Raw genomic sequence first — 112,209 nt, 5'->3', positions numbered from 1 at the left:
CTGCGCGAGGCGAATTTCACACCGGCTTCCTGGTCCGACGCGCTGTTCTTCCCGCCATCGCCGCGGCGCTTCATGATGCGGTTCCACAATGTTCTGGAGCGCGCCGGCCGGCGGTTCTGGCCGATCTTTTCCGGCGTCATCGTGGTCGAGGCGCAGAAGCGGCTCTATCAGGGCGTGCCGGTCGCGCAGCGCGCTTCGCGCCGTGTCTTCGTGCCGGTACTGTCACCGCACGGTGCCACCCGGCTTGGCCGCCGGGCGGAAGGGGTGACATCGACGACGCGTCAGGTGACACCTTCGTGATCATCATGAAAACTGGTGTTGCGTGGGTTTTTCCCACCTATCTGTCGCAGATGCATTCGCGGTCCGTTTGAGCGGCGGATGCCTTCAAGTCTCTCCATCTGGTTTCAGCAACGCTTCTGAACGCAAGGACTTCGTGCATGGCTGATCAACCGGACAAGTCCGCCACCGCTCAGCCGGTAACCGTCGAAGCCAGCAGCCTGCGCGATCAGGTGGCGACGATCAAACGGGCGCTGATAGGCTCACCGGTGCGCAAGTGGCTGGTCTGGACGTCGGTCGGCATTATGGCGGTCATCGTCGCGACGTCGATCGGCCAGGTTCTGCTCAACCGCTGGAACCAGCCTTTCTACGATGCGCTGGCGCGTCGCGACATGGCGGCCTTCCTGCATCAGCTGATGATCTTTGCCGTGATTGCCGGCACGCTGCTCCTGCTCAACATCGCTCAGACCTGGCTCAACCAGATGATCCGGCTGAAGCTGCGCGAGGCGCTGACGCTCGACCTGATCGACCAATGGATGCGGCCGGCGCGGGCCTTCCGGCTCGCCAATGCCGGCGCCATCGGCGTCAATCCCGACCAGCGCATGCAGCAGGATGCCGCGCATCTGTCCGATCTGTCGACGGACCTCGGCGTCGGCCTGCTGCAATCCTTCATCCTGCTGGTGTCGTTCGTCGGCGTGCTTTGGCAACTCTCGTCGGGCTTCGTCTTCCACATCAACGGCTGGTCGCTGGCGATACCGGGCTACATGGTCTGGGCCGCGTTCCTCTATGCCGGCATCGCCTCCTGGCTGAGCTGGCTGGTCGGGCGGCCGCTGATCCGCCTCAACAGCGACCGCTACACCCGCGAGGCCGAACTGCGCTCCTCGATGGTGCGCGTCAACGAGAATGTCGACGCCATCGCGCTCTATCACGGCGAAGCCGATGCCAAGAGACGGCTCGAAATCGACCTTGGCACGGTGCTGGGCGCGATGCGAAACATCTACAAAGCGCAGATCAACCTTTCCTGGGTGACCGATACCTATGGCTGGATCACCGTGGTGGCGCCGATCCTTGTGGCATCGCCGGTCTATTTTTCAGGCGATATCAGCTTTGGCGGGTTGATGATGGCGGTCGGCGCCTTCAACCAGGTGCACTCGTCGCTGCGCTGGTTCATCAACAATATCGGCGGCATCGCCGACTGGCGCGCCACGCTGATGCGCGTTGCCGACTTCCGCATTGCGCTCGATGAAACCGATGTGCTGCACGACAAGGAAAAGCGCATCGAATTCGGCGATAACGCCAATGGCAGCCTGACCTTCGAGAAGCTCCAAGTGGCCTCGCCGGAGGGCTGCACCAAACTTTCAGACAGCCATGTCGAGATCCATCCCGGTGAGCGCGTCATGATCACCGGCGACCCAGGCGCCGGCAAGACATTGTTCTTCCGCGCCATTGCCGGCCTTTGGCCCTGGGGCAGCGGGCGGATCGGCTTGCCGGCCGGAGAAACGCCGATTTTCGTGCCGCGTGTTCCGTATTTTCCTGCCGGCACGTTACGAGAAGTGCTGCATCCGAATGGCTCGGCGCCGGCTGGCGATGCTGATTTTGGGGCGGTGCTGGCCGAGGTCGGCCTCGAGCGGCTGTCATCCTCGCTCGACCGTTCCGCACGCTGGGAGCGTGAACTCAACGATGACGAACAGCGGTCGCTGGCCTTCGCTAGGCTGGCCTTGCGGCAGCCGAAATGGGTGATCATCGACGAAGCGATGGACGCGTTCGATGGTCCTTCGCTGCGAAGGGTGCTGTCCATGCTGGAGAAACGCCTGCCGGAAACCGCGATCCTCAACATCGGGCGCGGACTGCACAATGGTCATTTCTTTCCACGCGCATTGAACATCGTGAAGGATACGGGTGCTGCGCCACTGAAACCCGCCCGAGTCAGGACCGGCGCCATCGACCCGCCGCCGAAAGCGGCCGTGCGGCGAAAGAAGTAGAAGGGGCTTTATTTCGCCGCGATCGCGGCGAAGATTCACGGGTCGAAACATCCGTGGTGCGGCCATGCTCGATGCGCTCAGCCTGCTTGCCTGCCTTGCCTGCACCACGCCCGTGGCTGCACCGGCCGTTGCCGTGGATGTCGAACTGGTGCTGGCCGTCGACATCTCACAGTCGATGGACGAGAGGGAGTTCGCGCTGCAGCGCGCTGGCTATGTCGAGGCGCTCAGGCATCCCGATTTCATCAAGGCCGTGCGCTCGGGAACCACCGGGCGCATCGCGCTTGCCTATTTCGAATGGGCGGGCGTCGTGCGCGAGGATGGCGTCATCGCCTGGCAGGTGATCGACAGCGCAGAGAGCGCCAGCGCCTTCGCCGACAGAATAGAAGCGCGGCCGTTCCGCAGCTTTCGCGGCACCTCGATTTCCGGTGCGCTTGCCTTCGGCGCCGGGCTGTTCGAGGGCACGGGGTTCGATGCGCCACGCAGCGTCATCGACATTTCCGGCGACGGTCCCAACAACACCGGGCCGCCCGTCGCCACGACACGCGATGCGGCGGTGGCCAAGGGCATCGTCATCAACGGCCTGCCGATCCTGATCAGCCCGTCGCCGACCTTCAGCCATCTCGACCAGTATTATGACGAGTGCGTCACCTGTGGGCCCGGCTCCTTCGTGTTGCCGATCTATGCGGCCTCGGAGTTCGCCACCGCCATACGCCGCAAGCTGATCCTGGAGGTGAGCGGCATCGCCGATGCGACCGTGGTCCCGATCGATGCCGCCGCACCCATGGACTGCCTACAGGGCGAACGCGACCGGCGGCTATATTCCGACCCATATCTGCCGGAACTCGACAAATGAGGTTTGAGGCAGTTCGGAGGGGAAAGCCGCTGCGCGGCTTGCCGGCAAACTTCAGGCCGGCCGTGCACCGTATTTGTCGCGAAATTCGGCATAGAGATCGCGGCGCCAGCGCCGGCCGCCGACATAGCCACGCAACAGCTGCGGCAGCGAATAGCCAAGCGCCTTCGACGACCGGTTGGCCATATAGCCGGAGAACGCCTGCGAAACCCTGCCCTTGAGCGCATCGGCGATGAGCTGCCGGGCGATCATGTAAGGCGGAATGTAGGGGTAGCGGTCGGCGATATAGGGGTGCTTGTCGATCAAGCTCGCATAGGCTTCGACATAGCCGTCCCGGCGACCGGAGATCGAATTCTCCGAGTTGTACTTTTTCCAGTCGATCACTTCGGACAGCTGCGCGCCGCTGCGACGGGCAAAGCGCAGCAACAATTCGCGATCCTGCATGCGCGTGACGTCACTGTCGTAGCCGCCGATGGCCAGCAGCGACTCGCGCCGGGCGGTGATTGCCGACCCGGCAATGAAGATGGTCTGCGCGACAAGGGCCCGCTCCAGCGAGTCGCGGCTCAGCAGCGCCTCGCGGTTGACGCAGTTGGTGCGGCGATTGCCCTTCAGCGACACGAAGGAACTGATCAGCACTTCGAGCGAGGGATTGTTGTCGAACTGCTCCAGCGTCCGCGCCAGGCGATCCGGCAAATAGACGTCGTCGGAATCGAGGAATGTCACCACCGGCGCCTGCGCCCGCTCGATGCCGGCATTGCGGGCGGCATTGGCGCCGCGCCATTTCGAGCCAACATAGATCAGCCGTGGATCGCGGATTTCGGCAAGTGCGGCTGCCGTACCGTCGGTCGAGCCGTCATCGACGACAATATGTTCGAACCGGGGAAAATTCTGCGCCAGGACGCTCTCCACGGCGCGCACCACCTTGCTGCGGCGATTGTGCGTCGGTGTGATCACCGAGATCAGCGGAGCGAGGTCGGTTGCCTTGGACATGTTGCTTCGATTGTGCCCCCAAATGCCTGGAGGCCGGAGGTTTTGATGGTCGCCGTCCAAGCCTTAAACCGGGATGGCATTCGATTCGACGCTACAAAAAACCAGCGGCAATGTCATCACAAACTGTTGAGCCAGGACGCCGGTAAGCCGGCCGATTACCCCAGACGTAATCGACCGATGGCCATCATGTCTGCAGATTGCGCCAACGAAGCCGGTCGTCGGGCTTCGATCTCACAGGGAGTTCAGCCATGGCCGCCTACGCCGTCGCCCATATGCGTCAAGTCACAATGGGCCCGCAGATTGTCGAGTATCTGCAGAGGATCGACGCCACATTGGAGCCGTTCGGCGGCCGCTTCCTTGTCCAGGGCGGCGACATGGACGTGGTCGAAAACGAATGGCCCGGGCACCTGACCGTCATCGAGTTTCCGGACAGGGCGCATGCGTGGGGCTGGTACGATTCATCAGCCTATCGCGAGATTCTGGCCTTGCGCACCGACAACTCCCACGCCGATGTGATCATCGCCGATGGCGTTCAGCACCCGCACAAGGCGACGGACGTGCTGGAATAGGGGCAAACTACCGCTTCAGCAAGAACACCGCTTGCTGGCCGAAGAAATTCCAGAACCACCATGGCATCGACAGGCCGATCTTCTGGCCGTTGCCGTCGAGCGCGGTGGCTTTCTCGACCGAGGCGCCGAGTTCGTCGACCAGATTGACGAAGTCGCGGATGGTGCAGAAATGGATGTTGGGCGTGTCGTACCAGGAATAGGGCAGGTCCGCGGTCACCGGCATCCGGCCATTGACGAACAGCGACAGCCGCACCCGCCAGTGGCCGAAATTGGGGAAGGAGACGATGGCGCGGTTGCCGATTCGCAGCAGTTCGTCGAGCACCAGCTTCGGGTTGCGGGTCGCCTGCAGCGTCTGTGACAGAACGACGAAGTCAAAACCCTTGTCCGGATAGAATTCGAGGTCGGTGTCGGCATCGCCCTGGATGACCGAGAGGCCGCGCGAAACGCATTCATTGACGCCGCGCTGTGACAGCTCCAGCCCGCGGCCGTCGACCTGCTTGGTCTCCTGCAGGAGTTCGAGCAGCAGGCCGTCGCCGGAGCCGACATCGAGCACCCGCGACTGCGGGGGTATCAGGTTGGCCACGACTTCGAGGTCGACGCGCTGGCTGCCATTGACGCTCATGAGGCGAGCCCCCTTGCGCGGGCCGCCGAGCCGATGAAGCCCTTGATGGCGGCAAACAGTTCGGGTTCGTCGAGCAGGAAGGCATCATGGCCGCGGTCGGTGTCGATCTCGACGAAGGAGACCGATGCGCCGGCGGCGTTGAGCGCATGCACGATCGAGCGGCTCTCCTCGGTCGGGAACAGCCAGTCCGAGGTGAAGGACACCAGGCAGAAGCGGGTCTTGGTGCCGGCAAACGCGTCGGCCAACCGGCCGCCATGATCGGCGGCGAGGTCGAAATAATCCATCGAACGGGTCATGTAGAGGTAGGAGTTGGCGTCGAAGCGGTCGACGAATGTCATGCCCTGGTGGCGCAGATAGCTTTCGATCTGGAAGTCGGCGTCGAAACCGAAGGTCAGCGCTTCGCGGTCCTGAAGATTGCGGCCGAATTTGCGGTGCAGGGCGGCTTCCGACAGATAGGTGATGTGGGCGGCCATGCGCGCCACGGCGAGCCCCTTTTCCGGGCGCTTGCCGTGCTCGAAATATTTGCCGCCATGCCAGTCCGGATCAGCCATGACAGCCTGGCGGCCGACCTCGTGGAAGGCGATGTTCTGCGAGGAATGGCGTGCGCCTGTGGCGATCGGCAGGGCCGAGAAGACGCGCTCGGAATAGCATGACGCCCATTCCAGCACCTGCATGCCGCCCATCGAGCCGCCGAGCACGCAAAACAGCTTTTCGATGCCGAAATGGTCGACCAGCATCAGTTGCGCCCGCACCATGTCGCGGATGGTGATGATTGGCAGGTCGAGGCCGTAGGGCTTGCCGGTGGCGGGATTGGTCGAGGCCGGACCGGTGGAGCCGAGGCAGCCGCCGATGACGTTGGAGCAGATGACGAAGAAGCGGTTGGTGTCGATGATCTTGCCGGGACCGATCAGCACTTCCCACCAGCCGGGCTTGCCGGTCACCGGATTGGTGCTGGCGACATGCTGGTCGCCGGTCAGCGCGTGGCAGACCAGGATGGCGTTGGTGCGGGCATCGTTGAGGTCGCCATATGTCTGGTAGGCGATCTGGAACGGCGACAAAAGCGTGCCGGCGTCGAGCTTCAGCGGCTTGTCAGGGCCAAAACGCAACACAGGGCTCGACGGGTTGTCGGCCTCGTTGTTGGTTTTTGTAGCGCGGAGCGCGGCCATGTGACTCTCCTTGCCCGCCGTCAGGCAATAAAAAACCGGCAATGCGATCGCAAAGCCGGTTACGTCACGCAAACGGCCCTTTAGCGAGTTGTTTAACGTGGCTGCAAGCCGACCGGCCAAATCACCACGGAACTGTTGCGTTCTTCTAGAACTCGTGCGGCCCGGCGTCAACGGCCAGCTATTGCCCGCCTCTCGACATTCGCGGCTACGGCTTGTATTTCCGCTGCGGCCTCCGGACGGAGGCATTCTCGATGGATTTGCGACATGGACAAGACAGCGGACAAGGCACGGCCGACTCCCCGCGCGGGCATTATGGACATCGACGCCTATGTGCCGGGCAAGAGCACGGCACCGGCCGGCGTCGCCAAGGTCCATAAATTGTCGTCGAACGAGAACCCGCTCGGCCCGTCGCCGAAGGCGATCGAGGCCGCGCGCGAAGTGGCCAGCAAGCTCGATGTCTATCCCGACGGCACCGCCCGCCGGCTGCGCGAGGCGATCGCCGAGGTGCATGGCCTCAACCCGGCAAACATCATCTGCTCCAACGGTTCCGACGAGATACTTGGCCTGCTGGCGCAGACCTATCTTGCGCCAGGCGATGAGGCGATTTTTACCGAACATGCCTTCATGGTCTACAAGATCTACATTCAGTCGGCGGGGGCCAAGCCGGTTGCTGTGAAGGAAACCGAGGAGCGCGCCGACGTCGACGCGATCCTGGCCGCGGTGACGCCGCGGACCAAAATCATCTTCCTCGCCAATCCCAACAACCCGACCGGCACCTATCTGCCATTCCAGGAGGTCCGCCGCCTGCATTCCGCGCTCCCGGGCAACGTGCTTCTGGTGCTGGACGCGGCCTATGCCGAGTACGTCAGGCGCAATGACTATGAGGCAGGTATCGAGCTGGCGGGCAGCGCGCAGAATGTGGTCATGACCCGCACCTTCTCCAAGCTCGGCCTTGGCGGCGCGCGCATCGGCTGGATGTATGGCCCACTGCACATCGTCGATGCCATCAACCGTGTTCGCGGCCCTTTCAACGTTAACGCAACAGCGATCGAGGCCGGCATTGCCGCCATCCGCGACCGCGCCCATGTCGAGCGCAGTTCGTTGCACAACCAGACCTGGCTTACCTGGCTGAATGAAGAACTGACGAAGCTTGGGCTGCGCGTGACGCCCAGCGTCGGCAATTTCGTCCTCATCCACTTTCCCGACGACAAGAGGCATTCGGCTGAGGCGGCGGACGACTACCTCACCCAGCGCGGCTATATATTGCGGCGCGTTACCGGCTATGGCTTTCCCAATGCGCTGCGCATGAGCGTCGGCACCGAAGAAGCCAATCGCGGCGTCATCGACGCCCTCACGACATTCCTGAAAAGCTGAAACAATGACATTACCGATGTTTGAAAAGATCGCGCTGGTCGGCATCGGCCTGATTGGCTCGTCGCTGGCCCGCATCATCCGCCGCGAGGGCCTGGCCCGCCATGTCGCCATCGCGACGCGCAGCCCGGCCACGTTGGCACGGGCGAAGGAGCTCGGTCTTGGCGAGAGCTACACCACCGACGCCAGGGAAGCGGTCCGCGACGCCGACCTGATCATCGTCTCGGTGCCGGTGGGATCGTCGGGCGAGGTGGCGCAAGAGATCGCAGCGGCGCTGAAAAAAGGCGCCATCCTCACCGATGTCGGTTCGACCAAGGCCTCCGTCATTGCGCAAATGCAGCCCTATGTGCCGGACGGCGTGCACTTCATTCCGGGACACCCGCTGGCGGGTACGGAGAAATCGGGCCCGGATGCGGGTTTCGCCGAGCTGTTCGAAAACCGCTGGTGCATCTTCACGCCGCTGCCGGGAACCGATCCGGCCGCGCTGGAAAAGCTGTCGGAATTCTGGCGGCGCTGCGGCTCCAACATCGACACGATGGACCCGCAGCATCATGACATGACGCTGGCCATCGTCTCGCATCTGCCGCACATCATCGCCTACAACATCGTCGGCACCGCTGACGATCTGGAATCGGTGACCAAGTCGGAAGTGATCAAATATTCGGCTTCCGGTTTCCGCGACTTCACCCGTCTGGCCGCCTCCGACCCGACCATGTGGCGCGACGTGTGCCTGCACAACAAGGATGCCATCCTGGAAATGCTGGCGCGCTTTTCGGAGGACCTCGCCTCGCTGCAGCGGGCGATCCGCTGGGGCGACGGCGACAAGCTGTTCGACCTGTTCACCCGCACCCGGGCCGTTCGCCGTTCGATCATCGAGGCCGGCCAGGATATCGACGCGCCGGATTTCGGCCGGCAGGCGGTCGAGCACCCGGTGAAAAGTTAAATCTGTTTCAGACGGGCCAGGTCGCCGCGACCATGGCCATTGTCTCGGCCCGGTCCGGCGCGCCCAGCCGGCCGCCGAAGCGCTGGCATTTGAGCGCGGCCGCCGCGCTGGCAAAGCGCAAGGCCTGCTCGATAGGCATGGCTTCGGCAAGCCCGACGGCAAAGGCACCGTGAAACACGTCGCCGGCGGCAAGCGTGTCGACCGCCTTGATCTTCGGCGCCGCGATGTGGCGCACGCATCCGGCGGACCGGTCATGCCACCAGCTTCCCGCGGCGCCGCCGGTCACCGCGACAAAGGCGTCTGTGCGGCTGGCGAGGTCGGCGCAGGCGGTTTCGGGATTCAGCGCGTGGCCGCAGACGATGCGTGCAGCCGTCTCCGAAGCGACGATGTGCGACGCCAGCGGCAACAGACGCTCCAGCACCTCCAGCGGCGCCGTGTCGGCGTCGAGGATTGCCGGGCAACCGGCGTCGCGCGCGGCGGTCAAGGCAAGAGCGGCGGCGCCCGGCCAGCGCACATCGACCAGCACGGCATCGAAGCCGGAAAGATCGGCGACAGGCACCGCCTCGGGGTCGGCCTGCGCCTTTGGGTCGTAGAAGGGCACGATGATGCGCTCGCCATGAGCGTCGACCAGGATCGCGGCCAGCGCCGAGCGGGCGCCTTCGACGCGGCGGACAAAGTCGCAATCGACGCCCTCGGCCTCGATGCCGGCCAGCAATTGGTCGCCGACGGCATCGTCACCTGCACTTGCCCACAGGAACACCTCGGCGCCGAGACGGCGGGCGGCGCAGGCAGCACTTGTCGCCATGCCCGAGGCGATCTGGATGCCGTCCGAGGCGATGAACTTGCCCTGATGCGTGGGCAGGGTTTCGACGCGCAGGATGGTATCCAGCGTCAGCGCGCCAACGCTCAGCAGTTTCACCGGTCGGTTCATGCGTCGGCTTGCTCGAGCATGATCTCTCCCCAAAAGCCGTTGCCGCTCTTTGCGATCATGCTCTATCTCTTTGTTTTAACGCAATTCCGGACGGAAAACTGCTCACACTTTTCCTGGAATTGCTCTAATCGAGCGGCTTGATCTTGCCCAGCGGAATGAAGCCGAGCGAGACCTTGCCCTTCACCACCTTGAGCGGCATCGACGGTTCGTTGCCGAGCAGCGCCAGACCGGCAAAGCCTTGCTCGATCTGGCTCTTCTGCTCGGGGATTGCGGTGGCGAGGATTGCCGCCACGGCTTTGGGATCCTGCAGCTTGATCGTCAGGTCGGCATTGACCTGGCCGTTGGCGTCGACCGACACCGGGCCGGAGACGGTGATGCGCGCGGTTCCCGACGACAGATCGAGCTTGTGGATGCCGACCGCCTGGCCGCGCAGGCTCCTGGCCTGCGTCTTCATCAGCGCGACGCCGTTCTTCAGCGTCGCGTCGCCGCTGCCGTCGAGCGGCGGCAGCACGCGCCCGCCGATCGCGTCGGCGTCGATCTCAAGATCGGTGAAGCTTCCGGTATAGCCAAGGTCCTGACCGTCCGGCCGCAACTCGCCCGCCGCCGTTCCGGCGCTGAACAGTGAAACCGGGTCGGTGTCGTCGGCCGGATCGGTCTGGCCGGACAAGCTCTCGGCCTGCAGCGAAATGCTGCGTGGCAAGGGCCAGGAGAGCTTGGCATTGGCCTGCAGATTGTCCCAATCGATCCATAGCGGCGCCATCCCCGGCACCGAGGTGCGCAGCGGCCCACGCAACTCGGCGGCAGGCGACAAAGGCCGGATGAGCTCTGCAACGAAGTTGAAGCTACCTGCCGAGGCGGCAACGTTCCTGGCGTCGTCCTCGTAAGCCAGATTGTCACAGGAGATGGCAAAACTCAGGGGGTAGCCGCTGACGGTGAGGTTGGCGCAGCCGGCCTCGATGCCTTTGTCCTTGAGCGAGGCCACCGCCTTGTCGGCTTCGCTGCTGACGCGACCGGCGACATAGAACCAGACCGCGCTGTAGACGCCGAACAGCATAATGACCAAGGCAGCGAGCCACATCAGCCGGCGGCGAAACTTCGACGGACGCTCGTCACTTGACGTCATGCTGCGGCTTTCATTAACGCGGGCGTGTTGCGGGTGGACTGTGGCTTACGCAACAAGCAAAAAGAACAGAAGAGCACCGATTCCGATGCGGCGGCGTCACTCTCGTGCAATCAGGCTTGGCGATATGGGCGATTTTTGGGTTTTTGGCTACGGCTCGCTGATCTGGCGACCGGGATTCGCGCATGTCGAGACACGGCGCGCGCGGCTTTACGGCTACCGCCGGTGGCTGTGCGTCTATTCCTTCGTGCATCGCGGCACGCGCCAGCGGCCGGGCCTGGTGCTAGGCCTCGACCGTGGCGGCTCCTGCATCGGGCTGGCCTTTCGCGTGCCCGGCGAGCTGCGCGATGAGGTGCTGACCTATCTGCGCGAGCGCGAATTGGTGACCAGCGTCTACCTCGAGCGTGTGCTCGATATCAGCCTCGACGGGAATGGGGCGGCCGCGGGAGAGAGAGTGAAAGCGGTCGCCTATATCGTCGACCGCCAGCATGAGCAGTATGCCGGCGGGCTCGACCCCGCGCATGCGGCAGGTGTTATCCGTGGCGCCGTCGGCCAGTCCGGAAACAACGAGGACTATGTGCTCAACACGCTGCAGCATCTCGCGGCGCTGGGTATCAGCGACCACTGGCTGGAAGAGGTGGCGAAGCGGATCGCCTCGTGAGCCAGTGGACCACGGCGAGCCTGCAGGCGAAGCGCTCGCGCCTTTGTGAAGCGCTGGCCCGCTGGAAAAATTGGCTGAGGCCTTTGACCTCGGCGCGGCGAGACCTAGCTTAGCTGCGGCCCGGAGCATTCGGGTCCCCCGCCGCCAGCCCACGGAGCCCCGTCTTGCAAAAACGCCGTCTCGGTCAAACCGACCTTTCCATCGCGCCGCTGGTTCTGGGCGGTAATGTCTTCGGCTGGACCGCGGACGAGAAGACCTCCTTCGACCTGCTCGACCGGTTCGGCGACGCCGGCCTCAACGCTATCGATACGGCCGATGCCTATTCGCGCTGGGTGCCCGGCCACGCGGGCGGCGAGTCCGAGACCATCATCGGCAAATGGATGAAAAGCCGCGGCAACCGTGACAAGATCATCGTCATCACCAAAGTCGGCTCGGATATGGGACAAGGCAAGAAGGATCTGTCCGCTGCCCATATCGAAAGGGCGGTCGAGGCGTCGCTTGAGCGGCTGCAGACCGATGTGATCGACCTCTATTTGTCGCACTGGCCGGACCCGACCACGCCTTACGAAGAGACGCTCGGCGCCTACCAGAAGCTGCTCGCTGCCGGCAAGGTCCGCCATATCGGCGCCTCGAATCTTGACGCCGGCCAGCTGCGCGCCGCGCTCGATGTTGCCAGCCTGCGCGGGCTGCCGCGCTACAGCGTGCTGCAGCCGGAATACAATCTCTACGACCGCTCATCCTTCGACGGGCCGCTGCATGATCTGTGCGTGGCCGAGGATATCGGCGTCATCACCTATTTCAGCCTCGCCAAGGGGTTTTTGAGCGGCAAATACCGTAGCGAGGCCGATCTCGGCAAAAGTGAACGCGGCGGCGGCGTGAAGGCTTATCTCAATGCGCGCGGCATGCGCATTCTGGCCGCACTCGACACTGTGGCGGCGCGCCATTCGGCCAAGCAGGCGGAAGTAGCACTCGCCTGGGTGATGGCGCAGCCCGGCATCACCGCGCCGATCGCCAGCGCCACGACGCTGGACCAGGTCGACAGCCTGGTGCGCGCCGCATCGCTGAAGCTCAGCGCGGAGGATCTCGTGGCGCTGGACAAGGCCAGCGCCTAGCCGCGCAGGTTCGGCACGATCGTTCAAGACGACGGCTGTCCGCCTTGCCACACTGTTCTCCATTATTGTGGAGAAGAGGCAGCATGGCCGCAGACATTCTTTCGCAGGCGCAGCCCTGGCAGCAATTGCTGGCGCTGGTGCTGGCGGCAACCGTCGTCATGGGCAGTCCTGGCCCGGCGACGATCAGCGTCACGGCGATAGGGCCGCCTTCGGCCTGCGCAATTCGCTTCACTACACATCGGGGATCATTTTAGGCACGGTCGCGGTGCTGCTGGTCGTGGCCACCGGCATCAAGGCTATCCTCACCTCGATGCCGGGCGTAGCGCCAGTGCTGGCGGTCGCTTCCGCCGCCTATATTCTCTACCTCGCCTACAGAATAGCGACAGCGCCGCCGCTGGCCGCGCGTGACAGCAGCGCGGTTCTGCCGACCTTCCTCGGCGGCTTCCTGCTCGCCGTTGCCAACCCGAAAGCCTATGTGGCGATTGCTGCGGTCCTTGCTGGCTCCGCGACCGCAGCCGGCGCCGATGCTCTCGGCATCCCGGCCAGGCTGGCGGTTCTCACCCTGATGATCGTAGCCATCCATATGCTGTGGCTGCTGGCCGGCGCGGCCTTCGCCCGCACCCTGCGCCAGCCGCTGGCGTCGCGGATCATCAATCTGGCCTTCGCGGCGACGCTGGTGCTGACCACGGCGCTGGCGGCGTGGCCTTGAGCCGGCCCGCAGAAGAGATCAAGCTTTGGTCTTTTTTGTTTTGGCGCAATTCAGGACGGAAAAAACCGCTCACACTTTTCCTGGAATTGCTTTGGCGGCCGCGGCGAGTTCGGCCAGCCGCTTGACCGCCGTCGGCGGCATTTGCGGCGGGTTAGGAGCCTGCGATGCCTCGATCAGCAGCTGGTCGCAGGCGACTTCCGTATCGCCGATCAGCCGGTCCATGAATTCGTCCTTGCCGAGCCCGGGCGGAATCGGCGGCAGGAAGCGGGCCTTGATGGTGCCGGGAAAGCGCAAGAATTTGCGGCGAGGCCAATAGAGGCCGGCGACATGGGCGACCGGTACCACCGGGACGCCAAGCTGCGTATAGAGCTCGACAATGCCGTATTTGTAAGCCGGCTCGTCGCCTGGCGCTCGGCGCGTGCCTTCGGGGTAGATAATCAGCTGGCGCGGATTGCGCGCCATCTCCTGCTTTGTCGATGCAACGACCTGCTTCAACGCCTTGGAGCGGCTGCCGCGGTGAACCGGGATCATCCGCATCTTCAGGATGTACCAGCCGAAGAAGGGGATCCAGGTCAGCTCGCGCTTCAGGATATAAAGCGGATCGTGGAGGAAGGGAAAGAAAGCGATCGCGTCCCAAAACGACTGGTGTTTCGGCGCCAGGATGAAAGAGCCCTCCGGCAGGTTCTCGACGCCGGTGATGTCGCTCCTGGTGCCGGCGATCTTGTCGTAGAGCCACAGGCTGGTGCGCGACCAGAATTTCGGCACGAACCAGGCGCGATGGCGTGGCGAGAGGAAGTAGTAAGGGGTCCAGAGGACCATCTGGACGATCAGATTGACATAGAAGACGAAGTTGAACGCCAGCGAGCGGATATAGAGCATGCGGGGAAGGGCCCGTTGAGGAGGTGTGCGTTGGTTACACCAAGCGCGGGCAAAAAGGAAACGCCGCAATGGCCTGACATAGGCCGGCTCGCCACTGACTCAAGCCAGTCTCAACTCACCACGTCGCCTGCAATAGCCGCTGCTTCAGCCGCGGAGCGGCGAAATCGAGGAACGCCCTGAGTTTCACCGCCAGCAGGCCTTGGCCGGCATGGACGAGGCTCACCGGCCACGGCTGCGGCTCGAAGGGTCGCAAGACCGGGACGAGCACGCCGGAACGTACTGCGTCCGCGATCTGGTAGGAGAGCACCCGCGTCATCCCGGCGCCTGCAATCGCGGCATCGATTGCAGCTTCCGCCGTGTTGACGCGCAGCCGTGAGTGGATCGGCACGATCAGTTCGCCCTTGTCGCCGGCAAAGCTCCAGCTGGCGAGCGCTGCAGGCCCTTCGAAACTGATGCATTCATGCGCGGCCATATCGTCCGGCGTCCGCGGCATGCCATGCGCGGCGATATAGGCGGGGCTGGCGCACACGACGCGACGGATCGCGCCGACGCGGATGGCAACGAGGCTCGAAGGCGCAAGCTCGCCGATGCGGATGGCAAGGTCGAGATGTTCCTCCGCCAGTTGGGTTATCCGGTCAGCCAGCGTCAGGCGAATGTTGACTTGAGGATAAGCCGCCAGGAATTCGGTGACGACAGGCAGCACGTGCAGGCGACCAAAGACGACCGGCGCGGTGATGAACAGGTCGCCGGTCGGCGTGCTGTATTCGCCGGCAGCGGTGCGTTCGGCTTCGCCGACCTCGCCGAGGATGCGGCGGCAGGCGGCGAGATAGGCCTGGCCGGCATCGGTCAGCGTGAGCTGCCGGGTCGAACGGTTCAGCAGGCGCGCCTGAAGGTGCTTCTCGAGGTCGGAAACCTTGCGGCTGACCGTTGCCAGTGGAATGCCGAAATGGCGGCCGGCAGCGGAAAGGCTGCCCGCTTCTACCGCGGCGACGAACAGCGACATGGCCTCGAGCCGATCCATAGCTTCTTCCGGAAATTGGGAGGATAGCTTGCAACTATGCCATCTACATCCAAAACATGGAAGGACCTACTTCTTCGCGTACAATGGCCGTGTTTCGGTCTCGCGGAGGCTTCCATGAATGCACATACTTTCACCAGCGATGTCGCCTTCACGCCGACGGTCAAGGCGATCCAGACCCGCAAAGGTTCGCGCAAGGGCTATGCCAGCGCCGAGGAGCGCGGCGGATGGCGCGCCCATATCACGCCCGACCTCGCCGACTTCATCGCGGCGCAGACCAGCGTCTTCCTGTCGACGGCAAATGGCGAGGGTCAGCCCTATATCCAGCATCGCGGCGGGCCAGCTGGCTTCCTCAAGGTGCTGGACGAGAAGACCATCGGCTTTGCCGATTTCTCCGGGAACAGGCAGTTCATCACACAGGGGAATCTCGCCGACAACAACCAGGCATTCCTGTTCCTGATCGACTATGCGCATCGCCAGCGCGTCAAGATCTGGGGCACGGCGCGCGTCGTCGAGGACGATGCCGAGCTTCTGGCAAGGCTGATGCCGCAGGACTACAAGGCGCGCCCCGAGCAGGTCATCCTGTTCACCGTCTCGGCCTGGGATGCCAATTGCCCGCAACACATTCCGCAGCGATTCGAGGCCGCCGATGTCGCGGCCGCACTCGCCGAACGCGACAAGCGGATTGAAAGCCTCGAACAGGAGATTGCGCGGTTGCGTGGCGCGGAAGACGGCACGGCCAAGGGGTAATCGAGCGCCGTCAGAGTCGTCTGTTTGGACGCAATTCCCAAGGGAAAGCGTACGTGCTTTTCCCGGGAAAACCGCTACACACTTTTCCTGGAATTGCTTTAGTCCTTGGCGGTCGAAACCTCGGCCAGTGCGACGCTGTCGGCAGTCTGGCGGACCGGGACGACGCCGCGCGCAAGCGCCAGCAGGTATTTGCTGTATTCGGTCAGAAGCACGCGTAGCGCTTCCGGCTTGGTCAGCCAGTCGCCATTGTCCAGATTGGTGTTGACCACCGGATAGGGTTCAAGCCTGGCGCCATGCAGCAGGCGGCCCATCTCGAGCAGGCTGCGCGGCATGTGGTAATTGTTGGTGACGAGGATGACGCTGCCATAGGCGTGGCTCTCCACCCATTTAGCGCTTTCCTCGGCATTGCCGATCGTGTCGAGCGCGGCGCGGTCGATGTCGACACAGCAGGAAAACAGCGCCTTGTCGCCGCCGGTAGCAGCCTGCAATTGGCGGCGGCTGGCAGAGGGATGCACGCCTGAGATCAGCAGCCGCTCGCCCTTGCCGGAGGCAAGCAGATCGAGTGCTGCGTCGAGGCGGGCCTGACCGCCGGTCAAGACGATGATCGCATCGGCCTTGGCCGGGTTGGTCGGGGTCGTCATGTGGCTGACCTTGCTGGCGAACCAGCCGAAGCCACCGGCAAACAGGGCCACCAGCAGCAGTAGACAGAGGGAGGCGAGACGCAGGGCGGTGCGCAAACGGCCCAGCCCGGTGCGCATACGCGAACGCACCACTGGCATCTGTCCAGCCGTTCCGGTCGACTCCCGCGCGTTCATCATCCTATGGTTAATCCTGAAATGCCTTTTTGGTAAGGAAAAAAGCGCACATTGCGTTACGTCGGTTTTCGATCCGTGATCGTCCCTTCCATTCCTGTCCTTGCCCCCGAACTGTTTTCGCTTCTGCCCTCACGGGTCACCCCGCATCCGGCTGGCGGACATCGATGTCGCTGAGATAGGCGACGACGGTGGCGTGCGAGGTCGCCGCCGTCAGTCCGCCGATCACCAGCACCATCAGGCCGACGCCGAGATAGCCTGCCGATCCGATGGCGAAATTGCCGAACAAAGCGGTGGCCTGGTCGGCCTGCGGCGTTGCCATGTTGCGCGACGACCACCAGGAAAAGACGATGAAAACCAGGATCGCGGCTGTGCCGCCGGCGGCTGCGCCCTTCATCCCGGTGACCAGGAAATGCCAGCGGAATTCGCGCGCGATGAAGCGCGCCTCGGCGCCGACGAAATGCAGCACTTCGATGATATGGCCGTTACCCGCCATGGCGCCGCGCGTCGCAAACACTACGGTCAGCACCGTCGCCGACAGCATCAGGACCAGCACGGCGATGCCGATGGTGACCGTGGTGCGGGCCATGGCGACCAGCCGGTCGACCCATGTACGGTGATCGTCGAGCGAAGCACTCGGCAGCTTGGGCGTGAGCGCCGCACGGATGGCGCTGAAGTCGGGCGGGCTGGTCTCGTCGATGGTGACGATGATCAGGCGCGGCACCGGCAATTCGTCGATATTCAGGCCCGAGCCCAGCCATGGCTCCAAAAGGCGCGCGGTGGCGTCGCGATCGATGATCCGGGTTTCCTTCACGCCGGGGAATTCGCCGACGATCTGCGAGGCCTGGGCAAGGGCTGCCTCCATGTCGAGGCCGTCGACCGGCTTGATCTGAATCGTCGCCTCGCGCGAGATCTGGTTTTCCCAGACCGAGGCAGTGTCGCGCACCAGCGTGACGGCGCCGAAAGTCAGGCAGGACAGGAAGGTCATGATGGCGATGACCAGCACCAAGGCGCGGCCGGCAATATTCTGCGCCGGCACGATCGGCGCCATGCGGCGCTGGACGCGCTGCGTCGTCGTTGCGGGCTCGGCGGCGTCTTCATGCAGCTGTTCGGCCGATAGCTCAGTCATAAATATCCAGCCTTCCGCCGGCCAGGATCATGCGGCGCGCGTCGACCTGTTCCATCAGGCCGAGATCGTGAGTGGCGATCACCACCGCGGTGCCGAGCCGGTTGAGCTCAATGAACAGCCTGAGCAACCGGCGCGCCAGCGGCGGGTCGACATTGCCGGTCGGCTCGTCGGCAAGCAGGATTTCGGGCTGTTCGATCAAGGCCCGAGCGATTGCCGCGCGCTGCTTTTCGCCGCCCGAAAGGACCGGCGGCAGCACATGCATGCGCTCGCCCAGGCCGACCCATTTCAAAAGTTCGGTGACGTCGGTGCGGTAGCTCGCTTCCTCGCGGCCGCGCACGCGCAGCGGCAGAGCGACATTCTCATAGGTGGTCATGTGGTCGAGCAGGCGGAAATCCTGGAACACCACGCCGATGCGGCGCCTGAGATGCGGCAGTTCAGCGCGCGAGATGCGCGAGCGGTCCTTGCCGAAGATGGTGATCAGCCCGCGTGTCGGCTTCAGCGACATGAACAGAAGGCGCAGCAGCGTCGTCTTGCCGGCGCCCGAGGGCCCGCTCAGGAACTGGAAGGAGCTCTCCGGAATGTGCAGGGAGATGTCGCGGAGGATTTCCGGACCCATGCCATAGCGAAGGCCGACATTTTCGAAGCGGATCACGTGCGACGACCTGAGGTGTGTGGCGGCGGCGTGCCAACCCTTTCTGTCCAACGACCATCGGCCGCCATGGTTAACCGTCGGTTAATTTTCGCTGTTTTTGAATGCGTCACAAGGGTTCCGGTGGGGAAGCGTTAACCATTTCCATTTACGCAAAAGAAACGAAAAGGCAACAGCGGGGCCATGATGGCTGAGCAACGAACCGCGCGCCCGGTTTCCGGCGAAATCATGACCGGGACAAGTGTCGCACCGGAATCGCGTCCTGTGGCGACCGACATCGTCGATGCGGATTATGAGGTGCTGCCGCAGCTGATCCCACTGATAGAAGCCATGCCGACGCCGGCGCGCGACATCGCGACGCCGTCGATGGAAGGCATGGAGATGCTGCGCAAATCAGATGCGTCAGCCGGGCGGCCGGCATCGCGTGGCGGGCCGATCTTCTGGATTGCCGGCATCGGTGCGGCGCTTGCCGCCTTCTGGGTCTCGGGTGGCCATGCGCTGGTGCGCCAGACGCCGTTCTGGTCAGTCGAACAGCCGGAGGGCGCCGTACTCAGCATTGCCGGCGTCACGTCGCGTGTCGACGCCTCAGGACCCGCCCCGGTGCTGTTCGTGGATGGCGAGGCCGTCAATGACGGTTTGAAGGCGGGACAATTGCCGCCGCTGGAGATACGTGTCACCGGCAATGACAGCCGCATCACCCGTTATACTCTGGGGACATCCAACCGTTCTCTGGCGCCCGGCGAAAGATTCGGCTTTTCCAGCCGCCTCGATGTGCCTAGAAACGGCGTCAAGGCCGTGGCGGTCACCTTCGCCGGCTAGTCGGTTCTCTGGAAAGGTTGTTGATGCCAGTTGTGCGCGGCAAGGACATCGAGGTCCTGTTTTCGGCGTCCGCGATCGCGCGGCGCAATCTCGAACTCGCCAAGGAGATCGCCGAGCACGACTATCACGACCTGCTGGTGATTTCGGTGCTGAAGGGCTCGTTCATCTTCGCCGCCGATCTGATCCGCGCCATGCACGATGTCGGGCTGTCGCCCGAGGTCGAGTTCATCTTCATTTCCAGCTATGGCGCCGGCACCACCAGCGGCGAGGTGAGGGTGCTGCGCGACATCGACAATGAGGTCGCCGGCCGCGACGTGCTGCTGATCGACGATATCCTGGAGTCGGGCAAGACGCTCTCCTTCACCCGCAACCTGATGCTGTCGCGCGGCGCCAAAAGCTGCGCCATCGCGGTGCTGTTGGACAAGCGCATGCGCCGCCAGACCGAGCTGAACGCCGACTATGTCGGCTTCGACTGTCCCGATTACTTCGTCGTCGGCTACGGCATGGACGTCGCTCACGCTTTTCGCGAACTGCCGTTTGTCGGTGTCGTCAAAGGCGATGCCTGAGAAAAGGCCCCCGACGCTTCAAATTTTCAGAAAAAGTCAACTTTTGCCCGCCAAATTCCGGCCCATGGCAAAGCTTCTGATCGTCGAGGACGATGAGTCCGTCCGCACCCTCGCCGCCCGCGCGCTCGAACGCGCCGGGCACTCGATCGATATCGCCGCCGACGGCGCGCAGGGGCTGGCGATGGTCAGTGCTGCAGGCGGCGGTTACGACCTCGTCGTCTCCGATATCCGCATGCCGGAAATGGACGGCATCGAGATGGCGATCGCCGCAGCCAAGCTTTTCCCTGACATGAAGATCCTGCTGATGACCGGCTATGCCGACCAGCGCGAGCGCGCCGAGGAATTGAACGGCGTCATTATCGACGTCGTGCAAAAGCCTTTCACGCTGGCTGAAATCCGCTCGCGGGTCGACCAGGCGCTCGCCTGCTTCGCCTGACACGCTTCAGGCGACATCCTGAGACGCGGCGAGGACAGGCGCAGCGCTCCGGCGCCGTTCGGTGTTGAGCGCCAGCAGACCGGCGCCGATGATCAGCGCCGCACCGATGGCAGTGGTCGAGCGCGGCACCTCGTCGAAGAACAGGAAGCCCCACAACGGCGACCAGATGATGCCGGTGTATTCGAAGGTGGCGACGCGGTTGGCGGGCGCCAGCCTGTAGGCCTGCGACAGCAGAATCATGCCGGCCGAAGCGACGAAGCCGCAGGCCGCCATCTTGAGGAAATCCGGTGTCGTCGGCCAGACCCACGGCCGCACCAGGAATTCGAGGCTGGGGTGGACAGCATGGGTTATGCCGGCAAGCCAGAATGTGCCGGCAACCGCAGCGGCGCCGACCAGATAGGCGCCGTTCTGGTAGAAGGCCATGACGGTGGAGGATTCGGTGTCGCCGATCTTGCGCGCCATCAGCTGTGAAAAGCCGTAGAGCAAAGCCGAGCCCAACGAAAGCAGCGCCGCCCAGTCGAACAGGCCGGCGCCCGGGCGCAGCATCACGACCACGCCCAGCATGCCGATCAGCACGGTGGCGAGAGCCTGCCAGGATACCCGCTCGCCGAGATAGGGCCCGGCTATCGCCATGATGAACAGGGGCGCCATGAAATAGAGCGCCACCGCGTCGGCGAGCGGCAAGGCAGCGATCGCCAGATAGTAGACCGTATAGGAGGAGAACTGGATGAAGGCGCGTATCGTCAGCAGGCCGAACCGCTTCGAGGCGATGGCCCGCAGGCCGACATCGGCGCGAACGAGAACGACCAGGATCGGCAAAGCGACGATCGAGCGGATCCACATCACCTCGGTCACGGGATAACCGGCTGACACCGCCTTGACCAGCGGGTCCTGGAGCGAGAACACCAGCACGCCAAGGCACAGGCTGATGATGCCGAGAACGATCCGGTTGCGCATGTTGTTCTGCCGGCCCTTGCCTTAACTGCCCGCAGGCGCCCGGCCTGGGTAAAAAGAACCCGCCACCGTTTCGGGCAGCGGGTATGAGTGAGGACTCTTTGATTGGTCCGCAGCCGGTTTCGCGGCGGCATATCCAATGGGTGAGCGGACTATGCTGCGGCGTTTGACATGTTGCAAACGAATTGGAATGATACCAGAGATCAAATTTGCTTATGACGGATTCGATGCGGCCAACCCTCGACAGCGATCTCCTGCGCACCTTCGTCGCCATTGCCGAAGCGGGCAATTTCACCCGGGCGGCGGAGCAGGCCGGGCGCACCCAGTCGGCGGTGTCGATGCAGATGAAGAAGCTCGAGGAGCTGGTCGGCGACAGCCTGTTCGAACGCGGCTCGCGCGGCGTGGCGCTGACGCGCCGTGGCGGCGAGCTGATCGTCAATGCCCGCCGCATCGTCTCTCTGCTCGACGAGACGGCGGCATCGATGGCGGCGGCACCGCTTGGCGGGCCTGTGCGCATCGGCATTCCCGAGGAATATGGTCACGCCATCCTGTCGCGCGCGCTCGGCGCCTTCTCGAAGCGTCACACCAAGGTCGAGGTCACCGTGCGCTATGCACATTCGGGCGCCCAGCTGGCAGCGTTGGCGGCCGGTGAACTCGACCTCGCCGTGGTGTTCGAATGGCAGGATCCTTCCGGCGGCGAGGTGCTGATGCACGATCCGACCGTGTGGGTGACATCGAGCCTGCATCACATGCATGAGGAGCGGCCGGTGCCGATCGCGCTCTACAACCGGGCCGGCTGGTGCAAGGACTTTGCCATCAAATCGCTGGAGCAGCGTGGGCTGGCCTACCGTGTCGCCTATACCAGCGACACCACCGGCGGCCTGAAGCTCGCCGTCACCTCTGGCCTGGCGATCGCGCCGATCTCGCACAGCAATATTCCGGATGGCTGTCGTGAACTCACCGCCGCTGACGGGTTCGGCCATATCGATTCCTCGAATGTGGTGATGCACCGTAGCCCAAATGCCTCAGGCGAAGCTATCGACGGCATGCAGGAGGCGATCCGCGAGGCGTTCGTCAACCGGCCGGCTTAGTCTGTTGCATCCTCGTAGAAATGCAGCCGATTGCCGAAGGGGTCGCCGACCGACACTTCACGGGTCTGCCACGACGTGGTTTCGAGGCCCGGCCGGGCGTAGCGGTATCTCTTGCCGATCAGTTCGCGGTGCAATGCCGCGATGTCCTCGACCTTGATGCGCATGGCTATACCCGGCGCGCCGTCGCCATGATGTTCGCTCAGATGCAGGACACAGCCGTCGCGGATTACACCCATGTAGAGCGGCGCATTGTCGTCGAAGCGGTGCTCGAACTCGACCTTGAAGCCGAGAAAGTCGACATAGAATTCGCGTGCCTTGGCGATGTCGAAGATGCGCAGGATGGGCGTGACGGCACCGAGTTTCGGCATGGCGCTGATACCATTCAGTTCGACGGATGTTGCCTTGGAGGCTACTTCAGCTCCAGCAGCCGCTCGAGGTAGCTGCGCTCGATGTCGGGGCTGAGCGCGTTGCCGAGCCGCTTGCGAATCGCCTCGAGAATCTGGCGGGCGCGCTGCACGTCGATCTCGTCGGGCACTTTCACCGAATCGCCGAAATCGGGTCCGCGGCTGGCGCGCGGTCGGCCCAGCGGATCGCGGCCGGCGTCCTGTTGGCGGCCGCCTTCCTGGCTGCCACCCTGGTCGCCCTGCATCGCCTGCAGCTGCTTCATCATCTCCTTGGCGCCCTTGCGCAGCGCTTCCAGCGCGCGACCCTGGTGGCCGACTGCCTGGTCGCCTTCGCCTTCGCCAAGCGACTTTTCGGCATTGCCCATGGATTTGCCAGCGTCGCCAAACCCCTCATTGGGCTGCATGCCCATGCCTTCCAGGCCCTTCTTCAGCTTGTCGAGTTCGCTCTGCAACTGGCCCTGGCCTTCCTGCAGCTGCTTCATCGCATCGGCGAATTCCTGCGGTGTCATCGACTTCGGCCGGGCGAGGGGATCGCGATCCTTGCCGACGCCCGGCTGGTCCGGATCGTCGCCATTGCCTTCGCCGGGCTGCTGATTATCTCCGCGCTGCATCTGGTCCATGCGATAAGTGTCGTTCATCATCTCCTGCTGGCGGCGCATGATCTCGCCCAGCTTGTCCATCTGCTGGCGCATCTCGCTGTCCTGCTCGCCGCCTTGCTGCTGACGGCCGGCCTGCAGGTTGTTCATCATGTTTTCCAGCTGCGACAGCAGCTCCTGCGCCTTGTCGCGGTCGCCCGACTTCGCCAGGTTCTCGATCTGGTCCATCATGCGGTCGATATCACTCTGACGCAGCTCGCGACCATTCTGCTGCATCTGCGGCGCGTTCGGGTTCTGCTTGGCGCGCTCGGCGAATTCCTGCAGGAATTCGTTCATCGCCTCGCGCAGTTCCTTCATCGCCTTTTCGATCTCTTCGTCGCTGGCGCCGCGCTTGATGGCGTCCTGCAGCGCCTGCTGGGCCTGGCGGAGCCGCTTTTCGGCGGACGAGAGATTGCCTTCCTCGATGCCGAGCGCGATTTCCCAGAGATAGGCAACCTCGTTGCGCAACTGATCGTCGCTGTCCGACATCTTCAGCCGGCTGCGGGCGCTCATGATGGCGAGGTAATGCGACATGTTGTCGAACGTGTCCTCGGGCCGCAGCGTGATGGCGTCCATCAGGTCGAGCACGCGCGGCTTGGCATTGGCGTCGAGCGCCAGCAGGCGGCGCTGCTCGACCACCGACCGCGCCAGCGGGTTGGCGAAGGGCCGCTCCGGCATCACAATAGTCTTGGTTTCGCTGGTCGCGGTGTGTCCGGCATCGTCGGTGGCGACAAGCGACAGCTTGATGCTGGCGCCGGCCCAGACGTGTTCGGTGAGGTCCTTGGTGGTCCTGGCGGCGTTCGCCTTGCCGCCGCGGCGCGGCAGCGCCAGCGGCAGGTCAGGCGGACCGTAGAGCGGATGCGCATCGGGCGCCGCCGGATCCGCCAGCGCGAAAACCGCCTTGGCGGTGGCCGCGCCATAGTCGTCGTCGATCTGGTAGTTGAGCTCGAAAGCGCCGTTGACGGCGCGCTTGGGCTCGCCGACGAAGCGGATCGTCGGCGGCTTGTCGGGGATCACCGCGAAGGCCCAGCGACCGAGATCGGCTTCGCCCGACTTCAGCGTCAGCGTGCCGTCGGCGGTCAGCTTGCCGGTGAACTGGCGCAGCTTGGGGGTCGCCGGATTGACCGCCGCTGCCTTGACGGCCGCCACCTGTGGTCCCGACGGGTCGATGGCGCGAGCATTGCCGCCCTTGTCGGCAAAGCTTAGCGTTTCCTCGCCGGAGCCGCCGGTCACGCGCAGCGAGACGTCGCTGCCTTGCGGCACGGTGAAGGTGGCGACCGCCTGCTTGGCGTTGCCATCGATGATTGGCGCGGTCAAGAAGATGGGTGGCTTGCCGGTATAGGCCGGCGGGGTCACCCAGGCATCGATGCGCGGCGGTACGATGTCGCGCGCCGCATGGGCACTGAAACCATCGGACATCCTGCCGCCGGACGGTCCGAAGGAGAAGGCAAAAGCGGTGACCAACAGCAGCGCCGCCACGGCACGCAATGCCCACGGATCGCGCTCCGGCACGCGGGTACGCGGCAGGTCGGCGCCAAGGCTGCCGAGCTTGTCGGCCATGCGCTTTTGGTGTTCGCGCCACAACGCCTGGGAAAAGATGCTTTCCTTGCCGCTGGGACGGTCGGTCTGCACCAGCACCGGGCTGTGCTGCAACTGGTTGGCGGCCTCGATACGGCGGTCGATTTCAGCGGCGGATGGAAGCTTGAAGAAACGCAGCGGATAGAGCGCCGCCAGCGTGGAAATACCGAACGCCGTGACCATGATAATGCGCGCAATGTCAGGCAGCCGGGGGAAAAGGCCGAGCCAGGAGAGGCTGAGAAACAGGCTGGCGACGATGAGCAGCGGCAGAAGCAGCGGCCAGCCGCGCTCGACCGTCATCGAGATCCGTGTCGCCAGCCGGCTCAGGGCAAGCCGCCCGGCCAGGCTGCGATCGCCACTGGAAATGGGGCGTTCCGTCATCGGCCCTTCCTGCCCGGGCGGGATAGCCAGGACTCAACAAGCAGAAGTTTACCAGCAAACACGGCAAAGGCGAGGCGGTTCCGGAAAACTTGAAAAGCTTTGACGGGTTTGCGTCCCACTTCAGTCGAAGCAAGGTTTAGAATTTCGCCGGATCGGTATTCGAGCCGCAGACAAGGACGGCGATCCGCTCGCCCGGCGCCGGCGTGTAGCGGCCGGACAGCAGCGCTGCGAAGGCCGCTGCGCCGCCCGGCTCGGCGATGATCCGCACCCGCTCCCACAGCGCCTTTTGCGCGGCGATGATGGCGTCGTCGGTGACTAGGATGGAGCGTTCGACGAAGGCCTCGGCGATCGGGAACATCATCTCGCCGACGCGTTTGGGCGCCAGCGAATCGGCGGCGACGCCTTCGGCCGGCGCATCGACGGGGTGGCCGGCTTCGAAGGCGTGATGCAGCGTCGGCGCGCCTTCGGGCTCGATGGCGATGATCCTGATGCGGCCGGCAAACCAGGCGGCGATGCCGCCGATCAGGCCGCCGCCGCCGACAGCGACCAGCAGCGTGTCGATGTCGGGCAGATCGTTTTCGATTTCGAGGCCGAGCGTGCCTTGGCCGACCAATGTTTCCTCCTGGTTGAAGGCATGGATCTGCAGCGCGCCGGTCTTTTCAGCAAAAGCCTCGCTGGCGGCCAGCGCCTCGGCATAGCGGGCGCCGCCGACGATCAGTTCGGCGCCGTAGCCGCGGATGCGCTGCAGCTTGGCCGCCGGGCTGAGTTCGGGAACGAAGATCGTCGCCTTGTGGCCAAGCCGCATGGCGGCATAGGCGACCGCGGCGCCATGATTGCCGCCCGATGCGGCGACGACGCCGGCCGCAGGCACCGGCCGTTCGAGCAGATTGGTGAAGGCGCCGCGCGCCTTGAACGAGCCGGAATGCTGCAGGCATTCGAGCTTGAGGTCGACCGCCAGCGGCGGCCGGTCGAAATCGGCCATGTCGACGCGCAGCACCGGCGTGTGCCTGATATAGGGGCGGATGCGCGGTTCCATCGCGGCGATGCGTTCGCGCGTGACGGTGTTGCCGTTCGTCATGACCATCTCCTTGGGATTGACAGCAATTAGTAACTTGGCAAAATGGCTAAATGCAAGAGGTTGAAATCTTCAAGGCGATCGCCAATGAACGCAGGCTGCAGATCCTCGACTGGCTGAAGGATCCGCAGGCGCATTTCCCGGCCCAGGCAGACGGCGATCTGGTCGAGGATGGCGTTTGCGCGCTGCTGATCGCGGAGAAGCTCGGCATTACGCAGGCGACGCTCTCCGAACATATGCGCGTGCTTACCCAGGCCGGCCTGCTGCGGCCCAAGCGCATCAAGCAATGGACGTTCTACCGCCGCGACGAGGACAGCATCGCCGACGCAAGGTTGCTCATCCAGAACCGGCTGTAGCGCAGCCGGCGCTGCGGCTCCTATGCAAGCCAGTCGGGCACCGAATCCAGGCCGATCAGCTCGTCATAGGTCTGGCGCCGGCGCACGACGTGGAAACGGTCGCCGTCGACCAGAACCTCAGGCACAAGTAGGCGGGTGTTGTAGGTGCCGGATTGCACCGCGCCATAGGCGCCGGCGGTGGTGACGGCAATGAGGTCGCCAGACTTGAGCCGGGGCAGGTCACGGTCGAGGCCGAGATAGTCGCCGGTCTCGCAGACCGGGCCGACGACGTCGACCGCCATGCGCGGCGTGTCGGCCGGCGGCTGCACCACCGGCTTGATGTCGTGGAAGGCATCGTAGAGCGTCGGCCGGATCAGATCGTTCATGGCGGCGTCGACGACGAGGAAGTTCTTGGCGTCGCCTTCCTTCACGAATATCACTTCCGAGACCAGGATGCCGGCATTGCCGACGATCAGCCGGCCCGGCTCGAACATCACCTTCACTCCAAGCTTTGTCAGATGCTTCCTGACGATCTCGGCATAGGCATCGGGCAGAGGCGGCGGGCTGTTGTCGGTGCGGTAGGGGATGCCGAGGCCGCCGCCGAGATCGACATGCTCGACGGCGTGGCCATCGGCGCGCAGCGCGCCGACCAGTTCCGCCAGAAGCGCGAAAGCATCGTCAAAGGGCTGCAACTCGGTGACCTGGCTGCCGATATGGGTATCGATGCCGATGGGCTTGGTGCCCGGCAGCCCGGCCGCGCGGGCATAGACCTGGCGCGCCCTTTGCCATGGAATGCCGAACTTGTTCTCGGCCTTGCCGGTGGAGATCTTCCTGTGCGTCCTGGCGTCGACATCCGGGTTGATGCGCAGCGAGACCGGCGCCACCTTGCCGAGCGCGGTGGCGCGGGCCGACAGCAACTCCAGCTCCGGCTCGGATTCGACATTGAAGCAGAGAATGCCGGCCTCGAGCGCAAAATCCATTTCGCGCGCGGTCTTGCCGACGCCCGAGAATACGATCTTGCTGGCCGGGATGCCGGCGGCGAGCGCGCGGCGCATTTCGCCTTCCGAGACGGTATCGGCGCCGGCGCCGAGCTTTGCCAGCGTCCGCAGCACCGCCTGGTTGGAATTCGCCTTCAAGGCGTAACAGACCAGCGTGTCGAGACCGGCAAAAGCCCCGGCGAACACCCGGTAGTGCCTCGTCAAGGTTGCCGTCGAATAACAATAGAACGGCGTGCCGACGCTTGCGGCGATGTCTGGTATCGCCACGTCCTCGGCATGGAGCACGCCGTCGCGGTAGTCGAAATGGTTCACGAGAGTGTTTCCGGAAGTTGGAGCACGAGACCTGGCCAGAAAGACCAAGCCGGTCTCATCGGCTCTAGATCAGCGGGTCCAGGATGAACTTCTTGTCCACGACCGGTTTTTCCGGCTCTGGCGGCACCGGCTGTTTGGCGCGCTCGGCGTCCTTGCGGGCCTGGACGGCCGCTTCATAGGGCGTGTCGAGACCAGCCTTACGGCCGCAAGCGGTCACGGCAGCCATCGCCGTCAGCAGCGTCAGCGTCACCAAAATCCTGCTTGCGGTCATCGATCCATCCGTCCGAAACTTTATGTGCTGCGCTTTTAACCGAGTTTTAGGCGCATTGCACCCCGGCATCATGCCTTGGCGATGCGCTTTTTCCAGCTGCGGATCTGCTTCCTGACCTCCGACGGCGCCGTGCCGCCGAAACTGGTGCGGCTCTTCACCGAATTCTGCACCGCCAGAACCGAGAAGATGTCTGCCGTGATGCCGGGGTTGATCGACTGCAGATCTTCCAGCGACAGCTTTTCAAGGCTCACCTTCTTCTCTTCGGCCACCGCCACCGCGCGGCCGGTGACATGGTGTGCCTCACGGAAGGGCAGGCCCAGCGTTCGCACCAGCCAGTCGGCGAGGTCGGTCGCGGTCGCGTGGCCCGAGCTGGCGGCCTTCTTCATGGCGGCGGCATTGACCGTCATGTCGCGCACCATGCCGGTCATCGCCGCCAGCATCAGATCGAGCGTCTCGGCGGCGTCGAAGACGGATTCCTTGTCTTCCTGCATGTCCTTGCCATAGGTCAGCGGCATGCCCTTCATCACCGTCAGCAGCCCGACGAGATGGCCGGTGACGCGGCCGGTCTTGCCGCGCACCAGTTCGGCGGCGTCCGGGTTCTTCTTCTGCGGCATGATCGAGGAGCCGGTGGAGAAACTGTCCGACAGTCTGACAAAGCCGAATTGCGGCGTCGACCAGATGATGATTTCTTCGGCGAGCCGCGACAGATGCGTGGCGGAGATCGCCACCAGGCTCAAAAACTCCAGCGCGAAATCGCGGTCGGAGACGCTGTCCAACGAATTGCGCATCGGCTCGCGGAAGCCGAGCGCCTTGGCGGTCTTGTGGCGATCGATCGGAAAACTGGTGCCGGCAAGCGCTGCCGCGCCGAGCGGGCTTTCATCCATCCGCTCGATGGCGTCGCGGACGCGCGACAGGTCGCGCGAAAACATCTCGACATAGGCCATGCAATGGTGGCCGAAGGTCACCGGCTGCGCCGCCTGCATGTGGGTGAAGCCGGGCATCACGGTCGCCGCATGCTCCTCGGCGCGATCGAGCAAGGCTGAGATCAGCCCCTTCAGCGCCTCGGCGACGCGAAAGCACTCGTCCTTGACCCAGAGCCGGAGATCCACCGCCACCTGGTCGTTGCGTGACCGCGCCGTGTGCAGGCGGCCGGCGGCCGGGCCGATCAGATCGGCGAGGCGGGCCTCGATGTTCATGTGAATGTCTTCCAGCCGGGTCGAGAACTCGAACGTGCCGGCCTCGATCTCTTTCAGGATCGTGTTCAGCCCGTGAGCGATCTTTTCTTGATCGGCCGCCGAAATAATGCCCGTTTCAGCCAGCATCTCGCTGTGGGCGATCGAACCTCTTATGTCTTGGGCATAGAGTTTGCGGTCGAACGAAATCGACGCGTTGATCGCTTCCATGATCGCGGCCGGACCCGAGGCAAAACGTCCGCCCCACATCTGGTTGCTGGCCTTCTTGTCGCTCATCGCTATAACCCGTGCTCCGGAGCAGTCTTAGAAAATGGCAGACGGTAGCAGATACTTCCCGGCCCCGCGCCTGATCCTCGCCGCTTTGCTGGCGGGCGTGCTGGCCAGCGTGGTCGCGGTATATGTCAGCGAGAGCGGGTCTGGCAACAACGCAGCCACCGGCAGCGCACCTGCGGCCGGCGCGGGCAACAGCAAGGACGACGTCGCCTGCGCCGCCAAGAGCGACCGCGCCAAAAAGGTTGCCGCCGCGGCCACCGGCCAGGTGGCGGCATTGCTGCCCGCCGATCCGCCGCAATCGCTGAAAAGTCTCGCCTTCAACGGTCCCGACGGCAAGCCGATGACGATCGCCGATCATGCCGGCAAGACCGTGCTGCTCAACCTGTGGGCGACGTGGTGCGCGCCCTGCCGCGCCGAAATGCCGGCTCTCGACGCCTTGCAGAAGGAAAAGGGCAGCGATGCCTTCGAAGTGGTCGCGGTCAATGTCGATGCCGGCGACGATGTGAAGCCGAAGAAGTTCCTCGCCGATATCGGCATCGGGTCGCTCGGCTACTACCGCGATTCGACGCTGGCGCTGTTCAACGACGTCAAGACGCGTGGCTTGGCGCTAGGCCTTCCCGTCACCATGCTGATCGACGGCGAAGGCTGCCTGATCGCGCATATGAACGGACCGGCAGAATGGTCGGGACCGGATGCCAAGCGCCTGGTCGAGGCCGCACTCGCCCCTTAAGATGAGCGCAGGGCCGCCGCCGGCGGCAGCATCAAGATGCTGCCGCCGCGTTGTTTGACGCTGGCGTCGTCGTGTGCCGCCGGCGCCGCGACGCCGGTCAGTTCGCTGAACGCCTCGATCGGGCTCGGCCGGCCTAGATAGTAGCCCTGGCCGATCTCGCAGGCCTCGGCGTCGAGGAATTTCAGCTCGCCCAGCGTCTCGACGCCCTCGGCCAGAACCGGCAGGCCGAGACCGCGGCCAAGCCCCAGAACGGCGCGCACGATGGCTGCCACCTGGCCGTTGCTGTCGACTGATTTGATGAATGAGCCGTCGATCTTGATCTTGTCGAAGGGGAAGGCGCGGAGATTGGACAGCGAGGAGTAGCCGGTGCCGAAATCGTCCATCGCCACACGCACGCCAAGCGCCTTCACCTGGCGCAAGGTCGCCAGCGCGCGCGGCATGTCCTTGACCAGCGCCGTTTCGGTGATCTCGAGTTCGAGCCTGCCGGGCGTCAGGCCGGAGCCGAGCAGGACTTCATGCACCTTGCGGCTGAAATTCGGATTGTGGAGCTGCACCGCCGAGACATTGACCGCGACGGTGAGAGGGTTCTTCCAGCGCGCTGCCTCGGCGCAGGCCGTCGCCAGCACCCATTCGCCGATCTGGATGATGACGCCGCTGTCTTCGGCCACCGGGATGAAGGTCGCCGGCGACACGTCGCCGCGCTGCGGATGATGCCAGCGGATCAGCGCTTCGAACCCGACCATCCGCCCGCTGCTGATCTCCTTTTGTGGCTGGTAGACGAGGCGAAACTCATCGCGCGCCATGGCCTGGCGCAGTTCGTGCTCCATCACGCGCCGGTCTCGCGCCTCGGCGCCCATCGAGGCCTCGAAGTAACGGTAAGTGTCCTTGCCCTCGGCCTTGGCGCGGTAGAGCGCGGTGTCGGCGTGGCTGACCAGGAGTGTCGGCTCATCGGCGTCGAGCGGATAAAGTGCAATGCCGATGCTGGCCGACACCAGCCCGCCACCGACCGACAGCCGGTTTTCCTCGCGCATGGCCGCCAGCACCGCCTCGGCGATGCGGCCGGCCGCCTGCGGATCGGGAAGGTTCGGAGCGATGATGGCGAACTCGTCGCCGCCGAGACGCGCCAGCATCTGTCCGTGGCGGAGCACGGCGGAGGCGCATAGCGCCACCTTCTGCAGCATGGCATCGCCGGCGCCATGCCCGAACAGGTCGTTCACTTCCTTGAAGCGGTCGAGGTCGAGCAGCAGCAGCGCAAGATGCCCACCCTTGCCGCCGCGATCCATTGCGGCAATTTCGGCCTCGAGCCGGCCGGAGAAACTGCGGCGGTTGGGGAGCCCGGTCAACGGGTCGAAATGGGCGAGGCGCAGGATCTCCTGCTCGGCCTTCCTGCGTTCGCGGATGTCGCGCACGGCGACCACGCTGTGCCGCTTGCCGCAATAGTCGATGCTTCTGGCGATAAGTTCGACGGGGATGGTGGCGCCGTCATGGGCTCTGAGTTCGGCTTCCTGTGCCTGTCCGCTGCAGTCGGACATGCCGGCCGCGGTGCGTTCGCCGAAGAGGTCGCCAAGCAGCATCGCGTTCAGCACTTCCGGCGCAATGCCGGTGAGTGCCGCGATGCTGTCATTGGCGCTGACGATGCGGGCGCCGTCGCAGACGATCAGCCCCTCGACGGCGGCGTTGGCGAGGCCGTGCATGCGCTCGGCCTCGAGCTTGTGACGCCGGAAGCGAAGGTCGATCCACAATGCTGCGGCTGAAAGCACCAGGATAGCCATGCTGACTGCAGCGGCGGCGAAGGCCTGCGACACCGGTTCGACCGTGAACTGCGATATCTCGATGGAGGAGTCCGGGAAGATCGACACCGCGCCCATGGCGATGAAGTGCAGGCTGCAGATCGCCAGCGTCAACAGGATGGCGGCGGCGATTGTGGCCTGCATGGACGGCCGTCGCAACACGACCAGCAGCGCCAGCGCGGCGAGGGTGACGCCTGTCAGCACCGAGACGCCGACCAGCAGCGGGTTCCAGACGATGCGCCCTTCGACCTCGAAGGCGGCCATGCCGATATAGTGCATGGCGGCGATACCAGCGCCGAGGACCGCGCCGCCGACCAGAGGGTAGTCGATGCCCCGGCGCAAGGTGGCGATCCACATGCCCGCAGCGGTCAGGGCGACGGAACCGGCGAGCGAAAGCGCCGACATTTCCGTATTGTAGGCGTTGGGGATTCCGGGAGAAAAGGCAAGCATTGCGATGAAGTGCGTCGCCCAGATACCGAAGCCGGTGGAAGTGGCTGCTATCATCAGCCAGGTATAGCGGTTGCGCTCGCTCGAGCGGTCGACATGGCGAAGCAGGTTGACCGCCGAGAAGGAAGAAATACCGCAAATGAGCGCTGCCAGTGCGACCAGTCTCAGATCGTGCTCATGCACGATACAATTATAGACCGTCAGCATCTCGCCCCACCTGCTCTCCCACAGCAATCAAGCCGTCCACTTGATTAGTATGCCGCGCTTGACGAAGAATCGGTTATGCGAACTACAACTACAGCGGGTTTTTCGGGTTGTACCTTGCGGCGATCCTGTCTCATTCCAGACGCACGGTTACAGCAGCGCCTGGCGCGATGCCGCTCGGCCGATCTCGATCTGGCCGAGCGCCGGTATGGCGGCCGCACGGTGCAGGTGCGTGGCGCTGTCACGCGGGCCCTTCACGCATCGCTGGGCGGTCGGCGATCCTTGCAGGCCCACCATGCCCCATTCTATCGCTGAGCCGGCTTGGCATTTCTCTCTGTCCTCGTTGCAAGGCGAAGGGGCGCGAAGTTAGCCGGGTATGAAATTCACGAAACAGCAACAAATCCGTTGTCCGATTGTCATCAGCGACACATATTGCCTTTGCGGGAGTGCCCCTTTCGCCAATGACAAACGGGAGATGAAACATGAAGTTGTTCGGCTTTGCGGCCGGTGTTGCCGCCACCTTGACCCTGCTTTCCACCACCTCCGCCTTCGCCGCCACCAAGATCAGTTGGTGGCATGCCATGACCGGCGCGAATGCCGAGGTGGTCGACAAGATCGCCAAGGATTTCAATGCCAGCCAGAGCGACTATGAAATTCTCCCTGTTTTCAAGGGCACCTATCCCGAAACGCTGAATGCCGGCATCGCTGCCTATCGTGCGGGGCAAGCGCCCGACATCATCCAGGTGTTCGACGTGGGTACCGGCGTCATGATGGCAGCCGAAGGTGCGATCAAACCGGTGGCCGATGTGCTGACCAGCGCCGGCGTGACCTTCGACAAGAGCCAGTATTTGCCCGGCATCGTCGGTTACTATTCGAAGCCGGACGGGACCATGCTGTCCTTCCCCTATAATTCCTCGTCGCCCATCCTCTACTACAACAAGGATATTTTCCAGAAGGCCGGGCTTGATGTGAACAACCCGCCAAAGACCTGGAACGAGGTGTGGGAAGCCGCCAAGAAGATCAAGGCGAGCGGCGCCGCTTCCTGCGGCTATACCTCGACGTGGTTGACCTGGATCCACCTTGAGGCCTTCGCGGCCTGGAACGACGTTTCCTATGGCACCAACCAGAACGGACTTGCCGGAACCGACGTCGAGCTCAAGATCAATGCGCCGATCTTCGTCAATCATTTCCAGGCGCTCGCCGACCTGGCCAAGGACGGCACCTTCAAATATGGCGGCCGTACATCCGAAGCCAAGCAGATCTTTCTTGCCGGAGAATGCGGCATCTTCACCGAATCGTCGGGGGGTCTCGGTGACATCGTCAAGTCGGGCATGAACTACGGCATCGGCCAGCTTCCCTATGATAGTGACGCCAAGGGCGCGCCCCAGAACACCACGCCGGGCGGCGCCAGCCTGTGGGTGTTCGGCAACAAATCGGACGAGGAATACAAGGGCGTCGCGGCGTTCTTCTCCTACCTGTCCAAGACCGAAGTGCAGGAGTATCTGCATCAGAAGTCGGGTTATCTACCGGTGACGCTCGCTGCCTATGAGGCGACCAAGAAGTCCGGCTTCTATGACAAGAACCCGGGCCGTGAGACGCCGATCCTGCAGATGCTGGGCAAGGCGCCGACCGAGAACTCGAAGGGCGTGCGCCTCGTCAACCTGCCGCAGGTGCGCGACATCGAGAACGAGGAGTTCGAGAAGATGCTGGCCGGCCAGCAGACTGCGCAGCAGGCGCTCGACAACGCGGTCGCACGCGGCAACAAGGCGATTCAGGAAGCGATCGGAAACTGAAGCGATTTGTCAGTTGAACCTCGTCCACGCGGACCCGCGTGGACGATTTCCTGCACAGCGAGGGAATCACCCTGTCTCCACGCGTCGTCTTTCCCAACAAGACCCTGCCTTATCTGCTGGTGGCGCCGCAACTCGCCATTACGCTGATCTTTTTCTACTGGCCGACGGGGCAGGCGCTCTACCAGTCGATGCTCAGGGAAGACCCGTTCGGGCTGAAGAGCAAGTTCGTCGGGCTCGCCAATTTTCGCAAGGTGCTGGCCGACCCGGCCTACCTCAACTCGATCAAAGTTACGCTGGTGTTCTCTCTGGCGACCGCGATGGTCGCCATGGGTGTGGCCCTGTTGCTTGCCGTCATGGCCGAGAAGGTGGTGCGCGGCAAAGGCCTTTATCGCACGCTGCTGATCTGGCCGTATGCGGTGGCGCCGGCGATTGCCGGCATGTTGTGGCTGTTTCTGTTCAACCCCTCGATCGGTTCGCTGGCCTACGCCTTGAGAGGTCTCGGCATCGCCTGGGATCCCTTGCTTAACGGAAACCAAGCCATGATCCTGCTGGTATCTGCGGCTGCCTGGAAGCAGATCAGCTACAATTTCCTGTTCTTCGTCGCCGGGCTGCAGGCGGTGCCGAAGACGTTGATAGAGGCGGCGGCCATGGACGGCGCCGGGGAGACGAAGCGCTTCTGGACCATCGTCTTCCCGCTGCTCGCACCGACGACCTTCTTCCTGCTGGTCGTCAACACTGTCTATGCGCTGTTCGACACTTTCGGTATCGTTCATGCGGTCACCGGCGGCGGGCCGGGCAAGGCCACCGAGACGCTGGTCTACAAGGTCTACAATGACGGTTTCGTCAATTTGATCCTCGGCGATTCGGCCGCGCAGTCGGTCATCCTGATGGTCATCGTCATCTCACTCACGGCCATCCAGTTCCGCTATGTGGAACGCAAAGTCCACTACGGTTGAGCGCGAGCGATGATTGGTCAGTCCCCGCTTCGCGCCCTCATCGCCCACGCCGTGCTCATCCTGGGCATCCTGATCGTCGCTTTCCCGATCTACTACACCTTCGTTGCCTCCACGCAGACGCTGCAGACCATCCTCAAGCCGCCATTGCCTCTTTTGCCCGGCGACCAGGTCTGGAACAATTACAGCGAGGCGCTGTTCGGCGGTGTCGGCCGCATCGGCGGCGTCAGTGTCGGCCGATTGCTGCTCAACACCACGATCATGGCGCTCGGCATCGCGGTGGGGAAGATTTTCATCTCGATCCTTTCGGCCTATGCGATCGTGTTCTTCCGTTTTCCGCTTCGGATGGTCTTCTTCTGGCTGATCTTCATCACGCTGATGCTTCCCGTCGAGGTGCGCATCCTGCCGACCTACAAGGTGATGGTCGATCTCGGCATGATCGACACCTATGCCGGCCTGATCATTCCGCTGATCGCCTCGGCCACCGCCACGCTTCTGTTTCGCCAGTTCTTCATGACCATCCCAGGTGAGTTGGTGGAAGCGGCGCGTGTCGACGGCGCCGGACCATGGCGCTTCTTTTTCGACATCCTGCTGCCGCTGTCGCGCACCAACATCGCGGCGCTGTTCGTCATCCTCTTCATTTATGGCTGGACGCAGTACCTGTGGCCGCTGCTCGTCACCAACAGCAATGACATGAACACCATCGTCATCGCACTTAGAAAGATGGTCTCCTTCGCCGATGCCGATACCCAATGGCATCTGGTCATGGTCACCGCGATGCTGGCCATACTGCCGCCGATCCTGATCGTGGTGCTGATGCAACGCTGGTTCGTGCGCGGACTGGTCGATACCGAAAAGTGAGAAGCTGATGGCGACCATCGATCTGAAGGATGTGAAGAAAGTCTATCCCGGCGGCGTCGAGGCGGTGAGGGGTGTCTCGATCGCCATTCCCGACAAGGAGCTTTGCGTGCTGGTTGGGCCGTCCGGCTGCGGCAAGTCCACGCTGCTGCGGATGATCGCCGGGCTTGAGACCATTTCTTCCGGCACCGTCGCCATCGACGGCAAGATCGTCAACACGATCGGTCCGACCGAGCGCGACATCGCCATGGTGTTCCAGAACTATGCGCTCTATCCACATATGAAGGTCTACGACAACATGGCCTACGGGTTGCGCAACCGGGGTACTCCCAAGGACGAGATCGACAGCAGGGTTCGCTCGACCGCCAAGGTGCTGGAGCTCACGGCGCTGCTCGACCGGCGCCCGCGCGAGCTTTCCGGCGGCCAGCGCCAGCGCGTGGCCATGGGTCGCGCAATCGTGCGCAATCCAAAAGTCTTCCTGTTCGACGAACCGCTTTCCAACCTCGACGCCAAACTGCGCGGCCAGATGCGGGTCGAAATCAAGAATTTGCAGCGCTCGCTCGGTGTCACCTCGGTCTACGTCACCCACGACCAGCTTGAGGCGATGACGCTGGCCGATATTCTCGTCGTCATGAATGGCGGGTTGGTCGAGCAGACGGGCGCGCCGCTCGACATCTACGAGAAGCCGGCATCGACCTTCGTCGCCTCCTTCATCGGAGCGCCGCCGATGAACCTTCTGCCTCTTTCGCAAGGACCGGCTGGTCCGGCGCTGACCGACGGCAAGACGGTTGACTTCGCGCCTACGAACGCCGCCACGCTTGGCTTCCGCCCTGAGGATGCCGACGTCACCTTCAGTGCCGAGGCATCATCCGGCGCGCTTATTCTGCCTGCGGCGGTCGAGGCGGTCGAACCTGTGGGAGCCGAAAGCTTTCTTCACTGTGCCGCCGGCGGCAACCGCATCGTCGTGCGTGTGGCCGGCCGCGCCACGGCCAAACCCGGCGATCAACTGCGCGTCGTGGCCAGGGCCGAGAAGCTGCATTGGTTCGACAATGCTGGGAAACGAGTCGATTGACGCAGCCGCTCGCGCCAATCCGACGCATCGGCAGTTCAGGCGAAGACATGCGCCTTGCCGGAAACTGTCAGGCGCACGATCTCGCCGACGGAAGGCGCGTCGATTCCCGGCTTGCGTAAGGTCAGCGGTGTGCTGCCGATCGCCGCGGCGTCCGGCGGATCGGGGTTGTTCAACAGCCGCACGGCAATGGTGCACATCGAGCCTGCGAATTCCGAGTCCGTCACCTCGGCGAATATCGTGCCCGCAGGACCCGACATGCCTTCGCGCGACGTGCGATTTACCTGCACCTGCTCCGGTCGCAGCATGATGCGGGCGATGTCGCGCCGCTCCTTCGAGTCGACGGCTATGCGACCAAGCGAGGAGGTGGCGAAGCCGCCTGAAATCTTTGCCGGCAAGATGATGGCGTCGCCAAGAAACTCGGCAACCATGCGGTCTTTCGGCTGCAGATAGAGTTCTCGCGGTGTGCCGATCTGAGAGAACTTTCCGTCGCGCATGACCGCCACCTGGCTGGCGAAGGACAGCGCCTCGGCCTGGTCGTGGGTGACCAGGATGGTGGTGATGCCGGCGGCTTCGAGTAGTTCGGCGACCGCCTTGCGCATCGAGGCGCGCAGACCGGTGTCGAGCGCCGAGAACGGTTCGTCGAGAAGCATCAGCCTGGGCTTCATCGCCATGGCGCGGGCCAGCGCCACGCGCTGCTGCTGGCCGCCGGAGAGCTGGTGCGGGCGGCGCTTGAGGATCGCCTTGTCCAGCCCGACGGTATAGGCGAGCTCGGCGATGCGCTCGGCGCGCTGGTCCTCGCCGCGGGCCATGCCAAAGCCGATATTGTCGCCGATACTGAGATGCGGGAACAGGGCGCCGTCCTGCGCCACCAGGCCGATGCCGCGGCGGTGCGCCGGCACCGCTTGGCCGCCATTGGCCAGCACCTCGCCGTCGAGCACGACGCGGCCCTGGTCGGGCGCCTCGAAGCCGGCGATCAGCCGCAGCAACGTCGTCTTGCCGCAGCCGGACGGGCCGACGATCGCGGTGCGACTGCCGCTTGCGGCGCTGAGCTCGATGCCGGCAAGGGCTGCGACCGGGCCGTAGTGCTTGGTGAGGCCACTGATTTCGAGAAAGCTCATCGCCCGGCCATCCGTTTCGACTGGACATAGAGCAGCCAGGTCAGCGGCAGCGACATCGTCACCATGATGAAGGCGTAAGGGGCGGCCGACGCATAGTCGATCTCGCCGCTATAGGACCAGAACGCCATGGCCAGCGTGCGCGTGCCGTTGGGCGCCAGCATCTGGGTGGCGGTCAGCTCGTTCATGATGCCGAGCGCGACCAGCGCCATGCCGGCCGCAGCCCCCGGCGCCGACAGGCGAATCGTTGTCGACCAAAGCGCCTTCAGCGGCGGCCGGCCAAGGCTGGCGGCGGCGCGTTCGAGCTCGACCGGCGCCTGTGCGATCGAGGCTCTGAGGCTGATCAAGGCGCGCGGCAGGAACATCAGGGCATAGGCGACCAGGATTGTGAACAGCGTCTGGTAGAGCGGCATGGCGATGCGCACGGTAATGGTGACCAAGGCCAGCGCGATGACCACGCCGGGCAGCGAACCGACAATGTAGTTGCAGCCTTCGAGCAGCCGCTGCAGCGGTCCCGGCGCGCGGATCGAGATCCAGGCCATCGGCATGGCGGCGATGGTCGCAAGCAAGGCGCCGGCCAGCGCCAGGAACAGCGTCTGGCCCAGCGCCAGGCCGATCTCGTCCAAACGCCAGACATCGGCCCCGCCGGCGACCAGCCAGCGGCCGACGGTTACGAAGGGCACGCCGATGGCGAGCAGCGTGGTGACGGTAGGCAGAGCTAGGCAAGCCAGCGTGGCGCGCCCGAGCCTCGAGCGCTGCCGGTGGCGCGCCGCGCCTGAGCCGACGCGGGCATAGCGCTCTTCGCCGCGCACCAGCACCTCCAGAGCGAGCAGCACGAAGCAGCATGTCACCAGGACACCGGCCAGCATGTTGGCGGCTGGGCCGTTGAAGGTCGACTGGAACTGGTCGACGATCGCGGTGGTGAAAGTGTCGAAGCGGATGAAGACATAGAGGCCGTATTCGGCCAGCAGATGAAGTCCAACCAGCAGCGCACCGCCGCAAATGGCGAGCCTGAGCTGCGGCAGCACGACGCGCCAAAACACGCGCCATGGTCCGAGGCCAAGCGCTGCGGCCGCATCTTCCAGGGCGGGATCCAGCCGGCGCAATGCGGCCGCTAGTGGCAGATAGAGGAACGGGAAATAGGCAAGGACCGACACCAGCACGCCGGCCCACAGGCCGTGCAGCCCCGGCACCAGGGTAATCCAGGCATAAGAGTGCACGAAGGCGGGGATGGCGAGCGGCGCGACCGACAGCCAGGCCCAGAGGCGGGCGCCGGGCAGGTCGCTGCGTTCGGTCAGCCAGGCCAGCGCTATCGACAGCACAGCGGCAATCGGTACGGTGAGCGCCACCAGAAGCACGGTGTTGACCAGGAGTTCACCGACGCGCGGCCGAAAGATCAGAGCCGAGACGGTGTCCCAGCCCGTCTGCACACCGATCCAGATGATGAACGCCAGCGGCAGCAGCGACAGCAGCGAGACGATTATGGCGGCAAGCGCGATCCAGGACATGGGCTTCCGGCGGGACCGCCCGACTGTCTGGCCTGAACGTGCGAGATCGACCGCAGTTTGCATCAGCTCGACCGCGCCACTGCCGCCGGGGCGGGGGCGCCGCAGGCGCGGCCGGAAACGCAATGTGTCGTCATGGACAATGCCATCTCGAAAACAGAGCGCTCCTGCGGAAAGTCCGGCAGGAGCGCAATCGTTGCCCTTTTAGGACGAACCCAGCCTAAAGCAAGCCGGCTGCCGTCATCAGGTCCGTCACCTTTTTGGAATTCAGTGTCGCCGGATCGACCTTCGGCGCCTGCAGGTCGGCCAGCGGCACCAGCCTGGGATTGGACTGCGCGCCCTTGCCGATAGCGTATTCGAAGGATGTGCCGGTCTTCAGCACGTCCTGGCCGCCTTTGCCGGTCACCCATTTGAGAAACGCCCGGGCTTCCTTCGGGTGCTTGCTCGAGGCCAGCACGCCGCCGCCGGAGATCGAGACGAAAGCGCCGGGATCCTGGTTCTTGAAATAATGCAGTTCGACGTTCTTGCTGTTTTCGCCGGTCTTTGCCTGATCGCCGAAATAGTAATAGTGGTAGATGATTCCGCCTTCGATCTCGCCGGCATTGACCGCCTTCATCACCGTGCCGTTGCCCTTGTAGGCGGTGAAATTCTCCTTCATGGCCTTCAGCCAGTCGGCGGTTGCGGCTTCGCCCTTGAGCTCGAGCAGCGCGCTGACGATGGCCTGAAAATCGGCGCCGGAAGGCGAGGCTGCCCAGCGGCCTTTCCAGGCGGGATCGGCGAGATCGAGCATCGATTTGGGCAGCTTTTCGGCCGTGAGCTTGGTCTTGTTGTAGGCAAAGACGGTGCTGCGCGCCGCGACACCCACCCATTTGCCGCTGCTCGGCTGGAATTCGGCCGGGACTTGCGCCAGCGTGTCGGCGTCGACCGGCGCGAAAAGGCCCGCCGCTTCGACCAGAGTCATGGCCGGCGAGTTCTCGGTCAGGAACACGTCGGCCGGCGAAGAAGCGCCCTCGGCGACGATCTGGTTGGAGAAATCGCTGTCGCCGCCATTGCGCAGCGTGACCTTGATGCCGGTTTCCTTGGTGAAACCTTCGACCCATTCCTTGGCCAGGCTCTCATGCTGGGCGTTGTAGACGATGATGCCGGCATCCGCGGCCATCGCCGGCCCGGCGATCATGCTAACGGCCAGCGCTGTGGCCCCCGCTAGGGTGGAGAGCGTGTATCTCATGGCGTCATCCTCAATCTCGGTGGTTCTGGTTTCGCAGGCTGCACCTATCGATACCTGACAGCAGTAGTCAACATTGCTCGGCTGCTTCAATCGGTCGCCGCTCCCGCAAACTTTCGTGATTTTGCGGCACTTTGGCTTGGACATTATTTCGCCGGACACGTAACAAATCGGTGCCGAGGCGCGAAGATCGGGGAGTGAACTCTTGTGAGCGGCAAGGATGAGGCCGAGCTTTCCCGGCTGATGCGGGCCGCGATCGCGGGAGATGAAAGGGCCTACGCCGACTTTTTGCACCGGATCGCCGCGCTGGTTCGCGGCTTTGCGAGGCGCAAGATCGTACAGGGCGGGGTCGATCCCGAGGATGTCGTGCAGGAAACCTTGCTGGCCATTCATGTGAAACGGCATACCTGGCGCCAGGACGCGCCGGTGTTGCCATGGATCTATGCGATAGCCCGCTTCAAGCTGATCGATGCTTTCCGGCGGCGCGGACGGCGCATCGAAATCGAGATCGACGAGATCGCCGAGACCTTTGCCGAGCCGGAAACCGAGACCGTCAGCGAACGCGACATCAACCGGGCGCTGGACGGACTGCCGGCTGCGCAGCGTTCCGTCGTTTCTTCGATCTCGGTCGACGGCCGCTCCATCGGCGAGACGGCGGCCAGGCTCGGCGTCAGCGAGACGGCGGTGCGGGTGTCGCTGCATCGCGGGCTTGCCGCGATCGCCAAGCGATTTGGGCAGGGGCGCTTCGGGCGGCAGTGACATGAGGACGGAGGATCTCATCAAGGCACTCGACGCCGACACAAGCAGCAAGGCGATGCCGCTGCGCTCGGCCTGGTTGATGGCGGCAGCAGCCGCGGCGGTGATCGCGGCTCTGGTCTTCTTTCTCACCATCGGCCCGCGTCCCGACATCATGACCGCCATGCACACGATGCGGTTCCTGGCGAAGTTCGTGTTCACCATCGTGCTCGCCGTCACCGCCTTTGGCCTGGTCCGGGCGTTGTCGACGCCGGGCGCTTCGACGGCAAGAGCCGCGGCCTGGATGCTGGCGGCGCCGCTGCTGGTGGCCGTGGCGGTGGCTCTCGAACTGTTCATGGTGCCGGAGCCGATGTGGAGCACGCGCATGGTCGGCTCCAACATGATGATCTGCATGGGCTTCATCCCGCTGATCGGAATCGGCCCGCTTGCCGTCTTCCTGTGGATGCTGCGCTATGGAGCGCCGACGCGGCCGGTGTTGGCCGGGGCGGTCGCGGGACTGCTCGCCGGCGGCCTGGCGGCGACCTTCTACGCCGCGCACTGCTTCGACGATTCGCCGCTTTTCGTCGCCACCTGGTACACGCTCGCCATCGCCGTCCTCGCCGGTCTGGGCGCGCTCGGGGGACGGTTCTTCGTGCGCTGGTGACCGGGCCGTCCAAGATCGCCCAATAATCACCGATCCTTAATCATGCCGGGAATTGTTTGCGGGTTCACCGTGTTGCCGGTGGCTCCGGCGCAACCTTTCCTTAAAATCGATCATCCAGTGTTTTTTGCAGAAATGTGTTGCGCATGGGGTGGCATGCACAGTGATGCGACGAGAGCGAAAAAGCCTGCGGGCTGACAGTCACGTGGCTTTGGTGCTTGCGGCCGGAGGGCTTTGCGCTGCCGTGGTCGCGCTCCTGCTGTCGCGGCTCGATCTCAGCGCCGAAGTGCTGAAGCTATGCCTGCAGATATCGGTGCCGGTCGCCGCCGTTGCGCTGATACTCGCCGCCCTGTTCATTTACCGGATACTGGACGATCGCCGGCAGATCGCCGAAAGCGAGCAGCGTTTCCGCCGCGCCATGGAGGATTCGGCGATCGGCATCGCCATTGTCGGCCTCGACGGCCGCATCCACGAAACCAACCCGGCCTTCGCCGCCATGCTCGGCTACAGCAAGCAGGAGATCGAGGCGCTGACCTTCTTTCAGATCACCCATCCCGACGATGTGCAGATCGGCCGTGAGACGATGGACGGCATGCGGGCGGGCACCGTCAACGCTTTCCACTTCGAAAAGCGCTACCTCAGGAAGGACGGCACGCCGGTATGGGCCCATCTTGCGGGCTCCGTCATTCGTGACGAGAAGAGCGGCCGCCCGCTCTACCTGGTCTCGCAGATCGAGGATATCGACGCGCGCAAGCAATCCGAGGCGCGCATAGCCGAGGCCGAAACGCGCTGGAATTTTGCCCTGGCCAGCGCCGGACAAGGCGTCTGGGACCTCGACATGCGCAAGGGTGGCACCACCTACTCCGCCACCTGGGTGAAGATGCTGGGCTATGCCGATGGCGAGCTGGACGGCGACCCCGACCGCTGGCTGGCGATGATCCACCCCGACGATCGCGAAAACGTGGCCGAAGCCGATCGTGCCCATCTGGAGGGCAGGACACCGTTCTTCGAAGCCGAGTTCCGGATGCGCCACAAGGATGGCCACTGGGTCTGGATCCTTGATCGCGGCAAGACGCTCGAACGCGACAAGGACGGAAGGTTGGTCAGGGCCATCGGCAGCCTGACCGACATCACCCAGCGCAAGCAAACCGAGGAAAGCCTCATCGTATCGGCGGCAATGCTGGCCGACGAGAAGGAGCGGCTGAGGGTGACGCTGCAGTCGATCGGCGACGCCGTCATCTGCACCGATGCCGCAAACCGCATCACCTTCATGAACCCTGTCGCCGAAAAGCTCACCGGCGTTGTTGGCGCAGAGGCGCTCGGCAAGACGCTTGGCCATGTCTACTGGGCGGTGGACGAAGAAACCGGGCAAAGGATCGGCATGACGCGGCCGGCGCTCGGCAGCGCCAGCCCTGCCGACCAGAACAGTCGCGCCGTCCTCATCCGTCGCGACGACACGCGCTGCAGCATCCGCCAGGTGGTGTCGCCGATCATGAACGACCGCCAGGAGTTCTGCGGCCTGGTCATCGTCTTCCAGGACTTCACAGATGCGCGCGCCTTGCAGCGCCAACTCGCCTATGCCGCCGCGCATGATGCGCTGACCGGCCTTGCCAACCGTTCGAGCTTTATCCGCACCATGGAGGAACTGGTCGACCGGAGCCGCAAGGCCGGCACGGCCAGGCCGGCGGGCGAGCATCATTTCATGTTCATCGATCTCGATCATTTCAAGCTGGTCAACGACACTGGCGGCCACGCCGCCGGCGACGCCTTGCTGAAGCGGGTTGCCGAGGCCATTCGCGGTGCGCTTGGGCCGGAGGATATCGTGGCCCGCCTCGGCGGCGACGAATTCGCGGTCGTCCTGAAAGCCGGCTCGAGCGCCGGCGCCAGGATTGCCGCGCGCTCGATCATTGAAGCGATCCGCGCCCTTCAGTTCACCTGGGACGGCCGGCCGCATGCGATAGACGCCAGCATCGGGCTGGCGCCGATCCACAGCAACAGCGGTGAAGTCGACGAGATCATCGCCCGGGCCGATGCTGCCTGCTATGCGGCCAAGGCCGCCGGCCGCGGCTGTGTTTCCGTGGCGCCTGACGATACCGGATCAAGCGGCCAAGCAGAGCCGCCGCTTGCAGCGGCGTCCTGAGGGCGGAACTAAGTTACCGTTTTTGTGGGTTAGCGCGTCGGAACCGGATGCTCGCCGCGATAATCGTAGAAGCCGCGCCCGGTCTTGCGGCCGAGCCAGCCGGCCTCGACATATTTCACCAGCAGCGGGCAGGGGCGATATTTCGAATCCGACAGGCCGTCATGCAGCACCTGCATGATCGAGAGGCAGGTGTCGAGGCCGATGAAATCGGCGAGCTGCAGCGGTCCCATCGGATGGTTGGCCCCGAGCCGCATGGCGGTGTCGATGGCATCGACCGAGCCGACCCCCTCATAGAGCGTGTAGATCGCCTCGTTGATCATCGGCAACAGAATGCGGTTGACGATGAAGGCCGGAAAATCTTCAGAGACGGTGATCGTCTTGTCGAGCTGTTTCACATAGGCCTTGGCCGCCTCGAAGGTCTGATCCTCGGTAGCGATGCCGCGCACCAGTTCGACCAGCTTCATCAGCGGCACGGGGTTCATGAAATGTATGCCGATAAAACGCTCGGGACGGTCGGTCTGCGCCGCAAGCCGGGTGATCGAAATCGACGAGGTGTTGGTCGCCAGAATGGCTTCCGGGTTGAGCTGGGGACAGAGCTGCGCGTAAATCTTGCGCTTGACCGTCTCGTCCTCGGTCGCCGCCTCGATAACCAGATCGGCACCGGCGAGATCAGCCATGGTGGGGGCTGCGGAAATGCGCGCCATCGCTTCGTTACGCAGCTTTTCCTCAAGCTTGCCGGAGCCGACCTGACGGGCCATGTTGCCGCTGACCGTGGCAATGCCCTTCTCGATACGGTCGGGCGAGACGTCGTAGATCAGCACCTTGAAACCCGAAAGTGCTGATACATGCGCGATGCCGCCGCCCATCTGGCCGGCGCCGATGATGCCGATCGTCTCGATCTTGGCCATTTGCAGCGATCCCGTCGAAAAGGCCTTTGCGGCCTGCTTTTTGTGCAGTGCAAACTAAAAGGGTGGGGCAGCTTCGTCTATCCCACCCTTTCACAATTTAATACGCTTTGGCAGAGAGCGTCAAAGCGCCTTTTGCAGTTCCGGCAGGATGACGAACAGGTCGCCGACCAGGCCGTAATCGGCAACCTGGAAGATCGGCGCCTCTTCGTCCTTGTTGATGGCGACGATGACCTTCGAATCCTTCATGCCGGCAAGGTGCTGGATGGCGCCGGAAATGCCGACGGCAATATAGAGGTCCGGCGCCACGACCTTGCCGGTCTGGCCGACCTGCCAGTCGTTCGGGGCGTAGCCGGCGTCGACGGCAGCGCGCGAGGCGCCGACGGCTGCACCGAGCTTGTCGGCGACCGGCAGAATGACCTCCTGGAACTTTTCCGAGGAACCGAGCGCGCGACCGCCCGAAATGATGATCTTGGCCGAGGTCAGCTCCGGACGGTCCGTCTCCGACAGCCTGTTCTCGACGAAGGTGGACAGGCCCGGATTGGACGCTGCCTGGATCGTCTCGACCGCGGCCGAACCGCCTTCGGGCGCGCCCTGGAAGGAAGCGGTCCTCACGGTGATCACCTTCTTGGCGTCGCTCGACTGCACCGTCTGGATGGCGTTGCCGGCATAGATCGGACGCTTGAAGGTATCGGGCGAAATCACTTCGATGATTTCCGACACCTGCGCGACATCGAGCAGGGCCGCGACGCGCGGCGCGACGTTCTTGCCCGACGAGGTCGCCGGCGCGATTATGGTGTCGTAGGCGCCGGCCAGTGAGACAACGAGTGCGGCGAGCGGTTCGGCGAGGCGCTCGGCCAGTTCGTCGGCCTCGGCCAGCAGCACCTTGCTCACGCCCTTGAGCTTGGCGGCGGCGTCGGCAGCGCCTTTGGCGCCTTTGCCGGCAACCAGAACATGCACGTCCGAACCGATCTGCAGCGCCGCCGAGAGCGCCTTGGCGGTCTGGTCAGAAAGGCTGGCGTTGTCGTGTTCTGCGATGAGGAGAATGGTCATTTATCTGTTCCTTCCAGTCTCAGAGCACGCCGGCTTCGTTCTTCAGCTTGTCGACCAGTTCGGCGACGCTCTTGACCTTCACGCCCGCCTTGCGGCCGCTGGGCTCCTCGGTCTTGAGCACCTTCAGGCGCGGCTTGACGTCGGCGCCGTAATCGGCCGGGCTCTTTTCGTCGAGCGGCTTCTTCTTGGCCTTCATGATGTTGGGCAGCGAGGCATAGCGCGGCTGGTTGAGGCGAAGATCGGCGGTGATGATCGCCGGCATCTTCAGTTCCACCGTCTGCAGGCCGCCGTCGACTTCGCGCGTCACCTTGGCCTTGTCGCCGTCGATCACGACTTTGGAGGCGAAAGTGCCCTGTGCCCAGCCGAGCAGGGCGGCCAGCATCTGGCCGGTCTGGTTCGAGTCATCATCGATCGCCTGCTTGCCGAGGATCACGAGACCGGGCTGTTCGGCGTCAACGACGCCCTTCAGCACCTTGGCGACGCCGAGCGGCTCGGTCTGTTCGTCTGTCTTGACCAGGATGGCGCGGTCGGCGCCCATGGCGAGCGCGGTGCGGAGCGTTTCCTGCGCCTGCTGCGGGCCGATCGACACGACGATGATCTCTTCGGCCTTGCCGGCTTCCTTCAGCCGGAGCGCCTCTTCCACCGCGATCTCGTCGAACGGGTTCATCGCCATCTTGACGTTGGCGAGTTCAACCGCCGAACCATCAGCCTTGACGCGAACCTTGACGTTCGCATCCACAACCCGCTTCACGGGCACAAGGATCTTCATTTGCCTGTCACCTCTCCTGAGATATCCGGGCGCGCTATAGCAGCGTGCGCCTCCGCAGAGTTGTCGAAAGCCGACATTCCTGACTGAATTCCGGCCAAACGGAATTCTGGCCGGACGGAATTCTTGTCTTCTGCCGCCTAGCGGTGGCGCTCTCCGTAGTTGTGGAGACGCAACACGTCAATATGCCACGGCAGCGGCCAAACCGCTCAAATCGGTTCAGTTGTGACCGGAAGCGCCACCCCGGCCCCAACGCGTCTCAGGTTGCACGGGAGCGGGACCGGCTGGCGCCGGCCCAGTAGAAGCGGCTGGCTGATCGGCGGGTTCCGGCTCGCCGTCGTCACCGGCGAGCAGCGGCACGCCGCGGCTGCGCATGATGAGCACCAGCACGCCACCGGCAATGATGCCGCCAATATGGCAGGCCCAGGATATCTGGTTTTCGCCGCCGGCGGCAAACATCACCACCTGGAAGCCGATCCACAGGATCAGCGGGATGAAGGCAGGGATACGCAGCGGAATGCGGGCAAAGACCAGCACCCACACTTTCACCCGGGGGTAGAGGACCAGATAGGCGGCGACGACGCCGGCAATGGCGCCGGAGGCGCCGATCAGCGGCACCTCCGAACTCCAGGCGACGAGCCCTTGGAAGAAGGCGCCGGCGATGGCGCAAAGCAGGTAGAAGATAAGGTAGCGGATGTGGCCGAGTGCGTCCTCGACATTATCGCCGAACACCCACAGGAACAGCATGTTGCCGCCGAGATGAAAGATATCGGCATGCAGGAAGGCATAGGTGAGGTAACTCAGGCTCTCCGGAATGACGACGAATTGGGGCGAGAGTTCTGCCGTGTCGTGGACAACCGAAGGGATGAAGCCGAGGCCGAGCACGGCGGCGTTGTTGAAATTTTCGCCGCCGATCGTGGTGATGAGAAAGACCAACACGTTGGCCGCGATCAGGCCGATCGTCACATATTGCAGCCGGATGTGGCGCAACCTGTTGGAGTCGTAAAGCGGGATGAACATGCCCCAAGCCCTTTCCCGCCTTCGAAAATTCAGCGGTTCTTGCCGGGCACCCATAACACGTCGGCATTTCCGTTGTCATTGACCGCACGAGCGGCGACGAACAGAAAGTCGGAGACGCGGTTTATGTATTTCAGCCCCTCGCGATTGACATGTTCGGCCGGGTCCTGCGCCAGTGCCACCATGATCCGCTCGGCCCGTCGCGCCACGGTGCGGGCAAGATGAAGTGCTGCCGCCGCCGGCGTGCCGCCATTGAGCACGAAGGATTTGAGCGGCTGCAGATCCTTGTTGAGAAGGTCGATATCCTTTTCGACGCGGTCGGTCTGCGAGGCGATGATGCGCAGCGGTTCGTAGCCAAGCGGCTTGCCGTCGTCGGGCACGGCGAGATCGGCGCCGAGGTCGAACAAATCGTTCTGGATGCGGGACAGCATGGCGTCGATGGCGGGATAACTTGCCGCTGTGTGCAGGCGGGCGATGCCGATGCAGGCATTGGCTTCATCGACGGTGCCGTAGGCATCGACGCGCAGGTCGGATTTCAGCCTGCGTTCACCGGTGCCGAGGCCAGTGGTGCCGTCATCGCCGGTGCGGGTGTAGATCTTGTTGAGCTTGACCACGTCGCCTCCCGAACGGCCGTCACTTGCGGGTGAAGTACACCACCAGCAGGATCAGTGCCAACGCCAGCGCCTGCAACAGCACGCGCGCCTGCATCAGCTTGTTCGAGCTCACACCGGAGCCGCCGCGCATCATGTTGATGAGGCCGCGGACAAGCACGATCACCACGGCGACCATGACGAGGACGAGGAGGACTTTGATGACGGTTGCCATGATCTGTTCCCAGTTCTGTTGCGGTCAGGCGCGTCCGGCCAGAACGCGGTAGAGCATCGATGCCGGCAGGATGCGCTTGAGCATCACGCCAATCCTGGCCGGCACTGTTACCACATAGTGCGGGCGCGGGCGCCGCGACAGAAGTGCATGGCGCAAGGCCGCATAGACCACCTCCGGCCCCTTTTTCAGCCGTGATGAGCTGCCGCCGGCCCGAAGCCGCGCCAGCTGCGTGGCATAGGCGACGTGGTGGACGGAATTCTCGTGGTCGATGTTTTTCAGGAACCAGAACAGCCCGTTGCTGACGATTTTCGAGGTCACCGGCCCCGGTTCGATCAGCGAGACATGGATGCCGCTGCCCCTGAGTTCCTGCTGCATGCACAGCATCAGGCCTTCGAGCGCGTGCTTGGAGGCTGAGTAGGCGCCGCGAAAAGGCACCGGCGCTAGCCCAAGGATCGAGGAACAATGAACGAGGCGGCCATGTCCCTGGCGACGCATTACCGGTACGATGCGTCGGGTGAGGTCGTGCCAGCCGAAGAAATTGGCCTCGAACTGCTCGCGCAATGCCGCAACCGGCAGGTCTTCCACGGCGCCGGGCTGTGCATGGGCGCCGTTGTTGAACAGGGCGTCGAGGCGTCCGCCTGTCCGCTCCAGCACCGATGCCGCAAGTGCTGCGATGGAATCCGGCTCACGGTAGTCGAGATAAAAGGCCTCGATGCCGTCGGCTTCAAGTGCGGCTATGTCATCCGGCTTGCGCGCTGTTGCAAACACGCGCCAGCCATCCGCCTTCAGTGCACGGGCGCAGTGGGCGCCTATCCCGGACGAGGCGCCGGTGACGATGATGGTGCGCAACTCTTTGGCAGGCGGCATCGTGGTTTGAGCAAGGGTTGCCATTTGCCACAATCCCTTCCCATATTCGCGGCGTCGAGACAATCGAAGGGAACGCGGCTCTTGATGCGGAATATCGTCGTGCTGCGCCGCGTGCTCTATGACGCGCTTGGCCATTTCAACACCGATGACGGCTGGGCCATGGCCAGCCATCTGGCGATCACTTCGCTCATGGCGCTGTTCCCGTTCCTGATCTTCGCCACCACGCTGGCGAGCTTCCTCGGCGCGCAGGCGTTCGCCGATACTGCCGTGCACCTGGTCTTCGACACCTGGCCCGAACAGATCGCCAAGCCTATCGCGCGCGAGGTGCTCAACGTGCTGACCGTGCGGCGCACCGATCTTTTGACCTACGGCGTGCTTCTGGCGGCCTATTTCGCCTCCAACGGCATCGAGGCGCTGCGCACCTCGCTCAACCGCGCCTACCGCGTCGCCGAAACGCGCGGCATCATCTACCGCCGGGTGCAGAGCATTTTCTTCGTGCTGATCGCGACGGCCGGTTTCCTGGCGATCAGCGTGCTCCTGGTCTTTGCGCCTTTGCTGGCGCGGCTGGCGGAAGCTCATTTCGAGTGGATCAAACCCTATACGGGCACGATCACGCTATGGCGTTACGTCATCGCCTCAACCGTCATCATTGGTGGCTTGTTTGCCGTCCACTATTGGCTGCCGGCGGGCAAGCGCCGCTTTGTCTCGCTGGTGCCTGGCATCATCTTCACTCTGGCTGCGTGGCTTGTCGGCTCGACGATGTTCGCGACCTACCTCGACCATTTCTCGTCCTATGTGACGACCTATGCCGGCCTCGCCTCGATCATGATCGCCGTCGTTTTCCTCTATATGCTGTCGGCGATCTTCATCCTCGGCGGCGAACTCAATGCGGCGATCAGCCGCTTTCTCGAAGCGCGCGCGCGTGTCGGCAGCTAGGTTTTGGCTGGCCGAGCCGTGGCCAGCCCGACGCCGAGCGTCGCGATTGCCATGCCGACGATCTGCACGAGGCTGAGCCGTTCGCCGAACAGCGCCCAGGCGATGACAGCGGTGACGGCCGGCACCAGGTAGAACAGCGACGCGACCTTCGACATCTCGCCGTCGCGGATCATCACCATCAGCAGGAAGATGGCGCCGATCGACAGCACCAGGACCAGCCAGGCCATGGCGAAGATCAGTTCGCCGTTGATGATCACCGTGTGGGTCTCCAGTGCCAGCGAAGCCAGGATCATCAGCGAGCCGCCGCCAATATATTGCCACATCGTCGCCGCCACCAGGTCGCCACCCGAGGCATAGCGCTTCTGCCAGATGGTCCCGGCGCTCATGCCCAGCACCGAGACCAGCGACGCCGTCAGGGTTTCGGGCGTAACGCCGCCGCCGAGAGCGCCGAGCTTCGGCCACAGCACGATGATCACTCCCACAAGGCCGACGGCAAGGCCGGCCCAATGGCGCGGCAGGATGGCCTCGCCGAGGAACCGGCCGGCAAGCACGGCGGTGATCAGCGGTTGCAGGCCGACGATCAGCGCCGAAAGCCCGGCGGGCATGCCCCTGTGGATCGCCCAGAACACGGCGCCGAGATAGATGCCATGCATGAGGATGCCGGCGACCGTGGCGTGAAGCGCTTCTGCCCTTGTGGCTCGCTTCGAGCCAAGCACGAGCATCAGCCCGGCAAGCAGCAAGGCGGCGATGACAAAGCGGGCTGCCAGAAAGGTGAAGGGCTCCGCCCAGGGCATGGCGTAGCGCGCGCCGATGAAACCTGTCGCCCATAGGACGACAAACGAGGCGGGGATGAACCGCTTGAGACTGTGCATTTTCGGGGAAGCCGTTTCCGGTGGAGAGGTCCGATTCGGTGAAGAGACAAATACGGCAATTGCTCTAATGCGGTTCAATCCGGCAAGCAAAGCGAAACAATTGGTACATAAGCTCATCCTGATGTAGGAGGTGGCCGAATTCAAAGGGCGGCGTCAGGGCAATCGACTTCTGTCGATGGATCCGGCGACATGGCGTTTTGGCTTCGACAGGGAGCGCGCATGCTGTTGCATCTCGACACAAGCTGGCTGTTGATGACGGTGGCCAGTGTGGCCGTGTTCGGCTTCTTCTTCGGCTCAGCGCTCGACGCCATCATGCAGGAGGACGGTTTTGGGTCGACCGGCAACACATTGCTGTTCACGCTCGGCTTTTTCGCCGCGGTCATGGCCGCGAACGAACATGGCATCGTCCTGAGAGATCTGAAGCTCGCGGTTGCCTGGGGACTGGGCGGCGCCTTCGCGTTTATCGGCGCGTTGGCGCTGCTCAAGGCGGGGCTGGCCCGGCTTTAGTCATAGCCCGGCCAGCCGCCTGACTTCGTCCGGCGACATGCCTGCCTGCCTCAGCGCGGCAAGGCCGGTATCAGCAAAACTCTTCGACAGTTTGCGCCCATCCGGACCGAGTATGAGACGGTGGTGGAAATACTGCGGCTGGCCGAGGCCGAGCAATTCCTGCAGCAGGCGCTGGATGCCGGTCGCGGAATAGAGGTCGCGGCCACGCACGACATGGCTGACGCCTTGCAGAGCGTCGTCGACGACGACGGCCAGGTGATAGCTGGTCGGGATGTCGCGGCGCGCCAGAATGACGTCGCCCCAGTCCTGCGGACGCGCCTCGACGCGCTGCGTCGCCGAAAGCGTCTCGTTGGTGAATTCGCGCCAGGACAAATCCGTGCCGACGCGCGCCAGCGCTGCATCAATGTCGAGGCGCCAGGCGAAGGGCGCATTTTCGGCGATGCGGCGGTTGCGTTCGCTGACCGGCAGCGCCTTGTCGGCGGCGGGATAAAGCGGCACGCCGTCCGGGTCGCGCGGCCAATCGCGGCGGCGCTTTTCGCTGTCGGCGATGAAGGCCCTGATCTCGCCACGGCTCATAAAGGCAGGGTAGACGAGTTCTTCGCGGACCAGCCGGTCGAGCACGGCCTGATAGTCGGTGAAATGCTCGGCCTGGCGCCGCACCGGCTGTTCCCATTCGAGACCTAACCATTCGAGGTCGCGAAAGATGCCGGCCTCGAATTCAGGCGTGCAGCGGATCGTGTCGATGTCCTCGATGCGCAGCAGCAGGCGGCCGCCGGCCGCACGCGCCAGTTGCTGGTTGAGCAGTGCCGAATAGGCATGGCCGAGATGCAGTTCGCCATTCGGGCTCGGCGCGAAGCGGAATGTCAGGAGCGTCATCTCACAAGCGGCAATCGGGTTGTGCAGCGGTTTTGCCAATTGCTACCGTGAGGTCGGTTCAGGAACAAGAAAACATGCAACGCATCGCGACACTGGACGATATTGCGCGCGGGCTGGATGCGCTTTGCGCAATCGATCCGCGCCTGGAAAAGGTGCGCGGCATGGCCGGCGAGGTGCCGCTGCGGCTGTCGGAGCCCGGCTTTCGAAGCCTGGCCTCCATTATCGTTTCGCAACAAGTATCCCGTGCGAGCGCCGATGCCATTTTCGGCCGGCTGGTGAAACTGGTCGATCCGCTAACGCCGCAGGCGATCCTTGCCGCCGGCGAGGACATGTTTCGTGAGGCTGGGCTGTCGCGGCCGAAGCAGCGCGGTCTGATCGCGGTTGCGCAGGCCGTGGTTGAGGGGCTCGACCTGCATCACCTCTGTTCGCTCGACGCCGAAGAGGCGATCGCGGCTATGATCGCGGTGCCGGGCATCGGCCCGTGGACGGCGGAAGTCTATCTCCTGTTTGCCGCCGGCCACCCCGATATTTTCCCCGCGCGCGACGTCGCGCTGCAGAGCGCGGTCGGCCACGCGCTCGGCATCGAGCCGCGTCCGCCGGAGAAAACGCTGATCGCCCTGGCCGAATCATGGAGCCCGTGGCGAGGTGTCGCATCGCGGCTTTTCTGGTCCTATTATCGCGAAACCAGGGGCCGGGACGCAGCACCTCCGGCCTGAAACCTTAAAAAAGCATGAAAATCCTGCATTTTTGCCGCTTTTGGCTGATGACAATCCGCTTCACATCCCTGTCATGTCGGGCTTACAGTATCCGCGCCGATCGGTTCTAGAACGAGGAGGTCAACAAGTGACGGTTGCCGTATCTCCGGATGGGCTTCCTGCGCTGGTGCTGAATGCGGATTACCGTCCGCTCAGCTATTACCCCTTGTCGCTCTGGTCCTGGCAGGACGCCATCAAGGCGGTGTTCCTCGACCGGGTCAACATCGTCGCCGAATACGAGCATGCGGTGTCTTCGCCGACCTTTTCGATGAAGCTGCCCAGCGTCGTCAGCCTGAAGGCCTATGTGAAGCCGTCGAGGCACCCGGCATTCACCCGCTTCAACGTGTTCCTGCGCGACCGCTTCCAGTGCCAGTATTGCGGCACGCCCGAGGATCTGACCTTCGACCACGTCATCCCGCGCCATCGCGGCGGGGCGACGACGTGGGAGAATGTCGTGGCCGCCTGTTCACCCTGCAATCTGAGGAAGGGCGGCATGATGCCGGCGCACGCCAAGATGTGGCCGCTGCAGAAGCCCTACCAGCCGACCGTGCACGACCTGCACAACAATGGCCGGCTGTTCCCGCCTAACCATCTGCATGAAAGCTGGATGGATTATCTCTACTGGGATGTGGAGTTGGAGCCGTAGGGATTGGCGCGATCGGCCTTGCCAGGGCAATCGCCGATGTCAGGTGCTGCCCCTCATCCGGCTGCCGCCACCTTCTCCCCGTATAGTGACGGGGAGATAGGGAATTGGCTGCAAATTTGGCGCCCTTCTTTCAGCGTTCGGGATTGGCGAAACCATTGATGACTGCGTCTTTCTCCCCGTCACTATACGGGGAGAAATGCCCGGCAGGGCAATGAGGGGCGGTGCCAACATTTAGAGACTGGCCGTATGGCGCGACCTCGCACTTGATTAATCGCGGGCCAGCGCGCCGCGAAAGGCGACGGCGGCGAGGATGAAGCTGGCGATGGCGTTCCAGCCGGCCAGCGACAGGCCGAGGATACGAAGGGCTGCCTTGTCGCAGGATGGCGGCACGAATTTGTCGAGCGCGTCGAGCACGCCCTTGCCGCCGGTGTCGACCGGGCCGGCGCCGGCCGTGCAATCGGCCGGGCCCTGCCACCAGGCCCATTCGACGCCCGAATGATAGACGCCGAGATAGAGCCCATAGAGCATCAGCAGGCCGCCGACGGCAAGCAGGCCGCGCGTCAGCCATGCGGGCGCGCTAAGCATCGAGGTAATCACCGCCAGCAGCATCAGCGGGGCGCCGATATAATAGGGCGTGCGCTGCTCCAGGCACAGATGGCAGGGGATGTAGCCGCCTATGTGCTGGAAGGCGAGCGCGGAGCCGACCGTGGCGGCCATGGCCACGGCGAGAAACAAAGCGGTGCGCGTCCGCTGGCGTCCGGTATCGGCTGTCATCGTGGCTGTCATGTTTCGTCCGTTGAATTCGCCGTCCGCCGGCATAGTCCTGACCCACCGCCCGCCTTGGGCGGTCAGAAGGCGTATTTGACGACGATATAGAGCAAAATCAGGGCAGCGGCGCCGGCGCCGACGATCAATCCCAAACGCTTCTCGATGAATTCCTTGATCTCTTCGCCATAGCGGCGCAGCAGCCAGGCAAGAAGCAGGAAACGAGCGCCACGCGCCAGGATGGCGGAGACGATGAAGACGAAAAGATTGACGTGGAGGGCGCCTGCCAGAATGGTGACCACCTTGATCGGCGGCAAGTGGGCGGCACCCGATGTGACAAGCAGCACCAGCATCAGCCCGGTGCCGGCCGACTGCCACCTCTCGAACGCGTCAAGGCCGCCAAAGTGCTCCAGCATCGGCCGTGCTATCGTGTCGTAGGCATAGTAACCGATCAGCCAGCCGGCAATGCCGCCCAGCACCGACGCGACAGTAGCGGTCAGCGCATAGCGATAGGCGCGTTCGGGCCGCGCCAACGCCATGGGCAGGTACAAGACGTCGGCAGGTATGAAAAACACCGAGCTTTCGACGAAGGCGATGAAGGCCAGCCACCATTCGGCGGATTTGCGGGCGGCCAGCGACAAGGTCCAGTCGTAAAGTCCGCGAAGCATCGGCTCTCCTGGATGCAGGTTGCCCAGACGCAACGCGCTTTGATGCGCGTCTGTCTAGAAAGATTTTCCGCGCCGCACAATGGCAGGAGCTTCACGAAACAGAAAGGCGGGCTTTTGCCGCAAGCAGGGCACGGCGGCGCATTTGGCCAGTTGACGAACACGCCTCCAACCGTATAGTCCGCGCCCATCCAGGCCTTTGGGCCTGAGCCCCTATGGCGGAATTGGTAGACGCGCTCGACTCAAAATCGAGTTCCGCAAGGAGTGCTGGTTCGATTCCGGCTAGGGGCACCACTGACCACCAGCAAGCCCAGTAGTTGCAAGGCTTTCAAGGGCTTAGACGTCCCCCGAGGTACATCGTTGAGGTACATTAGGGGGTCCAACATAATGAGCAGCGTGATCGTGGACTACTGGCAAGAGCGCAAGAGCAAGAAGCTGGGGAGCTCCACCTATCGTTACCGGCGCGTCGTCAAACCTGAGCTTCGATCTATCTTAAGTAAGGGCGAGATCACCATACCGTTGGGAAATGCCAAGGGCGAGGCGCTGGCGAAATACCGGCAAGTGCATCGCGAGGTCGAGCAGATGCTGGCGGCGGCTTGGGATGAGGTGCGCGGCATCAATCGCCCCAAGACCGCGCGGGAGTTGTTCCAAGAGACCGTTGAACGGATCAAGGCGCTGGGGCTCAATCCTTACAGGCCGCCGATTGATGAGGACGAGGCTGGCGACGACGACCAAGAGACCCGTGACTGGATCGAGCGCAGTGTTGTGACGGATGCCATCGCGGCCAAGTACCCGACCGACCCTGAGACCGATTACCCAATTGGGGTGAGCGCTGAGGACACGCGACTGGTACGGATGCTCAATACCGCCATTCCCAAGAAGCCCGCGCCGACCATTGAGGACGCCAAGAAGCTCTATCTTAAGGACCGCTTTGCGTTGAACGACCCGAAGCCGCTGGAGCGCAAGAAGGATGAGCAGAGGGCAGAGCGGGCGGTGGGCTACATTGCCAAGGCGCTGGCATCCACACCTGACACGGTCACCGTGGTGAGCATCACTCGTGAGCAGGCCCGGAAGGTGCAAGAATTCATGCGGGGTGAGGTCGGGAGTAAGTCGACGGTCGACCGATATCTGAACGACATCCGGGCGATCATCAATCACGCCATTGCCGAGGTGACGGAGCTGCATGGGCTGACCAATCACTTTACCGGATTGCCCGTGCTGGGGTCTGGGCGCGGCGGCGATACATCCGAGAAGAACAAGAGGCTGCCCTTCACCAAGGGCGAGCTTCAGAAGGTCAGGCAGCGGATCAAGACCCACGCCGACAACCCTGACTTGCCCTTGATGTGGCGGCTGCTGGAGGGGACAGGCTGCCGTCTCGCCGAGGTCACTGGGTTGAGGGTTAAGGACGTAGTGGTTGAAGGGGACACGCCGCATGTCGAGGTCGAATGGCACGAAGATAGGCAGATCAAGACCGACCCTTCAAGACGCCGGGTGCCATTGGTCGGGGACGCGCTGGAGGCCGCTAAGGAGGCCCTTAAGCTGACCGATGGTCCGATGCTGTTCCCCCGCTATGGTGTCGAGGGTGGCAACACGAAGGCGTCTGCGGCGCTGGGGAAGCATGTGCGGAAGGTGACCGACGACCGCAGGAAGGTTACCCACTCCCTTCGGCATAACATGGAGGATACGCTGGACCTTGCCGAGGTGGACACCCACGACCAGAACCTGATCCTTGGGCACACCCTGGGCGGCATGGCGGAGCGATACGGCGGGCCTGAGAGGCGGCTGGAGGTTGCCACAAGGGCGATGAGGAAGGCGGTCTTGGGGGGTCGGCAACCCTGATCGCTGGTCTCAATGAGTGGCATAGAGCGTCCTGGCAACGCCCAAGATGGGCGGAAGGAGGCTTGCTGTGAGGAGGAGCGTAAATGCGCCCAAGCCGACTAGGCCTATAGGGGTGACAATGAATGGAAGTTTCCGGAGAATGAGCCATTCCGAATTTGCGAGATGCTTCTCAACCTGCCGCAGAAGATCGAACGCATTAGAGACCAACCTCGAAATCAAATAGACGCCGAATATTCCCGGGACCATGAGAAAGAATTTGAATACGATTTTGGGAAGTGCCCCTGGTGTTTCCGGTCCCACCACGAACATGAACCAAGATATAAGCAATATGGTCCAATAGGTAATCAGCGTGAGTAGATTTCTTGTGAACTCGAAGACAGGTCTATCCGTATCGAGAACCGCATGCAGATCGTCTTTAAGCGTCATTTCACCCCCCCCCCCNCGTATCGAGAACCGCATGCAGATCGTCTTTAAGCGTCATTTCCCCCCCCCCCCCCTACTGATGCTTCCGATTGTCGACTAGACAGGTGTATAACGACCGGTTGCTACCCGCAGGTCAAGGCCTTCGCCAATAGTCCTCCCGTGCCGCACGAGGGATCGTATATGCGGGTGACCTGATTGTGATGCCAACGAGACCAAGTCTGCCTTGCGCCGGCCACAGGTCAATGCTTGGATGGCAAATAGGGACGACGCGCCAGCCACGGTCTTGCAGGAAGTGACCGGCGCGCCGCCTTCATGGGATTAGATCAGGTTTGGACGCTGATCGGGGTGCTGGTTATGGACGCCAGCCCCCGTTTTCCCATGCCCCAAGTCTATAGCTTGGAGTACCGCTGACAAGCGGAACAACAGTGACTATTTCGTGACCATGACGCCCCATCTTTGCCCTGTGATGACCAAGGGTGGGTCAGGAATATCTGGCGGAAAAATCCGCCCTACCCATCAGATATGTGGCAGCGCGGGATCACCCCCCGTGCCCCCCTTCGGTTCCACCACAGGCCACCCTCAGGACTTCTGGACGGCACCGCTTTGCCCCGCAGAGGCTGCGCCCAGTCGCGTCGAGTGCTGCGGTCGAGGCTTCACCCATGATGAGGTCGGACGGCGCGAGCGCATGACTTGTATCAAGCGCAACGTCCATTGACTTGTGATACAAGACCGCATAGACGTGGTTCCAGACACGAGGAACGGCCATGAAGCGCTACGTCATCTACACCCGAGTTAGCACCGCAGAGCAGGGCAAGAGCGGCCTTGGGCTTGAGGCGCAGCGGCGTGACATCGACATCTTCCTGAACGCCTTCTCGGATGTGCCGTGGGAGATTGTCGGGGAGTTCATGGATGTGATGTCGGGGAAGGTCGACAGTCGCCCCGAGTTGGCGAAGGCGCTGGCGCTGGCGAAGCGGCTCGGGGCTGAGGTTCTGGTTTCCAAGCTGGACAGACTGAGCCGTGATGTCGAGTTCATCGCGGGGGCTATGAAGCGCGCCGCGATACGAGTGGCGACTATGCCGAACGCCGACCCCTTCCAGCTTCACATATATGCGGCGCTGGCAGAGCAGGAGCGGACGTTCATATCAGAGCGGACCAAGGCAGCACTGGCGGCGGCGAAGGCGAAGGGCGTCAAGCTCGGGGGTTACAGGGCGGGGTCGCTGGACGGACGGATAGCGTCCTTGAAGGCGACTGCGGATGCCGATGCGCGGCGGGTGATGGATGTCGTGAAGCCGCTGAGGGACGCTGGCAAGACGCTAAGGGACATCGCAGCGGCGCTTCACGAGGCGGGTGTTAAGACGCCCCGAGGTGGTGCTTGGACGGCCATGCAGGTTAAGCGGACTTTGGATCGGGGCGCGGCCGGTTAGGGTGAACCGTGGCACTGCGACGCCGAATAGGGACAACCGTGGGACTATGAAGCCGAAATGGCCCGAAATCCCATAGGTACTCCACTAGCACTACGAAGCCAAAATCGCCCCATAACCCGATAGGGTACACACTAGCACTATCGAACGCCTTTCTCCCAAGCCTGCCCATAATCCCAATAGGGACACCACTGGCACTACGGAGCCGAATTGCCCCGTAATCTGATAGGGTGACCACTAGCACTACGAAGGCGAAATGGGCATTGATCCCATACCCGCCACACTAGCTCTACGGAGCCGAAAGCCTCACGCGCTCGTCTGCGCGTCGGCCTCTTTCGTGGCGACAGCCTCACCAGCCCCTCACCGCACCCAAGTCGACCCCAACGGCACCGTAAGGCAGCCTGAGGGGATGTTTTGCGGAAGCGACAGCCAACAGGAACCGACCCCAGAAAGGACAACTTGGAGTACACCTTAGAGACCGTCGACAGCACCACCGGTGAAGTCGTCCAGGCACCAATAGGCTCATGGATCACAATCACCGAGTACGGCGAGACCAAAGGCGTCGGCCGCAAACAGGTCCGCGATGTCCTGTCTCGGCTCGGCATTCTCCAGCACGAGATTGAAGACCAAACTCCCAAGCATGCCTCTTTCGCCGAAAGGAAGCACGTCACGCGGCGGCGGCTGACCATGAAGTCAGTCAGGTCAGGGTTGGGGAAGCGTGTCTTCTCCATCGTCGGACGTCCATTCGATGTCATATCACCCAAGGGACAGGCATGGATCGACCAGCGATGGGCGGACGCTGTCCAGACAATCAAGACCGACATCACGTCCAGTCCGGTGGCGGTGGCCGCTCAGGTGGCGCTTGGCGAGTTCATGGTCGGTCGCAGACACAAGTTAGACCCTGAGGGTCAGGTCAGATGGCTTCTCGACCATTTCCCGAATGTCGCTCAGGCTGACATGAGCAGGATCACGGGAGCGTCCACTCGGATGGTCTCTCACTATGTCGGCAATCGAACTGGCCAGATCAGCAAAGCCCAAGCTCAGATCAGGGTCACACTTAAGGGTCACCTCAAGGTGTCGTATGAGCCCGATATGGTCGACATAGCGTGTTGATCAGACACAGGAGCGGACGGAAGTCCCTCCCTCTGATGTTCTCAGCCTTCAGGCTACCTTCTGATGAACACCTCAGCTCCGTGGGCTGACACCTTAGAGCGATGGCCAGAAGTGAACCTGAAGGTGGGATGTTGGGGGAGGCTTCCGCCTCTTTCTTCTGGTGGTCTCAGTCTGATGTCTCCAGCTCAGGGGGAACCCTCAGGGTGAACCTTAAGTGTCGTTACAAGGTACCTATTACACATGACGTTACATCGGCTGAAAATGACCCTGCCAGCCTCCCCTTTTCCAAGCGACAACCAAACAACAATCCCGAGAGGAAACTGCATGACATGACCGAAGATGCACGACCGTTCGACAGGGCTCTATTCCTGCATGAGCGAGAAACCAAACCTGATGTCCATGACGACGACATCAGCGCCCTTACCATGGCCACGGCCACAGCCAAGAGGCAGGCTAAGTCGGCCCTCAGAGCATCCCAAGGCGACCGCATCGACTGGAAACAGCACCTCGTCAACGCCCCCGGCTATCGCAACATCCCCGACACCAAGCTCTCTCTCAGGACCAAACAGACCCGCACCCAGTCCATCAAGGCGGCGGCGGATCGACGTGGGAAGCGGCGTGAGAAGGGCATCGCCATCCACTACGCGCAGTTCGCATGGAAGAGGTTGGGTCAGGCCAAGCGCGACCAGTTCGACCTCAGCCGCAAGGCGCTGGCTTGGATTGGCCCGAGGTGGGATGCTGACCGCGACTTTGGCCGGTATTCCGATGGGGCAGACGGGGGCCAGCACCTCGACCACCTCTTCCGCTTTGGCACCGCCAAGGCTCACGCCAAGACGCCATGGCTCCAGCACCACAGGGAAGGCCAGTGAGCCAGTTTCTCCCCGCCCTCGCAGATTGGCCGACCCGCGATCAGGCCTTCGCCATCATTGAAGCCTTGGGCAGGATGGAGGAGGGTCGATCATCCGAACTGGACCGACTTTCCGGCATCCCAGACGCCCTAATCGTCGCCGGGCGATGCTACACGGTCTACGGCTACCGTGAGCTTGAAGGCGGGAATATGATGCGGCGAATGGCCGAGCTTTACATGCGTCCCCGCAAGACCAGCCTAAGCCCGGCCGTAGCGCCCCCAGAGGCCGGCCACACCCCAGAACCACCAATCCACAGCTACGGGCTCCAGCCACGCCGCTGACCCCATAACCCATCACTACCAGAACCTCGCAACATCCGTCGCGGGGACCATCATTTATGAAAGGAACGACCCATGACCAGATATAGCGACGACCAGATGAACGGAAGCTCAAGCCACACCTACAGCGAGCCGACCGAGCAGGAACGAGCCTTGATGGCGATGTCCGCTACCCAGCGAGAGGAGGTTATTGACCGGATGCGCTTCGACGCGGCCCGAGCGACCCACCTTGAGAAAGAGGCCCGCTTGAAGGCCCAGATCGCAGCAGCGACCGAGGTCTCGTTAGCCGGCAACCAGTGGTATCAGGCCCAGCAGCGTGGCCAGCTCAGCCAGCGGGTTTCGATCAGCAACGGCAAGACGACGGTCGAGCAGCTTAACGCCAAGGCGGACCCGTCGAACAGCGCCTTTGCCGTCCCACCTCGCGCCCTTGTCGACAGCCTTCCCGTGACCGTGGGCGGCATCCAGCTTGGCCCTAAGCAGGCCCGGCAGATGGTCGAGGCAGGCGAGATCAGCCCTGCAGACTACGCGGCTGCCGTCGAGCAGGCTGTAGCGCCATACGGCTACGGTTCTTTCCGATAGGCTCACTCGTCCCAGAACAGCCTTCGGGGGAAACCCCGGAGGTGGCGATTGAGCAGGATGATGACGACCAAGACCTTGAGAAAGATGACCTGACACCGGAACAGAAGGCCGAGAAGACACATCAAGAGCTTTCTGACGGCGCTGACAGGGCGTTGAACCGCTGGGCGGAAGCGCAGCCGGTTGAGGTCCAACAGGCCGTGGTGGACACCTTCGCGGAAACAGGCGTCATCGACTTTGAAGCGGCAGGCGTGGACCAGCTGGAGGCCCAAGTGGTCGAGACAGCGTTTACCCAGCGGCTTGTTCGCAGCGTCCTTGCACCGGTCGGGCTGACCCTTGAAAGCTGGTCAGAACACATCGACGAAGCCGAGTTGTCAGAGTTTAGGCGGGCCGTTGTGCGTGGGGATTGGGCATTGCTCACCCGACATGCACAGGCCGCTGCCAAGATGCGTCTCGACCTGGGCATATAGCAGCACCACCATTCCCGAAGGGGGTTAGGTCGCCATCACGGTGAACCATTGCCCCAAGCTCAAAGCCCCCTTCGGGCTCTACCCCACTCAAACACCCTGCGCGCAGCGGCGCTTTGGTCTGGAGGCACATTGTGCGCCCGGATTGCTTCACCGCGTTCAGCGCAGCCCCGGCAGCCCCGGAAACCATCAACACCACAGCAACAGGAAGGCAATTCAGACAGTGAGCAGAAGCAGAAGCCCGCGCGCCCTTAACCCGGCTTGCGAGGAAGCAGACAACTATTCCCGCGTTGTCCTGAGATGGGACTTCAGCGAGGCCAAGGCGACCCGGATCATCGAGTGCCGCAACCAAATCCAATGGATCATTCAGTACAAGTCAGGGACGCGCGGCGGTCAGCCATCATGGCGACCACAGTCCTACTTGCGGACCCGTCAGGCTCTCGAACGGCTCTTGCCGGGGATGGCTGAGGAGATCGCCGCAGCGTTGCCCGTCAGGTTCGTTGAGGCGGAAGCGCGTAGCGACTTAAGTTGATCTTTCCCGCCCCGTAGAGGCTGCGCTGAGTGGCGCTGAGGTTCCCCGCGACCATAGAGCGGGCGACCTTGGCGGCGTCCGGCGCGGCATTCAACCCGCTGCCGGGATCGTCCCTTTCGAGGAATGAATATTAGTGGTTTGTCATGTGATGGCAGCGCCCGTAAGCCTCACTCGCCAATCATGGCACGGGGTCACATACATGCACACGAAGATGGATTTCTCCCGCCTCGAAGCTAACGCGGCGGCGTGGCTTAAGCGACACCTTGAGGATGTCCGCGACACCTTCGGGGAAGGTCAGGCTTACGCGGTGGCGGTGGAATTGGAGGATGACCCTTGGACCGTCCTGCAGTTGTACGTTGAAGACGTGAGGGATGCGGCGCGGGCAGCTTGACCCGAGGTACAGCGCCTGATACCCACTGAGGTACATCGAGACTATCGGACTTCGGGGGCGACATGCCCATAAGGTCTTGTTATCGCTGAGATATTGTTCGGTCTAAGCGCTGGTTCGATCCAGCCCCAGTACCCCGGCTAGGGGCACCATTTTTGATCTCACGCCAGTTCGCTTCGCTCACGGGCTCCGATGGGGCGGCCTGACCGGCCGACGGGCGGTCGCCCTTGCGAACCCTCCGGGTTCGAACAGTGCCTCGACAAAGACCCAGCGGCGGCTGCTGCGAATGACAGCGATAGCGCCAATCAGCGGCGGCCGGTAGCCCCGCTCTACGTGCTCTCAGGCCGCCGCACGGTGTTCTTCACGGGCAGCTTCCCACACTTCGCGGGCCGCGTCGGCGTTCATGACCGCGATCCCCAATCCCACCGCCAAATCGGGCCAGGCGGAATGCCAGAGCAAGGCCGTGACGAACCCTGCGGCAATAATGGCGATGTTGGCCAAGGCGTCGTTGCGGGCCGACAGGAAGGCCGCCTTTGTGAGGCTGCCGCCACGATGCCGGTGCGCGGCCAGCATGTAGGCACAGGACAGGTTGACGGCGAGGGCGCCAAGTCCCGCCAAGGTCAAGGCGATGGGCTGCGGCGGCACCGGCACGTTGAACTTCTCCCAAGCCGTCCAGAGCGTTGCCAGACCCGGCATGAGAAGGATGAGCGCCAATGCCATCCCCACCCGCGCACGGGAGCGCACAGACCACCCAAGTGCGAGCAGGATAAGGAGGTTCACGGAAGCATCTTCAAGAAAGTCGATGCTGTCGGCGAACAGGGACACTGATCCAATGGCGAGCGCCACAGCGAACTCGATCCCGAAATAGGCAAGATTGAGAAGCGCGACGATGAGGACGATGCGGCGAAGGTTCATCTTCTGGCAGTATCCGAAACCAGTGTGTGGAGCTTAGCTTCGCGGTTTCCAAGGAAAGCCCCTGCTCGTTCCGGGTCCCGGCCGATGGGCGGTTGCCCTTGCGACCTTTTGCGTTCGAGCCGCGCCTCGAACACGGACTTAGCGCATATTCCCCATATGGCCTTGGGAATACCGTCCCGGTTGCGGCCACACCGTCAGGCCGTGCGGCTCTGAGCCAACCCGAAACTTGGTCACCGCGCCCGATGTCGTGTCGATCATGTAGGCGGCACTGTCGAAGCGGCCGGACAGCCATAGTTGTTTGCCGTCGGCGCTGACATTGCCCATGTCGGGGCTGCCGCCGCCGGGGATCGGCCATTGCGTGACGACCGCGCGGGTGGCGAAGTCGATCACCGTCACGCTGCCCGGTCCCTTTGCCTGGCCCTGCTCCATCTTGTGCGAGCCCCGGTTCGAGACATAGAGCCGCTTGCCGTCGCGGCTGACGACGAAGCCATGGGCGCCGATGCCGGTCGGGATGAAGCCGATCTCCTTGAAACTGTCGCCATCGACGAGGAACACGCCGTCATTCATCATGTCGGCGACGTAAAAAACCTTGCCGTCGGGCGAGAGGCGGATGTCCTGCGGCATGCCCATTTTCGAGAAGTCGAGATGGCCAAGCACCTTCTGGTTCTTCAGGTCGATCTTTGCCAATCCGCCATTGCCGTATTCGCAGGTGAAGATCGCGTAGGCCCCGTCGACCGAGAATTCGGCGTGGTTGATGCCGGGGCAAGTGGGCGTCGGCAGGCTCGACATTAGCGCCATGGTGTGAGGATCGCGGAAATCGAGCCGCTCCAGGGCTTCGTCGACGACGATGGCCGCGCCCGGCATGAAATACAAATTGTAGGGATCGTCCACGGCGATCTGCGGGCCGGGCTTGCCGGTCATCGGGTCGATCGGCGTCAGGCTGCCGTTCTTGCCGGTGCCATTGTTGGCGACCCAGAGCGTCTTCAGGTCCCAGGACGGCACGACGTGCTGCGGTTTGCTGCCGACCGGGAACCTGTCGACTTCCTTGAGTGTCATGGTGTCGATCACCGTGACGCTGTTGGAGGAGCGGTTCGGCACATAGACGCGCGGCAGTGCACCCAGCGTGGCCGGGCTGAGATAGCTGGCGGCGGTGTGGCTGTAGATGTTGATGGACGGCGCGGGCTCGCTGCAATCCTCGGGACAGCTATCGGCCCAGGCGCGGACAGGCAGCAGTGCAAGCAGCGAAAAGGCCGCACGGGGACCGGCGTGACGCAAAAAGGTTCTGATCATCAGGATGGCTTGTCGTGAAGGCCGGCCGAAATTGCCGCGCCGACCCATAGCTGGTGTCTTGCCGTTGATCCAGTGGCTATCGCCGTCCCAGCAAACTCTTCACGCGGTTGCGCAGCAGGCGGGCCATGTTGCGGGTCTCGCGGTAGAGATGCAGCTGCGAGGCGGCCTGGCGGGCGAGGCGGTCGGCATCCGGCGTCAGCCCGATCACCAGCGAGCCCATCGGCTTGCGCTCGCTCCACAGCCGGCTCATCACCGGGTGGTCGGGCACGGCGCAGGAATCGGTCATCATGATGTTGGGGTCGTCGAGATGCTGCCTGGTCACCTCGATCATCAGCAGCGTGCCCGGCGAATAGGTCGCCAGCGTCTCGTCATAGGCGGTCTTCCAGGTGTAGGCGACACCGGCCTCGACCAAGACGACCAGGCAGGCGATTGTGCGGCCGTCCAGCGTCAGCGAATGGATGCGGCACATGTCGTGCTCGGCCAGCCGGTGCACGGCTTCGCGGGCAAAGGCGGCGCGGTAGCGGTCGATGGCCATGGCGGTGCGCTCGCGGCCCTTCCAGCCGGCCGCCTCCAGCGTCAGGAAACTTTCGATGGCGTGGCGGATTTCGTCCGGTCCCCGCGCCACGACATGCTCCAGCCTGCCGAGATCCCCCAGGCGCCGTTTCAGGCGGCGGAATTCGCGGTAGTGGTGCGCGCGCAGCGATGCTTTCAAATAGGCCTCGCCGTCGAGGGTGCTTTCGAGCACCGGCCGGTCCGCCTTGCCGGTGGTGACCATTGTCAGGCCGCGCGTCTCGGCAACGGTGGCCAGCACGCTGGCCAATGGGCCGTCGAGGGGCATGTCGGGCAGCACGAAGACCTTCGGCAGCTTGAGATGCGGCCGCGACAGCATGCCGAAGAAATCCTCGACGACGCCGATCGGGTCGTCGTGGTCGACCAGCGGTGTGCCGATCGGGCCGAACGGGCTCGACCAGGTGCGCATCACCGGAACGCCGAGCGGCACGGCCGGCCTTTCGACCGAGAACGGCACCAGCAGGCGCAGCCGGTTGCGGTATTCGTCGCCGTCGCGGATCACCGCCAGCTTGACCTCGCGATCTTCCAGCCGGGGCATGGCCGGCGCCAGAAAGCGCGGGTTGAAGAAGACGTTGGGCTCGATCGTGCGGGTGCACAGATAGTCGAGTTCCTCGACCAGTTCGAAGCCGGCCGAAGCCGGATAGATCGCCAGCTTGCGCAGCGGCCGGTTGTTGGCGAGGATCTCGAGATGCGCCGGATCGGCGTCGCGCGCCAGGCCGGCAAGGCCGGACACCATGGCGCCGGCCGGACCGCCGCTGGTTTCCTCGATCAGCGGGATGGCGGCCATCAGGCGGCTCCCTCGGCAGCGGGCACGAAGATCAGCATGACGATGCCGAGCTTGCGCCAGACGGTGAAGGACAGGGCGCTGGCCTCGAAGACCATGGCGAGGCTGGTGGCGATCGCCGCCCCCCACAGGCCAAAGAGCGGGATCAGCACCACGTTGAGGCCGATGTTGAAGGCCAGCGTCATGGCATAGACGGCGGCGCAGATGTTCTGGTTGCCGCTCATCGTCAACAGGCTTTCGCACGGGCCGACGGCGGCGCGCGCCACGACGCCGAACACCAGCAGGAACAGCAGCGGATAGCCGGCGGTGAATTCGGGGCCGAACAGCACCAGCATCGGTTCGCCGAGCGCCAGCACCAGCAGCGCCATCAGCAGCGACGGCCAGAACGTCCACGACACGGTCTCGCGGGCGAAGGCGGCGAGCTTTTCCGGCTCGCCATGGGTGAACTGCGCATAGCGCTGGGCAACGCCGGCCTTGACGGAGAAATAGACGAAATGCACCAGCGCCAGCGTCTTGACGGTGGCGAAATAGACGGCGACGTCATTGGGCTGGAGATAGGCGCCGACCATCAGCACGTCGGCGTTGGTGAGCAGGAAGAAGAAGCTCTCGACCAGGAAGATCGGCAGCGAGACGATGAACCACTCGGCGAAATGCACCTTCATCGGCCCGGCCGGGATATTCCTGCCCATGCGCGTGGTCACGCCGATGAGCTGGCCGAGCGTGGTGGCGTAGGTGGCGGCGATCGAGGCGAAGATCGCTGTCCTGGCGTCGGGCGCATAGCCCATTGCCAGCATCAGCGCCATCAGCGCCAGGATCAGCACCGGCCGCACCAGATATGTCGGCGACAACGCAAACAACGCCCAGGAATTGGCGCGTGACTGGCCTTGCAGCAGATCGCCCATGGCGATCATCGGCAGGCAGAACAGGCCGAGGATGAAGGGCATCACATAGTAGCTCTCGATCCAGTTCGCGCACAGCCAGACGCCCAGTGCGCCAAGTCCGGCGATCGCCGTCGAGGCAATCAGCACGAACAGGCGGCTGGCGACCACGATGCCGCGCAGCTCGGCCAGCATGTTGCGTTCGCGATATTCGGGGATGAAGCGGATGACCGAGGTGTGGAAGCCGAGGCAGGCGAGGTTGCCGACGATGACCATCGTCACCCAGACGAGGACGAAGATGCCGTATTCGAACGAGCCCATCCAGCGCGCCATCAGCACCTGGCTGATGAAGGCGATGACGGCGCTGACGATGCGGATGGCAAAGGCGATCAGCGACATGCGGCCGGCTTCGCCGCGTTCGTCGGCGGTGAACAGCACCGCATCGATGCGGCCAAGCAACGGCCTCATGCGCAGCGCCAAGCGCTGCGGCAAGAACCGCCCGGCCGTCGTCGCCGCGGAAAAGCGCACCCCGATGTCTCTCCGTTTTCCGCCTCTTTTCAAGGTTTCGATGTAGCGGAGACACATTAAGAAAGGGTGGGCGGAGAGGCGGTCCGCCGGAGCGGACGAAAGGCCAACGATTTCTTGTCGACGCTTGCTTAGAACATCAGTTACGGGTTCATTGCTAGAATAGGGGGAGCGCATGGACATTCGTTTCGATAGGTATTTAAAGGCGCTGGCGGCCAACTACCGCGATGGCGGAACGGAACATACCGGGCGAGCCGCGCTTGAAACTTTCTTAATACATTCGCTGTGGACGCGATGGCGCCCGGCATTGAAGTGCAACACGAGCCGAAACGAGACGCCGACAAGGGCGCACCAGATTTCAAAGTGAAGCGGCAAGGCATGATCCTTGGATATGTCGAGGTGAAAGAGATTGGCGCAAACCTGGACAAGATTTTGAAGTCCGACCAAATCGTCAAGTATCGCAAGCTATCGGACAATATCGTCGTCACCGACTATTTCCATTTCATCCGCATTGACGGTGCCGGCAAGATACTAGACCGCCAGTCGCTGGCCTTTCCTAACGACATCGAAAGCCGCACGATCCAAGTTAACCCGGACAAGGCCGAAGCGGTGTCAAAGCTGCTCGCGGCATTCTTCTCCTCTCCCCCGCAGGGTTTGCAAAGGGCACAGCAACTGGCGGTCGCTCTAGCGACCCGATCGAAGCTGCTTCGCGACTACCTGACAGAGGAACTGGTTCGACAGACAAAAGTGCACAAAGAAGGGAGACTACATGGACTCTACGACGTTTTTCGCGAGCAGGTCTTCCATGAGCTAACAGTTACCGAGTTCGCCGACGCGTTCGCGCAGATGCTTGCTTACGGTCTCCTTCTCGCAAAGTTGAACGCGAGCGACGACGAAATCATCCGGCTCGACAACGTGCGCCGCTTCATTCCCGGATCTTTTCGACTGATCCGCGAATTAGTCCGATTCTTGGAGGAGATGCAGGAGACCGAATATGATGAGGCGAAATGGGTGGTCGACGAGATTCTATCGATCGTCAACGGCCTCGCCATAGCTAACATTCGCGAAGACCTGTCGTTCCGCCAGCGCAAGGCGATCAGTCGCAAGATCCGTGCCGGGGACGAAGAAGAGCACCGGCTCTTCGAGCGCGATCCGTTCATCTATGAAGACTTTCTGAGAGCCTATGACAAGGAGACACGCAAGGCACGTGGCGTTTACTATACGCCACCACCGGTGGTTAACTTCATTGTGCGGGCTGTAGACGACATCCTAAAAAATCAGTTTCAAATCGCCGACGGACTTGCCGACCACAAGAAGGTGACGGTGTTAGATTTTGCGGCAGGAACGGGCACTTTCCTGCTCGAAGTGATGCAACGCATCTTCGACAACATAGGCGGGCCGGAGACAGGCAAGGCGGATGCTGTGGTGCGCGAGCACATGCTCAAGAATCTCTACGGATTTGAGTACCTAATCGCGCCCTATACGATCGCCCATTTGAAGCTTTCGCAGTATCTCAAGGACAAAGGCCATCCGCTGACAGAAAATGAACGGCTACAGGTGTTCTTAACCAACACGTTGGAGCCTGTTGAGCCGCAAAAAAGCGCCTTCTTACCGGAGCTGTCGAACGAGGTGAGGGAAGCGCAGACCGTTAAGGAGAAGCCGATCCTCGTGATCCTTGGCAACCCGCCTTATGCAGGCCATTCAAAGAATAAGGGAAAGTGGATCACAACTGCTATTGACGGCTATAAATACACCTTCGGTCGTGTGCAAACGGAGACGGACGCGGACGGAAATCCGGTCTTTAGTGATGTGAAAAAGCCGCTGGGGGAAAAGAATCCGAAATGGCTGAATGACGACTATGTCAAATTCATTCGGTTTGCTCAGTTGAAAATGGACGAGGTCGAAGAAGGGGTCGTCGGAATTATCACCAATAACTCATGGTTGGACAATCCGACATTTCGCGGTATGCGCCAAAGTCTGTTGCGCAGCTTCGACCAGATATATTTGGTCGATCTCCACGGCAGTACTAAGCCCAAGGAGCTGGTGCCAGAGGGCAAAGAGAATGAAAACGTCTTTGATATTCAGAAGGCGTGGCGATCGCGCTGTTAGTTAAAAAGAAGGATGCTGAGCAAGGGGTATGGCATACGGACATCTGGGGAAGCCGGCTGTCCAAATATCAGGAGTGTGCCGAGGCAGAGATCTCCACGATCGAATGGTCGCGACCTAAACCGTTCTCTTCCTACTTCATGCTCTCAGCGGTCGACTGGACTGGATGGGAAGAATACGGGCAATGGTGGCAGATCGCGGATAGCCTGAGCGCTGCATCCGATAAAAGGCAAATCTTCTCTGGAATGTGCTAGGATTTCAAACTCATAGGGACCATTTCGCCGTGGCGTTTGATCGCCAAGAGATGCTGTCTCGCGTCCGAGATATGTGCGACAGAAGCAAATCAGATCAGGTTCTCAGGGATCTGTATTTCCTCAAAGACAACCGGGACTGGCAGCTCAAAAACGCACGCGAATCATTACAGAAAGCGGAAAATCCGGAACGTCCCATCATCGATTGCGCCTTTCGACCCTTTGATGACCGACCATGTTATTTTGGTCCAGAGTTCATGGACTATCCCCGAAGGGAACTGCTCGACCATGTGGCTTGGCAGCAAAATCTTCAATTGCTGGTTTCTCGTCAAATTGGAACCGGCAGCTGGCGACACTCGCTCGTCGTCGAAACGCCCGCGAATGATTGCACCGTCTCGGATGCCTCAAGCGAGGCGAACTACGCGTTTCCGCTATGGCTGTATGATGTAACTGGAACCAAGTCAGAGAACCTCTCCCCCGATTTCCGCGCTTTCCTCGACAGGGGGTACGACCACCACTATTCGCCGGAAGAAATTCTCGGCTACATCTATGCGGTTCTGCACGCGCCAGCTTACCGGTCGCATTATGCGGCGTTTCTTCGCATTGATTTCCCACGCATTCCTTTTGCCGAGAAGGCAAAAGATTTCGAGGTGCTGTCTCTGCTTGGGTGGGCCTTGGTGCAGGCACATCTGCTTCATGATCTGCCTCGGCGGAGCCTAGCAAACTATCACGGCAAAGGGGCTAACGAGGTTGAGCATGTGCGTTGGTCGGCGGAAGATGAGCGCATTTCAATTAATAAAACACAGAGTTTTGCGCCTGTGCCGGAGGCGGTGTGGAATTTCCATATTGGCGGCTATCAAGTGATCGACAAATATCTGAAATCGCGCAAAGAGCGAATGCTATCACTCGACGAAATCAACCAAGTCGGGCGTATCGCCGACGCGTTGGCCTTCACGAATGAGCAGATAGCGCGCATTGATACTGCTTATGCACAGGCTTTTCCCAACCGGGGATAAGCTGGCGACGCCACTCGCATCGCCCACCAAGCTTTGTCATGATCGGGGTGATTCGAGGCGCCATGACAAAGCAAAGCGAACCTGACCTATTCGGTAATATCGACTCGCAGGGCGACCTGTTCGGGACCGAACTCACGCAGCCCGTGTGGCAGCCCGATCCGGATAAAGTGCGGCGGCGACTAGAGCGCATTCTTGCCGAAGCGAGGGCGGCAAAGTCGATGCCTTGGGATTGGTCCAAGCAGAGCCTCTACCGGACAATCTTTCCACAGATGGCCGGGCTGCTGTCTGACGAGGAGGCAGCGCAGTACTGCTTCCAGTTTGACCAGGAATGGGAACGGCTCAAGGCAGCTTAGGAAATATTGATACGCTGGGCCGGACAGTGCCCTCCTCTGGCCTACCGACCATCTCCCCCCAGGTGGGGAGATGGGCAATAACAAAGCCCGGCTGGCAGCCGGCGCGGAAGCTGTCAACTGACAGGCTGCGTCAGGAACAGGGGATACGCCGGTTACGGGTGGTCGCTTCATGAAAACGGGATGAGGCAGAGTTCGGCCCAGAATCGACCCGTTACACCCGTGGACATGGCAAGAAATCAACTCGACCTTTTTGGCGCCGAAGAACAGTCCGAGCTGTTCGATGAAGACGCGCTGACCGTTTACTATCCTGGCGATCCGGACCGGGTACGCGCGATTGCACAGGCTTATCGCCGAGGCGCGAAGCGCGGAAACACTGCCTTGGGATCAGGACAGTGTCCGGCTCTACCGCAAGATCGTGCCCACATGGTGCTTTGGCTGCCGGAGGAAGAAGCCGCGCCGCTGAAGTTCGAGTTCGAGGCCGAAATGGTGCGGTTGAAGGCGGCGTAGAAACGGATGCGCCGGCCTTGGGCCGGGGCGGCGTCGTTAAGCAAACAGCAGTGAACCACCCAGGAAAATGAAAAACCCGCCTCGGCGGCGGGTTGTCAGCGCAAATCAGCACCATGGCCATGACCATAGCATAGTTGCGGTCACAACGCCACAAGGAAGATGGAAACGCGTTCCGCTGGCGGTCGGCTCGGACATCTCGGGCTTGGCGACATCCGAGACAAAACAATAGGGCGAGCGAACGCCGGGGAAGACTGGGGAGCCGGTCGGCGTTTCGCTCGCCCCTCCCCCGCCAAGGGGGATGGCCAGGCACCGGATGTCCGGTGCCCGAGGTGTCACATGTGAGGCGTTACATCCCCTTCATGGCGTCGCACGACACGTTCGGGTTCATGTCGGCGAAGGCGCCCGTCGGGTTCTGTTTCCATGCCCAGACGTGCAGTTCGTAGAACGGGCCGAGGCCGTAGCGATTGGGGGCGCTGTTGAAGTTGAACAGCTGGCCTTCGAGCGAGGCCGGGCCCTTCGAGGTGATGTATTCGACCGCTATCAGCTTCAGGCTGCCGTCGGCCGTCGGCTCGTACATCACCGCTTCGGGCTTGGCGACATCGACGGCATCGTCCTTGAGATAGGCGCCGTTGACATAGTGGATGCCCATGGCGCCGCCGGTGATGCCGCTGGCGCAAGGGATGGGGGCATAGCCTTCGGCAGTGGCGGTTGCCACATTTTCGAAGCGGCTGTTGGCGGCGCGCACCTTTTCGGCCAGCGGGTTGGCGTCGTGTGCCTGCGCCGCACCCGCCGCGATCGAGATGGCGGCGAAAGCCGCGAAGCGTGTCGTCCAAAGAGTTATGGTCATGGTCTTCCGTCCGTCTGTTGACGCTCGAGGCGACGGCGGCCGATCAGGCTGCCCGAAACGCTGCGGCGTTGGTTTAGGATTTGGTTTGTCCGTCCCGGTTCATGCGATGCGGCTTCCGTTGCCGGGCTTTGGCCGCAGCCCTTAAAAACCGTGCAAAATCAACGATCCCAAAAGTAATATTGCCAATATTCCTGCGGGATCTCTCGCTCCGAGAGCCCGATGTCGCGCCTCAGATAGTCGCCTTCCGGCGGCAGGCGCCGCCTTTCAGACAGATACGCAGGCAGCTTCGACGCGAACCGCCATAGACGGCCGAGCACGGAGTGGCCGGTCTTTCCCAGGACAGGCCCGGTTCCACCGACCGGCAGGCCATCAGGCAGTTCGCCACGGCCGCGAAGGGCAGTTTGATGCTCATCATTGTAGCGACCGAACGCAGGATCAGACGTAAAAGTAAGGGTCAAGAACCCGCACCTCTGTAATCTTGTCGACCGGCAGCGAATTTTTCTGCGCCGTGCTGCGGATCGCTTCGGGCGACGGCGCGTCGTAGATGCAGAAGCTGTGCTTCTTGTCGGGCGTGACGAAGGATTGGATCCAAGTGACACCCTTTTCGGCATTGCGCATGACGACGCCGCCCACCGCGGTGGCGCCGATGTCGGTCATCGGAATGTTGAGGCCGTCCGGAAATGTGCGTTCAATCAGGTAGCGAGGCATGGACTACTTCCTTTTCCATTGGTTCACGCTCGATCGGAGCGCGGCTGGACGTTGACCACGCCGGCCCTGCCCGCGCATCGGAACGATTCCCCATATTGGGCGGGACGATTCCCTATGTTGGCGTCGTTCTTTGTGGAAAGAGGCACGGCAATGTGTGCAAAGTCACATTGCCGCACTTTCTTCACGGGCTATTTTGAGCGGCCCGCCATGGTGGGAAAACTTCGATCCTATGAGACGATGACAATGATGCTTCTGGAACGGCAGACGCAGCTGCAGCAGCTGGAAGGCCTGCTTGGCGATGCAATCGGCGGGCACGGCCGCGTCGCGGTGCTGGCGGGGGAGGCCGGCGCCGGCAAGACGGCGATTGTCGAGGCGTTCGCGGCCCGTGTCGGGCAGAGCGCGGCAATGTTGCGCAGCGCTTGCGAGGATCTGTCGATCCCCGATCCGCTGGGGCCGCTTTACGATCTGGCCCGTGAGGCGCAATGGGCGCTGCCGCGCGCAATCGACGCCCGGCATGGGCAGAGACTGCCGCTGTTTTCCGATGCGCTCGACGCCTTTGCGGCCAAGGGACCGAGCCTGCTGGTGATCGAAGACCTGCACTGGGCCGATGATGCCACGCTCGATTTCGTGCGCTTCCTCGGCCGGCGTATCGTCAACACCCACATCCTGCTGTTGCTGACGGCCCGCACCGACCGCAGCGAAGGACAGATGCGGGTGCGCCGCGCCCTGGGCGAAATCCCGGCCGGCAGCGTGGCGCGCATCGACGTGCCGCTGCTCAGCGAGGCGGCCGTGCTGTCGCTCGCCGATGCGGCCGGCCGCGATGGCGACGCCATCTACCGGGCGACCGCAGGCAATGCCTTCTTCGTCACCGAATTGTTGTGCGCCGAAAACGAAATGGCGCTGCCGGCAAGCGTGCGCGACGCGGTGCTGGCGCGGGCCGAGCGGCTGTCGGTTGGCGCCCGGGCCATGCTCGACGCGGTGTCGGTGTTTCCGCGCCGCGCCGACGCCTGGGCCTTGCAAGGCCTGTGCGGCGTCGCCAGCGCCGGCCAGTTGGCCGAGTGTGTCGCCAACGGCCTGCTTGACGATCTGGGCGACGGCTACGCCTTCCGCCACGACATCGCGCGACGCGCCATCGAAATGATGCTGACGACGTCGCACAGGCGGCAGTTCAACCAGCGTGCGCTGGCGGCACTGCTCGAAAATGGCGACGTCTCCACAGGCCGCCTGGTGCATCATGCGGTCGAGGCGCACAATCTGGCGGCGGTGCGCGAACTTGCGCCAATCGCCGCGCGCGAGGCGTCGCGCGTCGGCGCCCATCGCGATGCCGCCGGCTATTACGAGATCGCCTTGCAGCAGGCCGACAGCCTGCCGGTGATCGAGCGCGCCGCGCTCTACGAAAGTCATGCCTTCGAGTGCCATCTCATCGGCAAGATCGATGATGCGCTTGCAGCGCAGGGACAGGCGCGCCGGTTGCATCAGGCAGACGGCAACAGGCTGAAGGAGGGCGACAGCCTGAGATGGCTCTCCCGGCTGAGCGAAATGGGCGATGACCGCGAGGCGGCGGCCGCCTTCGGCGCCGAGGCTGTGGCGATGCTGGAAGCGGCTCCCGCCGGTCCCGAACTCGCCATGGCCTATTCGAACCTCTCACATCTGGCGATGCTGTCGGAGAGGGTGGAAGACACGCTGTTCTATGGCGAGAAGGCAGCGGCGCTGGCTGCGCGCATGAACCGTCCCGACATCGCCTCGCATGCCCTCAACAATGTCGGCTGCGTCGAGCAGTGGCTCAATCCGGATGCGGGACGCCTGCGCCTCGACCAAAGCCTTGAAATTGCGCTCCAGGGCAATTTCCAGGAGCATGCCGCGCGCGCCTTCACCAACCGCGCCTGTTTCGAGATCACCCAGATGAGCTACGACGCGGCACGTCCGGTGCTCGAGAGCGGCATCCACTATTGCACCGAGAACGACCTCGGCACCTGGCGCGACTATCTCAGGGGCATGCTGGCCGATGTGCAGCTGCGCCAGGGCCAATGGGATGAGGCCGCCGCGACGGCAAGCGATGTCATCGACAATGAGCGGACAACCACCGTGGGCCGGTTTCCGGCGCTGCTGGCACTGGCGAAACTGCGCCTGAGGCGCGGCGATCCCTCGGCCGAGCCGCTGTTCGCCGAAATGGCGCGTCTGGTCGGAAGCGGCGGCGACCTGCAGATGCTGAGCTCTTACGCGGCGCTGATGGCGGAGCAGGCATGGCTGGGCCTGGCCGACAGGCAAGAGGCGCTGGCGCTGATCACCCGCGCCGAAACGCCGGTGCGCTCGCGTGCCCATGTCGGGGAGCTGGCTCTGTGGCGAACATTGCTCTCTCCCGATATGCCGGCCGGCGACACCGCCGAGATGGCGACACCATACCGGCTGCTCCTGACCGGCGACTGGCGTTCGGCTTCGGCACTCTGGTCCGAATTGAATGCGCCATACGAGCGCGGACTGGCGCTCATCCTCGGCGACGACGAGGGGCAGCGGCTGGCATTGGATATTTTCGACGGCCTGGGGGCAAGGCCGGCAGCCCAGCGCCTGCGCGATATCATGCGCAAGAACGGCGTTGGCGGCATCGCCCGCGGCCCGCGCCGCTCGACGCGCGCCAACCTCGCCGGCCTCACCTTGCGCCAGATGCAGGTGCTGCAGCTGATCGAACGCGGCCTCTCCAACAAGCGGATCGCCGAGCAATTGACGATTTCGCCAAAGACGGTCGATCACCATGTCTCGGCGGTGCTGGGCAAGCTGGATGCGGTGTCGCGCGGCGAGGCGACAGCGACCGCGCGCGATTCGGGGTTGTTGTGAGGTTTTGACGAGGGTTGGACCGAGAGGTCGCGATCCTTCGCACCCCCCTCTGTCCTGCCGGACATCTCCCCCTGAAGGGGGGAGATTGGCTGTCACTGTGGCTTTCGCCAATTGTCGAAATTGAAAGAAGTTACGGCGCCGAAGCTGCTGATCTCCCCCCTTGAGGGGGAGATGGCCGGCAGGCCAGAGGGGGGTGCTGTCCCGCCGACCTAGCCTTCGAAATCAGGCAAACGCGCCGTGGCAGTGCTTGTATTTCTTGCCGGAGCCGCAGGGGCAGGCTTCGTTGCGGCCGATCTTGCCCCAGGTCGCCTGGTTGTTCGGATCGCGGTCTTCGGGAGCGACGATGGCGTTGCTCTCCTGGCGGACCAGAAGTGCGGTCTCGCCACCCTCGAAATCGTCCTCGCCCGTGGTGCCGTCAATGTGGCTGCCGAACATTTCAGGCGCTTCGGGCGGCGGCGCTTCGGCGGCCTGGCGGACCAGTTCGACGCGCATCAATTGCGCGGTGACGGCCTGGCGCAGATTGCCGAGCAGCGCCTGAAACAGCTCGAACGCCTCGCTCTTGTATTCCTGCAGCGGGTCGCGCTGGGCGTAGCCGCGGAAGCCGACGACCGAACGCAGATGGTCGAGGTTGACGATGTGCTCGCGCCACAGATGATCGAGCGTCTGCAACACCACCGAGCGTTCGACATAGCTCATCACGTCTGGGCCGAAGCGCTCGGCGCGCTCCTTGGCGGCGTCGTCGGCGGCCTTGGTCAGGCGCTCGCGGATGTCGTCCTCGGCAATGCCTTCTTCCTTGACCCAGTCCTCGACCGGCAGGTCGAGATTGAGGAATTCGGCGACCTCGGCCTTGAGGCCGGCGACGTTCCACTGCTCGGCATAGGCGTTTTCGGGGATGTTCTTGGTGACGATCTCCTCGATGACGCCTTCGCGCATCTCGGCGATCGTCTCGGACAGGCCTTCGCCGTCCATCAATTCGATGCGCTGCTCGAACACCACCTTGCGCTGGTCGTTCGAGACGTCGTCGTATTTCAACAGGTTCTTGCGGATGTCGAAGTTGCGCGCTTCGACCTTCTTCTGCGCCTTTTCCAGCGCCTTGTTGATCCACGGATGGATGATGGCCTCGTCTTCCTTGAGGCCAAGCTTCTGCAGCATGCCGTCCATGCGCTCGGAGCCGAAGATGCGCATCAGATCGTCCTGCAGCGACAGGAAGAATTTCGAACGGCCGGGGTCGCCCTGGCGGCCGGAGCGGCCGCGGAGCTGGTTGTCGATGCGGCGCGATTCATGGCGCTCGGTGGCGAGCACGTAGAGGCCGCCGGCGGCCAGCGCCTTTTCCTTCAGGCGCTCGACATCGGCAATGATTTCCTTTTCGCGCGCCTCTCGCTCGGGACCAGCAGGCATGTCGCCCAGTTCGTCCTCGATGCGCATCTCGGCGTTGCCGCCGAGCTTGATGTCGGTGCCGCGTCCCGCCATGTTGGTGGCGATGGTGATGGCGCCGGGCTTGCCGGCCTGGGCGACGATGGCGGCCTCGCGCTCGTGGTGGCGGGCGTTCAACACCTCGAAATCCTTGAACCCTTCCTTGCGCAGGCGCTCGGCCAGCTGCTCGGATTTCTCGATCGAGGTGGTGCCGACCAGCGTCGGCTGGCCCTTGGCGCGCGCTTCCTTGATCTCCTTGACGATCGCCTTGTACTTCTCCTCGACCGTCCGGTAGACCTCGTCGTCCTCGTCCTTGCGGATGACCGGCAGATTGGTCGGGATCTCGGTGACTTCGAGGCCGTAAATGTTGCCGAACTCCTCGGCCTCGGTCAGCGCCGTGCCGGTCATGCCGGACAGCTTCTTGTAGAGGCGGAAATAGTTCTGGAAGGTGACGGAGGCCAGCGTCTGGTTTTCCGGCTGGATCGCCACATGCTCCTTGGCTTCGAGCGCCTGGTGCAGGCCTTCCGAATAGCGGCGTCCCGGCATCATGCGGCCGGTGAATTCGTCGATGATGACGATCTCGTCGTTGCGGACGATGTAGTCCTTGTCCTTCTGGAACAGCCGGTGCGCCTTCAGCGCGTTGTTGACGTGGTGGACGATGGCGACGTTCTCGACGTCATAGAGCGACTCGCCCTTGAGCAGGCCGGCCGCGCGCAGCAGGTTTTCCAGCTTCTCGGTGCCTTCCTCGGTGAAGATCGAGGTCTTCTGCTTCTCGTCGATCTCGTAGTCGGCCGGGCCGAGCTGCAGCATGAAGGCGTCGATGGTGTTGTACATTTCCGAACGGTCCTCGAGCGGACCGGAAATGATCAGCGGCGTGCGCGCCTCGTCGACCAGGATGGAATCGACTTCGTCGACGATCGCGTAATTGTGGCCGCGCTGCACCATCTGCGCGCGCTCATACTTCATGTTGTCGCGCAGATAGTCGAAGCCGAGCTCGTTGTTGGTGGCATAGGTAACATCGGACGCGTAGGCGACGCGGCGTTCCTCGTCGGACAGGCCATGGACGATGACGCCAACCGAGAGGCCGAGGAATTTGTAGACGCGGCCCATCCATTCGGAGTCGCGGGTGGCAAGGTAGTCGTTGACGGTGACGACATGGACGCCCTTGCCGGCAAGCGCGTTGAGATAAACGGGCAGGGTGGCGACCAGGGTCTTGCCCTCGCCGGTACGCATTTCGGCGATGCCGCCATTGTGCAGCACCATGCCGCCGATCAGCTGCACGTCGAACGGGCGCATGCCGAGCACGCGGCGGGATGCCTCGCGGACGGTGGCGAAGGCCGGCACCAGCAGGTCATCGAGCGTAGCGCCGTTGGCGATATCCAGGCGGAATTTTTCCGTGCGGGCCTGAAGCTCGGCGTCGGACAGCGCCCGCATCTCGTTTTCCATGGCGTTGATCGCCTCGACACGCGGCCGGGTCGATTTTACGCGACGATCGTTGGAGGAACCGAAAACCTTACGGGCGAGACCGCCGAGACTGACCATCCGATGGTCCTTTCGATAGAATTCTCAATTTTGAGATGAGCGCCGGCCGGCCCCATCAATTCCGCGTGAAACGCGGACAAACACAAAAAGCGCCCGGAAAACGGTTCTGGACGCAAAGTCGTTGGACAGATAAGAGGGGGCTCAACTGATGTCAACGCCGCGTTAGCCCTATGGGCAGCGCCAAATTCCGCCACAATCCGGCTGATCTGCAAGCCCTACCAATCCCCCTTGGAGTTAATCTTGATGTCCTTACTGTTTCGCCGTGCGTCGCTCGCCAGCCTTGGCTTGGCTTTCGGCCTGTCGGCCCTGTCGCTGTCTCCGCTGATGGCCCAGGAAGCCGCTCCCGCCCCGGCCGCTGCCGCAGCAGCGCCGGCGGCAGCCCCCGTCGATCCGAACGCCGTCATCGCTACCGTCAATGGCCAGAAGCTGACCGAGGCGGACCTTAGGCTTGCCGAGGGCGAGCTGTCGCAGCAGTTCTCGCAGTTGCCACCCGAGCAGCGCCGCGCCGCCGCCCTTTCGGCAGCCATCGAAATCCGCGTCATGGCCGCCCAGGCGGTCGCTACCGGGCTCGACAAGGATCCCGAATTCCAGCGCCGCATGGCGTTCCTGCAGCAGCGCGCGCTGCATGGCGAGATGGTCGAGAAGGGCGTCGTCGACAAGGTTACCGATGCCGAGGTGCGCGCCCGCTACGACCAGGAAATCGCCAGCACGCCGCCGGTCAATGAGATTCATGCCCGTCACATCCTCGTGAAGACGAAGGAAGAGGCCGAGGCGATTATCAAGCAGCTCGATGGCGGTGCCGACTTCCAGAAGCTCGCCAACGAGCATACCAGCGATCCCTCGGGCAAGACCAATGGCGGCGATCTCGGCTGGTTCGGCCCGGGGCAGATGGTGCCGGAATTCGACAAGGCGGCAGTTGCGCTCGAAATCGGCAAATACACCAAGGAGCCGGTGCAGACGCAATTCGGCTGGCACGTCATCAAGCTCGAGGACAAGCGCACCAAACAGCCGCCGGCCTTCGACGACGTCAAGGACCAGGCCAAGCAGGCGGTGATCCGCGACAAGTATTTCGCACTGGTCAAGCAGCTGCGCGGCGCCGCCAAGGTCGAAATCCCCGACGCCAATCTGAAGAAGGCCGTCGACACGATGGAAGCCGGCAAGTAAGGCCGGCACCGAAAAAACATGCAAAGGGCGCCGTTCGGCGCCCTTTTCAATTGCGGGAGATGCCTGACATCACATAGCGGACAGTGGCACGGATTGTCGCCTCATCTTCGTCCAGCCGGTTGGTCAAAAGGTGTTTCCAGGCATAGGAAGCGATGAGGTCGGCGACCAGCGCTGCGTCGATATCGGCCGCAACCTCGCCGCGCGCCTTGGCGCGCTCGATGATCCGAGCGGTGTGGGACACGCGCCCATCGGCATAGCCAGTCAGGGCCGCGGCCGCCGCTTCGTCCGACTGGGCCTCGGCGATCAGCGAGCGGAATACGCTGCCCGAGGGTGTGTCGCGCCAATGCGCGAAGAGGTTCCTCAGGAAACCGACGAGGTCGTCTTCGAGACTGCCGGTATCGGGGACGTCGACACGCTTTTGCCGCTTGTAGACCTCTAACAGCAGGGCCGCCTTGCTCGGCCACCAGCGATAGATCGTGGGTTTGCCGGCGCGCGCCCGCCGCGCCACGGCCTCTATGGAGAAGCCGGCATAGCCGGCCTCGACCAGCACCGCCTCCGCGGCCTCGAGAATGGCCTCGGCGCTGTCTGGGTTGCGCCGCGCCCCGATCGATCTGCGCGCCGGATCCTCGCCCATGTCTGTCCTCGCCAACAATCTCGCCGGCAATATAGGTGAGCTGGCAGGCAAACGAAACGGCCCGTTTCCAGCGCTTGTAGAAGCAGGCCTCACGTTCGCCCTGCGCGGGGATTTTCAGTTCATCGCTTGCGAGGTTTCCGAGGCGATCCGCCACTGGCCGTCGCTCTTCACCAGCCCAAGCGTGACTCGTGCCTTGCCGGTCATGCGCGCCGCCGATTTGTCTTTCGACATATAGTCGTAGCTCATCGCGAACACGGCTTCGGCGCGGTTCTCGCCCTGCCGCGTCACATTGAGGCTGCCGGGCTCGAGACTGAACGACCAGGATGCAAATTGCGCGAACCAGTCCGTCTTGAGCTTGACGACGGCGTCGCTGTCATAGCGCGTGCCGAAGATGGTGACGGAAGGCGCATAGAGCCGCTTGACGGTCTCGCCGATCGCCGCGGCATCGGGCGCAAGATAGTCGTCGCGCAGGAATTTCTCGATTGCGGTCTTGTCGTCCCCTACAGACCGTTCGAGTGCCGCAACCTTTGTTTCGGGCGCCGGGGGGACGGCGGGCTTCGGCTGTGCAACCGTTTCGCCGCCGGGCACAAACTCAAACCGTTCGAGCAGCGAACCCTGTTCCCATGGGCGCTGTCCCTCGCGGGTTTCGGAGACCACGTCGCGGCGCACCGCGATCATCATGTCGTTGATGCTCTGGCCGGGCTCGGCCATGTGTCGCAGCAGGGCGGCGGCGAACGGCGAATTGCGCCCGGTGCCGTCCATGGCGACAGCGCCCGGCGCCGTCGAGAAGGCGATGAAGGAGCCGCGCGTCGAATCGAACTGCGCCAGACCGGCAAGCGCCGTTGCCGAGCGCGTGGTGGCGGTGCGGCTCAGGCTGCGGGCAAAGGGATTGTTGCGGCAGGCGTCGAGGAAAACCAGGCTGACCTTGGTCTGCTGCTCCATGATGTCGAGGACTTCGTCGATCGGCACGGCTTCGAGCTGCAGCTTGACCGGCATGTCGAGCCGGGCGTCGACCGGCACGATGTAGTTGCGCCCTTCGACCTGCAGGCCGTGGCCGGCATAATAGAACAGCCCGACGCCCGCACCTTCCAGCGCATCGGAAAATTCGCCGATCTTGCGCTCGAGTTCGCGCTTGCCGAGGTCGTTGCCTTCGATGACCTCGAAGCCGATCGAGCGCAGCTTGCCGGCAATATCGAGGGCATCGTTGACCGGATTGGTGAGCGTGCCGGCTTCGGCATAGGTGCCATTGCCGATGACCAGCGCCACGCGCCGTTCCGGCTGCGCATCGGCGCTCAGGAGCAAAAGCCCCATAAACGCCACCGCCAAGATCACCAGCCTGCCCATGGCCGATATCATAACGCCAGAGGCCCCGGTGACGCCAACGGATTTGAAATGCAAGCTTAATCCCTGGTGGCTTGCCGACAGCGGCGGCCAAGAAAACGCCCTTGCGCCGGGCCGTGCTATCGGGCAAACCGGCCTTCGCCCAGCGTTTTTCCCTCGCCCGAGGTCTCCAATGTCCGCAACGATTTCGCCGCTCGCGCCGAAGAAATATCCCAAAATGCCTGACATTGAGGGCGTGCGCATCGCCACCGCCGAGGCCGGGATCAAGTACAAGAACCGTACCGACCTCTTGGCCATGGTCTTCGATGCCGGCACAGCGGTTGCCGGCGTGTTCACGAAATCGAAATGCCCCTCGGCGCCGGTCGACTTCTGCCGCGAAAACCTTGGCGCCGGCAAGGCGCGGGTGCTGGTCGTCAATTCCGGCAACGCCAACGCCTTCACCGGCAAGAAGGGCCGCGCCTCCACCCAACTGACCGGCGAGGCCGCGGCCAAGGCCGCAGGTTGCACGCCAGGCGAAGTGTTCCTCGCCTCCACCGGGGTGATCGGCGAGCCGCTCGACACCACCAAATTCAGCCATTTGCTCGCCGGACTGGTCAAGGACGGCAAGCCGGATCTGTGGGCCGAGGCGGCAAAGGCCATCATGACCACCGACACCTATCCGAAAGTGGCGACAGCGACGGTCAAGCTCGGCGACACCGACGTCATCATCAATGGCATCTCCAAGGGCGCCGGCATGATCGCGCCCGATATGGCGACTATGCTGTCCTTCATCGCCACCGATGCGCCGATCGCCGCCCCCGTGCTGCAGGACTTGTTGTCGCGCGGCACGGCCAAGACCTTCAACGCCGTCACCGTCGACAGCGACACCTCGACCAGCGACACGCTGCTGTTGTTCGCCACCGGAGCCGCTGCCAAGCGCGGCGCGCCCGCCATCAGCGATCCCAAGGATGCGCGTCTCGGCGCCTTCCGCCGCGCGCTGGGCAAGGTGCTCAAATCGCTGGCGCTGCAAGTGGTGCGCGACGGCGAGGGCGCCCGCAAGCAGGTCGAAGTCACCGTTACCGGCGCCAAATCGGCGCGCTCGGCCAAACGCATCGCGCTGTCCATCGCCAATTCGCCGCTGGTCAAGACGGCGGTTGCCGGCGAGGACGCCAATTGGGGCCGCGTCGTCATGGCCGTCGGCAAGGCCGGCGAGCCGGCCGATCGCGACCTTCTGTCGATCTGGTTCGGCGACAACCGTCTGGCGCATGAGGGCGAACGCGACCCGGGCTACTCCGAGGAAGCGACCTCGGCCTATATGAAGCGCGACGACATTCGCATCCGCGCCGATATCGGTATCGGCCGCGGCAAGGCGACGGTGTGGACCTGCGACCTCACCAAGGAATATGTCGCCATCAATGGCGATTACCGGAGCTGATGGAGTTGGCTTCCAGGCATCCGGCAAGCATGCTCGCCATCGTGCGCCGCTACGAGGCTGCGGGGTTTCGTGCCTGGCCGGCGGCGGCCGTGCATTATGACGGCACCTGGGTGGTGCGGCTGACAGCCGGCCATCCGGCCAAGCGGCTGAACTCGGTCAACCCGCTCGATCCCGGCGACACCCAGCACATTGCCGAGCGCATCGGCCGCGCCAGCCGGCGCTTCGACGCCTATGGCAGGCCGCTGACCTTCCGCATCTCGCCGCTGTCGGGGCCGGACCTAGCCAAGCATCTCGACAATGAGGGCTGGAGCACATTCGACGAATCCCTGGTGATGCGGCTGCCGCTGGCGGACGCGCAACTGGCGCCGGCCATGGACCAGATTCCGCTGAAGGATATCAGCCGCTTTCTCGGCGCGTCGCTCAAGGTCAGCGGCTCGGATGCATCGCTGCGGCCCGGTCTTTCGGAAATCATCGGCGCCATCCAACCCGAAGTCGGGCTGTTTGCGCTGGAGGAAGGGGCCGACCCTCTGGCGGTGCTGATCTGCGTCCATGACGGCGATCTTGCCGGCCTGTTTGAGATCGCCACCGCCAAGTCGGCGCGCAATCAGGGCCATGGCCGCAACCTGATCCTGTCGGCGCTGAAGTGGGCGAGGCTGCGTGGCGCTCGCGAAGCCTGGCTGCAGGTCGAGGCCGGCAATGCGCCGGCGCTGGCGCTCTATCGCTCGCTGGGCTTCGACGAAGTCTATCGCTACCACTATCGCCGGCCGGCGGGCGCATGAGCGAGATCACCGGCAAACGCCTGCTGCTGGTCGCCGCGTGCGCGCTGGTCGATACCGATGGGCGGGTGCTTCTGGCGCAGCGACCCGAGGGCAAACAGCTTGCCGGCCTGTGGGAATTTCCCGGCGGTAAGGTAGAGCCAGGCGAGACGCCGGAACAATGCCTGATCCGCGAACTGCAGGAAGAAATCGGCATCGAGACCGACATCCCCTGCCTGGCGCCGCTCACCTTCGCCAGCCATTCCTATGATGATTTCCATCTCCTGATGCCGCTCTTCGTCTGCCGCCGCTTTCGCGGCATCGCGCAGCCCAGGGAAGGGCAGGCGTTGAAATGGGTGCGGCCAAAACAGATGCGCGACTATCCCATGCCGCCGGCCGACGCGCCGCTGATCCAGTTCCTCATCGACCTGTTGTGATACAAAGCCATTTCGCGGTCTGATCTAGCCAGCGTTAATGGAAGATTTATCTCGTCGTGAAAAATTGCGGCAAAGCGGGTTCGCGGGGAGCGATTGCATGAGCCTCGACAGGGAATGGGACTCGATCCGGCCAGATCGCAGCTTTCGCGCCGCCGGCGTCGGCTTATTGCGCGTCACGCTGTTGTTCGGCTCGGCCGCAGTGGCGCTGGCGCTGATCGCGGTCCCCGTGCTGGACAACCAGACGCGATCATCCAGCCGCGATGCTCTTGCAGGCGGTCTCGACCCGATGAGTACGGGTTCGATCGGCTCGCGGGCCACCTATACGCTGCGCAGAAGCGTGCTGCAGCCCTCACCGAGCTCAGTCTGCATCATCCGCGCCGACGGCCAACGCAGCGGCGACTGCTGACCAACAAGGTCGACACCAGCTTGAGAACTTCCTCAACGCAGGCCCATTTCACAGCCTGTTAAGCTTGTGCCGTTAACCTTTCTTAACAGGTTGGCGATATGGTCGGGGATGAGAGGGATCGACGATCATGAAGCCATTGCTGCGCCGATTTTTGCAGGACGAAACAGGCGCCACGGCCATTGAATATGGCCTGATCGTTGCGGTGCTGTCGCTTGCCATCGTCGGGGGTGTCGGCAAGGCCAGCAATGCGATCCAGTTTCTGTTCAGCGACAACAACAGCAGGCTCGCAAACGCCTTCGCCGAGCACTGATCCGGAGCGCCGTCACCGCCCGCCGGGGTTTTCCAGTATCGTCTTCAGCGAGACCTTCGCCGAACCCGGTTTCAAGGGCTTTTGCTGCGAGGCATCGGGCGCCCAGCCCGACATCCAGACGATGGAAAAGCTTGCCCTGATGCGGCCATCAGCGTCCGAAAAGCGTTCGGCATAGATTTCGGCGGCACGGGTAAAAAGCTTTCGCGCTCCCGGTCGCCGGCTGCGATCGGTCAGCGCGCTGGTTTCGCCCATCGCCCTGAGATCGGCCGTGAGGTCGAAAAGAGTGTCGTAACGCGCCGTCACAGTTTCGACGTCGGCCACCGGCAGCGCCAGTCCGGCGCGCTGCAGCAATGCGCCGGCATCGCGAACATCGGTGAAGGGGATGACACGCGGGCTGGCGCCGCCATAGAGTTCGGTNGAGTTCGGTCTCGGCGGCGAGCAGGCTTTCGCGCAATTCGGAAAGCGTGCCGGCGCCGGCAAAGGCGCCGAGGAAAAGCCCGTCGGGCCGCAGAGCGCGGCGGATCTGCACCAGCATGCCGGGAATGTCGTTCATCGCCTGCAACGACAGAAGTGAAACGACGAGGTCGAGGCTTTCCGGCTGGAACGGCACTGTTTCCAGCGGTGCTATCAGCCCTGGCCGGCCGTCCAGAAACGCTGGATCTGCCTCGACGCGCACGATCTCCGCTGCCTTGCCGCTTGCAGCGACCACGTCCGTTGCGTCCGGCGTCTGGCAAAACAGCACCGCGGCCTTGCCGAATTTCCGCTCGACCGCGCCGAGCCGGTCGGCAAGGTCTTCCGCCGCCCGCCGCATCAGAAAATCCGCGCCGGCTACGGGGTGGGCCAGCGCCCTGCGCTTGCGCACCAGCCAAAGTTCAGTATCGATGATCGGCTGCAACGGTAGACATCCCTGTTTGTCCGTCTAGTGATATCCTGGCGCGGACGACAAAACCACGTGGCCGATCCGGTGATGGAGATCAAGAGCCTCGCTCAAACCATGTTGAAACTGGCCATGTTGGACTGGCCGGCGCGGATGCTGTTCCCGCCGGTCTGTGCCGGCTGTCGCAGGCACGTCTCGCAACCCGGCGTTTTGTGCGGTGCCTGCTGGCCGAAGCTGAGGCTGCTGGAGCGGCCATGGTGCGCGGTGATGGGCACGCCATTCACCCACGATATGGGCGAGGGGTTCCTGTCGGCCGAGGCAATCGCCGATCCGCCGCCGTTCGAGCGGGCGCGGGCGGCCGTGGCCTATTCCGGTGTCGCCCGCCAGATGGTGCAAGGGCTGAAATACCAGGATCGCACCGATCTGGCGCCGTGGATGGCGCGCTGGATGCTGCGCGCCGGCGCTGAGGTAATTGCAGACGCCGATGTCGTCGTACCGGTGCCGCTGCACTGGCGGCGCTTCTTTCGGCGGCAGTTCAACCAGTCGGCGGAGTTGGCAAGGGCGGTTGCGCAGCTTAGCGGGCTGCCTTTCTCGCCCTCGGCGGTCCGGCGCGTCAAGCTCACGCGCCAGCAGGTCGGGCTGGAGCGGCAGGAGCGCGAGGCCAATGTCCGCGCCGCCTTCCGTGTGCCTGCGGAAGCCGAAATCGAGATCACTGGGCGCCGCGTGCTTCTGGTCGACGATGTCTACACCACCGGCGCCACCGTGCGCTCGGTCGCCAGGGCGCTGAAGAAGGGCGGCGCCGGAGCGGTTGATGTGCTGACCTTCGCGCGTGTCCTGCCGGGGGACTTTCGGGCCGACGAGTCCGCGACTATATAAGGTCGAGGAAAGGCACGGACCGATGCTCGATGTGACGATTTACACCCGTATGATGTGCGGCTATTGCGCGGCGGCCAAGCGGCTGCTCGACCGCAAGGGCGTCGCTTACACCGAGCATGACGCTTCGTTTTCGCCGGAATTGCGCCAGGAAATGATTTCGCGGGCGCATGGCCGCTCGACCTTTCCGCAGATTTTCATCGGCGACACGCATGTCGGCGGCTCCGACGACCTCCACGAGTTGGAGGCACGGGGGCAGCTGGATAGGCTGCTTGCCAACGGCTCGACGACAAAGAGCGGTTCGTAGCGCCGCTCTATGTCTTTGTTTTTACGCAATTCCGGACGGAAAACCGTTACACGATTTTCCTGGAATTGCTCAAAGAGGACGTGATGATGGGTATTTTCAAGGCGGCGGCGATCCAGATGCGTTCGGGCGAGAGCCCCGAGCGCAACGCGGTCGATCTCGAACGGCTGGTGCGCGAAGCGGCAGGCCTCGGTGCAACCTACATCCAGACCCCGGAAATGACCGGTGCGCTGATCCGCGACAAGGAAGCCAGGGCTGCTTCCTTCACCTTGGAAGACAAGGACATCGTCGTGGCGGCCGCGCGCAAGCTCGCCAGCGAACTCGGCGTCTTCCTGCACATCGGCTCGACCGCCATCCTGCGCACCGACGGCAAGCTCGCCAACCGGGCGCTGCTGTTTGGGCCGGACGGCGCCACCCTTGCCACCTACGACAAGATCCACATGTTCGATGTCGACCTCGACAATGGCGAGAGCTGGCGCGAATCCGCCGCCTATGAGCCGGGCACCGAGGCCGTCGTCACCGAGATCGACGGCGCTAGGCTCGGCTTTGCCGTCTGCTACGATCTACGCTTTCCACAGCTGTTCCGCGCCGAGGCGATGGCCGGCGCCGACCTCTTGTCGGTGCCTGCCGCCTTCACCCGCCAGACCGGCGAGGCGCACTGGCATGTGCTGCTGCGAGCCCGTGCCATCGAGAACGGCGCCTATGTGGTTGCTGCAGCACAAGGTGGCCTGCATGAGGATGGCCGCGAAACCTATGGCCATTCGCTGATCGTCGACCCATGGGGTCGAATTCTCGCCGAGGCCGACCATGACGATCCGGAGGTGATCATCGCCGAGATCGACACGGCGCAGTCGTCGGCCGCGCGTAAGAAAATCCCCAATCTCAAGAACGCGCGTGATTTTGCCGTCAATGCCGGCGCAGTGGAAGCGCCGCGGCTCAGGGGCGCGGCTTCGTGATCCGCTTTGCCCTGATCTGCGAGCACGAGCACGAATTCGAGGGCTGGTTTCGCAGCAATGACGATTTCGACACGCAGAAGAAGCGCGGCTTCGTCGATTGCCCGAGCTGCGGCTCGCACAAGGTGCAAAAGGCGCTGATGGCGCCAGCCGTCTCCACCGCGCGGAAGCAGGAAACAATTGCGCTGGCCATGGGCGAAACCCAGAAGCAGGCTTTGGCGCAACTGAAGGCGATGGCCGAGAAGGTGCGCGAGAATGCCGACTATGTCGGCGACAAGTTTGCCGAAGAAGCGCGCAAGATCCATTTCGGCGAGAGCGATGCGCGCGGCATCTATGGCGAGGCGACGTTGGACGAAGCCAAGAGCTTGGCCGAGGATGGCATCGGTTTCATGCCGATCCCGAGTTTTCCCGAGGAGCGCAATTGAGCGATCAGCTGGCGCTATCGATCAATTTGCCAAGCAACTGAGCCAGTGCCCCCCGCTCCGTGCCGGTGAGCCCGGCGAGGATTTCATGCTCGTTGGCGACGTGGGCGGTCAGGGCTTCGTCGATCAAGGCCAGACCTTTTTCGGTCAGTTGCACGACAATGCCACGCCGGTCGTTGGGGTGCGGGCCGCGCAGGATCAGTCCGGCCTTCTCAAGCCGGTCGAGCCGGTTGGTCATGGCCCCAGAGGTCACCATCGTCGCCTCGTATAGAGCGGTCGGTGTCAGCGCGTAGGGCTGGCCGGAGCGGCGCAGCGTCGCCAGCACATCGAATTCGCCGGCCTGCAGTCCGAAACGGGCAAACAGCGGGGCGAGGCGCTCGCGGGCGATTAGCGACGAGGCTTCGTTCAGCCGCCCAAGCACCAGCATTGGCGACACCTCCAGGTCCGGCCGTTCCCGCTTCCATTGCTCCACCGCCTTTGCCGCGCGATCCATCTGTCTCACCGCTAAGTATCTTGACGTTAAGAATCTTTGTGGTATGCTACCTCAAGATACAGTTTCGACCCAGTGCCGCAAGTGAGTGACGGGACCATCCGATGAAATTTTTCTGGGAATCGGCGCTTGGCCTGCTGGTCGTCACCGGCGGCCTGCTCGGCCTAACGCTGCCGTTCGGCAAGCTGGCGACGGCTGCCGGCGTTTCGGCCATGGTCTGGGCCTTCGTCATCTCGTTCGGCGCCGGGGGCGTGCTGCTGTGCGCGTTGCTCGCGAACGGCGAGCGCATGCGGCTCACCTCGCACAGACTGCGCTATTTCTTCATCACCGCCGCCGTGTCCTACGCCGTGCCCAATCTGCTGATGTTTTCGGCTATCCCGCATCTCGGCGCCGGCTATACCGGCATCATGTTCACGCTGTCGCCGGTCATCACACTGGTGTTTTCGATCCTGCTCGGCGTTCGACGGCCAAATACGCTCGGCAGTATCGGTATCGCCGTCGGCTTCATCGGCGCCGTCATGGTGGCGGTGACTCGCGGCGAGGCCGGCCAGCCTGCCGATTTCTTCTGGGTACTGGTCGGACTTTTGATCCCGGTCAGCCTTGCCGCCGGCAATATCTATCGCACCGTCGACTGGCCCGAAGGCACCGGTTCGATCGAACTGGCCGTCGGCAGCCACCTGGCCTCGGCGACGCTGCTGCTGATCGGCATTCTCACGCTGTTCGGGGTCGGCGCCTTCGCCCCGCTTGGCGCCGTGCCGCTGGTTGTCGTGGCGCAGGTCGCCTCGGCCTCGGCGATGTTTGCCTTCTTCTTCCGGCTGCAGGCCGTGGGCGGTCCGGTCTATCTCAGCCAGATCGGCTATGTGGCGGCGGCCGTCGGCCTGTTTGCCGGAACCATCTTCCTCGGCGAGCACTACCAGTTGCTGACCTGGGCCGGCGCGGTGATCATCACCATCGGCGTGATCATCACCACCAAGGCGCAGAGCCAGAAGGCATAGGTTCTTTGTTTACGCAATTCCCTAGGCAAAGCGCTATGCGCTTTCCCTGGAAACCGCTTCACACTTTTCCTCGAACTGCTCAAGCTTAAATTTGGCTCGCGTCGAGGCGCTTCCGTAGCGCCGGCGGGGCGACGTTTCGCCAGGCCGTCCGAACGGCGCTGCGGAATGTCTGTTCGTCGCAGGCTTCGAGCATGATCGACGTCCATCCCTTTTGGCCCCAGCCGCCTGTCACGGGCCTGAAAACCGATGGCTCAGCCGCGGCCATCATCTCTTGCTGGTCCCGGTCGAGCTTGACGACAGCACGGTCGGCTTCGGGCAGCGAGACGAAGATACGGTTGCGGACGCGGAAGTCAGCCTTGCCGAAATGCGATTGCTCGACCGTTTCGGGAAGATCGAGCGCCAGCTCTCGGGCCCTCATAGTGTCCACGGCCGCCCCTTCGTTCAGACCGATCGTTTTTCCGCCAGCACCATATAGTTGACGTCCATGTCCTTGGAGCGTGCCCAGCGGTCGGCGAGAGGATTGTAGGTCACGCCGGTGCGGTCGATGATGGTCATGGCGGCGCTGCCGAGCGCCTTTTCAAGCTCTTCGGGCCGCACCAGCTTGCCGAACTGGTGGGTGCCGCGCGGCAGCCAGCGCAGCACATATTCGGCGCCGATGATGGCCAGGCCCAGTGCCTTCAGCGTGCGGTTAATGGTGGCCACGAACATGATGCCGCCGGGCTTGACCATCTCGCCGCACTTGCCGATGAACAGGTCGACATCGGCAACATGCTCGACGACTTCCATGTTGAGGACGACGTCGAATTTCTCGCCGGAATCGGCCAAATCCTCAGCGGTCGTAGCGCGATAATCCACCGTCACGCCGGCTTCGGCCGCGTGCAGCTTCGCCACCTCGATGTTGGTTGCCGAGGCGTCGGCGCCGACCACTTCGGCTCCAAGCCTTGCCATCGGCTCGCACAACAATCCACCACCGCAGCCGATATCGAGGAAACGCAGGCCTTCGAACGGCCGCGCCGCCCGCGGATCGCGGCCGAAGCGCGCCGCCACCTGGTCCCGGATATAGGCCAGCCGGACCGGGTTGAATTTGTGCAGCGGACGGAATTTGCCGTTCGGGTTCCACCATTCGGCGGCAAGCGCGGAAAAGCGTTCCACTTCTCCGGCATCGATTGTCGATCGTCGGGCCTCTGGCATGGGGCGGGTCTCCTCGGACGCTAGGAAGTCGGGTGCCGGGGCAAGAAAGTCAAGGCCGGTTTTATGCGACTGCTGGCAAGTCGACCTAGGGCCTCGAGATCACAATCGCCGCATGTCCCATCTCAACACTCGCGGAATCGATGGCCCGCATCGCTTCGCAATCGCCGATCTCGGCGATGATGCGGCCGGCGGCGGCGAGAGCCTGCTCGCGACTTCGCCAGCGCACGACATCGACCCAGCTGCCATCGTCCCGCCGCGCCAGGCAGCGGTTTACGAAACCAGGTTGCCGCGCCAGCCAGTCGGCGACCAGGTTGTTGGCGGCGGCAAAGCCCGCTTCCGCTCCAGGCTTGAGGCGAAAGGTGACGATTTCCAGGGCCTCGGTCATTTTGCGTCCAGCACGTCGCGCAATTTCGCCGCCAGCTGCTCGATGGTGAAGGGCTTGGCCAGGAAATGCACGTCATGGTCGAGCACGCCATTGTGGACGACGGCGTTCCTGGTGAAGCCGGTGGTGAAGATCACCTTCAGCTTCGGCATGCGCGCCAGCGCCTCCTCGGCGAGCTTGCGGCCATTCATCACCGGCATGACGATATCGGTGAACATGAGCGCCACACCAGGGTTGTCGCCCAGCTTTTCCAGCGCTTCCTGGCCGCTTGCGGCATGAATGACGGTGTAGCCGAGTTCGCGCATGGCATCGGTGGTGGAAGCCCGCACGCGTGGATCGTCCTCCACGACAAGGATGGTTTCGGTGACCGGCACGGCAGGATTTCCGGCTCGTTCCGAAGATATGGCGGCCTCTTCCGGGCCGAAGAAGCGCGGCAGGTAGATCCTGATCGTGGTGCCTTGGCCGGGTTCCGAGTAGATCTTGACGTGTCCGCCGGACTGTTTGACGAAGCCGAACACTTGGCTCAGCCCGAGGCCGGTGCCCTTGTCGACCGGCTTGGTGGTGAAAAATGGCTCGAAAGCCCGCTCCATGACGGCCGCCGGCATGCCGGCGCCGGTGTCGCTGACCGCGATCATTACATACTGGCCGGCTTTGACCTCGGCATGGGTGGCGGCGTAGCCCTCGTCGAGGTGGCTGTTTGCGGTCTCGATGGTCATCTTGCCGTCCTCGCCCATGGCGTCTCGCGCATTGACCGCCAGGTTGAGAATGGCATTTTCGAGCTGGCTCGGATCGGCATGGGTCTTCCACAGGCCGCCAGCCAGCACGGTTTCGATGCGAATGGTTTCGCCGAGCGCCCGCCGAAGCAGGTCCGACATGCCGGCGACCAGACGATTGGCGTCTACAACCTGAGGCGCGAGCGGCTGCTGGCGCGAGAAGGCAAGCAGCCGTGACGTCAAGTTTGCGGCCCGGGTCGCCGCATCGGTCGCCGCTTCGATGAATTTCATGATGTCGTGCTCGCCCCGCGCCAGCTTGCGCTGGGCGAGGTTCATGGCGCTGATGATCACCGCCAGCATGTTGTTGAAATCGTGCGCGATACCGCCGGTCAGCTGGCCCACAGCCTCCATCTTCTGCATCTGGCGGATCTGCGATTCGGCCTTTTCACGCGTCTGGATTTCGTTGCCGAGCTCGATGTTCTTGCGCATCAGCTCTTCCTGGGCGATCGCCACTGCGCGGAACCGGCGGCGCGAAAGGCGAACCGTGTAGGCGCCAAGCAGGAAGATCGCCAGCAGCGCCGCTATCGAGCCGATTCGCAGCCAGTTTTCGACCCGGTCGGTGTGGGCGTCGCGCGCCGCGATGGCTGCGCCGCCGATGCGCCGGATCGTGTCCATGCTGGCCCGGATCTGGTCCATGGCGGCCCTGCCCTGGCCGCTGCGGACCAGTTCCAGAGCTTTTGCCGCATCGCCGCGATCGTAGAGTGCAATCGTCTCAGCCAATTCGGCCTGGTTTTGTGAAAGCGCGTCCTTGACGTGGTTGATCTGCTGCACGAGTTCGTCGTCCGGCGCGGTCATGCCGTCGATGCGGGCAAGCTGGCCCGGAATGGCGTCGACCGCCTGCCGATAAGGCTGGAGGTAGGATTTCTCGCCGGTCAGGAGATAGCCGCGCTGGCTGGTCTCGGCCTCCTGAGCCATCGCAAGCAAACCGGAAAGCAATTCCTGATACTCGACCGCCTCGCGCGCGGCCTCACGATTGGCTCTCTGGGTCTCGACCAGCACGGCGCGTGTGCCGACGATCAACGCCAGCACGGCGAAGCCGATGAACAGCGGCAGCGATTGCCACCGCATGGCGCGTCGAAGGCGAACAATCATTCGATATGCCGGACCAAAAGGAGTTTCCCGCGGGCAGCATTTGGTAAGCGGCGGCGGGGCCGAACGCAATATGCCGCGATCCTGAAGCCGGCATCCGCCGCCAGCCTTGCGAAACCGTGATCATTTGGCTAAGGAGGCGCGCATTCAGCGGCCGGCTTCTGTCGAGCGCTTACTTCCCCTTTCGGTCCTGGGCCGGCTTCAGTCAAAGGCATTTCGCTTCCATGGCGCGCATCGTGATGAAATTCGGCGGAACCTCCGTCGCCGACATCGCCCGCATCCGCAATGTGGCGCGTCACGTCAAACGCGAGGTCGATGCCGGCCATGAGGTCGCTGTCGTGGTTTCGGCGATGGCGGGCAAGACCAACGAACTGGTTGGCTGGACGCGCGAAGCCTCGCCCATGCACGACGCGCGCGAGTATGACGCCGTGGTCGCCTCGGGCGAGCAGGTGACTGCCGGCCTGCTGGCGATCACACTGCAGAATATGGGCGTCCATGCCCGCTCCTGGCAGGGCTGGCAGATCCCGATCAAGACCGACAACGCGCATGGCGCGGCGCGCATCCTCGACATTGACGGCGCGTTCCTGATCAAGCGCTTCGGCGAGGGCCAGGTGGCTGTCGTCGCCGGCTTCCAGGGCATCGGCCCGGACAACCGCATCGCCACGCTCGGCCGCGGCGGCTCCGACACAAGCGCGGTGGCCATTGCCGCGGCGGTCAAGGCCGATCGCTGCGACATCTACACCGATGTCGACGGCGTCTACACCACCGATCCGCGCATCGAGCCGAAGGCGCGGCGGCTCAACAAGATTTCGTTCGAGGAAATGCTCGAAATGGCCTCGCTCGGCGCCAAGGTCTTGCAGGTGCGCTCGGTCGAGCTTGCCATGGTGCACAGGGTGCGTACGTTCGTGCGGTCGTCCTTCGACGATCCCGATGCGCCCGGAATGGGGGATTTGCTCAATCCTCCGGGAACGCTCATTTGCGACGAGGAAGAGATCGTGGAACAGCAGGTCGTCACCGGAATTGCCTACGCCAAGGACGAAGCGCAGATTTCTCTGCGCCGCGTCGGCGACCGCCCGGGCGTTGCCGCCGGCATTTTCGGCCCGCTGGCCGAGGCCAACATCAATGTCGACATGATCGTCCAGAACATCTCCGAGGACGGCAAGTTCACCGACATGACCTTCACCGTGCCGTCCGGCGACGTGGACAAGGCGTTGGCCGTGCTGGAGCGTCTGAAGGCTTCGATCGGCTATGACGTGGTGCAGTCGGAAGCCGGCATGTCGAAGGTTTCGGTCATCGGCATCGGCATGCGCAGCCATGCCGGTGTGGCCGCCACCGCTTTCAAGGCGCTGGCCGACAAGGCGATCAACATCCGCGCCATCACTACCTCCGAGATCAAGATTTCGATACTGATTGACGGTCCCTACACGGAACTCGCGGTTCGTACTTTGCATTCCGTGTACGGTCTGGATAAGCAGTAGCGAGAGCGATTTGAGTTGTTGCGTGTGCGCCGGTCGCAGTGGAAACTGCGGCGGGCAAAATGCCCATTGGAGAAGAAGCCGCGATGCGTGATACGGCCAGCGGCCCGCGCGTTCTGCTGAAACGGCTCCGCGAGCTCATGCAGGAGCCGCTGGAGCCGCAGGAGCGGCTCGACCGGATCGTGCGCGACATCGCCTCCAACATGGTCGCCGAGGTCTGCTCGCTCTATGTGCTGCGCGCCGATTCGGTGCTCGAACTCTATGCCACCGAAGGTCTGAACCCGAACGCCGTCCATTTGGCGCAACTGCGGCTGGGGCAGGGCCTCGTCGGCACCATTGCCGCGAGCGCGCGGCCGCTCAACCTCTCCAATGCACAGGAACATCCGGCCTTCGCCTACCTGCCGGAGACGGGCGAAGAGATCTACAATTCCTTCCTCGGCGTGCCGGTACTAAGGGCAGGGCGCACGCTGGGCGTGCTGGTGGTGCAGAACAAGACCATGCGCCACTACCGCGACGACGAGGTCGAGGCGCTGGAAACGACCGCCATGGTGATCGCCGAGATGATCGCCACCGGCGATCTCGCTCGCCTGACCCGGCCCGGCCTCGAACTCGATCTGCGCCGTCCCGTCAGCTTTACCGGCCTGTCCTTCAACGAGGGCGTCGGCCTCGGCCATGTCGTGCTGCATGAGCCACGCATCGTCGTCACCAATCTGTTCAACGAGGACAGTGAGGAAGAGGTGCGCCGGCTGGAGACGTCGCTCGGTTCGCTCAGGCTTTCTATCGACGACATGCTGGAGCGGCGCGATGTCGCCTTCGAGGGCGAACATCGCGAGGTGCTCGAAGCGTATCGCATGTTTGCCAACGACCGCGGCTGGGTGCGCCGGCTGGAAGAGGCGATCCGCAACGGCCTGACAGCGGAAGCGGCGGTGGAAAAGGTCCAAAGCGACATGCGCGCCCGCATGCTGCACATGACCGATCCTTATTTGCGCGAGAGGATGAGCGACTTCGACGATCTCGCCAACCGGCTGCTGCGCCAGCTGATGGGGCGCGGGCCTGACGACGTCGCGGCGTCACTGCCGAAGGATGCCATCCTGGTCGCGCGCTCGATGGGCGCGGCCGAACTGCTTGATTATCCCAGGGACAAGCTGCGCGGCGTGGTGCTGGAAGACGGCGCTGCCACCAGCCATGTCGTCATCGTAGCGCGCGCCATGGGCATTCCGGTCGCCGGCCAGATGAAGGGCGCCGTTTCCATGGCGGAAAACGGCGATGCCATCATCGTCGACGGCGAGGAAGGCACCATCCATCTGCGGCCGCAGCCCGACCTCGAAGCTGCCTATGCCGAAAAAGTGCGCTTCCGGGCGCGCCGGCAGGAAGTCTACCGGGAACTGCGCAAGAAGCCGTCGGTGACCAAGGACGGCGTCCAGGTCGACCTGCTGATGAATGCGGGCCTGGCCGTCGACCTGCCGCAGCTGGCCGAGGCGGGTGCCGCCGGCATCGGCCTGTTCCGCACCGAATTGCAGTTCATGGTCGCCTCGACCTTCCCGCGTGCCGAGGCGCAGGAGCGGCTCTACCGCGACGTGCTGGACGCGGCGCGCGGCAAGCCGGTCACCTTCCGCACCATCGACATCGGCGGCGACAAGGTGCTGCCCTACTTCAAGGGCGCCATCCAGGAAGAAAACCCTGCGCTCGGCTGGCGCGCGATCCGGCTGACGCTCGACCGGCCGGGTCTGCTCAGGACCCAGATCCGCGCTCTGCTGAAGGCCTGCGGCGGGCGCGAACTGAAGCTGATGCTGCCGATGGTTACCGAACTCGGCGAAATCGCCCAGGCGCGCGAGATCATCGACCGCGAAGTGCGGCATCTCTCCCGCTTTGCCCACCATCTGCCGACCAGCCTCAAGGTGGGCGCCATGCTGGAAGTGCCGTCGCTGCTGTTCCAGCTCGACGAGTTGATGAAGGCGGTCGATTTCGTCTCGGTCGGCTCCAACGACCTGTTCCAGTTCGTCATGGCGGTCGATCGGGGGAACACGCAGCTCTCCGACCGCTTCGACACGCTTTCGACGCCTTTCCTGCGGGTTCTGAAGCAGATCGCCGACGCCGGGGTTCGCAACCACACGCCGGTGACGCTGTGCGGCGAGCTTGCCGGAAAACCTATTTCCGCCATGGCGCTGATCGGCCTTGGCTACCGCTCGATCTCGATGTCTCCAGCCTCGATCGGCCCGGTCAAGGCGATGTTGACCGAACTGCCACTGGAGGAATTGGAGGCTTTCTTTGCCGACAATCTGATGGCGCCAGCTCAAGGGCTGCCGATGCGGGCGCTGCTGCAGGCCTTCGCCGACGACCGCTCCATCCCGCTATAGCATTAGCCATGGTCAATCTTCCCCGCGAGCGTATGGATCAGGTCGTCAAGCGTTTCGAGATGCTCGAAGCGCAGATGTCGGCCGGCCCGGCGGCCGATGCCTATGTGAAGATGGCCTCGGAATATGCCGAGCTGCAGGACATGGTGGCCAAGGTCAGGGAACTGCGCTCAGTCGAGCGCGAGCAAGCCGACCTCGAGGCGATGCTTGCCGACAAGGGCACCGATGCCGAGATGCGGGCCCTGGCGGAGGCAGATCTGCCGGGCGTCGAAGCGCGTATCGAACAGCTGCAAAAGGACATCCAGATCCTGCTGTTGCCTAAGGATGCGGCCGACGACAAGAACGCCATCCTTGAAATCCGCGCCGGCACCGGCGGCGACGAGGCGGCATTGTTTGCCGGCGACCTTTTTCGCATGTATGAGCGCTATGCCGCCGAACGCGGCTGGCGCTTCGAGACGGTGTCGGCCAGCGACGGCGATGCCGGCGGCTTCAAGGAAATCATCGCCACCATTTCCGGCAGGGGCGTCTTTGCGCATCTGAAATTCGAATCCGGCGTGCACCGCGTGCAGCGCGTGCCGGCGACCGAGGCCAGCGGGCGCATCCACACTTCGGCGGCGACGGTGGCCGTACTGCCGGAGGCCGAAGAGGTCGACATCGACATTCGCGCCGAAGACATCCGGATCGACACGATGCGCGCCTCGGGTTCGGGCGGCCAGCACGTCAACACCACCGATTCTGCGGTGCGCATCACCCATTTGCCGACCGGTATCATGGTGGTGCAGGCGGAGAAGTCGCAGCATCAGAACCGGGCGAAAGCCATGCAGATCCTGCGTGCGCGGCTTTACGACCTCGAGCGCAGCAAGGCAGACGAGGAGCGCTCGGAGTCACGCAAATCGCAGGTTGGTTCGGGCGACCGTTCGGAGCGCATCCGCACCTACAATTTCCCGCAGGGCCGCCTTACCGACCATCGTATCAACCTGACGCTCTACAAGCTCGACCGGGTGATGATGGGCGAGCTCGACGAGGTCATCAATGCGCTGATCGCCGACCATCAGTCGAAGCTGCTCGCCGATATCGGCCTCGATGGCTGACATGTTGCCCGGCGCGCTCGGGCCGTTGTTGCGGGCGGCGCGGGAGCGGCTTGCCGCGGCCGGCCTTTCCGACCCGGCGCTGGATGCCAGGCTGATCGTCGAACATTTTTCCGGCACGGACCGTACGCAGGCGATCGCCGACCCGCAACGGACGGTCGATGCGGGTGCGGTTGCCGCAATCGGCGCTGCTCTGCAGCGCCGCATGGCCGGCGAACCGGTGCACCGCATCCTCGGGTTTCGCGAGTTTTACGGCCTGCGGCTGTCGCTGTCGCCGGAAACGCTGGAGCCGCGGCCGGACACCGAAACGCTGGTCGAGGCGATCCTGCCTTTTGCCGGCGCGACGGCCAAAAGGCTGGGGGAATGCCGTATCCTCGATCTCGGCACCGGTACCGGCGCGATTGCGCTGGCGCTGCTCAGCGCGGTTCCGGCCGCGACCGCCACCGGGGTCGATATTTTACAAGACGCGCTGGCAACCGCGATACGCAATGCCGAGCAACTCGGACTCGCCGGCCGGTTCGTGGGGCTGCAGTCCGACTGGTTCGAAAAAGTTTCGGGCCGATACCATGTAATTGCCGCAAACCCTCCCTATATATCGTCTGGAGACATTGGAAATCTGCAGGACGAGGTCCGCGATTTCGATCCGCACAGAGCCCTTGATGGCGGTGTGGACGGTCTTGGCCCCTACAGGATCATCGCCGCCGAGGCGGCAAAGTTTCTGGAAGCAGAAGGCAAGATAGCGGTCGAGATCGGCCACACGCAGCGCAATGAGGTCAAAGACATATTCGCGGCAGCCGGCTACAGGCTGGCCGGGGCATTTGTCGATCTTGGCGGAAACGACAGGGTTCTTATGTTTGAACAGGGAAAGCCTTGACGCAGTGCAAAAAAGCGCTTGGCAATGCCGGGGAATGCGGCTAGGGTCCGCCCTAACCGGATGAGACGAAGCAGGCAGTGCTCTTAGCGATTCGGTTTTCCTTGGAAATAGCTGCCTTCTTGCGCAAACGACGCCCAAGCTTCGTGCGGGAATCGTCCGGCAAGTGATGTAACCGGAACAGGATGACACGTGGCGCCAACGCAATTGATGCGGGCGAACGCCGGTGAAGAAACGAAACGGCTGGCTGCATGAGCGCCTCCGTTCGTGAAACGTTTTTCGAAAATTTCAAAATGAAGAGAGTCTTATGAGGCCACAACAGCAGAACAGGCGCATGCGCGGTCGCAACAACAATGGCGGCGGCGGTGGCAACAACAATAACAACAACAACAACCGCAAGGGCCCAAATCCCCTGACGCGCAACTACGAGAGCAACGGCCCGGACGTGAAAATCCGTGGATCGGCTCAGCAGATCGCCGAAAAATACGCCACTCTGGCCCGTGATGCGCAAAGCTCCGGCGACCGGGTTATGGCGGAAAATTACCTCCAGCACGCCGAGCACTACAACCGCATCATTGCCGCCGCACAGGCGCAGATGCCGATCCAGAATGCCCCGCAGAACCGCGACGAATTCGACGACGATGAAGATCGCGACGATTTTGACAATGCCGGCAGCGGCAATGGCGGCGAGACGCAAGCGCCGATGGCGAACCACGGCAACGGTCCGCAGCCGACGATTGAGGGCACGCCGGCCGAACTCGCATACGGCCAGGAAAACGGCCGCGAGAACAACAGTGGCCGTGATAATAATGGCCGTGACAATAATGGCCGCAACAACAACGGCCGCGACAACAATGGCCGCAACCGTGACCGCCGCCCCAATGGCGGCTATGGCCAGAACGACCAGCGTGGCGACTTTGCCCAGCGTGGCGAGCAGAACGGCCAGCGCGGCGACCAGCAGCGCTTCACCGAAACCCCGGCACAGGCGGAAACCGTTTCCGCGGTTGAGCCCGAAGCCGAGAGCGGTTTCTCCGAGCCGGCGCCGCTGTACGAAAACCTGTCGCCGGCGGCTCTCGCCGCCCGGGCCGAACTCAATGAGGCAGCCGCCGAGAGCGGCGCTGCCCGTCGCCCGCGGCGTCCGCGCCGCCCGCGCAACAATGCCGATCAGGTCGGTGACGAACAGTCTGGTGGTGGCCAGGTGGTGGATGGCGCCGGCGAGACCGCTGCCGCTATTGACGTGGTGGATGCGGCGCCGGCCGAAAGCCCTGCCGGCGACCCGTTCGCCGTCGACGCCAACAACTGACCCACAAGACATAAGTCGATGAAACGGCGGAGAGAAATCTCCGCCGTTTTCGTTTGCTCGGCCATGCAATATCATCAGCCGGACGTCTTGAGCGGCAATGGCTTGCGCCCCATATCTGGCGTGAACTGGACCCGGCTCGGATGAGCGGGTCCGTCACCGCAATCTGATCCGGTGCCGCAAAGCGGGCCGGTGATGGAAGGAGACAGATATGAACCTCGAGAAATACTCCGAGCGCGTCCGCGGATTCATTCAGTCCGCCCAGACCATGGCGCTCTCGCGCAATCACCAGCAATTCACTCCCGAACATATGCTGAAGGTCCTCGTCGATGACGACGAGGGGCTGGCCGCCTCGCTGATCGAGCGCGCCGGCGGCAACGTGCGCGACGTCAAGCTTGGCGTCGAGACCGCCCTTGAGGCCATGCCCAAGGTGGAAGGCGGCAACGGCCAGCTTTATCTGGCGCAGCCGCTGGCCAAGGTGTTTTCGACCGCCGAGGAATTGGCCAAGAAAGCCGGCGACAGTTTTGTCACGGTCGAGCGGCTGCTGCAGGCGCTGGCGATGGAGAAGTCGGCCAAGACGGCCGATATCCTGTCCAAGGCCGGCGTCACAGCGCAGGCGCTGAACCAGGTGATCAACGACGTCCGCAAGGGCCGTACCGCCGATTCGGCGAGCGCCGAGCAGGGCTATGACGCGCTGAAGAAATACGCGCGCGACCTCACCGCCGATGCCCGCGCCGGCAAGCTCGACCCTGTGATTGGCCGTGACGACGAGATCCGCCGCACCATCCAGGTGCTGTCGCGGCGTACCAAGAACAACCCGGTGCTGATCGGCGAGCCGGGCGTCGGCAAAACGGCGATCGCCGAAGGTCTGGCGCTGCGCATCGTCAATGGCGACGTGCCCGAATCGCTGAAGGACAAGCAGTTGATGGCGCTCGACATGGGCGCGCTGATTGCCGGCGCCAAATATCGCGGCGAGTTCGAGGAGCGGCTGAAGGCCGTGCTCAACGAAGTCACCTCGGCGGCCGGCGGCATCATCCTGTTCATCGACGAGATGCACACGCTGGTCGGCGCCGGCAAGGCCGATGGCGCCGTGGACGCTTCGAACCTGTTGAAGCCGGCGCTGGCGCGCGGCGAACTGCACTGCGTCGGCGCGACCACGCTCGATGAATACAGGAAGCATGTCGAGAAGGACGCGGCCCTTGCCCGCCGGTTCCAGCCGGTCTTCGTCAACGAGCCGTCGGTGGAAGATACCGTGTCGATCCTGCGTGGCCTGAAGGAGAAGTACGAGCAGCACCACAAGGTGCGCATCTCGGATTCGGCGCTGGTCGCGGCGGCGACCTTGTCCAACCGCTACATCGCCGACCGTTTCCTGCCGGACAAGGCGATCGACCTTGTCGACGAAGCCGCGTCGCGGCTGAGGATGCAGGTCGATTCCAAGCCCGAGGCGCTGGACGAAATCGATCGCCGCATCATGCAGCTCAAGATCGAGCGCGAGGCACTGAAGGTCGAGAAGGACGAGGCGTCAAAGGACCGGCTCGCGCGTCTCGAAAAGGAACTCGTCGGCCTCGAGGAGGAATCGACCGAGATCACCGCCAAATGGCAGTCGGAGAAGCAGAAGCTTGGCCTCGCCGCTGACCTCAAGAAGCAGCTCGACGCGGCCCGCAACGACCTCGCCATTGCCCAGCGCAAGGGTGAATTCCAGCGCGCCGGCGAGCTTGCCTATGGCAAGATCCCGGAACTGGAAAAGAAGCTGAAGGAAGCCGAAGCCCAGGACGGCAAGGCCGGCATGGTCGAAGAGGTGGTCACGCCCGACCACGTCGCCCATATCGTGTCGCGTTGGACCGGCATTCCGGTCGACAAGATGCTGCAGGGCGAGCGCGACAAGCTGCTGCGCATGGAAGACGAGATCGGCAAGCGAGTCGTCGGCCAGGGCGAAGCGGTACAGGCGGTGTCCAAGGCCGTGCGTCGTGCCCGGGCCGGGCTGCAGGATCCGAACCGGCCGATCGGCTCGTTCATGTTCCTCGGACCGACCGGCGTCGGCAAGACCGAACTGACCAAGGCGCTGGCCAATTTCCTGTTCGACGACGAGAGCGCCATGGTGCGAATCGACATGTCGGAATACATGGAGAAGCACTCGGTCGCCCGGCTGATTGGCGCGCCTCCCGGCTATGTCGGCTATGAGGAAGGCGGCGCGCTGACCGAAGCGGTGCGGCGCCGGCCCTATCAGGTCGTGCTGTTCGACGAGATCGAGAAGGCGCATCCGGATGTCTTCAACGTCCTGTTGCAGGTGCTCGACGACGGGCGGCTGACCGACGGGCAGGGCCGCACGGTCGACTTTCGCAACACGCTGATCGTCATGACGTCGAACCTCGGCGCCGAATATCTGGTCAATCTCGGCGAAGAGCAGGATGTCGATGCCGTGCGCGACGAGGTTATGAGCGTGGTGAGAGCCTCGTTCAGGCCGGAGTTCCTCAACCGCGTCGACGAGGTGATCCTGTTCCACCGGCTGCGCCGGCAGGATATGGGCCGCATCGTCGAGATCCAGCTCAAGCGGCTGGAAAGCCTGCTCGTCGACCGCAAGATCACACTGTCGCTCGACCAGGAATCGATCGACTGGCTGGCGGCGAAGGGCTACGACCCGGCCTATGGCGCGCGGCCGCTGAAGCGGGTGATGCAGAAGGACCTGCAAGATCCGCTGGCGGAAAAAATCCTGCTTGGCGAGATACTCGACGGCTCGACCGTCAAGGTCACCGCCGGCTCCGACCGGTTGAATTTCCGGTCCAGGCCCACTGTGGTGCCGACCGACGCGGCAGCCTGATCCAACGCCGCGCGTCCGACCGGACGCGCGGCATTTTCTTATGAAACAACAATCCTTTGACGGGGGTGCAGATGACGCTGGACGACTACAACAGCTTCTGCGCCTCGCTGCCGCAGACGACGCACGTCGTGCAGTGGGGCGGGGCCGATGTCTGGAAAGTCGGTGGCAAGGTCTTCACCATCGCCGGCCATGACCGGGAGGGTGGCGTCTTCGTCACCTTCAAATGCTCTGAGATGGCATATGACGTGCTGAAGGATCAGCCCGGCTGCCGGCCGGCGCCCTATCTCGCCTCGCGCGGCATGAAATGGATCCAGCGTCAGACAAGCCAGAGCATGGATGATGATGCGCTGAAGGACTATCTCGGCGAAAGCCACCGCCTCGTCGTCCTCAAGCTGACGAAGCAGACGCGCAAGGAATTGGGCCTGTAGCAACCAGTAATCCGCCATCTTCATGCCCGGTTCATGTTGGAAAGCTTATGTTGTGGTTTGCTGGCGAAGGGGTTTGCCTGCAGGCTTTTGACGATCAGGGCGTTCCTTGCGCATCCAAACGGTGGCGAGAACGTTCTGGTGGGAACACTGCCGGGCGGCGGCAATTACGCATGACCCCGAAAATCGAAATTCGATTTTCGGAAAGGATCATGCGCAGACATGAAGTGTTACAACGTCCTTTGCGCGTCCAAACGGACGCGCGGCGCTGTAAGTACCGGAGAGTTTGACCACCATGTTCCGCACGATCCTTGCCTTTTCGGTGCTCGCCGCCGGGCTGCTCACGTCCAGCGCCATGGCATCGCCGACTGTGGACAACGCACTGCCGGCCGTCCGCGCCGCCGATAGCGGCGGCATTGTGCTTGCCCAGGACGGCAATCTCGACATCTATTACGACGCCAGGGGCAACCGCGTCATCGTCGATGCCGAGACCGGCAAGGTCATTGCCATCCAGCCGCCGCAGACCAGGCTCGACCGCCGCGCGCTGCGCCGGGAAATGCGGGCACGTGAGCTTGGACGCGCACCGGTCGAAGACGACGACCGCTACTATCTCGACGATCCCGAAGACATGGCGCGTTTCCGCCGCAGGCAACTGGACGATCAGGGACGAATCCCCGGCCCGCCGGTTGATGAATACGATCCTGAAAGCGACAGATTCCTGGGGGCCGCTCCGCAGGATGATGCCAATGACAGCGACACCTATCCGGAAGCGCCGAAATCCGCTGAACCGCGGCCCCTCAAGCGCCAGCCGCTGAACGAAGCCTCTATCGATCCCGCCGAACCGGCGGCGCCCGCCGACCAGGCCGCGCTGCCGCCGAAAGCCGGTGGCAAGACCGTGGTCGATCCCTCGCTTTCACTCGGCGCACGCCAGGATGTAGCCGCCTTGCAGGTGCTGCTCGACCGCGCCGGCGCTTCACCCGGCGTCGTCGACGGGCGCTTCGGCTCCAATGTCGACAAGGCGCTTGCCGCCTATAACCAGATCACCGGCAGCAATCTGCGCTCGACCGACGCGGTCGGCATCCAGGCTGCGCTGGCGCAAACCGGTGGCGATGCTTTCGCCAATTATACGATCACGCCCGAAGACGCGGCCGGGCCTTATGTCGCCTCGATACCGGAGGATTACAGCCAGAAGGCGCAGCTCGACCGCATGGCTTACACCTCCGTCACCGAAGCCTTGGCCGAACGGTTCCACATGGACGAGAACTACCTGAAGGGGCTCAATCCCGAGGCCGACTTCAGCCGTCCCGGCACCATCATCAAGGTCGCCAATTTCGGCAGGCTGGTGGCGACGCCGGTTGCCCGCATCGTCGCCGACAAGGACAAGAAGCAGGTGTTCGCCTATGACGCCGGTGGCAAGCTGGTCGCGGCCTATCCGGCCACCATCGGTTCAGCCGACACGCCCTCGCCGACCGGCACCCATACGGTGTCGCGCGTCGCGCTCGATCCGAACTACACCTACAACCCCAGCATCAATTTCAAGCAGGGCCAGAACGATAAGATCCTGACCATCCCGCCGGGTCCGAACGGCCCGGTCGGCTCGGTGTGGATTGCGCTGGACAAGCCGACCTATGGCATTCACGGCACGCCCGATCCCTCCAAGATCGGCAAGACCGAAAGCCATGGCTGCGTGCGCCTGACCAACTGGGATGCGCGTGAACTGGCCAAGCTGGTGTCGCCGGGCGTCACCGTCGAGTTCGTCGGCGGTCCCTCGGCCGATGATGTTGCGGAGCAAGTGAGCGCTCCAGCGCAGTGATGTCGGCCTGCCCATAAGGCAGGCCGACATCTAAGCTGGATTCATGAGCGCAGGGCGCTGGCTGGTTGTTGCCGGCCCGCAACAAGTCTAAGCAGGCGCTGATGAAGTCTCCGAGTGAAGCCGCAGCCGTTCCCCTGACCAGGTCGCTTTCCAACGGTACATTTTGCCCGCAGTCGCAGCGCAAGTTCGTGCTGGTTGCGGCGATCCTTGCGTCAGCGCTCGGCTTCATCGACGGGTCGATCCTGGCCATTGCCATGCCGGCAATGCGCGTCGACCTCGGCGCCAGCCTGGCCGAGGTCCAGTGGATTTCCAACGCCTATGCGCTGACGCTGTCGGCGCTGATTCTGGCCGGCGGCGCCGCCGGCGACCGGTTTGGCCTCAGGCGCGCCTTCGTTGCCGGCATTGCGTTGTTCATCGTCGCTTCGCTGGCCTGCGCGGTGGCGCCGAATGCGCTGGTGCTCATCGCCTTTCGCGCCATTCAGGGCCTTGGTGCGGCGATCATGGTGCCGGGCAGCCTCGCCATCATCGCCAAGGCCTATCCGAAGAAGGAGCGCGGCCGGGCGATCGGCATCTGGGCCGCCGCCTCGGCGCTGACGACGGCGCTCGGTCCAGTGCTCGGTGGCTTCGTCCTGTCGGCCTTTGGCGGCGGTATCTGGCGGGCGATCTTCGCCGTCAACCTGCCGCTCGGGCTGATCTCGATCTATCTCCTGCTGGCCAAGATTCCCGCCGACGCGCCGACGGAGAAGCGAAGCCTCGATCTCGGCGGCGCCGCTCTCGCCACGCTTGCCTTCGGGGCGCTTGCCTACGGACTGACCTCGATGAGCGCCGAAGGCAGCGGGCTGATGTCGGGGCCGAGCATCGCCGCAGGCGCCGTGCTGCTTATCATCTTCATCGTCTTCGAGCTTCGGCAGCGCGAGCCGATGATCGATCTCAAGCTGTTTCGGATCGGCGCCTTCGCCGGCGCCAACCTCGCCACCTTCTTCCTGTATTTCGCGCTGTCGGCCAATCTGTTCTACCTGCCGATGCTGTTGATCGCTGGATGGGGGCTGAGCACCAAAGAGGTCGGTTTCATCTTCCTGCCGCTGTCGGCGTTGATCGCGCTGCTGTCGGGTCTCGTCGGCCAGTGGTCGGATCGCATCGGTCCGCGTTTTCCGATCGCCAGCGGCTGCCTGGTGGTCGCCATCGCCTTTGCCGGGCTGGCTTTGCTCACTCATGCCGGCATGCACAATTTCTGGACCGGTATCTTTCCACTGATGGCGGTGATGGGGCTCGGCATGGCGCTGGTGGTGTCGCCGCTGTCGACGGCGGTCATGACCGCGGTCGAGGACAAGGATACCGGCGCCGCTTCCGGCATCAACAATGCGGTTTCGCGCATTGGCGGGCTGATTGCTGTGGCGGCGATGGGCTCGCTCGCGGCCTGGGTCTATTCGACGATGCTCGATACCAGCGTCAGGCCGGGCATTCCGGGGTTCGGAGAACCGGCATTGGCCGGCCTGGCGTCAGACCTTGATGCAACACGGCTCGCCGCCAGCGATGCGGCGTTCGCGGCCGTGTCGACAGTGACGGCCGTGCTTTGCCTCCTTGCCGCTATTATCGCCTGGGCCACCGTTTCGGGGCAAAAGCTGCCTTGGTCACGAGCCGAAGAGGAGCAGTCGACCTGATTCGGAGCCGACCCGATTCGGAATGCTCTGATGGGGCGATTATGATTCGCCGGCGTCGAGTGTGACGGCTTAAAGCGCGTCGCGCTGAAACGGATTCATACGACGCGCTTTAAGTGTTTGTTTTGAGGCATGTCGTTGTCCCAGAACCGCGGCACACTTCTGGGCGACATGCATTAGCCTTCGATCTTGGCGCTCGCGACCTTCAGCGGATTGCTGTCTTCCTGCTTGAGCAGTTCATCGATGCGCTCGCGCTCGCGCTTGAAAGCGACCAGGTCGTCGCCCTTCAGCACCTTGCCGACCGGCAGGCGCACGCGCATCGGGTCGACCTTGGTGCCGTTGACGATCAGCTCGTAGTGAAGATGCGGGCCGGTGGAGAGGCCGGTCTGACCGAGGAAGCCGATGGTCTGGCCCTGGCGGACATGAACGCCCGGTTCGATGCCTTTGGCAAAGGCGCTCTGGTGATTGTAGGAGGTCTCGTAGCCATTGGCATGGCGGATGATGATCTGTTTGCCGTAGCCGCCGGCCCAGCCGGCCTTTTCGATGGTGCCGTTGCCGGCGGCGATGATCGGCGTTCCGATCGGCGCCGCCCAGTCGACGCCGGTATGCATGCGGACATAACCGAGGATCGGATGTCGGCGGGCGCCGAAGCCGGAGCGGAATTTCCCGGCGGGCAGGGGGTTGCGCAACAGGAACTGCTCGGCGCTAGATCCGTCCTCGTCGAAATAGTCGGTCGAGCCGTCCTGCATCTGGAATCGGTAGAAATTGCGCGTCTGGCCGCCGAAGGTCGACGAGACATAGAGCAGTTCCGATTCGTCGGAGGCCTGGTCGTCGCCGTCCGGCTGCGAGAACAGCACGTCGATGCGGTCCGATGGATTGAGCCTGGACTGGAAGTCGACGCCGGAGGCCAGGAGCTTGACCAATTGCTGGGTCAGCTTCTTCGACATGCCATAGGAATAGGCGGCGCGGTAGATGCCGTCATAGACGTTCGGCAGATTGCCGCGCACCACCACCGGTGCCGACGAATCGTCGAACGCGGTCAGCAATTCGGGGTTCGGCTCCGGTTCCTGCGCCGGCACATACTGGCCGCGGTCGTCGAGCGCGATGGTGACGATGTGCGTTGTCTTGTCATAGACGCTGGTGCGAACGACCTTGGCGGCGTCGCCATGTACCTCGAGCCCGACCCGCAGCACGGTTCCGGCCTTCAGCGCCGGTGCGTTGAGCAGCTTGCCGATCGCCTCCGCCATGCCGGTGGCGTCATCGCCCGTATAGCCCGAATCAGCGAAAGCCTCGGCAATGTCGCGGTCCCTGGTGAAGGGAATGATTTCCTCGGCGAAAGCCGGGGTCTGGTCGTCGAGCGCGACGCGCGGCGCCACCGAGACGTTTTCCGGCACGATCTTGACGTCGTAGGAGCCGGCCATCGATTCGGCGAAGGCATCGCCGAATCGCTGCGGGTCGACATAATGCAGCGAGGCGACCTGCACGGCGCCGTCGCTGAGGTCGGTGCCGGCTTCGCGCACCACTTTTTCCACCTCGTCGGCGGACAGGTCGCTTTTCTCGTCGAAGGAGGCCGTCTCGACCGGGAAATCGACCGTCTTCAGGCTCATCTCGCTTTCGACCTTGGCGCCGTAGATCTGGCCCCCAACTGCGGAAGCCGTCGCCGGCTGCGCCGGCGTCGAGTCGCCATCGTCGCCGAACACCTGCATCGGGTCGAAAGGCGGATAGGCGCGGTTGGTGGTGTGGCCGGCGGCCAGCGCCATCTTGATCTGCACGAACGGCATGGTGTGGATAACGTCGCGGTCACCGACCTTGGTCACCATCGACACTTCCATGCGCCGGCGGTCCTTGGCCTTGGCGATCTGGCGCGGCGCCACCAGCCTGGTGGTCTTGGCGACCTCGCCGGAATCGCCGCCGCTTTCGAGCTGGGCCAGTTCGGCGATTTCGGGCGGGGTTGCCAGCTGCTGGCGGCCGTCAAGGGCGGCAAACAACGCCACGCCCATCAGCACACTCGAGGTCACGCCGGTAAGAAAGGTGCCCGACAGCCAGCGCGCCGAAACCTCGCGCCGGTCGGGCGGGCCGCTGCGGCCATCCGCGATCAGCGGCGGCTCATTGCCGAGTTCGGCTATGACATCTTCCGTGTCTGGCATCCAGAAAGGCTGCTTCTTCCCCGGGCGGAACGGCTTTTCGCTTCTGTTGGGCCATGACATTTGCCTGTCACGGCGAGTGAAGTCAACGAAGCGGCGAAATCCCCACGCACACGCTCTGTTTTACAGCCCCTTATAGAGAGGCGACTTTATCCTCTTGTAGGAGGGTCCGAACCGGTGGATGCGCAGACCCCGCTTTGGCTCTTATAGGAAGGCACCTTGCGGGCCGCGCCGAGCCCTTCTTTGTTGGCCTTGGTGTCGAACGGCAATGCGGCGGCAATAGGGCTCCTTTTTGGCAACGCCAATGTTCCCTGGGGCAGTCCGCCGGCGCCAAAACTTCTGTCGCAAAAAGTTCAAAAACATCGTCGATGACTGTTGACAGTTCTGGTTGGTGGCGACTATATACGCCTCACGAACGAGGGCGGTGC

General features: G+C 63.3%; 108 protein-coding genes, 1 tRNA gene, 2 pseudogenes and 1 riboswitch (1 of these 112 only partly in view). Of the genes and pseudogenes, 61 read left to right on the top strand and 50 right to left on the bottom strand.

Features of this window, described 5'->3' with window-relative positions; all coding sequences use genetic code 11:
- The 3 genes from X750_RS139655 to X750_RS139665 all read left to right on the top strand — a co-directional run.
- Positions 1-300 carry the final stretch of a methyltransferase domain-containing protein gene (locus X750_RS139655; RefSeq protein WP_023735200.1) on the top strand. Its footprint begins 483 nt before the window's first position, so 300 of the gene's 783 nt are visible here — the last part of the coding sequence; the start codon falls outside the window, past its left edge; the stop codon is at positions 298-300.
- A 137-nt stretch (positions 301-437) separates the two neighbouring features.
- Complete coding sequence (locus X750_RS139660) at positions 438-2,258, top strand: ABC transporter ATP-binding protein/permease (RefSeq protein WP_023748515.1); 1,821 nt, start codon at positions 438-440, stop codon at positions 2,256-2,258.
- A 64-nt stretch (positions 2,259-2,322) separates the two neighbouring features.
- Positions 2,323-3,111, top strand: a complete 789-nt coding sequence (locus tag X750_RS139665; RefSeq protein ID WP_023748514.1) for a DUF1194 domain-containing protein — start codon at positions 2,323-2,325, stop codon at positions 3,109-3,111.
- Positions 3,112-3,162: 51 nt separating this feature from the next.
- Here the strand turns inward: X750_RS139665 and X750_RS139670 are convergent, their stop codons facing one another.
- A complete protein-coding gene (locus tag X750_RS139670; RefSeq protein WP_023673297.1) occupies positions 3,163-4,098 on the bottom strand; it encodes a glycosyltransferase family 2 protein in 936 nt (311 codons plus the stop codon).
- A gap of 248 nt (positions 4,099-4,346) precedes the next feature.
- On the opposite strand from X750_RS139670, the gene X750_RS139675 reads away from it, so the two are divergent.
- The gene (locus tag X750_RS139675) at positions 4,347-4,667 is read left to right on the top strand and encodes a DUF1330 domain-containing protein (RefSeq protein WP_023704332.1); all 321 of its coding nucleotides are present in this window, start codon (positions 4,347-4,349) and stop codon (positions 4,665-4,667) included.
- 7 nt (positions 4,668-4,674) lie between these two features.
- On the opposite strand, the gene metW is transcribed toward X750_RS139675, so the two are convergent.
- Positions 4,675-5,289, bottom strand: coding sequence for a methionine biosynthesis protein MetW (gene metW / locus X750_RS139680; RefSeq protein WP_023748513.1), 615 nt, complete (start codon positions 5,287-5,289; stop codon positions 4,675-4,677).
- Complete coding sequence (locus X750_RS139685; RefSeq protein ID WP_023748512.1) at positions 5,286-6,455, bottom strand: homoserine O-acetyltransferase; 1,170 nt, start codon at positions 6,453-6,455, stop codon at positions 5,286-5,288. Before X750_RS139685 ends, metW begins: the two co-directional genes overlap by 4 nt.
- Before the next feature lie 60 nt (positions 6,456-6,515).
- Positions 6,516-6,593, bottom strand: a riboswitch (SAM riboswitch).
- A gap of 126 nt (positions 6,594-6,719) precedes the next feature.
- On the opposite strand from X750_RS139685, the gene hisC reads away from it, so the two are divergent.
- Both hisC and X750_RS139695 read left to right on the top strand, forming a co-directional pair.
- Positions 6,720-7,829 carry a histidinol-phosphate transaminase gene (gene hisC, locus X750_RS139690; protein WP_023748511.1) on the top strand — a complete coding sequence of 370 codons (1,110 nt, stop codon included), beginning with the start codon at positions 6,720-6,722 and terminating at the stop codon, positions 7,827-7,829.
- A 4-nt stretch (positions 7,830-7,833) separates the two neighbouring features.
- Positions 7,834-8,769, top strand: a complete 936-nt coding sequence (locus tag X750_RS139695; protein ID WP_023748510.1) for a prephenate/arogenate dehydrogenase family protein — start codon at positions 7,834-7,836, stop codon at positions 8,767-8,769.
- A 7-nt stretch (positions 8,770-8,776) separates the two neighbouring features.
- Here X750_RS139695 and X750_RS139700 read toward each other — a convergent pair whose 3' ends face one another.
- Both X750_RS139700 and X750_RS139705 read right to left on the bottom strand, forming a co-directional pair.
- A complete protein-coding gene (locus X750_RS139700) occupies positions 8,777-9,700 on the bottom strand; it encodes a sugar kinase (RefSeq protein ID WP_023748509.1) in 924 nt (307 codons plus the stop codon).
- A 124-nt stretch (positions 9,701-9,824) separates the two neighbouring features.
- Positions 9,825-10,823, bottom strand: coding sequence for a DUF2125 domain-containing protein (locus tag X750_RS139705; protein ID WP_023748508.1), 999 nt, complete (start codon positions 10,821-10,823; stop codon positions 9,825-9,827).
- Between the two features lie 124 nt (positions 10,824-10,947).
- On the opposite strand from X750_RS139705, the gene X750_RS139710 reads away from it, so the two are divergent.
- The 3 genes and pseudogenes from X750_RS139710 to X750_RS01000000163335 all read left to right on the top strand — a co-directional run bounded on the left by X750_RS139710 (position 10,948) and on the right by X750_RS01000000163335 (position 13,302).
- A complete protein-coding gene (locus X750_RS139710; RefSeq protein ID WP_023748507.1) occupies positions 10,948-11,481 on the top strand; it encodes a gamma-glutamylcyclotransferase in 534 nt (177 codons plus the stop codon).
- Between the two features lie 164 nt (positions 11,482-11,645).
- Entirely contained in the window at positions 11,646-12,593 is a 948-nt protein-coding gene (locus X750_RS139715; protein ID WP_023731073.1) for an aldo/keto reductase, read from the top strand.
- Between the two features lie 83 nt (positions 12,594-12,676).
- A pseudogene (locus X750_RS01000000163335) lies at positions 12,677-13,302 on the top strand (LysE family translocator).
- A 69-nt stretch (positions 13,303-13,371) separates the two neighbouring features.
- On the opposite strand, the gene X750_RS139720 reads toward X750_RS01000000163335, so the two are convergent.
- Positions 13,372-14,181: a 1-acyl-sn-glycerol-3-phosphate acyltransferase gene (locus X750_RS139720; protein WP_023748506.1), complete on the bottom strand. Its 810-nt coding sequence runs from the start codon at positions 14,179-14,181 to the stop codon at positions 13,372-13,374.
- A gap of 115 nt (positions 14,182-14,296) precedes the next feature.
- Entirely contained in the window at positions 14,297-15,202 is a 906-nt protein-coding gene (locus X750_RS139725) for a LysR family transcriptional regulator (RefSeq protein WP_023748505.1), read from the bottom strand.
- A gap of 114 nt (positions 15,203-15,316) precedes the next feature.
- On the opposite strand from X750_RS139725, the gene X750_RS139730 reads away from it, so the two are divergent.
- Positions 15,317-15,949, top strand: a complete 633-nt coding sequence (locus tag X750_RS139730; RefSeq protein ID WP_023748504.1) for a pyridoxamine 5'-phosphate oxidase family protein — start codon at positions 15,317-15,319, stop codon at positions 15,947-15,949.
- A 98-nt stretch (positions 15,950-16,047) separates the two neighbouring features.
- On the opposite strand, the gene X750_RS139735 is transcribed toward X750_RS139730, so the two are convergent.
- From X750_RS139735 to ftsE, 3 genes are all read right to left on the bottom strand, one after another.
- On the bottom strand, positions 16,048-16,728 hold the full coding sequence (locus X750_RS139735) for a YdcF family protein (protein ID WP_245271908.1): 681 nt from the start codon (positions 16,726-16,728) through the stop codon (positions 16,048-16,050).
- 172 nt (positions 16,729-16,900) lie between these two features.
- A complete protein-coding gene (locus X750_RS139740) occupies positions 16,901-17,890 on the bottom strand; it encodes an ABC transporter permease (RefSeq protein ID WP_023748502.1) in 990 nt (329 codons plus the stop codon).
- The gene (gene ftsE / locus X750_RS139745; protein ID WP_023685344.1) at positions 17,883-18,542 is read right to left on the bottom strand and encodes a cell division ATP-binding protein FtsE; all 660 of its coding nucleotides are present in this window, start codon (positions 18,540-18,542) and stop codon (positions 17,883-17,885) included. The genes X750_RS139740 and ftsE overlap by 8 nt, the downstream gene beginning before the upstream one ends.
- A gap of 180 nt (positions 18,543-18,722) precedes the next feature.
- On the opposite strand from ftsE, the gene X750_RS139750 reads away from it, so the two are divergent.
- The 3 genes from X750_RS139750 to X750_RS139760 all read left to right on the top strand — a co-directional run bounded on the left by X750_RS139750 (position 18,723) and on the right by X750_RS139760 (position 20,360).
- Positions 18,723-19,358: a hypothetical protein gene (locus tag X750_RS139750; protein ID WP_023685343.1), complete on the top strand. Its 636-nt coding sequence runs from the start codon at positions 18,723-18,725 to the stop codon at positions 19,356-19,358.
- A 23-nt stretch (positions 19,359-19,381) separates the two neighbouring features.
- Positions 19,382-19,924, top strand: coding sequence for a hypoxanthine phosphoribosyltransferase (gene hpt / locus X750_RS139755; protein WP_023673315.1), 543 nt, complete (start codon positions 19,382-19,384; stop codon positions 19,922-19,924).
- A 64-nt stretch (positions 19,925-19,988) separates the two neighbouring features.
- Positions 19,989-20,360 carry a response regulator gene (locus X750_RS139760; RefSeq protein WP_023698715.1) on the top strand — a complete coding sequence of 124 codons (372 nt, stop codon included), beginning with the start codon at positions 19,989-19,991 and terminating at the stop codon, positions 20,358-20,360.
- Positions 20,361-20,366: 6 nt separating this feature from the next.
- On the opposite strand, the gene X750_RS139765 is transcribed toward X750_RS139760, so the two are convergent.
- Positions 20,367-21,317, bottom strand: a complete 951-nt coding sequence (locus X750_RS139765; RefSeq protein ID WP_023748501.1) for a DMT family transporter — start codon at positions 21,315-21,317, stop codon at positions 20,367-20,369.
- 224 nt (positions 21,318-21,541) lie between these two features.
- On the opposite strand from X750_RS139765, the gene X750_RS139770 reads away from it, so the two are divergent.
- Complete coding sequence (locus X750_RS139770) at positions 21,542-22,405, top strand: LysR substrate-binding domain-containing protein (protein ID WP_023701399.1); 864 nt, start codon at positions 21,542-21,544, stop codon at positions 22,403-22,405.
- Here X750_RS139770 and X750_RS139775 read toward each other — a convergent pair.
- The 3 genes from X750_RS139775 to X750_RS139785 form a co-directional block, all read right to left on the bottom strand.
- The gene (locus tag X750_RS139775) at positions 22,402-22,773 is read right to left on the bottom strand and encodes a glyoxalase superfamily protein (RefSeq protein ID WP_023685340.1); all 372 of its coding nucleotides are present in this window, start codon (positions 22,771-22,773) and stop codon (positions 22,402-22,404) included. The two genes, X750_RS139770 and X750_RS139775, sit on opposite strands and share 4 nt — an antisense overlap.
- Before the next feature lie 41 nt (positions 22,774-22,814).
- Entirely contained in the window at positions 22,815-25,403 is a 2,589-nt protein-coding gene (locus X750_RS139780; RefSeq protein ID WP_023748500.1) for a TIGR02302 family protein, read from the bottom strand.
- Positions 25,404-25,539: 136 nt separating this feature from the next.
- The gene (locus X750_RS139785) at positions 25,540-26,481 is read right to left on the bottom strand and encodes a threonine/serine dehydratase (RefSeq protein ID WP_023748499.1); all 942 of its coding nucleotides are present in this window, start codon (positions 26,479-26,481) and stop codon (positions 25,540-25,542) included.
- A gap of 50 nt (positions 26,482-26,531) precedes the next feature.
- Between X750_RS139785 and X750_RS139790 the strand changes: the two genes are divergently transcribed.
- Positions 26,532-26,834, top strand: coding sequence for a metalloregulator ArsR/SmtB family transcription factor (locus X750_RS139790; protein WP_023748498.1), 303 nt, complete (start codon positions 26,532-26,534; stop codon positions 26,832-26,834).
- A gap of 20 nt (positions 26,835-26,854) precedes the next feature.
- On the opposite strand, the gene lysA is transcribed toward X750_RS139790, so the two are convergent.
- The 3 genes from lysA to argH all read right to left on the bottom strand — a co-directional run bounded on the left by lysA (position 26,855) and on the right by argH (position 29,863).
- The gene (lysA, locus tag X750_RS139795; RefSeq protein WP_023748497.1) at positions 26,855-28,123 is read right to left on the bottom strand and encodes a diaminopimelate decarboxylase; all 1,269 of its coding nucleotides are present in this window, start codon (positions 28,121-28,123) and stop codon (positions 26,855-26,857) included.
- Between the two features lie 64 nt (positions 28,124-28,187).
- Positions 28,188-28,394 carry a hypothetical protein gene (locus X750_RS139800; RefSeq protein ID WP_023673325.1) on the bottom strand — a complete coding sequence of 69 codons (207 nt, stop codon included), beginning with the start codon at positions 28,392-28,394 and terminating at the stop codon, positions 28,188-28,190.
- A 68-nt stretch (positions 28,395-28,462) separates the two neighbouring features.
- On the bottom strand, positions 28,463-29,863 hold the full coding sequence (gene argH, locus X750_RS139805; protein WP_023748496.1) for an argininosuccinate lyase: 1,401 nt from the start codon (positions 29,861-29,863) through the stop codon (positions 28,463-28,465).
- 34 nt (positions 29,864-29,897) lie between these two features.
- Here argH and X750_RS139810 point away from each other — a divergent pair, with 34 nt between their 5' ends.
- Positions 29,898-30,590, top strand: a complete 693-nt coding sequence (locus X750_RS139810) for a TlpA disulfide reductase family protein (protein WP_023748495.1) — start codon at positions 29,898-29,900, stop codon at positions 30,588-30,590.
- Here the strand turns inward: X750_RS139810 and X750_RS139815 are convergent.
- Positions 30,587-33,034, bottom strand: a complete 2,448-nt coding sequence (locus tag X750_RS139815; RefSeq protein WP_023748494.1) for an EAL domain-containing protein — start codon at positions 33,032-33,034, stop codon at positions 30,587-30,589. The two genes, X750_RS139810 and X750_RS139815, sit on opposite strands and share 4 nt — an antisense overlap.
- A 479-nt stretch (positions 33,035-33,513) precedes the next feature.
- Here X750_RS139815 and ugpB point away from each other — a divergent pair, with 479 nt between their 5' ends.
- The 4 genes from ugpB (at position 33,514) to X750_RS139835 (ending at position 37,707) form a co-directional block, all read left to right on the top strand.
- The gene (gene ugpB / locus X750_RS139820) at positions 33,514-34,824 is read left to right on the top strand and encodes a sn-glycerol-3-phosphate ABC transporter substrate-binding protein UgpB (RefSeq protein WP_023748492.1); all 1,311 of its coding nucleotides are present in this window, start codon (positions 33,514-33,516) and stop codon (positions 34,822-34,824) included.
- Between the two features lie 71 nt (positions 34,825-34,895).
- On the top strand, positions 34,896-35,780 hold the full coding sequence (ugpA, locus tag X750_RS139825) for a sn-glycerol-3-phosphate ABC transporter permease UgpA (protein WP_023685330.1): 885 nt from the start codon (positions 34,896-34,898) through the stop codon (positions 35,778-35,780).
- A 9-nt stretch (positions 35,781-35,789) separates the two neighbouring features.
- On the top strand, positions 35,790-36,638 hold the full coding sequence (gene ugpE, locus X750_RS139830; RefSeq protein WP_023694018.1) for a sn-glycerol-3-phosphate ABC transporter permease UgpE: 849 nt from the start codon (positions 35,790-35,792) through the stop codon (positions 36,636-36,638).
- Positions 36,639-36,645: 7 nt separating this feature from the next.
- Entirely contained in the window at positions 36,646-37,707 is a 1,062-nt protein-coding gene (locus X750_RS139835) for a sn-glycerol-3-phosphate import ATP-binding protein UgpC (RefSeq protein ID WP_023673333.1), read from the top strand.
- A gap of 35 nt (positions 37,708-37,742) precedes the next feature.
- On the opposite strand, the gene X750_RS139840 is transcribed toward X750_RS139835, so the two are convergent.
- The 3 genes from X750_RS139840 to X750_RS139850 all read right to left on the bottom strand — a co-directional run bounded on the left by X750_RS139840 (position 37,743) and on the right by X750_RS139850 (position 41,555).
- Complete coding sequence (locus X750_RS139840) at positions 37,743-38,825, bottom strand: ABC transporter ATP-binding protein (protein ID WP_023748491.1); 1,083 nt, start codon at positions 38,823-38,825, stop codon at positions 37,743-37,745.
- Positions 38,822-40,393, bottom strand: a complete 1,572-nt coding sequence (locus X750_RS139845; RefSeq protein WP_023748490.1) for an iron ABC transporter permease — start codon at positions 40,391-40,393, stop codon at positions 38,822-38,824. Before X750_RS139845 ends, X750_RS139840 begins: the two co-directional genes overlap by 4 nt.
- 154 nt (positions 40,394-40,547) lie before the next feature.
- The gene (locus X750_RS139850; RefSeq protein WP_023748489.1) at positions 40,548-41,555 is read right to left on the bottom strand and encodes an iron ABC transporter substrate-binding protein; all 1,008 of its coding nucleotides are present in this window, start codon (positions 41,553-41,555) and stop codon (positions 40,548-40,550) included.
- A 204-nt stretch (positions 41,556-41,759) separates the two neighbouring features.
- Between X750_RS139850 and X750_RS139855 the strand changes: the two genes are divergently transcribed.
- The 3 genes from X750_RS139855 to X750_RS139865 all read left to right on the top strand — a co-directional run bounded on the left by X750_RS139855 (position 41,760) and on the right by X750_RS139865 (position 45,088).
- On the top strand, positions 41,760-42,311 hold the full coding sequence (locus X750_RS139855; protein ID WP_023671665.1) for a sigma-70 family RNA polymerase sigma factor: 552 nt from the start codon (positions 41,760-41,762) through the stop codon (positions 42,309-42,311).
- Position 42,312: 1 nt separating this feature from the next.
- Positions 42,313-42,951 (top strand): NrsF family protein, encoded by a 639-nt coding sequence (locus X750_RS139860; RefSeq protein WP_023671666.1) that lies wholly within the window; start codon positions 42,313-42,315, stop codon positions 42,949-42,951.
- 202 nt (positions 42,952-43,153) lie between these two features.
- Positions 43,154-45,088 carry a PAS domain S-box protein gene (locus X750_RS139865; protein WP_050588816.1) on the top strand — a complete coding sequence of 645 codons (1,935 nt, stop codon included), beginning with the start codon at positions 43,154-43,156 and terminating at the stop codon, positions 45,086-45,088.
- A 29-nt stretch (positions 45,089-45,117) separates the two neighbouring features.
- On the opposite strand, the gene X750_RS139870 is transcribed toward X750_RS139865, so the two are convergent.
- From X750_RS139870 to X750_RS139900, 7 genes are all read right to left on the bottom strand, one after another.
- Entirely contained in the window at positions 45,118-45,996 is an 879-nt protein-coding gene (locus X750_RS139870) for a 3-hydroxybutyryl-CoA dehydrogenase (RefSeq protein WP_023671668.1), read from the bottom strand.
- A gap of 120 nt (positions 45,997-46,116) precedes the next feature.
- Positions 46,117-47,046, bottom strand: coding sequence for an electron transfer flavoprotein subunit alpha/FixB family protein (locus X750_RS139875; RefSeq protein ID WP_023742875.1), 930 nt, complete (start codon positions 47,044-47,046; stop codon positions 46,117-46,119).
- A gap of 19 nt (positions 47,047-47,065) precedes the next feature.
- Entirely contained in the window at positions 47,066-47,815 is a 750-nt protein-coding gene (locus tag X750_RS139880) for an electron transfer flavoprotein subunit beta/FixA family protein (protein ID WP_023737458.1), read from the bottom strand.
- A gap of 216 nt (positions 47,816-48,031) precedes the next feature.
- On the bottom strand, positions 48,032-48,832 hold the full coding sequence (locus X750_RS139885; protein WP_023737459.1) for a rhomboid family intramembrane serine protease: 801 nt from the start codon (positions 48,830-48,832) through the stop codon (positions 48,032-48,034).
- 29 nt (positions 48,833-48,861) lie between these two features.
- Positions 48,862-49,443, bottom strand: a complete 582-nt coding sequence (locus X750_RS139890) for a cob(I)yrinic acid a,c-diamide adenosyltransferase (RefSeq protein ID WP_023671672.1) — start codon at positions 49,441-49,443, stop codon at positions 48,862-48,864.
- Positions 49,444-49,462: 19 nt separating this feature from the next.
- Positions 49,463-49,654, bottom strand: coding sequence for a twin transmembrane helix small protein (locus X750_RS139895; protein ID WP_023671673.1), 192 nt, complete (start codon positions 49,652-49,654; stop codon positions 49,463-49,465).
- A gap of 24 nt (positions 49,655-49,678) precedes the next feature.
- Complete coding sequence (locus X750_RS139900) at positions 49,679-50,545, bottom strand: SDR family oxidoreductase (RefSeq protein WP_084567195.1); 867 nt, start codon at positions 50,543-50,545, stop codon at positions 49,679-49,681.
- 60 nt (positions 50,546-50,605) lie between these two features.
- Here X750_RS139900 and X750_RS0133675 point away from each other — a divergent pair, with 60 nt between their 5' ends.
- On the top strand, positions 50,606-51,457 hold the full coding sequence (locus X750_RS0133675; protein ID WP_023671675.1) for a YihY/virulence factor BrkB family protein: 852 nt from the start codon (positions 50,606-50,608) through the stop codon (positions 51,455-51,457).
- Here X750_RS0133675 and X750_RS0133670 read toward each other — a convergent pair.
- Positions 51,454-52,329, bottom strand: a complete 876-nt coding sequence (locus X750_RS0133670; RefSeq protein WP_027050717.1) for a DMT family transporter — start codon at positions 52,327-52,329, stop codon at positions 51,454-51,456. The genes X750_RS0133675 and X750_RS0133670 overlap by 4 nt on opposite strands.
- A gap of 219 nt (positions 52,330-52,548) precedes the next feature.
- On the opposite strand from X750_RS0133670, the gene X750_RS139905 reads away from it, so the two are divergent.
- On the top strand, positions 52,549-52,836 hold the full coding sequence (locus X750_RS139905; RefSeq protein ID WP_023671677.1) for a hypothetical protein: 288 nt from the start codon (positions 52,549-52,551) through the stop codon (positions 52,834-52,836).
- On the opposite strand, the gene gluQRS is transcribed toward X750_RS139905, so the two are convergent.
- Positions 52,837-53,712, bottom strand: coding sequence for a tRNA glutamyl-Q(34) synthetase GluQRS (gene gluQRS, locus X750_RS139910; protein ID WP_023704304.1), 876 nt, complete (start codon positions 53,710-53,712; stop codon positions 52,837-52,839). It abuts the gene before it with no gap.
- Between the two features lie 74 nt (positions 53,713-53,786).
- On the opposite strand from gluQRS, the gene X750_RS139915 reads away from it, so the two are divergent.
- Both X750_RS139915 and X750_RS139920 read left to right on the top strand, forming a co-directional pair.
- Positions 53,787-54,428 (top strand): DNA-3-methyladenine glycosylase, encoded by a 642-nt coding sequence (locus X750_RS139915; protein ID WP_023685318.1) that lies wholly within the window; start codon positions 53,787-53,789, stop codon positions 54,426-54,428.
- Between the two features lie 127 nt (positions 54,429-54,555).
- Positions 54,556-55,113 (top strand): HNH endonuclease, encoded by a 558-nt coding sequence (locus tag X750_RS139920; protein WP_008874122.1) that lies wholly within the window; start codon positions 54,556-54,558, stop codon positions 55,111-55,113.
- 267 nt (positions 55,114-55,380) lie between these two features.
- Here X750_RS139920 and X750_RS139925 read toward each other — a convergent pair whose 3' ends face one another.
- Together X750_RS139925 and X750_RS139930 are read right to left on the bottom strand one after the other, a co-directional pair.
- Complete coding sequence (locus tag X750_RS139925; protein WP_023685317.1) at positions 55,381-55,899, bottom strand: disulfide bond formation protein B; 519 nt, start codon at positions 55,897-55,899, stop codon at positions 55,381-55,383.
- A gap of 62 nt (positions 55,900-55,961) precedes the next feature.
- Positions 55,962-56,546, bottom strand: coding sequence for a YqaA family protein (locus X750_RS139930; RefSeq protein WP_023673756.1), 585 nt, complete (start codon positions 56,544-56,546; stop codon positions 55,962-55,964).
- 206 nt (positions 56,547-56,752) lie between these two features.
- Between X750_RS139930 and X750_RS139935 the strand changes: the two genes are divergently transcribed.
- Both X750_RS139935 and X750_RS0133665 read left to right on the top strand, forming a co-directional pair.
- Positions 56,753-56,837 (top strand) — tRNA-Leu (locus X750_RS139935).
- Between the two features lie 93 nt (positions 56,838-56,930).
- Positions 56,931-58,382, top strand: coding sequence for a tyrosine-type recombinase/integrase (locus X750_RS0133665; protein ID WP_023748486.1), 1,452 nt, complete (start codon positions 56,931-56,933; stop codon positions 58,380-58,382).
- Positions 58,383-58,391: 9 nt separating this feature from the next.
- On the opposite strand, the gene X750_RS139940 is transcribed toward X750_RS0133665, so the two are convergent.
- Positions 58,392-58,808 (bottom strand): hypothetical protein, encoded by a 417-nt coding sequence (locus X750_RS139940; RefSeq protein ID WP_023748485.1) that lies wholly within the window; start codon positions 58,806-58,808, stop codon positions 58,392-58,394.
- 761 nt (positions 58,809-59,569) lie between these two features.
- Between X750_RS139940 and X750_RS139945 the strand changes: the two genes are divergently transcribed.
- The 6 genes from X750_RS139945 (at position 59,570) to X750_RS0133650 (ending at position 64,491) form a co-directional block, all read left to right on the top strand.
- Positions 59,570-60,229 carry a recombinase family protein gene (locus X750_RS139945; protein WP_023748484.1) on the top strand — a complete coding sequence of 220 codons (660 nt, stop codon included), beginning with the start codon at positions 59,570-59,572 and terminating at the stop codon, positions 60,227-60,229.
- A gap of 456 nt (positions 60,230-60,685) precedes the next feature.
- Positions 60,686-61,339, top strand: coding sequence for a hypothetical protein (locus X750_RS139950; RefSeq protein WP_156932451.1), 654 nt, complete (start codon positions 60,686-60,688; stop codon positions 61,337-61,339).
- Positions 61,340-61,668: 329 nt separating this feature from the next.
- On the top strand, positions 61,669-62,208 hold the full coding sequence (locus X750_RS05715) for a hypothetical protein (RefSeq protein ID WP_023748482.1): 540 nt from the start codon (positions 61,669-61,671) through the stop codon (positions 62,206-62,208).
- Between the two features lie 392 nt (positions 62,209-62,600).
- Positions 62,601-63,104, top strand: coding sequence for a hypothetical protein (locus tag X750_RS139955; RefSeq protein WP_023748480.1), 504 nt, complete (start codon positions 62,601-62,603; stop codon positions 63,102-63,104).
- Positions 63,105-63,145: 41 nt separating this feature from the next.
- Positions 63,146-63,571 (top strand): hypothetical protein, encoded by a 426-nt coding sequence (locus X750_RS139960; RefSeq protein WP_023748479.1) that lies wholly within the window; start codon positions 63,146-63,148, stop codon positions 63,569-63,571.
- 728 nt (positions 63,572-64,299) lie between these two features.
- Positions 64,300-64,491 (top strand): hypothetical protein, encoded by a 192-nt coding sequence (locus X750_RS0133650; protein WP_031243451.1) that lies wholly within the window; start codon positions 64,300-64,302, stop codon positions 64,489-64,491.
- Positions 64,492-64,827: 336 nt separating this feature from the next.
- Here X750_RS0133650 and X750_RS139965 read toward each other — a convergent pair whose 3' ends face one another.
- From X750_RS139965 to X750_RS139980, 4 genes are all read right to left on the bottom strand, one after another.
- Positions 64,828-65,403, bottom strand: a complete 576-nt coding sequence (locus tag X750_RS139965) for a cation transporter (RefSeq protein WP_023704303.1) — start codon at positions 65,401-65,403, stop codon at positions 64,828-64,830.
- A 138-nt stretch (positions 65,404-65,541) separates the two neighbouring features.
- The gene (locus tag X750_RS139970) at positions 65,542-66,693 is read right to left on the bottom strand and encodes a YncE family protein (RefSeq protein WP_023748476.1); all 1,152 of its coding nucleotides are present in this window, start codon (positions 66,691-66,693) and stop codon (positions 65,542-65,544) included.
- Positions 66,694-66,769: 76 nt separating this feature from the next.
- On the bottom strand, positions 66,770-68,050 hold the full coding sequence (locus tag X750_RS139975; protein ID WP_023748475.1) for a GNAT family N-acetyltransferase: 1,281 nt from the start codon (positions 68,048-68,050) through the stop codon (positions 66,770-66,772).
- Positions 68,050-69,453, bottom strand: coding sequence for a lipopolysaccharide biosynthesis protein (locus X750_RS139980; RefSeq protein WP_023711750.1), 1,404 nt, complete (start codon positions 69,451-69,453; stop codon positions 68,050-68,052). Before X750_RS139980 ends, X750_RS139975 begins: the two co-directional genes overlap by 1 nt.
- Before the next feature lie 291 nt (positions 69,454-69,744).
- On the opposite strand from X750_RS139980, the gene X750_RS139985 reads away from it, so the two are divergent.
- The 5 genes from X750_RS139985 (at position 69,745) to X750_RS140005 (ending at position 73,683) form a co-directional block, all read left to right on the top strand.
- The gene (locus X750_RS139985; protein ID WP_023748474.1) at positions 69,745-71,559 is read left to right on the top strand and encodes an N-6 DNA methylase; all 1,815 of its coding nucleotides are present in this window, start codon (positions 69,745-69,747) and stop codon (positions 71,557-71,559) included.
- Positions 71,541-71,810: a hypothetical protein gene (locus X750_RS139990; protein WP_023748473.1), complete on the top strand. Its 270-nt coding sequence runs from the start codon at positions 71,541-71,543 to the stop codon at positions 71,808-71,810. Before X750_RS139985 ends, X750_RS139990 begins: the two co-directional genes overlap by 19 nt.
- A gap of 29 nt (positions 71,811-71,839) precedes the next feature.
- Positions 71,840-72,823 carry a type ISP restriction/modification enzyme gene (locus X750_RS139995; protein WP_156932450.1) on the top strand — a complete coding sequence of 328 codons (984 nt, stop codon included), beginning with the start codon at positions 71,840-71,842 and terminating at the stop codon, positions 72,821-72,823.
- A gap of 62 nt (positions 72,824-72,885) precedes the next feature.
- A complete protein-coding gene (locus X750_RS140000; protein ID WP_156932449.1) occupies positions 72,886-73,176 on the top strand; it encodes a hypothetical protein in 291 nt (96 codons plus the stop codon).
- A gap of 180 nt (positions 73,177-73,356) precedes the next feature.
- Positions 73,357-73,683, top strand: coding sequence for a hypothetical protein (locus X750_RS140005; RefSeq protein WP_156932448.1), 327 nt, complete (start codon positions 73,357-73,359; stop codon positions 73,681-73,683).
- Positions 73,684-74,029: 346 nt separating this feature from the next.
- Here X750_RS140005 and X750_RS140010 read toward each other — a convergent pair whose 3' ends face one another.
- The 3 genes from X750_RS140010 to X750_RS140020 all read right to left on the bottom strand — a co-directional run bounded on the left by X750_RS140010 (position 74,030) and on the right by X750_RS140020 (position 75,238).
- Entirely contained in the window at positions 74,030-74,530 is a 501-nt protein-coding gene (locus X750_RS140010) for a hypothetical protein (RefSeq protein ID WP_023748469.1), read from the bottom strand.
- 158 nt (positions 74,531-74,688) lie between these two features.
- Positions 74,689-74,988 (bottom strand): hypothetical protein, encoded by a 300-nt coding sequence (locus X750_RS1000000165080; RefSeq protein ID WP_084567194.1) that lies wholly within the window; start codon positions 74,986-74,988, stop codon positions 74,689-74,691.
- Complete coding sequence (locus X750_RS140020) at positions 74,966-75,238, bottom strand: DUF4242 domain-containing protein (protein WP_023748467.1); 273 nt, start codon at positions 75,236-75,238, stop codon at positions 74,966-74,968. The genes X750_RS1000000165080 and X750_RS140020 overlap by 23 nt, the downstream gene beginning before the upstream one ends.
- Before the next feature lie 243 nt (positions 75,239-75,481).
- On the opposite strand from X750_RS140020, the gene X750_RS140025 reads away from it, so the two are divergent.
- Entirely contained in the window at positions 75,482-78,070 is a 2,589-nt protein-coding gene (locus tag X750_RS140025) for a LuxR family transcriptional regulator (RefSeq protein ID WP_031243447.1), read from the top strand.
- Between the two features lie 222 nt (positions 78,071-78,292).
- Here X750_RS140025 and secA read toward each other — a convergent pair whose 3' ends face one another.
- A complete protein-coding gene (secA, locus tag X750_RS140030; protein ID WP_023748465.1) occupies positions 78,293-81,025 on the bottom strand; it encodes a preprotein translocase subunit SecA in 2,733 nt (910 codons plus the stop codon).
- Between the two features lie 243 nt (positions 81,026-81,268).
- On the opposite strand from secA, the gene X750_RS140035 reads away from it, so the two are divergent.
- The gene (locus X750_RS140035; RefSeq protein ID WP_023743057.1) at positions 81,269-82,189 is read left to right on the top strand and encodes a peptidylprolyl isomerase; all 921 of its coding nucleotides are present in this window, start codon (positions 81,269-81,271) and stop codon (positions 82,187-82,189) included.
- A gap of 46 nt (positions 82,190-82,235) precedes the next feature.
- Here X750_RS140035 and X750_RS140040 read toward each other — a convergent pair whose 3' ends face one another.
- Together X750_RS140040 and X750_RS140045 are read right to left on the bottom strand one after the other, a co-directional pair.
- Entirely contained in the window at positions 82,236-82,823 is a 588-nt protein-coding gene (locus X750_RS140040) for a TetR/AcrR family transcriptional regulator (protein WP_023743058.1), read from the bottom strand.
- Between the two features lie 114 nt (positions 82,824-82,937).
- Positions 82,938-84,167 carry a caspase domain-containing protein gene (locus X750_RS140045; protein WP_023748464.1) on the bottom strand — a complete coding sequence of 410 codons (1,230 nt, stop codon included), beginning with the start codon at positions 84,165-84,167 and terminating at the stop codon, positions 82,938-82,940.
- Positions 84,168-84,336: 169 nt separating this feature from the next.
- Here X750_RS140045 and argJ point away from each other — a divergent pair, with 169 nt between their 5' ends.
- The 5 genes from argJ to X750_RS140070 all read left to right on the top strand — a co-directional run bounded on the left by argJ (position 84,337) and on the right by X750_RS140070 (position 87,486).
- Positions 84,337-85,578, top strand: coding sequence for a bifunctional glutamate N-acetyltransferase/amino-acid acetyltransferase ArgJ (argJ, locus tag X750_RS140050; RefSeq protein ID WP_023743060.1), 1,242 nt, complete (start codon positions 84,337-84,339; stop codon positions 85,576-85,578).
- 29 nt (positions 85,579-85,607) lie between these two features.
- Complete coding sequence (locus X750_RS140055; protein WP_031243446.1) at positions 85,608-86,357, top strand: GNAT family N-acetyltransferase; 750 nt, start codon at positions 85,608-85,610, stop codon at positions 86,355-86,357.
- A complete protein-coding gene (mutT, locus tag X750_RS140060) occupies positions 86,354-86,770 on the top strand; it encodes an 8-oxo-dGTP diphosphatase MutT (protein ID WP_023685791.1) in 417 nt (138 codons plus the stop codon). The genes X750_RS140055 and mutT overlap by 4 nt, the downstream gene beginning before the upstream one ends.
- Before the next feature lie 97 nt (positions 86,771-86,867).
- Entirely contained in the window at positions 86,868-87,176 is a 309-nt protein-coding gene (locus X750_RS140065) for a hypothetical protein (protein ID WP_023694000.1), read from the top strand.
- 127 nt (positions 87,177-87,303) lie between these two features.
- The gene (locus tag X750_RS140070; protein ID WP_023672984.1) at positions 87,304-87,486 is read left to right on the top strand and encodes a Flp family type IVb pilin; all 183 of its coding nucleotides are present in this window, start codon (positions 87,304-87,306) and stop codon (positions 87,484-87,486) included.
- Between the two features lie 12 nt (positions 87,487-87,498).
- Here X750_RS140070 and X750_RS01000000163330 read toward each other — a convergent pair.
- Positions 87,499-88,369 (bottom strand): annotated as a pseudogene (locus X750_RS01000000163330) (methyltransferase domain-containing protein).
- 111 nt (positions 88,370-88,480) lie between these two features.
- On the opposite strand from X750_RS01000000163330, the gene X750_RS140075 reads away from it, so the two are divergent.
- The 4 genes from X750_RS140075 (at position 88,481) to X750_RS140090 (ending at position 90,918) form a co-directional block, all read left to right on the top strand.
- Positions 88,481-89,239 (top strand): ComF family protein, encoded by a 759-nt coding sequence (locus X750_RS140075; RefSeq protein WP_245260691.1) that lies wholly within the window; start codon positions 88,481-88,483, stop codon positions 89,237-89,239.
- Between the two features lie 22 nt (positions 89,240-89,261).
- Positions 89,262-89,543, top strand: a complete 282-nt coding sequence (gene grxC, locus X750_RS140080) for a glutaredoxin 3 (RefSeq protein ID WP_023672982.1) — start codon at positions 89,262-89,264, stop codon at positions 89,541-89,543.
- 86 nt (positions 89,544-89,629) lie between these two features.
- The gene (locus X750_RS140085) at positions 89,630-90,496 is read left to right on the top strand and encodes a carbon-nitrogen hydrolase family protein (RefSeq protein ID WP_023748462.1); all 867 of its coding nucleotides are present in this window, start codon (positions 89,630-89,632) and stop codon (positions 90,494-90,496) included.
- Positions 90,493-90,918: a DUF1178 family protein gene (locus X750_RS140090; protein ID WP_023748461.1), complete on the top strand. Its 426-nt coding sequence runs from the start codon at positions 90,493-90,495 to the stop codon at positions 90,916-90,918. Before X750_RS140085 ends, X750_RS140090 begins: the two co-directional genes overlap by 4 nt.
- Positions 90,919-90,922: 4 nt before the next feature.
- Here the strand turns inward: X750_RS140090 and X750_RS140095 are convergent, their stop codons facing one another.
- On the bottom strand, positions 90,923-91,408 hold the full coding sequence (locus tag X750_RS140095) for a MarR family transcriptional regulator (RefSeq protein ID WP_023672979.1): 486 nt from the start codon (positions 91,406-91,408) through the stop codon (positions 90,923-90,925).
- Positions 91,409-91,509: 101 nt separating this feature from the next.
- Between X750_RS140095 and X750_RS140100 the strand changes: the two genes are divergently transcribed.
- Positions 91,510-92,400 (top strand): DMT family transporter, encoded by an 891-nt coding sequence (locus X750_RS140100; RefSeq protein WP_023748460.1) that lies wholly within the window; start codon positions 91,510-91,512, stop codon positions 92,398-92,400.
- An 85-nt stretch (positions 92,401-92,485) separates the two neighbouring features.
- Here the strand turns inward: X750_RS140100 and X750_RS140105 are convergent, their stop codons facing one another.
- The 4 genes from X750_RS140105 to X750_RS140115 form a co-directional block, all read right to left on the bottom strand.
- Positions 92,486-92,818, bottom strand: coding sequence for an MmcQ/YjbR family DNA-binding protein (locus X750_RS140105; RefSeq protein ID WP_023685781.1), 333 nt, complete (start codon positions 92,816-92,818; stop codon positions 92,486-92,488).
- A 23-nt stretch (positions 92,819-92,841) separates the two neighbouring features.
- Complete coding sequence (ubiG, locus tag X750_RS140110; protein ID WP_023748459.1) at positions 92,842-93,591, bottom strand: bifunctional 2-polyprenyl-6-hydroxyphenol methylase/3-demethylubiquinol 3-O-methyltransferase UbiG; 750 nt, start codon at positions 93,589-93,591, stop codon at positions 92,842-92,844.
- 85 nt (positions 93,592-93,676) lie between these two features.
- Positions 93,677-93,976 (bottom strand): hypothetical protein, encoded by a 300-nt coding sequence (locus X750_RS0133640; protein WP_050588814.1) that lies wholly within the window; start codon positions 93,974-93,976, stop codon positions 93,677-93,679.
- Entirely contained in the window at positions 93,973-95,838 is a 1,866-nt protein-coding gene (locus X750_RS140115) for a CHASE3 domain-containing protein (RefSeq protein WP_245271907.1), read from the bottom strand. The genes X750_RS0133640 and X750_RS140115 overlap by 4 nt, the downstream gene beginning before the upstream one ends.
- A gap of 221 nt (positions 95,839-96,059) precedes the next feature.
- On the opposite strand from X750_RS140115, the gene X750_RS140120 reads away from it, so the two are divergent.
- The 9 genes from X750_RS140120 (at position 96,060) to X750_RS140160 (ending at position 109,640) form a co-directional block, all read left to right on the top strand.
- Positions 96,060-97,313, top strand: a complete 1,254-nt coding sequence (locus tag X750_RS140120; RefSeq protein WP_023685777.1) for an aspartate kinase — start codon at positions 96,060-96,062, stop codon at positions 97,311-97,313.
- Between the two features lie 83 nt (positions 97,314-97,396).
- On the top strand, positions 97,397-99,667 hold the full coding sequence (gene ptsP, locus X750_RS140125) for a phosphoenolpyruvate--protein phosphotransferase (protein ID WP_023693992.1): 2,271 nt from the start codon (positions 97,397-97,399) through the stop codon (positions 99,665-99,667).
- A gap of 8 nt (positions 99,668-99,675) precedes the next feature.
- Positions 99,676-100,755 (top strand): peptide chain release factor 1, encoded by a 1,080-nt coding sequence (gene prfA / locus X750_RS140130; RefSeq protein WP_023712842.1) that lies wholly within the window; start codon positions 99,676-99,678, stop codon positions 100,753-100,755.
- The gene (gene prmC / locus X750_RS140135) at positions 100,748-101,626 is read left to right on the top strand and encodes a peptide chain release factor N(5)-glutamine methyltransferase (RefSeq protein ID WP_023748457.1); all 879 of its coding nucleotides are present in this window, start codon (positions 100,748-100,750) and stop codon (positions 101,624-101,626) included. The genes prfA and prmC overlap by 8 nt, the downstream gene beginning before the upstream one ends.
- A gap of 304 nt (positions 101,627-101,930) precedes the next feature.
- A complete protein-coding gene (locus tag X750_RS140140) occupies positions 101,931-102,926 on the top strand; it encodes a DUF4167 domain-containing protein (protein WP_023748456.1) in 996 nt (331 codons plus the stop codon).
- A gap of 208 nt (positions 102,927-103,134) precedes the next feature.
- A complete protein-coding gene (clpB, locus tag X750_RS140145) occupies positions 103,135-105,741 on the top strand; it encodes an ATP-dependent chaperone ClpB (RefSeq protein ID WP_023748455.1) in 2,607 nt (868 codons plus the stop codon).
- Between the two features lie 71 nt (positions 105,742-105,812).
- Entirely contained in the window at positions 105,813-106,169 is a 357-nt protein-coding gene (locus tag X750_RS140150; RefSeq protein WP_023685771.1) for an MmcQ/YjbR family DNA-binding protein, read from the top strand.
- A 292-nt stretch (positions 106,170-106,461) separates the two neighbouring features.
- The gene (locus X750_RS140155; RefSeq protein ID WP_023743066.1) at positions 106,462-107,979 is read left to right on the top strand and encodes a L,D-transpeptidase family protein; all 1,518 of its coding nucleotides are present in this window, start codon (positions 106,462-106,464) and stop codon (positions 107,977-107,979) included.
- Positions 107,980-108,080: 101 nt separating this feature from the next.
- Positions 108,081-109,640, top strand: coding sequence for an MFS transporter (locus tag X750_RS140160; RefSeq protein ID WP_023686665.1), 1,560 nt, complete (start codon positions 108,081-108,083; stop codon positions 109,638-109,640).
- A 173-nt stretch (positions 109,641-109,813) separates the two neighbouring features.
- Here the strand turns inward: X750_RS140160 and X750_RS140165 are convergent, their stop codons facing one another.
- Entirely contained in the window at positions 109,814-111,784 is a 1,971-nt protein-coding gene (locus tag X750_RS140165; RefSeq protein ID WP_023686664.1) for a M23 family metallopeptidase, read from the bottom strand.
- Between the last annotated feature and the right edge of the window lie 425 nt (positions 111,785-112,209).

This window comes from Mesorhizobium sp. LNJC391B00 (assembly GCF_000502535.1).
Classification (GTDB): Bacteria; Pseudomonadota; Alphaproteobacteria; order Rhizobiales; family Rhizobiaceae; genus Mesorhizobium.
This window is presented reverse-complemented; position numbering and strand designations above follow the sequence as displayed.

Excerpts from the sequence above, each read along its gene's own strand:
- X750_RS139660 (WP_023748515.1), top strand. The coding sequence starts at position 438 with ATGGCTGATCAACCGGACAAGTCCGCCACCGCTCAGCCGGTAACCGTC.
- X750_RS139665 (WP_023748514.1), top strand. The coding sequence starts at position 2,323 with ATGCTCGATGCGCTCAGCCTGCTTGCCTGCCTTGCCTGCACCACGCCC.
- X750_RS139670 (WP_023673297.1), bottom strand. The coding sequence starts at position 4,098 with ATGTCCAAGGCAACCGACCTCGCTCCGCTGATCTCGGTGATCACACCG.
- X750_RS139675 (WP_023704332.1), top strand. The coding sequence starts at position 4,347 with ATGGCCGCCTACGCCGTCGCCCATATGCGTCAAGTCACAATGGGCCCG.
- metW (WP_023748513.1), bottom strand. The coding sequence starts at position 5,289 with ATGAGCGTCAATGGCAGCCAGCGCGTCGACCTCGAAGTCGTGGCCAAC.
- X750_RS139685 (WP_023748512.1), bottom strand. The coding sequence starts at position 6,455 with ATGGCCGCGCTCCGCGCTACAAAAACCAACAACGAGGCCGACAACCCG.
- hisC (WP_023748511.1), top strand. The coding sequence starts at position 6,720 with ATGGACAAGACAGCGGACAAGGCACGGCCGACTCCCCGCGCGGGCATT.
- X750_RS139695 (WP_023748510.1), top strand. The coding sequence starts at position 7,834 with ATGACATTACCGATGTTTGAAAAGATCGCGCTGGTCGGCATCGGCCTG.
- X750_RS139700 (WP_023748509.1), bottom strand. The coding sequence starts at position 9,700 with ATGAACCGACCGGTGAAACTGCTGAGCGTTGGCGCGCTGACGCTGGAT.
- X750_RS139705 (WP_023748508.1), bottom strand. The coding sequence starts at position 10,823 with ATGACGTCAAGTGACGAGCGTCCGTCGAAGTTTCGCCGCCGGCTGATG.
- X750_RS139710 (WP_023748507.1), top strand. The coding sequence starts at position 10,948 with ATGGGCGATTTTTGGGTTTTTGGCTACGGCTCGCTGATCTGGCGACCG.
- X750_RS139720 (WP_023748506.1), bottom strand. The coding sequence starts at position 14,181 with ATGCTCTATATCCGCTCGCTGGCGTTCAACTTCGTCTTCTATGTCAAT.
- X750_RS139725 (WP_023748505.1), bottom strand. The coding sequence starts at position 15,202 with ATGGATCGGCTCGAGGCCATGTCGCTGTTCGTCGCCGCGGTAGAAGCG.
- X750_RS139730 (WP_023748504.1), top strand. The coding sequence starts at position 15,317 with ATGAATGCACATACTTTCACCAGCGATGTCGCCTTCACGCCGACGGTC.
- X750_RS139735 (WP_245271908.1), bottom strand. The coding sequence starts at position 16,728 with ATGCCAGTGGTGCGTTCGCGTATGCGCACCGGGCTGGGCCGTTTGCGC.
- X750_RS139740 (WP_023748502.1), bottom strand. The coding sequence starts at position 17,890 with ATGACTGAGCTATCGGCCGAACAGCTGCATGAAGACGCCGCCGAGCCC.
- X750_RS139750 (WP_023685343.1), top strand. The coding sequence starts at position 18,723 with ATGATGGCTGAGCAACGAACCGCGCGCCCGGTTTCCGGCGAAATCATG.
- hpt (WP_023673315.1), top strand. The coding sequence starts at position 19,382 with ATGCCAGTTGTGCGCGGCAAGGACATCGAGGTCCTGTTTTCGGCGTCC.
- X750_RS139760 (WP_023698715.1), top strand. The coding sequence starts at position 19,989 with ATGGCAAAGCTTCTGATCGTCGAGGACGATGAGTCCGTCCGCACCCTC.
- X750_RS139765 (WP_023748501.1), bottom strand. The coding sequence starts at position 21,317 with ATGCGCAACCGGATCGTTCTCGGCATCATCAGCCTGTGCCTTGGCGTG.
- X750_RS139770 (WP_023701399.1), top strand. The coding sequence starts at position 21,542 with ATGCGGCCAACCCTCGACAGCGATCTCCTGCGCACCTTCGTCGCCATT.
- X750_RS139775 (WP_023685340.1), bottom strand. The coding sequence starts at position 22,773 with ATGCCGAAACTCGGTGCCGTCACGCCCATCCTGCGCATCTTCGACATC.
- X750_RS139780 (WP_023748500.1), bottom strand. The coding sequence starts at position 25,403 with ATGACGGAACGCCCCATTTCCAGTGGCGATCGCAGCCTGGCCGGGCGG.
- X750_RS139785 (WP_023748499.1), bottom strand. The coding sequence starts at position 26,481 with ATGACGAACGGCAACACCGTCACGCGCGAACGCATCGCCGCGATGGAA.
- X750_RS139790 (WP_023748498.1), top strand. The coding sequence starts at position 26,532 with ATGCAAGAGGTTGAAATCTTCAAGGCGATCGCCAATGAACGCAGGCTG.
- X750_RS139800 (WP_023673325.1), bottom strand. The coding sequence starts at position 28,394 with ATGACCGCAAGCAGGATTTTGGTGACGCTGACGCTGCTGACGGCGATG.
- argH (WP_023748496.1), bottom strand. The coding sequence starts at position 29,863 with ATGAGCGACAAGAAGGCCAGCAACCAGATGTGGGGCGGACGTTTTGCC.
- X750_RS139810 (WP_023748495.1), top strand. The coding sequence starts at position 29,898 with ATGGCAGACGGTAGCAGATACTTCCCGGCCCCGCGCCTGATCCTCGCC.
- X750_RS139815 (WP_023748494.1), bottom strand. The coding sequence starts at position 33,034 with ATGCTGACGGTCTATAATTGTATCGTGCATGAGCACGATCTGAGACTG.
- ugpB (WP_023748492.1), top strand. The coding sequence starts at position 33,514 with ATGAAGTTGTTCGGCTTTGCGGCCGGTGTTGCCGCCACCTTGACCCTG.
- ugpE (WP_023694018.1), top strand. The coding sequence starts at position 35,790 with ATGATTGGTCAGTCCCCGCTTCGCGCCCTCATCGCCCACGCCGTGCTC.
- X750_RS139835 (WP_023673333.1), top strand. The coding sequence starts at position 36,646 with ATGGCGACCATCGATCTGAAGGATGTGAAGAAAGTCTATCCCGGCGGC.
- X750_RS139840 (WP_023748491.1), bottom strand. The coding sequence starts at position 38,825 with ATGAGCTTTCTCGAAATCAGTGGCCTCACCAAGCACTACGGCCCGGTC.
- X750_RS139845 (WP_023748490.1), bottom strand. The coding sequence starts at position 40,393 with ATGCAAACTGCGGTCGATCTCGCACGTTCAGGCCAGACAGTCGGGCGG.
- X750_RS139850 (WP_023748489.1), bottom strand. The coding sequence starts at position 41,555 with ATGAGATACACGCTCTCCACCCTAGCGGGGGCCACAGCGCTGGCCGTT.
- X750_RS139860 (WP_023671666.1), top strand. The coding sequence starts at position 42,313 with ATGAGGACGGAGGATCTCATCAAGGCACTCGACGCCGACACAAGCAGC.
- X750_RS139870 (WP_023671668.1), bottom strand. The coding sequence starts at position 45,996 with ATGGCCAAGATCGAGACGATCGGCATCATCGGCGCCGGCCAGATGGGC.
- X750_RS139875 (WP_023742875.1), bottom strand. The coding sequence starts at position 47,046 with ATGACCATTCTCCTCATCGCAGAACACGACAACGCCAGCCTTTCTGAC.
- X750_RS139880 (WP_023737458.1), bottom strand. The coding sequence starts at position 47,815 with ATGAAGATCCTTGTGCCCGTGAAGCGGGTTGTGGATGCGAACGTCAAG.
- X750_RS139885 (WP_023737459.1), bottom strand. The coding sequence starts at position 48,832 with ATGTTCATCCCGCTTTACGACTCCAACAGGTTGCGCCACATCCGGCTG.
- X750_RS139895 (WP_023671673.1), bottom strand. The coding sequence starts at position 49,654 with ATGGCAACCGTCATCAAAGTCCTCCTCGTCCTCGTCATGGTCGCCGTG.
- X750_RS139900 (WP_084567195.1), bottom strand. The coding sequence starts at position 50,545 with ATGGCAACCCTTGCTCAAACCACGATGCCGCCTGCCAAAGAGTTGCGC.
- X750_RS0133675 (WP_023671675.1), top strand. The coding sequence starts at position 50,606 with ATGCGGAATATCGTCGTGCTGCGCCGCGTGCTCTATGACGCGCTTGGC.
- X750_RS0133670 (WP_027050717.1), bottom strand. The coding sequence starts at position 52,329 with ATGCACAGTCTCAAGCGGTTCATCCCCGCCTCGTTTGTCGTCCTATGG.
- X750_RS139905 (WP_023671677.1), top strand. The coding sequence starts at position 52,549 with ATGCTGTTGCATCTCGACACAAGCTGGCTGTTGATGACGGTGGCCAGT.
- gluQRS (WP_023704304.1), bottom strand. The coding sequence starts at position 53,712 with ATGACGCTCCTGACATTCCGCTTCGCGCCGAGCCCGAATGGCGAACTG.
- X750_RS139915 (WP_023685318.1), top strand. The coding sequence starts at position 53,787 with ATGCAACGCATCGCGACACTGGACGATATTGCGCGCGGGCTGGATGCG.
- X750_RS139925 (WP_023685317.1), bottom strand. The coding sequence starts at position 55,899 with ATGACAGCCACGATGACAGCCGATACCGGACGCCAGCGGACGCGCACC.
- X750_RS139930 (WP_023673756.1), bottom strand. The coding sequence starts at position 56,546 with ATGCTTCGCGGACTTTACGACTGGACCTTGTCGCTGGCCGCCCGCAAA.
- X750_RS0133665 (WP_023748486.1), top strand. The coding sequence starts at position 56,931 with ATGAGCAGCGTGATCGTGGACTACTGGCAAGAGCGCAAGAGCAAGAAG.
- X750_RS139940 (WP_023748485.1), bottom strand. The coding sequence starts at position 58,808 with ATGACGCTTAAAGACGATCTGCATGCGGTTCTCGATACGGATAGACCT.
- X750_RS139945 (WP_023748484.1), top strand. The coding sequence starts at position 59,570 with ATGAAGCGCTACGTCATCTACACCCGAGTTAGCACCGCAGAGCAGGGC.
- X750_RS05715 (WP_023748482.1), top strand. The coding sequence starts at position 61,669 with ATGACCGAAGATGCACGACCGTTCGACAGGGCTCTATTCCTGCATGAG.
- X750_RS139955 (WP_023748480.1), top strand. The coding sequence starts at position 62,601 with ATGACCAGATATAGCGACGACCAGATGAACGGAAGCTCAAGCCACACC.
- X750_RS0133650 (WP_031243451.1), top strand. The coding sequence starts at position 64,300 with ATGCACACGAAGATGGATTTCTCCCGCCTCGAAGCTAACGCGGCGGCG.
- X750_RS139965 (WP_023704303.1), bottom strand. The coding sequence starts at position 65,403 with ATGAACCTTCGCCGCATCGTCCTCATCGTCGCGCTTCTCAATCTTGCC.
- X750_RS139970 (WP_023748476.1), bottom strand. The coding sequence starts at position 66,693 with ATGATCAGAACCTTTTTGCGTCACGCCGGTCCCCGTGCGGCCTTTTCG.
- X750_RS139975 (WP_023748475.1), bottom strand. The coding sequence starts at position 68,050 with ATGGCCGCCATCCCGCTGATCGAGGAAACCAGCGGCGGTCCGGCCGGC.
- X750_RS139985 (WP_023748474.1), top strand. The coding sequence starts at position 69,745 with ATGGCGCCCGGCATTGAAGTGCAACACGAGCCGAAACGAGACGCCGAC.
- X750_RS140000 (WP_156932449.1), top strand. The coding sequence starts at position 72,886 with ATGACAAAGCAAAGCGAACCTGACCTATTCGGTAATATCGACTCGCAG.
- X750_RS140005 (WP_156932448.1), top strand. The coding sequence starts at position 73,357 with ATGAGGCAGAGTTCGGCCCAGAATCGACCCGTTACACCCGTGGACATG.
- X750_RS140010 (WP_023748469.1), bottom strand. The coding sequence starts at position 74,530 with ATGACCATAACTCTTTGGACGACACGCTTCGCGGCTTTCGCCGCCATC.
- X750_RS140020 (WP_023748467.1), bottom strand. The coding sequence starts at position 75,238 with ATGCCTCGCTACCTGATTGAACGCACATTTCCGGACGGCCTCAACATT.
- X750_RS140025 (WP_031243447.1), top strand. The coding sequence starts at position 75,482 with ATGATGCTTCTGGAACGGCAGACGCAGCTGCAGCAGCTGGAAGGCCTG.
- secA (WP_023748465.1), bottom strand. The coding sequence starts at position 81,025 with ATGGTCAGTCTCGGCGGTCTCGCCCGTAAGGTTTTCGGTTCCTCCAAC.
- X750_RS140035 (WP_023743057.1), top strand. The coding sequence starts at position 81,269 with ATGTCCTTACTGTTTCGCCGTGCGTCGCTCGCCAGCCTTGGCTTGGCT.
- X750_RS140040 (WP_023743058.1), bottom strand. The coding sequence starts at position 82,823 with ATGGGCGAGGATCCGGCGCGCAGATCGATCGGGGCGCGGCGCAACCCA.
- X750_RS140045 (WP_023748464.1), bottom strand. The coding sequence starts at position 84,167 with ATGGGCAGGCTGGTGATCTTGGCGGTGGCGTTTATGGGGCTTTTGCTC.
- argJ (WP_023743060.1), top strand. The coding sequence starts at position 84,337 with ATGTCCGCAACGATTTCGCCGCTCGCGCCGAAGAAATATCCCAAAATG.
- X750_RS140055 (WP_031243446.1), top strand. The coding sequence starts at position 85,608 with ATGCTCGCCATCGTGCGCCGCTACGAGGCTGCGGGGTTTCGTGCCTGG.
- mutT (WP_023685791.1), top strand. The coding sequence starts at position 86,354 with ATGAGCGAGATCACCGGCAAACGCCTGCTGCTGGTCGCCGCGTGCGCG.
- X750_RS140065 (WP_023694000.1), top strand. The coding sequence starts at position 86,868 with ATGAGCCTCGACAGGGAATGGGACTCGATCCGGCCAGATCGCAGCTTT.
- X750_RS140070 (WP_023672984.1), top strand. The coding sequence starts at position 87,304 with ATGAAGCCATTGCTGCGCCGATTTTTGCAGGACGAAACAGGCGCCACG.
- X750_RS140075 (WP_245260691.1), top strand. The coding sequence starts at position 88,481 with ATGTTGAAACTGGCCATGTTGGACTGGCCGGCGCGGATGCTGTTCCCG.
- grxC (WP_023672982.1), top strand. The coding sequence starts at position 89,262 with ATGCTCGATGTGACGATTTACACCCGTATGATGTGCGGCTATTGCGCG.
- X750_RS140085 (WP_023748462.1), top strand. The coding sequence starts at position 89,630 with ATGGGTATTTTCAAGGCGGCGGCGATCCAGATGCGTTCGGGCGAGAGC.
- X750_RS140095 (WP_023672979.1), bottom strand. The coding sequence starts at position 91,408 with ATGGATCGCGCGGCAAAGGCGGTGGAGCAATGGAAGCGGGAACGGCCG.
- X750_RS140100 (WP_023748460.1), top strand. The coding sequence starts at position 91,510 with ATGAAATTTTTCTGGGAATCGGCGCTTGGCCTGCTGGTCGTCACCGGC.
- X750_RS140105 (WP_023685781.1), bottom strand. The coding sequence starts at position 92,818 with ATGAGGGCCCGAGAGCTGGCGCTCGATCTTCCCGAAACGGTCGAGCAA.
- ubiG (WP_023748459.1), bottom strand. The coding sequence starts at position 93,591 with ATGCCAGAGGCCCGACGATCGACAATCGATGCCGGAGAAGTGGAACGC.
- X750_RS0133640 (WP_050588814.1), bottom strand. The coding sequence starts at position 93,976 with ATGACCGAGGCCCTGGAAATCGTCACCTTTCGCCTCAAGCCTGGAGCG.
- X750_RS140115 (WP_245271907.1), bottom strand. The coding sequence starts at position 95,838 with ATGATTGTTCGCCTTCGACGCGCCATGCGGTGGCAATCGCTGCCGCTG.
- X750_RS140120 (WP_023685777.1), top strand. The coding sequence starts at position 96,060 with ATGGCGCGCATCGTGATGAAATTCGGCGGAACCTCCGTCGCCGACATC.
- ptsP (WP_023693992.1), top strand. The coding sequence starts at position 97,397 with ATGCGTGATACGGCCAGCGGCCCGCGCGTTCTGCTGAAACGGCTCCGC.
- prfA (WP_023712842.1), top strand. The coding sequence starts at position 99,676 with ATGGTCAATCTTCCCCGCGAGCGTATGGATCAGGTCGTCAAGCGTTTC.
- prmC (WP_023748457.1), top strand. The coding sequence starts at position 100,748 with ATGGCTGACATGTTGCCCGGCGCGCTCGGGCCGTTGTTGCGGGCGGCG.
- X750_RS140140 (WP_023748456.1), top strand. The coding sequence starts at position 101,931 with ATGAGGCCACAACAGCAGAACAGGCGCATGCGCGGTCGCAACAACAAT.
- clpB (WP_023748455.1), top strand. The coding sequence starts at position 103,135 with ATGAACCTCGAGAAATACTCCGAGCGCGTCCGCGGATTCATTCAGTCC.
- X750_RS140150 (WP_023685771.1), top strand. The coding sequence starts at position 105,813 with ATGACGCTGGACGACTACAACAGCTTCTGCGCCTCGCTGCCGCAGACG.
- X750_RS140155 (WP_023743066.1), top strand. The coding sequence starts at position 106,462 with ATGTTCCGCACGATCCTTGCCTTTTCGGTGCTCGCCGCCGGGCTGCTC.
- X750_RS140160 (WP_023686665.1), top strand. The coding sequence starts at position 108,081 with ATGAAGTCTCCGAGTGAAGCCGCAGCCGTTCCCCTGACCAGGTCGCTT.
- X750_RS140165 (WP_023686664.1), bottom strand. The coding sequence starts at position 111,784 with ATGCCAGACACGGAAGATGTCATAGCCGAACTCGGCAATGAGCCGCCG.